At 43.8% G+C, this 115,343-nt stretch carries 67 protein-coding genes, 1 pseudogene and 1 riboswitch (2 of these 69 only partly in view); of the genes and pseudogenes, 15 read left to right on the top strand and 53 right to left on the bottom strand.

The annotated features are described in order from the left end of the window. From MHB80_RS10725 to MHB80_RS10680, 10 genes are all read right to left on the bottom strand, one after another. Positions 1-327, bottom strand: the beginning of a protein-coding gene (locus tag MHB80_RS10725; protein WP_341282126.1) for an ABC transporter permease subunit. It extends 612 nt beyond the left edge of the window; 327 of the gene's 939 nt are visible here — the first part of the coding sequence; it begins with the start codon at positions 325-327; its stop codon lies beyond the left edge, outside the window. A gap of 78 nt (positions 328-405) precedes the next feature. Further along, positions 406-1,881: an ABC transporter substrate-binding protein gene (locus tag MHB80_RS10720; protein ID WP_341282125.1), complete on the bottom strand. Its 1,476-nt coding sequence runs from the start codon at positions 1,879-1,881 to the stop codon at positions 406-408. A 127-nt stretch (positions 1,882-2,008) separates the two neighbouring features. Then, entirely contained in the window at positions 2,009-3,535 is a 1,527-nt protein-coding gene (locus MHB80_RS10715) for a response regulator transcription factor (protein WP_341282124.1), read from the bottom strand. Further along, positions 3,528-5,348: a sensor histidine kinase gene (locus MHB80_RS10710; protein WP_341282123.1), complete on the bottom strand. Its 1,821-nt coding sequence runs from the start codon at positions 5,346-5,348 to the stop codon at positions 3,528-3,530. Before MHB80_RS10710 ends, MHB80_RS10715 begins: the two co-directional genes overlap by 8 nt. Before the next feature lie 220 nt (positions 5,349-5,568). Then, positions 5,569-6,270 carry a methyltransferase domain-containing protein gene (locus MHB80_RS10705; protein ID WP_341282122.1) on the bottom strand — a complete coding sequence of 234 codons (702 nt, stop codon included), beginning with the start codon at positions 6,268-6,270 and terminating at the stop codon, positions 5,569-5,571. 45 nt (positions 6,271-6,315) lie between these two features. Then, positions 6,316-7,086, bottom strand: coding sequence for an ATP-binding cassette domain-containing protein (locus MHB80_RS10700; RefSeq protein ID WP_341282121.1), 771 nt, complete (start codon positions 7,084-7,086; stop codon positions 6,316-6,318). Further along, complete coding sequence (locus tag MHB80_RS10695) at positions 7,079-8,134, bottom strand: ABC transporter ATP-binding protein (RefSeq protein ID WP_341282120.1); 1,056 nt, start codon at positions 8,132-8,134, stop codon at positions 7,079-7,081. The genes MHB80_RS10700 and MHB80_RS10695 overlap by 8 nt, the downstream gene beginning before the upstream one ends. A gap of 5 nt (positions 8,135-8,139) precedes the next feature. Beyond that, the gene (locus MHB80_RS10690; RefSeq protein WP_341282119.1) at positions 8,140-8,958 is read right to left on the bottom strand and encodes an ABC transporter permease; all 819 of its coding nucleotides are present in this window, start codon (positions 8,956-8,958) and stop codon (positions 8,140-8,142) included. After that, the gene (gene nikB, locus MHB80_RS10685; RefSeq protein ID WP_341282118.1) at positions 8,955-9,896 is read right to left on the bottom strand and encodes a nickel ABC transporter permease; all 942 of its coding nucleotides are present in this window, start codon (positions 9,894-9,896) and stop codon (positions 8,955-8,957) included. Before nikB ends, MHB80_RS10690 begins: the two co-directional genes overlap by 4 nt. A gap of 1 nt (position 9,897) precedes the next feature. Next, the gene (locus tag MHB80_RS10680) at positions 9,898-11,526 is read right to left on the bottom strand and encodes an ABC transporter substrate-binding protein (protein WP_341282117.1); all 1,629 of its coding nucleotides are present in this window, start codon (positions 11,524-11,526) and stop codon (positions 9,898-9,900) included. A 168-nt stretch (positions 11,527-11,694) separates the two neighbouring features. After that, positions 11,695-11,892, bottom strand: a riboswitch (cobalamin riboswitch). Positions 11,893-12,021: 129 nt separating this feature from the next. Between MHB80_RS10680 and MHB80_RS10675 the strand changes: the two genes are divergently transcribed. The 3 genes from MHB80_RS10675 to MHB80_RS10665 all read left to right on the top strand — a co-directional run bounded on the left by MHB80_RS10675 (position 12,022) and on the right by MHB80_RS10665 (position 14,774). Beyond that, positions 12,022-13,140, top strand: coding sequence for an NADH-dependent flavin oxidoreductase (locus MHB80_RS10675; protein ID WP_341282116.1), 1,119 nt, complete (start codon positions 12,022-12,024; stop codon positions 13,138-13,140). Positions 13,141-13,272: 132 nt separating this feature from the next. Beyond that, positions 13,273-13,584, top strand: coding sequence for a helix-turn-helix transcriptional regulator (locus MHB80_RS10670; protein ID WP_341282115.1), 312 nt, complete (start codon positions 13,273-13,275; stop codon positions 13,582-13,584). 86 nt (positions 13,585-13,670) lie between these two features. Continuing rightward, a complete protein-coding gene (locus MHB80_RS10665) occupies positions 13,671-14,774 on the top strand; it encodes an NADH:flavin oxidoreductase (RefSeq protein ID WP_341282114.1) in 1,104 nt (367 codons plus the stop codon). 337 nt (positions 14,775-15,111) lie between these two features. Here the strand turns inward: MHB80_RS10665 and MHB80_RS10660 are convergent, their stop codons facing one another. From MHB80_RS10660 to MHB80_RS10635, 6 genes are read right to left on the bottom strand one after another with little or no spacing between them, the layout of a single operon-like run. Then, positions 15,112-15,852, bottom strand: coding sequence for a nucleotidyltransferase family protein (locus MHB80_RS10660; RefSeq protein WP_341282113.1), 741 nt, complete (start codon positions 15,850-15,852; stop codon positions 15,112-15,114). A 27-nt stretch (positions 15,853-15,879) separates the two neighbouring features. Then, positions 15,880-17,064, bottom strand: a complete 1,185-nt coding sequence (locus MHB80_RS10655; protein ID WP_341282112.1) for a hypothetical protein — start codon at positions 17,062-17,064, stop codon at positions 15,880-15,882. 51 nt (positions 17,065-17,115) lie between these two features. Beyond that, complete coding sequence (locus tag MHB80_RS10650) at positions 17,116-17,982, bottom strand: hypothetical protein (protein WP_341282111.1); 867 nt, start codon at positions 17,980-17,982, stop codon at positions 17,116-17,118. Further along, positions 17,972-23,545 carry an amino acid adenylation domain-containing protein gene (locus tag MHB80_RS10645; RefSeq protein WP_341282110.1) on the bottom strand — a complete coding sequence of 1,858 codons (5,574 nt, stop codon included), beginning with the start codon at positions 23,543-23,545 and terminating at the stop codon, positions 17,972-17,974. The genes MHB80_RS10650 and MHB80_RS10645 overlap by 11 nt, the downstream gene beginning before the upstream one ends. Continuing rightward, a complete protein-coding gene (locus MHB80_RS10640) occupies positions 23,542-24,870 on the bottom strand; it encodes a glycosyltransferase family 4 protein (protein WP_341282109.1) in 1,329 nt (442 codons plus the stop codon). Before MHB80_RS10640 ends, MHB80_RS10645 begins: the two co-directional genes overlap by 4 nt. Before the next feature lie 8 nt (positions 24,871-24,878). Continuing rightward, entirely contained in the window at positions 24,879-27,044 is a 2,166-nt protein-coding gene (locus MHB80_RS10635) for an HAD-IIIC family phosphatase (RefSeq protein ID WP_341282935.1), read from the bottom strand. A gap of 297 nt (positions 27,045-27,341) precedes the next feature. On the opposite strand from MHB80_RS10635, the gene MHB80_RS10630 reads away from it, so the two are divergent. Then, on the top strand, positions 27,342-27,731 hold the full coding sequence (locus MHB80_RS10630; RefSeq protein ID WP_341282108.1) for a VOC family protein: 390 nt from the start codon (positions 27,342-27,344) through the stop codon (positions 27,729-27,731). 2 nt (positions 27,732-27,733) lie between these two features. Here MHB80_RS10630 and MHB80_RS10625 read toward each other — a convergent pair whose 3' ends face one another. The 5 genes from MHB80_RS10625 to MHB80_RS10605 form a co-directional block, all read right to left on the bottom strand. Next, on the bottom strand, positions 27,734-29,365 hold the full coding sequence (locus MHB80_RS10625) for a hypothetical protein (RefSeq protein ID WP_341282107.1): 1,632 nt from the start codon (positions 29,363-29,365) through the stop codon (positions 27,734-27,736). Positions 29,366-29,647: 282 nt separating this feature from the next. Beyond that, entirely contained in the window at positions 29,648-31,447 is a 1,800-nt protein-coding gene (gene uidA / locus MHB80_RS10620; protein WP_341282106.1) for a beta-glucuronidase, read from the bottom strand. A gap of 68 nt (positions 31,448-31,515) precedes the next feature. Next, positions 31,516-32,871: an extracellular solute-binding protein gene (locus MHB80_RS10615; RefSeq protein ID WP_341282105.1), complete on the bottom strand. Its 1,356-nt coding sequence runs from the start codon at positions 32,869-32,871 to the stop codon at positions 31,516-31,518. Between the two features lie 27 nt (positions 32,872-32,898). Continuing rightward, positions 32,899-33,729 (bottom strand): carbohydrate ABC transporter permease, encoded by an 831-nt coding sequence (locus MHB80_RS10610; protein WP_338555606.1) that lies wholly within the window; start codon positions 33,727-33,729, stop codon positions 32,899-32,901. 13 nt (positions 33,730-33,742) lie between these two features. Continuing rightward, positions 33,743-34,696 (bottom strand): sugar ABC transporter permease, encoded by a 954-nt coding sequence (locus MHB80_RS10605; RefSeq protein ID WP_341282104.1) that lies wholly within the window; start codon positions 34,694-34,696, stop codon positions 33,743-33,745. A 189-nt stretch (positions 34,697-34,885) separates the two neighbouring features. On the opposite strand from MHB80_RS10605, the gene MHB80_RS10600 reads away from it, so the two are divergent. Together MHB80_RS10600 and MHB80_RS10595 are read left to right on the top strand one after the other, a co-directional pair. Next, positions 34,886-36,691, top strand: coding sequence for a histidine kinase (locus tag MHB80_RS10600; RefSeq protein WP_341282103.1), 1,806 nt, complete (start codon positions 34,886-34,888; stop codon positions 36,689-36,691). Next, entirely contained in the window at positions 36,684-38,288 is a 1,605-nt protein-coding gene (locus tag MHB80_RS10595; protein WP_341282102.1) for a helix-turn-helix domain-containing protein, read from the top strand. The genes MHB80_RS10600 and MHB80_RS10595 overlap by 8 nt, the downstream gene beginning before the upstream one ends. A 90-nt stretch (positions 38,289-38,378) precedes the next feature. On the opposite strand, the gene MHB80_RS10590 is transcribed toward MHB80_RS10595, so the two are convergent. The 5 genes from MHB80_RS10590 to MHB80_RS10570 all read right to left on the bottom strand — a co-directional run bounded on the left by MHB80_RS10590 (position 38,379) and on the right by MHB80_RS10570 (position 45,479). Continuing rightward, positions 38,379-40,097, bottom strand: coding sequence for a helix-turn-helix domain-containing protein (locus tag MHB80_RS10590; protein ID WP_341282101.1), 1,719 nt, complete (start codon positions 40,095-40,097; stop codon positions 38,379-38,381). Between the two features lie 2 nt (positions 40,098-40,099). Beyond that, positions 40,100-41,734, bottom strand: coding sequence for a histidine kinase (locus MHB80_RS10585; RefSeq protein ID WP_341282100.1), 1,635 nt, complete (start codon positions 41,732-41,734; stop codon positions 40,100-40,102). Positions 41,735-41,872: 138 nt separating this feature from the next. Continuing rightward, positions 41,873-42,751: a carbohydrate ABC transporter permease gene (locus MHB80_RS10580; protein WP_341282099.1), complete on the bottom strand. Its 879-nt coding sequence runs from the start codon at positions 42,749-42,751 to the stop codon at positions 41,873-41,875. An 11-nt stretch (positions 42,752-42,762) separates the two neighbouring features. Further along, positions 42,763-43,665, bottom strand: coding sequence for an ABC transporter permease subunit (locus MHB80_RS10575; protein WP_341282098.1), 903 nt, complete (start codon positions 43,663-43,665; stop codon positions 42,763-42,765). 95 nt (positions 43,666-43,760) lie between these two features. Further along, positions 43,761-45,479: an extracellular solute-binding protein gene (locus MHB80_RS10570; protein WP_341282097.1), complete on the bottom strand. Its 1,719-nt coding sequence runs from the start codon at positions 45,477-45,479 to the stop codon at positions 43,761-43,763. A 260-nt stretch (positions 45,480-45,739) separates the two neighbouring features. Between MHB80_RS10570 and MHB80_RS10565 the strand changes: the two genes are divergently transcribed. Continuing rightward, the gene (locus tag MHB80_RS10565; RefSeq protein ID WP_341282096.1) at positions 45,740-47,227 is read left to right on the top strand and encodes an alpha-L-arabinofuranosidase C-terminal domain-containing protein; all 1,488 of its coding nucleotides are present in this window, start codon (positions 45,740-45,742) and stop codon (positions 47,225-47,227) included. A 154-nt stretch (positions 47,228-47,381) separates the two neighbouring features. On the opposite strand, the gene MHB80_RS10560 is transcribed toward MHB80_RS10565, so the two are convergent. From MHB80_RS10560 to MHB80_RS10525, 8 genes are all read right to left on the bottom strand, one after another. After that, entirely contained in the window at positions 47,382-56,510 is a 9,129-nt protein-coding gene (locus MHB80_RS10560) for a neuraminidase-like domain-containing protein (RefSeq protein ID WP_341282095.1), read from the bottom strand. 54 nt (positions 56,511-56,564) lie between these two features. Beyond that, positions 56,565-63,884, bottom strand: coding sequence for a SpvB/TcaC N-terminal domain-containing protein (locus tag MHB80_RS10555; RefSeq protein WP_341282094.1), 7,320 nt, complete (start codon positions 63,882-63,884; stop codon positions 56,565-56,567). A 1,336-nt stretch (positions 63,885-65,220) separates the two neighbouring features. After that, the gene (locus MHB80_RS10550) at positions 65,221-65,877 is read right to left on the bottom strand and encodes an EcsC family protein (protein ID WP_341282093.1); all 657 of its coding nucleotides are present in this window, start codon (positions 65,875-65,877) and stop codon (positions 65,221-65,223) included. 467 nt (positions 65,878-66,344) lie between these two features. Continuing rightward, on the bottom strand, positions 66,345-68,051 hold the full coding sequence (locus tag MHB80_RS10545; protein WP_341282092.1) for a TniQ family protein: 1,707 nt from the start codon (positions 68,049-68,051) through the stop codon (positions 66,345-66,347). A 112-nt stretch (positions 68,052-68,163) separates the two neighbouring features. Continuing rightward, positions 68,164-69,207, bottom strand: coding sequence for a TniB family NTP-binding protein (locus MHB80_RS10540; protein WP_338555586.1), 1,044 nt, complete (start codon positions 69,205-69,207; stop codon positions 68,164-68,166). Positions 69,208-69,221: 14 nt separating this feature from the next. Further along, positions 69,222-71,345 carry a Mu transposase C-terminal domain-containing protein gene (locus tag MHB80_RS10535; RefSeq protein WP_341282091.1) on the bottom strand — a complete coding sequence of 708 codons (2,124 nt, stop codon included), beginning with the start codon at positions 71,343-71,345 and terminating at the stop codon, positions 69,222-69,224. A 1-nt stretch (position 71,346) separates the two neighbouring features. Next, positions 71,347-72,000, bottom strand: coding sequence for a TnsA endonuclease N-terminal domain-containing protein (locus tag MHB80_RS10530; RefSeq protein ID WP_341282090.1), 654 nt, complete (start codon positions 71,998-72,000; stop codon positions 71,347-71,349). Positions 72,001-72,078: 78 nt separating this feature from the next. Then, positions 72,079-73,818 carry a TniQ family protein gene (locus tag MHB80_RS10525; RefSeq protein ID WP_341282089.1) on the bottom strand — a complete coding sequence of 580 codons (1,740 nt, stop codon included), beginning with the start codon at positions 73,816-73,818 and terminating at the stop codon, positions 72,079-72,081. A 168-nt stretch (positions 73,819-73,986) separates the two neighbouring features. Between MHB80_RS10525 and MHB80_RS10520 the strand changes: the two genes are divergently transcribed. Together MHB80_RS10520 and MHB80_RS10515 are read left to right on the top strand one after the other, a co-directional pair. Beyond that, positions 73,987-74,757, top strand: coding sequence for a hypothetical protein (locus MHB80_RS10520; protein ID WP_341282088.1), 771 nt, complete (start codon positions 73,987-73,989; stop codon positions 74,755-74,757). Between the two features lie 453 nt (positions 74,758-75,210). Then, positions 75,211-75,525: a transposase gene (locus MHB80_RS10515; protein WP_341282087.1), complete on the top strand. Its 315-nt coding sequence runs from the start codon at positions 75,211-75,213 to the stop codon at positions 75,523-75,525. Positions 75,526-76,325: 800 nt separating this feature from the next. On the opposite strand, the gene MHB80_RS10510 is transcribed toward MHB80_RS10515, so the two are convergent. Both MHB80_RS10510 and MHB80_RS10505 read right to left on the bottom strand, forming a co-directional pair. Beyond that, positions 76,326-76,718, bottom strand: a complete 393-nt coding sequence (locus MHB80_RS10510; RefSeq protein WP_341282086.1) for a hypothetical protein — start codon at positions 76,716-76,718, stop codon at positions 76,326-76,328. A 393-nt stretch (positions 76,719-77,111) separates the two neighbouring features. Then, the gene (locus MHB80_RS10505) at positions 77,112-79,673 is read right to left on the bottom strand and encodes a DEAD/DEAH box helicase (protein ID WP_341282085.1); all 2,562 of its coding nucleotides are present in this window, start codon (positions 79,671-79,673) and stop codon (positions 77,112-77,114) included. A gap of 560 nt (positions 79,674-80,233) precedes the next feature. Between MHB80_RS10505 and MHB80_RS10500 the strand changes: the two genes are divergently transcribed. Beyond that, positions 80,234-80,545: an IS110 family transposase gene (locus tag MHB80_RS10500; RefSeq protein WP_341282084.1), complete on the top strand. Its 312-nt coding sequence runs from the start codon at positions 80,234-80,236 to the stop codon at positions 80,543-80,545. 555 nt (positions 80,546-81,100) lie between these two features. Here the strand turns inward: MHB80_RS10500 and MHB80_RS10495 are convergent. The 14 genes and pseudogenes from MHB80_RS10495 to MHB80_RS10430 all read right to left on the bottom strand — a co-directional run bounded on the left by MHB80_RS10495 (position 81,101) and on the right by MHB80_RS10430 (position 102,400). Then, positions 81,101-83,089 (bottom strand): DUF3732 domain-containing protein, encoded by a 1,989-nt coding sequence (locus MHB80_RS10495; protein ID WP_341282083.1) that lies wholly within the window; start codon positions 83,087-83,089, stop codon positions 81,101-81,103. A gap of 2 nt (positions 83,090-83,091) precedes the next feature. Next, on the bottom strand, positions 83,092-83,574 hold the full coding sequence (locus MHB80_RS10490) for a three component ABC system middle component (protein ID WP_341282082.1): 483 nt from the start codon (positions 83,572-83,574) through the stop codon (positions 83,092-83,094). Beyond that, positions 83,558-84,775 (bottom strand): ABC-three component system protein, encoded by a 1,218-nt coding sequence (locus MHB80_RS10485; RefSeq protein ID WP_341282081.1) that lies wholly within the window; start codon positions 84,773-84,775, stop codon positions 83,558-83,560. The genes MHB80_RS10490 and MHB80_RS10485 overlap by 17 nt, the downstream gene beginning before the upstream one ends. Before the next feature lie 272 nt (positions 84,776-85,047). Continuing rightward, positions 85,048-85,221: pseudogene (locus MHB80_RS10480) on the bottom strand (IS5/IS1182 family transposase); the annotation flags it as partial. A 4-nt stretch (positions 85,222-85,225) separates the two neighbouring features. Further along, complete coding sequence (locus tag MHB80_RS10475; RefSeq protein ID WP_341282080.1) at positions 85,226-86,401, bottom strand: hypothetical protein; 1,176 nt, start codon at positions 86,399-86,401, stop codon at positions 85,226-85,228. A gap of 311 nt (positions 86,402-86,712) precedes the next feature. Further along, positions 86,713-87,246, bottom strand: a complete 534-nt coding sequence (locus tag MHB80_RS10470) for a hypothetical protein (RefSeq protein ID WP_341282079.1) — start codon at positions 87,244-87,246, stop codon at positions 86,713-86,715. Between the two features lie 508 nt (positions 87,247-87,754). Next, positions 87,755-89,554: an ATP-dependent helicase gene (locus MHB80_RS10465; protein WP_341282078.1), complete on the bottom strand. Its 1,800-nt coding sequence runs from the start codon at positions 89,552-89,554 to the stop codon at positions 87,755-87,757. Continuing rightward, entirely contained in the window at positions 89,539-91,590 is a 2,052-nt protein-coding gene (locus MHB80_RS10460; RefSeq protein ID WP_341282077.1) for an AAA family ATPase, read from the bottom strand. Before MHB80_RS10460 ends, MHB80_RS10465 begins: the two co-directional genes overlap by 16 nt. Before the next feature lie 1,708 nt (positions 91,591-93,298). Beyond that, positions 93,299-93,589: a hypothetical protein gene (locus MHB80_RS10455; protein ID WP_341282076.1), complete on the bottom strand. Its 291-nt coding sequence runs from the start codon at positions 93,587-93,589 to the stop codon at positions 93,299-93,301. An 85-nt stretch (positions 93,590-93,674) separates the two neighbouring features. Beyond that, positions 93,675-93,956, bottom strand: a complete 282-nt coding sequence (locus MHB80_RS10450) for a hypothetical protein (RefSeq protein ID WP_341282075.1) — start codon at positions 93,954-93,956, stop codon at positions 93,675-93,677. 925 nt (positions 93,957-94,881) lie between these two features. Then, positions 94,882-95,754, bottom strand: coding sequence for a hypothetical protein (locus tag MHB80_RS10445; RefSeq protein ID WP_341282074.1), 873 nt, complete (start codon positions 95,752-95,754; stop codon positions 94,882-94,884). Positions 95,755-96,362: 608 nt separating this feature from the next. Beyond that, the gene (locus MHB80_RS10440) at positions 96,363-98,171 is read right to left on the bottom strand and encodes a hypothetical protein (protein WP_341282073.1); all 1,809 of its coding nucleotides are present in this window, start codon (positions 98,169-98,171) and stop codon (positions 96,363-96,365) included. Positions 98,172-98,407: 236 nt separating this feature from the next. Beyond that, positions 98,408-100,951 (bottom strand): UvrD-helicase domain-containing protein, encoded by a 2,544-nt coding sequence (locus tag MHB80_RS10435; RefSeq protein WP_341282072.1) that lies wholly within the window; start codon positions 100,949-100,951, stop codon positions 98,408-98,410. 1,122 nt (positions 100,952-102,073) lie between these two features. After that, positions 102,074-102,400 (bottom strand): hypothetical protein, encoded by a 327-nt coding sequence (locus tag MHB80_RS10430; RefSeq protein ID WP_341282071.1) that lies wholly within the window; start codon positions 102,398-102,400, stop codon positions 102,074-102,076. A gap of 530 nt (positions 102,401-102,930) precedes the next feature. Between MHB80_RS10430 and MHB80_RS10425 the strand changes: the two genes are divergently transcribed. Further along, positions 102,931-104,172: an IS110 family transposase gene (locus tag MHB80_RS10425; RefSeq protein WP_341282070.1), complete on the top strand. Its 1,242-nt coding sequence runs from the start codon at positions 102,931-102,933 to the stop codon at positions 104,170-104,172. A 980-nt stretch (positions 104,173-105,152) separates the two neighbouring features. Here the strand turns inward: MHB80_RS10425 and MHB80_RS10420 are convergent. Then, complete coding sequence (locus tag MHB80_RS10420) at positions 105,153-109,034, bottom strand: LAGLIDADG family homing endonuclease (protein ID WP_341282069.1); 3,882 nt, start codon at positions 109,032-109,034, stop codon at positions 105,153-105,155. Positions 109,035-109,385: 351 nt separating this feature from the next. Between MHB80_RS10420 and MHB80_RS10415 the strand changes: the two genes are divergently transcribed. The 3 genes from MHB80_RS10415 (at position 109,386) to MHB80_RS10405 (ending at position 113,561) form a co-directional block, all read left to right on the top strand. Then, entirely contained in the window at positions 109,386-111,194 is a 1,809-nt protein-coding gene (locus MHB80_RS10415) for an SNF2-related protein (RefSeq protein ID WP_341282934.1), read from the top strand. Beyond that, entirely contained in the window at positions 111,187-112,386 is a 1,200-nt protein-coding gene (locus MHB80_RS10410) for a YqhG family protein (protein ID WP_341282068.1), read from the top strand. The genes MHB80_RS10415 and MHB80_RS10410 overlap by 8 nt, the downstream gene beginning before the upstream one ends. Positions 112,387-112,643: 257 nt before the next feature. Continuing rightward, the gene (locus MHB80_RS10405) at positions 112,644-113,561 is read left to right on the top strand and encodes a hypothetical protein (RefSeq protein ID WP_341282067.1); all 918 of its coding nucleotides are present in this window, start codon (positions 112,644-112,646) and stop codon (positions 113,559-113,561) included. Here MHB80_RS10405 and MHB80_RS10400 read toward each other — a convergent pair. Further along, positions 113,552-113,746 (bottom strand): YqzE family protein, encoded by a 195-nt coding sequence (locus MHB80_RS10400; protein ID WP_341282066.1) that lies wholly within the window; start codon positions 113,744-113,746, stop codon positions 113,552-113,554. The two genes, MHB80_RS10405 and MHB80_RS10400, sit on opposite strands and share 10 nt — an antisense overlap. 179 nt (positions 113,747-113,925) lie before the next feature. Here MHB80_RS10400 and MHB80_RS10395 point away from each other — a divergent pair, with 179 nt between their 5' ends. Then, positions 113,926-114,663: an N-acetylmuramoyl-L-alanine amidase gene (locus tag MHB80_RS10395; protein WP_341282065.1), complete on the top strand. Its 738-nt coding sequence runs from the start codon at positions 113,926-113,928 to the stop codon at positions 114,661-114,663. Here MHB80_RS10395 and MHB80_RS10390 read toward each other — a convergent pair. Continuing rightward, positions 114,628-115,343 carry the 3' portion of a divergent polysaccharide deacetylase family protein gene (locus MHB80_RS10390; RefSeq protein ID WP_341282064.1) on the bottom strand. Its footprint extends 124 nt past the window's final position, so only the last 716 of its 840 coding nucleotides appear in the window; its start codon lies off the right edge, out of view — the gene reads right to left on this strand; its stop codon occupies positions 114,628-114,630. The two genes, MHB80_RS10395 and MHB80_RS10390, sit on opposite strands and share 36 nt — an antisense overlap.

Genomic DNA, 115,343 nt, shown 5'->3' with positions numbered 1-115,343 from the left:
AATTTCAGCAAGCATAATCGCCATCGCTACCGCAATGACAAGGCCCAGTACAATAAACACGACATTGTACAGCACCGTATTGCGGGTAATGATGTAGGCATCATTCGTACTGAACAGAAACTTGAAGTTTTGAAAGCCTACCCATTTGCTATCAATAATGCTGGCTAGAAAGCCATTGCGGCTGTAGCGGTATTCCTTGAAGGCAATAATCATGCCCGCCATCGGCAGGTAGGAAAATAGTATAAACCAGGCTGTAGCTGGAAGCACCATTAGCAGCATGGCGGTATTTTTGTTCATATCCTTGAAAAAACGTCCTATAGCTCCCACTTTCTTCACCTCTTCGCAGTCGGATTAATGAGAGAAGGCATGAAGCGAATACGATCCATTCGCCCCACGCCTTCCGCTTTACTTGCCGTTCGCGGCTCTCCACTCATCAAGCTGGCGCTGCGCTTCCACAATAATTTTATCCAGGCCTGCCGCTTTAAACTTCTCATTGGCACGCGGCAAATAAACTTCAGGGTCAACTGTACCGGTCATTAGAGCTGCCCAGTACTCTTCTTTCACGTTTTGTACGGAAGCAATTTCTGTTGTCACTTTCGATGTATCAAAGTTGAAGCCCAACAGCGGGGCTACTGTACCCGCATCATTAAATTTCTTGAATTCTTCCCATTTGTTCGTCGGGTCTGTCGTATTCAAATACGTAATCATCAGATTGCCGAGCGAGAAGGTTGGCATATCGTAGTTTTTCGACTCGTCGAGATTTTCCATGACGGTGTCGCTCACTTTTTTGTAATGCACATCTTCAATACCGGAATCGATCATATTGCGCAGAACAGGGTCCGTATTAAGCAGGTTCAGAAACTCCATCGCTTTTTCTGGGTAAGCGGAGTTAGCGGAAATGGCCTGCATCGAGCCCATAACCGACCAGTTGTAAATGAGCGCATCGCTCGCTGGCGTCGATACAACCGGGTAGCCGTAGCTCGCCGACCACAGATTGTCCGCGAACGGCTGCGAGGTCGCACGGTCTGCAAACCATTTGCCCGTCGTTTGCGCATCTGTCATGGAATCCATTGTTGCGGCTTCCGTCGGAATGTAGCCTGCTTTGTAATATTTGTGCATCGTGCCGAGAATTTGCTTCATCTCTGGCGTGTCGAGCACGTTTACGATTTTGTAATCTGTCGTATCCAGCGCAACCGCCATTGGCAGCTTCTCAATAATGTAGTCGTATTTCACATACGGCATTTGGTTTTTGTCCACCGCAAGTGCGTATACGTCCGGCTCATTTTCTTTAATCGTTTTCAATAGCGGCTCCAGGCTCTCTAGCGTGTATACGCCAGACATGTCCAGGTTGTACTTGTCGAGCAGCTGTTTGTTGAAGCGCCATACCTCTTGTGCTGGCAATTCTTTATTAGCTGGGATACCGTAGTTGTGGCCATCGACCTTGGAGCCTTCTAGGAAAGCCGGGTCCAGTGCGCTAACGATGCCTTGGCCTTTCTCCTTCAACAAATCATCGATTTGCAGGAAAGCGCCTTTTCTTGCATTTTGCACGTAATCGAATGCCCATGACGCTGTAAACATAATGTCAACCGGGTCACCGGATGCTGTCATAACTTGCAGCTTCTGAGCATAATCGCCCCAGTCCACCATGTTCATTTTAATCGTAACGCCAATTTTCTCAGCCGTGTATTTGCTCACTTCGGCCATAACTTTATCTACATCTTTTTGCGGTGTACCAATGGTGTACCAGATGAGCTCAACCGGCTTTTCGGCTGTTCCCACTTCACCGCCGCTTTCGTTTTTACTTCCACAAGCGCCAAGCACAAGCGATGCAACCATCAGCAAGGCAAGCAGAGGCATAAATCTTTTTCTCTTGTTACTCATTTTGTTTCCTCCCCAATCTATGTTCTGTACTCTATGTTTTAAATTAACGGATACGGCAATTTTCATATAGACCACAAACTAAAGGTATGATGTACAAATTAAAGAAAAAAACTACTCCATCCTGCGATTAGAGTAGTCCCTTGTATTCAGTCGGGGAAATTCCGACGTATTTCTTAAATTGTTTGTAGAAATAGCCTGTCTCCCAGTAGCCGACGGTTGCCGCAATTTCCTGCACCTTGAGCTGCGTCTCCTTCAACAGCTGCTGTGCTTTGCCGATGCGGTATTTATTTATATATTCGGTGAAGGTTTCATTCGTCTCCTTCTGGAACAGATGGCCGAGGTAAACCGGATGAATATTATATTGCTGGCTCAGCAGCTTAAGCGACAATGGCTGTGCATAATGCTCATGCACCTCAGTCAGCACCAATTGAATGACCGGGCTTTTCACATCCCTCAGCAGCGATTCCACCGTCAAGGCTGCTGCTTCCTTCACAACCGCCATCAGCCCGTCAATCGAAGCAAGCTGCATAATTTTGGCGAAGCCCGCCTCATACAGCTCCGGTTGATCGGTCTGCTTAATCTCCCTCAGCTCCATCTTAAAGCGAATCATCAGCTCAATGGCCATACTTTGTATAAAAGCGGGCGTAATACCTTCCCTAGCGTGGCAGCGCTCGAACTCCGCCTCAATCGCTTCATGCAGCTTCTCTATTTCCCTCGCTTTAATCAGCCTCGCAAAGGAGGGCCAATCGAGCGGTGCAGCAGCCTCATTTGCCGTCCCTGGCGTCCCTGCCTGCACAAGCAAATCGTAATCCAATATTTCGGGGTCATCATACAGCAGAAAATATTCCTGCGCTTTCTTTGCATTCGCGTAGCTGCGCGGCGCTGCTTCCCCCATTGGCTCGGCGCTTCCGATGGAGAGCCGCATGGCGCTCCTCGTCAGCTTCGGCTGCATGCTGCGCAGCTTTTCTATCGCCTCACGCTTGCCCTCCTCAGGCTCATCGAGCATAAATACGATGACCAAATCGCCATCAATATCGACAAACGGCAGCATCGACGAATCTTGCACAGCCAATCGCTGAGCAGCCTCATAGGCCGGTGATGCCGGCTCATCCGTACGTACTACAGCGGTAACGACATACGGTCGGTCGAGACTTAGCTGCAGCAGCTCCATTCGCTCCTGCAGCTCACTGGGTGCAATGCGTCCTGTCAGCCAGCGGTACAATATATTATCACGCAAAATACGAATATCGTATTCACTGAACAGCCGGTCCGCTTTGCTGGCATTCAGCTTGTCAATCGTGCCCGCGAGCGTTTCCTGCAGCTCGTCGAGATTAATCGGCTTGAGCAAATAGTTTTCAACGCCAAGCCTCAGGCCCTCTTTTATATAATTAAATTCGTTATAGCCGCTTAGGATAATCACTTTCAGGTCTGGGCGGAATTTGCGCGCTTCCCGAATAAGAGTGAGCCCATCCATCGTCGGCATCGAAATATCGGTCAATAATATATCTGCAGGCAAATCCATCAAAGCTGCCAGCGCTTCTTGGCCATTTTCCGCGCTTCCGACGATTTCCAGGCCAAAGGCCGACCAGTCAATAATGTCATATAGTCCATCAATAATGAATGGCTCATCATCCACGATGAATACTCTATACATGCTCTGCCTCCTTGTCATAGGGAAAGGACAGCATGACCGTCGTCCCCTCACCCTCTTTGCTGTCGATATCGAGCCCATATTCGCTTCCATATAGCAATTGCAGCCGCTCATGCACGCTTCTAAGCCCGAAGGAGTCACCTCCAGCCTCCTCTGGCAGTGCCAGCCTTTGCCGGATTTCTTCCAGCTGCTTGCTGCTGATACCGCTGCCGTTATCGGCTATCGTCACCCAAATCCGCTCATCCTTGCGCCGCACGTCCACTTGAACTTCGTTGTCCATGCTGCGGGGCCGCAAGCCATGCACCACATAATTTTCAATTAGCGGCTGGAGCGCCATCCGCATCACCTGTTTGTCGCCAAGCCCTTCCTCACAGCTGATAGCAAAGGAGAGCCTGTCCTTATAGCGGATGCGAAACAGCTCTAAATAAAGGCGCGCCGTTTCCAGCTCATCCTTTAACGTATTGCTCCCCTTGGGCTGCACAAAGCTTTTGAACAGCACCGACAGGCTGTAAATCATCTCTCCCACATCCTTCGCCCCTTGCGAGACGGCCCGCATGCGAATAACCTCCAGCGTATTGTATAGAAAATGCGGATTGACCCGCGCCTGCAAAGCCGCAAGCTCCGTATGCTTCTGCTTGATTTCCGCCTTGTATACCGTGTCGATATGGCGGCTCAGCTCATCGAGCATATCATTAAAGCTTCGCGAAATTTGCCCCAGCTCGTCGCCTCGGTCATCCTGGATGCGCGCGGTCAGCTCGCCGCTTTCCACCTTGCGCATAAAACGAATAATTTTTTTCGTCCGTTTGGCAAAATTGACGACGGCGAGCGTCGGCACCAGCAGCACGACGGCAATGCACAGCGCGCTGATCAGCATAATCATCTGCTTCAGCCCGTGGGCCGCTGCCGCGACCTCCGCCTTCGGCGCTACACCGACGACGATAAAGCCCGCCTGATTTTGCGTCAGCGTCGTGACATAGGACTGCTGCTCCAGCATCGCCGTTCCATAGAGCGTATCCAATTTGTCCATATAGGGATAAACTTGCCCATAATAGGTGTCCGAGGAATCAAACAGCACCTCTCCGGCTGGGTTCAGTACGACGATGTAGCCTTTAAGCTGGCCCTCATAATTTTTCAGCACCTGCGTAATATTTTCCGATTTGAAGTAGACGAGCAATTGGCCTAGCCCCTTAAGCGTCTGCTTGTCATTAATCGGGAGCCGAAAGGCGTACAGCTCAGGATCGGTCTGCTCAATGGCGCGCCGCACCCAAATATTCGGAACGGATACGCGGGTGTCCTCCTGTGCCATCGCATCGGGAATAAAGGAACGTGAGGCGTTGGACGAAATCAGCTTCGTGACATGATTTTTCTTATACACATATAGAAACTGCCGATTCGAGCTGTACAGCAGCAAATTTTCGATATCCGGATCGTCCTCCAGCTTATTGTCAAAATAGTCCAGCCCTTTCGGCAGACTCGTACTCGCTTCATCGACATTTTGATCGAGCCTGAATTTCATATAGTCATCGAACGGGTTTTGCAAAAAATAAGATAAATTCAGCGATAACGGCTCATTGCGGTATACATCCACCATCATGGACTGGACGGAATCATATTTGCGGGTCATATAGCTGTTTACGCTATCCATCGCTTTTTTCTGATTTTCCAGCTCATTGCGAACGATCGATTGCGACATAAAATCATACATAAAATAGGCAAAGGTGACGATTGTGCCCGTCGTAATCAATACGAACAGCAAAATCATTTTCATAAACAGATTATTTCGGACGTATTGATCGTACAGCCGCTGCAGCTTCATGGCAGGCTCCTTTCTTGCGCAGCACTTAGGAGCCTGCACATGCATTATAAGTTATTACTATACTCTGAGTGGCAAGGCATCGACAAGTACTGGGATGCAAAAGGGCATAGATGAATTTACGTAAAACAAAAAGCAGCAGATGCAAGCGATATCCGCTTTCATGCTGCTGCTCTTACAAGACATGCTCTTATTTACAGTACGTAATGCGCGGTCTGATCCGCTATGTATCCCAGGATATCAGGGCCACATTATGAACCGCCCCGCTTTTGCGCTGCACAGCAAAAGTGTCCATTTGATGCGAAATCGCCATTTCCTGCAAAATGTCGCAAATCACCTGTGCGCGGCTGCGTTCCAGCTGCTTTCCGCCATGCATAGCCCGCAGCGGATGGGCAAAAGGCACTCCGATCGACTGTACAAGATAGACGCGCCTGCCGGCAGCATGGCTCATCTGGGCAAGGCTCTCCTTCATGTCGCGAATCCGGTAAAATGCATTGGCGCTGAACAGCACATCACAAGTGAGCCCCGATGCCTCTTCCCACTTCGTTCGTATCGCCTCCGGCACGGCTTGGGCCAAACCAGACTGCTCCCAATTTCTTGCTAGTATTGCATACATCGCCGCCGATGGCTCCACGACGGTAAGCTTGCCGACATGTGGAGCAAGCAGCTGCGTAAATCCGCCCGTTCCAGGCCCCACTTCAATGAGTTCATCGTCGGCCCGCAAGCTTGCGATAACGCTGCCCATCAGTTCCGCCGTATAGGGCGCAAGCGGATTGCGTTCATCATAGACAGGCGCATGCTGCTGCCAGTAGCTTTCCTCCTCGGCATCGCTGCTGACGCGGGAGTCGCTTTGGGCTGCCTGTTCCCAAGCCAGCGTCCAGTAAGCAGCTGGCGTCAAGCCGACTTCGCTGTACCATTTCATCATTTAATACATGCTCCTTTTCTTTTGCAGAGTCTGGCTTAAGCTGTATTACCGCTTGAAGGCTTGAAAAGCATTCACCAGCTGCTGTGTATAAGGATGCTGCGGGCGCTCCATTATACACTCGCTCTCGTCAAGCTCAACGATACGTCCCTCTTTCATAACCCCGATTCGATCGCACATATGCCGCACCAGCTCCAAATCATGCGAAATAAACAAATAAGTCAGCCCAAACTCCTTCCGAATGCGCTGGAGCAGCTGGATGACCTGCGCCTGTACAGAAACGTCAAGCATCGACGTAGGCTCATCCAGTACAAGAAACTTTGGCTCCAGCATCAAGGCTCGAGCAATGACGATTCGCTGTATTTGGCCGCCGCTTACCTGATGGGGATACCGCGTCAGCACCTCCGCCCTCAGCCCGACAACGTCTATTAGCTCAAGTGCCCTTTCCATGGCTGCTGCCTTATTCATTAGTCGATGCAGCAGCACCGGCTCAAGCAGACTATCCAGCAGCGTCCGCCGAGGATTAAGCGCGGAGTGCGGATGCTGAAACATGATTTGCAGCTCCCGGCGCAGCGGCCTCATCTGCTTCATGGAATATCCGCTAATATCGGTTCCTTTATATAAAATACGGCCGCCATCAGCCGAAATCAGCTTTAGCAGCAGCCGCGCAAGCGTCGACTTGCCGCTGCCGCTCTCTCCGACCAGCCCCAGCGACTCGCCTTCAGCAATTTGAAAGGTTGCTGGCTCCACCGCCTGATGACCTCTGCCTGTTAGCCAGTTGCTTCGATATCGTTTGTGCAGCTCAATCATTTCAAGCATAAAGGAAACACCTCGCTTTGTGCTGGGCGGCTGTGTGCTGAGCAGCTATATGCTCGGCGGCTGCTTGTTGCCCCTCAACCGTACCGTCGTCTTCCGGTTCAATTGCCTTATTCGTTATCTCGGTTTGAGCCGTTTTATATAAGCCTGGCTGCTCTGCTTCGCAGCGAGGCATCGCTGAAGCACAGCGATCATAAAACTTGCAGCCAGCAGGCCTATCCGTCAAGCTCGGCGCTGTTCCAGCTATCGGAATCATCCCTCTGCTGGGCATAGATGCGATTAAACCGCGCGTGTAAGGATGCATCGGCTGTGCAAATAGCTTCTTCGCTGGCCCCTGCTCAATGATTTGACCGGCATACATGACGCCCACTTCATCGCAAAGCACCCGCGCTACATCCAGATCATGCGTGATGAGCAGCAGCGCCGCGCCTGTGCGCCGTGCCATATTTGCCAGCATTTCCGTCACCTGGACGCGGATTAGAGCATCGAGCCCTTTCGTCGGCTCATCGGCAATAAGCAATGACGGGCTTCCGGCAAGTCCCATTGCCGCCAGCACACGCTGCTTCATTCCGCCGCTTAGCTGAAAGGGGTAGCGCCGCAGCTGCTGCTCCGCATCCGGCATATTCATCGCATGCAGCAGACCAGCCGCCTCAGCGTTGACCTGCTTGTTCCCCGCTCTCCCGCCATAAGTGCGATTCGCCTCGCGAAGCTGGCTGCCAAGCGTCAGAACTGGATTGAGAGAGCTTGCAGGATTTTGCGGAATGAGGGCGATTTCCCTTCCCCGTATTTGCCTCATTTCTTTTGGGCTCAGCTGCAGCAAATCTCGGCCTTTATACAGGATGCTTCCACTGACGGAAGCATGTGCGGGAAGCAGCCTCACCAGCGACAGACCTAGCACAGACTTGCCGCTGCCCGTCTCGCCAATCAGTCCAAAAATGCGCCCCCGCTTCAGCTCAAGCGTTGCCCCTTCAACCGCCTGCACAAGCCCTTCCCTTGTCTGAAAGGAAGCATTTAGCTGCTTGATTACCATAAGCGTATCGGTCAACATCATTCCTCCTACAGCAGTGAATGCTCTTTCTCCGTCCGTGTATCCAGCTTATCGCGAAGACCATCACCCAGCCAATTGATGCATAGGGATACAGCGGCTATACAGAGTCCAGGTGCGAACATTAGATGTGGATAACTGCGAAAATATGGCCGGGCATCGTTCACCATCACTCCCCAATCTGCCGCTGGCGGCTGCAAGCCTAGACCGAGAAAGCTAAGCGAGGCGATAGATAGAATCACTCGCCCAATCCGAATCGTGAACAATACAATAAGCGGCCCCAATAAATTCGGAAGCATATGCTTGCTGATTATGTACGCATGGCCCGCCCCTAAAGCACGGATGCCTTCCACGTAGCTTTCTTCGCGTATTTTCATAACCTCGCCGCGCACGACCCGGGAAAAATCTGCCCATGAGGTGAAGAGAAGCGCGATAAACAGGCTTTTTACACCGGGACCGAGCGTACCTGCAATAGCCAGCATAAGCGCGAGACCCGGCAGTCCTTGAAAAATGCTAACCACAATTTGTATGGCTTCATCGATCCAACCGCCAGCATAACCGCTTATCGTTCCGAGCAGCAGGCCGACTAGCATTGTAGCGAGCGTAACAGCTACCGCCAGCAAGATCGACACCCTTCCGCCATATAAAATGCGGCTCAGCACATCCCGCCCCAGCGTGTCTGTTCCTAGCCAATGTGCAGCGGATAACGGTGTAAGCCTTTCCGCCATATTAATCTGATTCGGGTCATAGGGAGCAAGCAGCGGTGCCAGCAAGCTGGTAAGCAGAAAGAAGGCAAGCACGCCTGCAGCCAACCTATAGGATATCTTCATCGAAGCTTCCCTCCCAGCCTGATTTGCGGATGAGCAAGCCCATAGCATAAATCCGTTGCCAAATTGAACAGGACGTAAATGAGACCGGTAAATACGACATAGCCCTGAATGACCGGATAATCTCTGCGAAAAATACCGTCCATTGCAAAGCGTCCAATGCCTGGCACCGCGAAAATAACTTCCACGATGACGGAGCCGCCAACAATCGCTCCAAAATAGCTGCCGATGACCGTGAGCAGCGGAATACAAGCATTGCGCAGTGCATGCCGAAGCACAATGAAGCTCTCACGCAGCCCCTTAGCCCGGGCCGTCAGCATATAATCTTTATTCAGCTCCTCCAGCAGCGCCGCACGCGTTAGCCGCATCAATATGGCGCCTGTACCGGAAGCAAGCACCGCGGCTGGCATAAGCAGATGCTTCCATGTCCCATAGCCGCTGGTTGGGAGCAACTGCAGCTTCTCCGACCATAAGGCAATGAGCATGATCGCCAGCCAAAATCCGGGAATGGAAACCAAAATCAGCGCAAGCGCCCTGCCGATATGATCGAACAGCCGATTGCGCCGAATCGCCATGAGCATGCCGCATGGCACGCCAAGCAGAATGGCGAACAATACAGCTAACAAAGATAGGCTTAAGGTTGCAGGAAGGCGGCGCAGCAGCTCGCCGCTAACCGATTCCTTCGTCATATATGACGTTCCCAAATCACCTTGTACCGCCTTTGATAACCAATGTCCATATTGAACGAGCAGCGGATCATTCAGCCCCATCTCTTCGCGTTTCAAAGCAATTTGCTCTTCGGTCGGCTGGCTGAAGCCGTTCATGCTGAGCAGCTCGACAGCCGGATCACCCGGAGAGGCGACGCTTAATGCAAAGGCTATAAACGTAATGCCAATCAGGACGGGAACAGCCGCCGCCAACCTCCGAATGAAATAGGCCATCTTATTGTACCCGCTCCAGTTGCGGCAGCGTTGTACCATACACAAGTGCCCCGTATCCGGTAATTTCTTTGCTGAACGCAATTAAGCTCGCATCATTAAACAGCGGAATCGTCGGCAATTCCTCAGCTGCGATATCCTGCAGCTCGTTATAAATGGCAGCGCGATCATCCATATTCAGCGTCGTCTTCACCTGATTCAACAGCTCATCCACACGGGCATTGCTGTAACCGAGCGTATAGCTTTTATTGCTTGAGCCTTCGCTAGCCATATAATTGTTCAAAATCGAATAAGGATCGCCGTTCGGCAGCCCCTGAATGGCCATAGCCAAATCGAAGTTTCCTTGTGCCTGTGCTTCCTTGTAAGCTGCTCCATCCAATATTTGAATCGTAACGTCCAGCTGCAATTGTTGAAGCACAGCCTGAAGCAGCTCGGCCTGCGCTTTATACGGATAACGGTCAAGCCCATAAGTTGGCACAATTAGCGTAACCGCCTGCCTGTTATCGCCAAGCACCTCATGCGACAGAGCGATTGCCTTTTCCGAATCATGAACGGCAGGGATGTCCTTGTAAAACGGCGAGGTCGAATTTAGAATGTTGGCTGTAGCGGTTGGATAACCCAAAAACAGCTCCTTCACCAGCTGCTCGCGGTCAATAATCAGACTCAGCGCCTGACGCATCTTCAAATCATTAAATGGCGCTTTGGCACCGTTCGGATGCAGGTAGTGGGAAATCGTCGATTTTGCCGTCGATACAGCAAAGCGGTCATCCTTCAGCAGCTCCTCGGCAAGGGCAGGAGGAATAGCTCCCAAATCCATGACGCCCAAAATCTCCCCAGATTTAAGGGCAGCCAGCCTTGTATCAGGGTCCGGTATGACGCGGACGCGGATTTTTTGAGCTTTTGCTTTTTCGCCATAATAGCCGTCGTAAGCTTCTAGCAAAGAATATTGATCCTTCTCATGCTGCACAAGCTTGAAAGGACCTGTTCCTTGCGGCAGGCCGTTGAAATCGCCGTTGTCGTCAAAATTATTCGGGCTGTACATCGGACTTGAGAAGTTGATCATTGAATACAGCAGCGTCGGCTGCGGATTTTCGAAAACAAGCTTAATCGTGCTTTCATCAACCTTCACGACTTCCTGAAGGCTAGGGTATGAATGATTAATGTCCAGCGTATAGAACGGCGAACTCTTCGGGCTCACCTGCTTGTAACGGGCAAAATTTGCAAGCGCCGCGTCCGCGTTGAATGGCGCGCCATCGTGGAACGTCACGCCTTTGCGCAGCATGAAGGTCCATTCCTTGCCATCAGCGGACATTTCCCACGATTCCGCCAGCTTTGGAGCAGGCTTGCCATCCTCAGAAGCAGCAATTAGCGGCTCCCATACGTATAGAATAGTGCTCGTGTAATAAGCATCTTGTGGTCCTGGTGCTAAATCCCGCGGCGCAGCCAGCACGATTTCTTCAGAAGCAGCATCCGCAGCGGCGGAAGGAGCAGCAGACTGCTGCGACAGCCCATTATTGCTGATGGGTTCATTTGAGCCGTTGGCACCACTGCAGCCCATCAGCGCCAGCAGCAAGCAGAGGCTGAATAAAACACCCATTCTTTTTTTATTTCTTGCCGTTTGTGTACGTTTCATCTTTTCTATTTCCTCTCCCTCTAGCAAAATCATCTTCCTGTAAAAATCCGCAAAAAAAAAGACAGCTCTGCCTCCAGTCATAGGAAGGATAGAGCTGCCTGTTATTGTTATTTTCCATCATAGCAAATAAGCATGCGCGCTAACACTTCCCTATTCTCCGTAGGTTACAGCAGTGTTGTCAGAACAGGCAGGTCTCCTGGCTACCGGAAATAATGCTGCTAGCTGCCTTCCCATTCTCGCTAAGCGAGATCAGTGGCCTTGTAGCTTCAGCTAATCCGTAACAGTGGCGGGACCGCGTCGGTTTTGCACCGAACTTCCCTTTTAAGCTCCAGCCGCAGCTGTCGCACCTTATTCCCACAATTTTTCAGTTGTTTGCAAATCTGGTTGATTATATACCAGCCCTTTCATTTAAGCAACCTTTCCCTCCGCTTTCCTTTGTTTATTTTCTGATATAAAATAAAGTAGATAGCATTTCGTAACTGGAGGGAACGACTGATGAAACCACAATTTCAGCCTTTATTTGAACCATTCACTTTCACGAATGGCATGTCTGTACATAATCGTATTGTAATGGCGCCAATGACAACCTGCTCGTCCAATCCGGACGGTACAGTGCCTGATGAGGAGCTCGCCTACTACAGCCGTCGCAGTGCGGGGCCCGGCATCGTCGTTACAGCTTGCGTCTACGTAAGCCGCAACGGCAAAGGCTTCCCGGGCGAATTTGGCGCGGATACCGACGAAATGATCCCAAGCCTCAAGCGTCTGGCCGATGCGATTAAAAGCCGCGGCGCGAAGGCGATTTTGCAAATTTTTCATGGCGGAAGATCCTGCTTCCCTGGCCTAGTGCCGAATGATGATTTGGTGAGCGCCAGCAGCATTGCCCAGCAAGAAGGCGGTATTGTACCACGCGAGCTAACCGAGGAGGAAATCAAAGCGATTATCGCCGACTTTGGCGAAGCGACCCGCCGTGCAATTGAGGCTGGTTTTGACGGCGTAGAAATTCACGGTGCCAACGGCTATCTGCTGCAGCAATTTTATTCCCCGGCTTCCAATGTACGTACCGACGATTGGGGCGGCTCGGTCCATAAACGGATGGCTTTCCCGCTCTACGTCGTTGAAGCCGTTCAGAAAGCCGCAGCTATGGCGCCACAGCCATTTCTGGTGGGCTATCGCTTCTCGCCGGAGGAGCCTGAAGAAGAAGGCTTGACGATGGAGCATTCGTACCATCTGGTTAACGCTCTAATCGAGCAGAAGCTGGATTATTTGCATGTGTCGCTTAATGATTTCTGGTCGAAGCCGCGCAGAGGCGAACAGGATTCACAAAGCCGCATGGCCTGGTTCGTCGAAAAATACAGCGAGCACATTCCATTCATCGGAGTTGGCGGCATCACAACTGCCGAAGAGGCTCTGCAAGCGAAAAACTCCGGCGTGCCGTTCATCGCCCTAGGCCGCGAGCTCATTATCGACCCGGATTGGACGGAGAAAATCAAGCAAGGCAACGAGCAGGATATTGTGACTACGCTGTCCAAGCAGGATCAAGAGCGTCTTGTCATCCCGAATGGCTTGTGGGGAGCCATTACGCATGCGCCAGGCTGGTTTCCGATAACGGAATAATTGCAAAGTCCACCCTATCGATCACAAATAGGCACAAGGTGAAACGGCTGTCGCCGTCCTTTGGCGGCGCGGCGCGTTTCGACCCGAGACTAACAATTTGACATTTCTATAAAAGTAGATATACTAATCCTCATGGATACTTTATCAATACTTAAAGCTGTGTCTAACGAGAAACGGTACCATATTTTAAAATGGCTGAAAACACCTGAGGAGCATTTCGGGCCTCAATGCCATCTAACCGATGCTTGTCAGTTTGCTGGAGGCGTCTGCGTCGGTTCGTTTGCTGAAAAATCGGGCCTTGCGCAATCCGTTATATCCGGCTATTTAGTGAAAATGCATAAAGCAGGCTTGCTGGAGTCGAAGCGGATCGGACAGCACACTTATTACAGACGCAATGAAGCTAACATTCGGCTTTTCAAAGAAATGATTCAGGATGAGCTATAACCTTGCTTATGCCTGTTCATTTCATGCTTTTATATCTATTTTTATAGAATTATAGATTTTCTATTCGATTAGGAGGTATTTTATTCATGAGTTCCATTCAATCGTTGTTCAAGCCGTTCTCTGCAGGTCCACTTTCCCTGCCTAACCGTGTCGTAATGGCACCTATGACCCGCGGTTTTTCTCCAAATGGCGTTCCGGGTGAAGATGTTGTCGCCTACTATAGACGCCGCGCCGAAAATGGCGTTGGCTTAATTGTGACAGAGGGCACGCTGATTAACCATCCGGCTGCCACCGATAATCCAAACATCCCTAACTTTCATGGCGAAGCTGCATTAAATGGCTGGGCGAAGGTCGTCGAGGCTGTTCATGCGGCTGGCGGCAAAATCGTTCCACAGATCTGGCATGTTGGCACAACGCGCAAGGTCGGCTCCCATCCGAACCCGGAAGCACTGCCGATCGGCCCTTCCGGTATTACTGCAGAGGGCGAGGTCGTGAATGAGCCTTTGACCGAAGCCGAAATTAAAGACGTTGTTGCAGCTTACGCACAAGCAGCAGCCGATGCGAAACGGATTGGCTTTGACGGCATTGAGCTCCATGGCGCGCACGGCTATTTGATCGACCAATTTTTCTGGGAGAAAACGAATAAACGGACGGATCGTTATGGCGGCGATATGCTGTCGAGAACGCGTTTTGCGGTCGAGATTATCGAAGCTTGCCGCCAAGCTGTCGGACCTGATTTCCCGATTATTATTCGCATCTCGCAGTGGAAATCGTCCGAGTACACAGCTAAGCTTGCGAGCACTCCTGAGGAATTGGGACAGTTTCTTGCTCCGCTTGTAGAAGCTGGAGTAGATATTTTCCACTGCTCGACTCGCCGCTTCTGGGAGCCGGAATTTGAAGGCTCGGAGCTCAACTTTGCAGGCTGGACGAAAAAGCTTACTGGCAAACCAACGATTACCGTTGGCTCCGTAGGACTAGATGGCGATTTCATGAGCCTCTTTACCGAAGGCAAAGGCGCAGAAAACGCTAATGTGGATGATCTGGCCTCACGCCTGGATACAGGCGAATTTGATCTTGTAGCTGTTGGCCGCGCCCTGCTCGTCGATCCTGCGTGGGCAGATAAAGTCCAAGGCGGAAGACAAGATGAATTAATTCCGTTTACGCCTGCTGCTTTGCAGACGCTGCACTAAGAAATGATTTTACACTAAAAAATATATGCCCAGCGCCTCCTTTTTCACGGATTGGAGGAGCTGGGCATTTAATGTTTATACTTCCATAAAGATAGACTTGGCGGACACAGCAGACGCTAATTCAACGGAATCACGGGTTAAGACACAGGACGCGGACACAGGAGTCGTTAATGTCTCGCCAATAGCCGTTTTGACGGGATAACGAGGGTTATAACGGATCTCCTGTCCGCTCACGGCCTGAAATCGGTTCAAAAGTCAAAATAGCGGAACCTCAGTCCTCCAAATAGGAGTGGCAGTGCGACTCCCGCTTGCATACACACCCTAGCCATTTTACCAATTAACTCTGCTTTGCGAACAGCTCCCTCGCCTCGTGATAGCTCTCCAATGTCCCAATATCAAAGCGCTTCCCTTCAAATTTGTAGGCATGAACCTCTTTATGCCGAATCAGCCAAGGAACAAAGTTGCCCGGTGCGTCAGGGTTATTGCCCTCTGCCAAATATTGCTTGATTAAAGGGAGTGTTGACTGCTGGTAAATATAAAAGGGAGGACAGGCCAACTTGGATCTAGGCTGTGCCGGCTTTTCCTCAAAATCTATAACTCTACCCTTAGCATCCATTTGGATAACACCTGTGCGCCTAAGAAAATCGATGTCCTCTATCTCGTGGGCTGCAATCGTATCCGTACTCGCCCTTTGATAGAAACGAACCATTTCGGCTAGTTCAAAATCAAAAAGATTGTCGCCAGCCATGACCAGAAGCTCATCGCCGAGCTTTTCCTGTTCCAAGACAAACTGCAGGTCGGCAATAGCCCCTAAGCGGTTCTCGTTGCTTGTCGTCCGATCATCAATGACTTTAATCGGCTTGAAATAATCTGATTGGCTCGCCCAGTCTACAAAGTGGCTATAAAAACGGGCATTGGTCACAATAAAAGTCTCGTCAATCAAGCTAACCCTTTCGATTTTCTCCATAATATGGTCCATGATCGCTTTCCCTCCAACCTCCAGAAGAGGCTTTGGAAAGTCCTTTGTCAAAGGATAGAGGCGAGTTGCGTAACCCGCTGCTAAAATAATTGCCTTCATTCGTATTTCCCTCGCTTCTAACCCCAGTTATATGATTCGCGCGCCATCATCGGTTTTGCTAAAGCACACCTGATACAAATCCTTATACGCCGGATGCTGCTTTGGATATTGTGCATCAATGGCGGCTTTGATTTGCTCCTTATACGCCGGGTCCACCAGACCAATACAGCAGCCTCTGTAGCCCGCTCCGCTGAATCTGGCTCCATATACGCCTTGTGTATGCTTTAGGATATGGAAAATGCTGATCAGCTCTGGACAGCCACATTCATAATTATGAATGGAGCTTTCCCCCGATTCAAGCATCAGGCTGCCGAATTTTTGCAGGTCCCCCTGCTTCCACGCCTCGGCGCCTTGCTTCACCCGTTCATTCTCAGTGAAAAAATGCTCCGCCCTCTTCTGAAATCTGCCTTGCAAGCCTGACTTATGCTCTTGGTAAACCTCATACTCGATATCTCGGAGCTGGGTGCCTTTCAGGTTTTTCATAGGCAAGCCAGCCATCTCGTGCAAAAGCCATGCGGCCACTTTGCATTCATCTACACGGTTGTTATAATCGGTCCCAATCAATGCCTTGCTCACACCAGAATAAACAATCACGACTTCAAATTCCGGCATCGCTTGCGGTCTTTCGATCAGCTCATAGCTTTTGGTTTTGGTATCCATCACGGTCAAATAGCCTTCACGGCTTAAAATATTGATTGACTGATCCAGTATGCCATTATTCAGTCCGATAAAATGGTTCTCTACCCAGTGGCTATAGTTGATTAGCTCAAGCTCCGGGAGTTTAATCCCGTTCACATCGCAAAGAGCCAGAAGATAGGCGGTCGTTACCGCTGCCGAAGAGCTCAAGCCGCCAATAGGATGCTTGCCTCTAACTAATGCATAAATACCGTGCTTTAATATATGGTTCTTTCTTAGGGCCATAACGGCCCCTCTTAAATAATTGCCCCAAAATCCCGGCACCATCGCCGGAACCTGTTCCAGATGAAAATACTCCTCGTCGGGGAAATCCAAGCTTTGAACCCTTATATACGGCTCTTCGTTCTGAACATAAACCATATCCACAGAAATATCCAGCGTCATTCCGGCTACCATTCCAGCTTGATGATCCACATGGGCCCCGAAGGGACAAAAACGAAGCGGCGATTTAATCGTTTTAACCGTATGCTGCAATTGAGGATATTTGAGCTTTAACCGTTGTTCCAAATGGTCCAATTCGTACACCCCTCTTTTTGTGAAGGCAACGTATGTCATACATAGGGGCAATCAGCCCTTTTTCAGCCTTTTTAGAAGCAGTGCCCTTTTCTCTGGCGAAAGGTTGTCCAAAGCGGAGGGACGATCTTTACCGGAGCTTTGCTCCAGTGCAGCCTCCGAGGCGGTTTCCAGAAACATCGCTGAAAGTGCTTTTCCAACCGCAGCTATAGGAATATCCGTCAAATACTTTTCCTTATACGCTTTCAAATGCGGCTGGTTAACTCGCTGCTCTACCGTTCGCAATCCTCTGGTCGACTTCATATGTGCGATGGTTATATCCGCCGTCAATTCAGTACCGGTGTAGGAAACCAGATCCTCCTTGATCGCATAGACCTGATAGCCGCCCTTATTGATTAAGCGTGATAATGCCGGGCTTTCCTTGTGATTTTCCGTCCCATAATACATTTCCTCTCGCCATTCCCGTATAAAAGAAGGGGCTTTCTCGATGGAATTAATGACAAAGAAGGACGCGATATATTCACAAAAAGCTTCCTGCTCTTCACGGCGACAGGCGACAAAATCAGCATTTTCCGGTATCAAGCGGGTAAAATCTGAAAGGAACAGGCAATCTGAATCGATCATGACGGTAGGCAGTGAATCCTTTTCAATGACCTGCAGCAAAAAAGCGGTTTTGGAGTATACATTTTTGCGCCAGTCCTCATCGTGAAGCAGCACATGCTTCGTATTCAGCTCGGTTGATACGATTTCCATCTGCGGAAAAACGGACAAATATTTTTTATCGTCCTCGGAAAGTCCGGTATCATAAACGTAAAGCTTATGGATACGGCTTAAATCGACATTGTCATAAAAGGAATTGACAAACAGCTTTCCAAAGTCAAAATAATCACTGTTTAGTACCGTCATTACATTAAATATCATAGCTTTTCCCCCTGCTAAAAACGTTCTTACTCGCCAGCTGCTTGTTTATCCGCTCCAGTTCCCGGTCTTCCTCCTGCTGAATGCGATCCTTATCCCTTATAAACAGCGGCCCCGGAATGGCATCAGGTAAAATATCATCCATATAGCGGAGTGGATTATACTTTAGCCCAAGGAAGCTCCAGGCCGCCATAAATAAGCCGATTAAAATAAACAGCAGGCCTATTCCCCGTGTCGGCCCCGTGCCTACAATCCAGCCCAGACTCTTAACAAGCTCTGGATGATCGACAAACAGCGGTTTGAATATTTTGTCCGACAGCAGTCCGCCAATATAGTAGCCCAGCGGAATGGTAGGCAAAGCGAATAGCTGATTGATCGAAAATACCCTTGCCAGCAGTTCGGCCCGCACCTTGGATTGGATCAATGTCTGCCAGTGGGCGTTTGTCATCGACAGCGAGACGCCGTAAACAAATACTCCCGCCATGACCAGCCAAGTTATTGGCGTAAGCCCCATTACGATGTAGGAAAGACCGATAAGCAAGCTAAAACCAATCATGCCCTCCGCTCTTCTGCGGGTACCTCCCCACAGCCCCATAGCCACCCCGCCTGCGAGTCCCCCTATGCCAATAGCTGAGGTCACCATTCCGAGTACAACGGTAGATCCAAAGGTTAGAACGAGCGGAGTAATGAGGACGTTGGCCATCCCCAGCATCAAATTGGAAATCATAAAAAACAAAATCAAGGCTACGAAGCTTTTGCGCTTCCTTATGAAGTTCCAGCCTCCGGCCATTTGAGTCCAAAATGGCTCTTCAATTTTGCGGAATAAGGAATTTGGAAACCTTATAAAGAGCAAAGTCGATATAGCAAAAACGAAGGATAGGAAGTCGATGAGAAGAATGCCCGGCAGCTCAAGTGTCATCACCAGAACGCCCCCCAGCAGCGGCGCAAGCACTTCGCTCGAAGAGGTAGCCAGCTGCACAATTCCATTGGCTTGTCCGAGATAGCGCTTGGGCGCAATTTGGGCAACTGCCGCCAAATAGGCGGGACGCTGAAAGGCATTTGCAATGGATAAGGCCGCCACCGCGACATAAATATGCCACGTCTCTAGCGAGTTGCTGTAGAAGAACAAGGCGATCATAATCGTTACAACCGCAGAACATACATTACTCCAGATCAGAATATGCCTGCGATCCTTTTTGTCCGCCAGAACACCTGCAAAAGGAAGCATTAAGATACCCGGCAGGCGGTGGAACACCAGCGTTGCGGCAAAATCCATAATGGCGCCTGAATGGCTGTAAACCCATAGGCCCATCGCAAAACCCGTTAAGCTGGAGCCCATCATGGAAATAAACTGCCCAAAAACGAAGATGAAAAGCGTTCGCAAATTCGGGAGCACTTCCGGCGATGCTGCCGTCTCCCGGTTATTTTGCTTCTGACTTTCCTGGTTCCCCTGTTTCTCCTCGTTCGCCTTCTGCTGCTGCCACGCTTCAAGGCCATTCTCAATACAATCAGCTACGTCATGGGACTGGTGCTTGAAGAAATAATGTCCCGCATTCGGGATCAGGTCTAAATCCACATGGCTGCTGAAAAACTCCCAATCCTTATACTGCTCCTCGTAAAACTCGGTCGTTCTGTCCCGTTCGCCGACTATGCAAAGCAGCGGCGCCTTTAATTTTGCATGATTGGCATCGGCATACCGATCAGAGTAATAACGCTCGCTTTCACGGCGGTCATGCCTAAGGCTGCGGATAATAAAATCCCGCTCCTCTCCTGACAGCGTCTCGCTGAAGCCGCCCAAAGAGCGGAGCATATCCATATAGGCACGGTTCGAAATGCGGCGGTCCCGTGGCAATAGCTTATTCCATAGCTTGAACAGCTTGCCCGGCAGCTGGGAAACAGGAAAATTCCCTCCCATAACGACGCCAGCCAGGTTCATATTCTCTTGCTCCAGGAGCCTCGCTATTTCAATCGCCAGAGCGCCTCCAAGACAATGCCCATAAACAACGATGGATGGAGCGGCAACCTTGTCCTTTATTTCCTGTACACAGCGCCTTGCTACTTCTTCCAAAGGCTCAAGGACTTCATCCTTATTGCTGAAATCATGTCCGGGAACTTGAACCGCATAAAGGGCATAATGATCCGCCAGCGCATCGGCCAGCGGCTGATAGGAAATCGCGCTCCCGCCAGCAAAGGGAACACACACGATGGCAATCTCCTCAGCGGCATTTCCCCCCCTCGAAAGTCGGTGAAGGACGTCCCCGCTGTCCGTACTGCCCTGCGAAACGATAGCCGACAGCTCACCAATCGTCGGATATTTGAAAAGGTCGATAATGCTCAGCGCATGATCAATTCCCCGCACAACTTGGACCGCCTTAAAGGAGTCTCCTCCCAGACTAAAAAAATCATCGTTTATCCCTATTCTCTCGATGTTCAAAACCTCGGACCAGACAGCAGCCATCCTCGCTTCCAATTCGTCCCGCGGCGCTTCATAGTCGCTTTCAGAGGCTGCTTCTACGGCATTCGGAGCAGGCAGAGCGCTGCGTTCCACCTTGCCGTTTGCGTTCAAGGGCATTTTATCCAGCTCCATAAATACCGCAGGAACCATGTAGCCCGGAAGCTTCTCCTTCAGACTGTTCCGCAGTGCGGATAGGTTAACCGGCTGGGAGCCGCCTGGCACATAGTAGGCAGCGATCTTCTTTTCGCCGCCAGCGTCTTCATGAACGGTCACAAAAGCATCCTTGATGCCGGGATATTCGAGCAGCGATGATTGGATTTCACCTAGCTCGATTCGAAAACCCCGGATTTTCACCTGTTCGTCGACTCTGCTCAAAAACTCAATAATGCCGTTTTCCAAATAACGCACTATATCTCCGGTTCGATAAAGCCGTCCGCCATTTTCCTCGTCGAACGGATTTGGAACAAACTTTTCTACGTTTAATTCCGGTCTGCCTAAATACGCTCTGGCAACTCCCGGCCCGCCAATGAATAGCTCCCCGGGAACTCCTATAGGCGCAAGCTGCATTTTATCATCCAGCACATAGATAGAAACATTAGGCAGCGGACGCCCCAGCGGCAGCACCGACGTATGCTGGGCGGGCCTTTTTTCGGTTACGGTATACGTCAGCATGGACACCGTCGTTTCAGTCGGTCCATAATGAATTTGGATCTCCGTCTCAGGCTTAGCCGCCCTGATGTCATCAATCATGTCCCAATAGGAGGGCTCGCCAGCAAGGATAAGCCGTTTATTCGGAATAATATCGCGCAGGTTCGCGCGTTCCCGCAGCGCCTTGAAATGGCTTGGAACCATTTTAATGACATCGATTCCGTGCTCCCTGAAATATTTGGCATATTGCTGAGAGTCGACGGATTGGTCATAGGTCAAAATATGAAGCTGTCCGCCCGTGTTTAATGCTGCCCACACATTAATAGTGGCGAGGTCAGCGGCAAAGGTGGAAGCAATCGCGTATTTAAGGCCTGGCTCGACATCCAGCCTCTGCATCACGCCGAAATAGTAATTCAGAAAATTCCCATGCTCTACCGCAACACCCTTCGGCTTGCCTGTAGAGCCTGATGTATAAATGATGTAAATCAGATTGGAAGGCTGCAGCGGCACCGCCATATTGTCACTGCTCTGCTCTGCAATGGCAGGCCAGTCAGCGTCGAGATACACCCATTCCGCCGTTGCAGTATCGCCTAAGGAAACCGCTAAATGCGCCTCGGCAACTACAATATCAATGGAGGCATCCTCCAGTATGTACCTGATACGTTCGACAGGAAACAGGGGATCTATTGGAACGTAGGCTCCGCCTGCTTTCAAAATTCCAAGAATGCCCACTACCGTTTCAAGCGAACGCTCGGCAAATAGGGCTACACGTTTTTCAGGGCCAACTCCTTTAGCGGATAAATAGTGCGCAAGCTTATTGGCTCTTTGATTAAGCTCCTCGTATGTGTAAGACCTGCCCTGGCAAGCAGCAGCAATAGCAGCTGGACTTTTCTGCACCTGCTCCTCGAAAAGCTTGTGAACATACGGAACATCAGGATGATTAATGTATTCGGAAAAGCTCCATTCTGAGAGCAGTGTTTGTTTTTCTAGTGGGGTAAGCGTCTCAATTTCATGAGCCTTTAAGTTAAAGCTTTCGGCCATAGAGGAAATGATCTCCATGTAATGGCCTGCCATGCGCTGAATCGTTTCGGGAAGGAATAGATCGGTGTTATAGGTCAAGAAGCAGGTCATTTCGCCTTCAATGTACTTGACGGCCAGATTCAAATCAAACTTTGTCGTATTGTTGCTGCGCAAAAAAGGACTGACTTCCAGCTCGGCAAGCTGCAGGGCTGTTTTCTCTATGCTTTGAAAATTAAACATCGCCTGAAAAACAGGAGAATAGCTCAAATCACGCTCAATCTGCAATTCCTCCACAAGCTTCTCAAAAGGAAGCTCCTGGTTTGCCACGGCGCCCATAACGGTTTTTTTGACCGTTTGCAGCAGCTCCCTGATCCGGGGATTGCCTTCCAAACGAACTCTGATCGCCAGCGTATTGATGAACAAGCCCATCAGGTCTTCAACCTCTTTATGGGTACGCCCCGCAACCGGAGAACCTATGACGATATCATCCGCTTGGGTATAACGGTTAAGTAAAATAGCAAAAGCCGTTAATGAAAAAACAAATGGGGTTATCGCTTCTTCACTTGCAAGCGTCTGAATTTTGCCTGCCATGCCTTCTGGAATAATAAATTTATGAACCTTCCCATTATAGGTTTGTACATCTGGACGGGGAAAATCCGTCATCAATGGCAGACACGGAGGAGCTCCCGCCAATTGTTCCTTCCAGTACTGGGTCTGTCTCTCTGTAACTTTTCCCTCTAATAGATTCCTTTGCCATACCGCATAATCCATATACTGCACGGGAAGCTCCGGAAGCTCCGGCTGCTGGCCTCTGGCAAAGGCATTGTAAAAACATTCAATTTCCTTGTTCATCACACGCAAGGACCACATATCCGACACGATGTGGTGGACGACGATAATCAGATAATGCTCTTTTTTTGAAACAGACAGCAGCGTCACCCTTATTGGCAGATCGTTAGCCAAATCAAACGGATTGTGTACCTCTTCGTGAACAAAGTCCTCGATTTTCTCTTCCAGCTGCTTTCTGGTGAACGCCTTTACCGATTTCTCGCCTATCGTAACAACCGGATTGGAATGACGGCAGCACTCAACCTCATGCTCGCGATTACGATAAACCATCTGCAATATCTCATGCCTGTTCACAATCGCATCGAAGGTTTGCTTAAGCGCATTCAAGTCCAACCTGCCCACCAGTTTGGAAACAAGATGGGTATTATAGGCAGCCTTGTTCGTATGCCATTGATCAAGAAACCAGAAGCGCTTCTGCGAATAGGAGGCCGTAAAGCGGTCTTCGCCGGTTCTTTCCAGCCGGGTGATCTTCAAGCTTTGCGCCGGCTGCTCTGCCCCCTGTTTTTTCATCCTCAGAGCCAGCAATGCCTTCTGTTTGTCCGAAAGGCCGCTCCATTTTTCTGCAACCGCGTTGTTATCCAATTCTTTACTCATTGGCCATTACCCCGGCTTTGATTTTTTTTATTTAACCTTAAGGCAAGCAGCGCCTTCTGGGCAGGAGTAAGCTTATCGGTCATTTGGGCAACGGTACTCTCTTTAGCAGCAGGGACTAGGACTTCTTGCTGCATATTTTCCGCTGCAGCCTGCAAATTCAGCAAATATGCTTCAACCCGCTTGCTTCCTCCCCTATTTTCTACATAATCCAGTGCCGCTTCCCTTGAACGTCTTGATACATCCTCATAGTGCTCCCTTTCACTCAATAAACGTCCGAGTGCCTCCTGCCACGGCTGCATAGGCTGCTCCGGTATGTCCGATACGGGCAGGCTGCGTTCATCAACAGCCTGTTTGTAGCCCTTAATCGGATTTACCGGAAGCACATACTCTACTCCCAGCTTGGCCTCTGGATTTCCCCCAACGTCACTTGCAAGAACAGGGATGCCTCGCAGCATAGCCTCAACGATCGTCCTTGATTTGGCCTCAGCCCACAAGGAAGGAACGAGCATAACACGGGTTTGGCAGAAAAGCTTGTTCATATCGTCCACTGGATCAAAAATACGAACGTTTTTGAGCTCCCTCAGCGCTTTCATATCATCGGAGGTTGTACCCCATGTCGGAATGGCGGCAAATGACAGCTCAGGAAAGGAGCGCGCCAGCTCTAGAAAAATCGATATCCCCTTGTAAGCGCATGGATTCACCATGGCCACATAGCCTTTATCGAAATTTCCATAGTCCGGAAAAGGACCGTCGCCAAATAAAGAAATGGGCAGCACCTCTGCTTTGAGCTTGGCCCACTGCCACATATAGTCCTTGAGATAATCGCCAACGACGACAATGGCTGCCGCTTTGCGCAGCAGCTCCGTCTTATCAGGCGCCTCTATAAAACAATCCGGCCCAAAGGGCAGATAGAGGGTTGTTCTGGCAAGGTAGACGACTTTGGAAGCTGCGTTGTTTACAGCCGCCTCCAGCAGTACATGCCCCACATCCTCCGTAGAAATTAGAATTCTGTCGGGAGCAAAGTCCTTTATTTGCCTGATTAAATAATTTTTCAGCCTTGCGCTGTCCATGGCTGCTCGCACCTTCACAGCATGAACAGCAACACCTTTAAGATGGAAGACGGAAACTTCGGAACTTGAGGATATAACCTCAATCTCATCAGCACCCCGCAGGTCTTGTTCTGAGGCACTATTGACCAAGGCTGTAGAAACGACGCGGCACTCGTGCCCTAAGCGGCTTAATGCTTCCATAAGCGTTCGGTTAGATTTATTGGCTCCACCTAGTGCAGGATAGTAGGATGCATTTTGAGCTAGTAACAGCTTCATACCCTGCCTCACTCGCTCTCTTCCCGAAGCAGCTGCTCGATTTCTTCTTCCGTCAGGTTTTCCAAGGCCGCTAATTGTTCCGCAATCGAGTCTTCATCAAAGCTGTTGAGCAAGCTGGTTTCGACAGCCTCGGCAAGCCCTGCGATTGTAAGTGACCCTTCGAACAGTACCGTCATTGGCAAATCCACTTCAAATTCCTCTCGAATTCTGGACAAAATCTGAATCGCTTTAATGGATTCGCCGCCCACCTCAAACAAATTATCCATTACTCCGATTTGCTCAATGACTAAAACATCTTCCCAGATGTTCAATATTCTTTTCTCAAATTCATTCCTTGGAGCTACATACTCCGCCCGCTCGCCAGTCTTGCCTTGCGAGGCCGCCTCCACTTTGGCGTGTATGCTTCTCGACGTATTCAAATGCCTTCCAATATCGTCCAGCACATCTAAAATGACCGGATCAGCACCGCTCGCTGTCTGCTGCGCGGCTGCATGAACCTCCTCACGTATGTGGCCGGCTTGTTCCAAGTAGGCCGTAAAGTCTATTGTTTTCGCAAACGCAGCCGTGAACGCATACACTTTATTTTCAGCCGAGGCTGCTACGTTCTGTGCTCCGATTAAGTCTAAAAACTGCGCGGCAGGCTGGTTCTTGGAGGTTGGAACAAAAACAACGTCCACTTGGCCCAGACCTTTGTCCGCCGCCAATTCGCCAAGTTTCGCAAGCATGGTATACTCTATTCCTTTGCCTAAAGCTCTGCAGCTAAGAAGGAAGCTGTCCACGATGAGCTTCGAACCCTGCTCGCGGCATACAACCAAACCTACTATTCCATAATCTCCAAACCTATCACTGGCAGCTACGGCAAAGCAGCTCACATTCTCTTCGCTGCCTATCTTTTTAAGCTCCGCTTCAGAGTGCCTAATCGTAGTAAAGTTAAATTGATTCACCCTCTGAGTCAATTGAGCGGCTCTTGCCAGCTCTGCATCACCTAGCGGAGAAATGCTGACGCTCAGCTCCAGCCCGCTAATAAAAGCTTCGTAGGACAGCATTTCCTGCTGGAACTTATTCCGCTCCGTATTTTGCTTAACCAATTCCGTACGGCTCTCATCTGCAGCAGTCGTGTTTATACGGTCAAATGCCCAAATGTTGCTTAAGTAAAGCGGGATGTCCTCGTCATTTTCAGGCAAGCATAACGTCAGAACTTGAGGACAACGCGTTTTAACCTCCATACATTCGACAGGGTTGTCGTCAATAAAGATGAAACTGTCGAGGCCCAGATTCAGTTCTCTAGCCAATGCTTCCAAATTATCTGATTTGCGCTCCCAGTTGATTCTGGAAGCCGCGATATGTTCGGGCTTGATCAGCATATCGGGACGCTTCAGCGCCTCTATGATATCGCTTTCATTATTTTTGCTGCAAAGACATAGAAGCATCCCTAAGCGCTGCTGCTCCAGCATAAACGTCTGCAGCTGCTTTCGGTATGGGTCCACTTCAATCCCTTCCACTCCGTCTTCACCGCAAATGCCCTTCCACAGTGTCTGGTCGCAATCCAGCACGATTACTTTATAAGGCAGGCTTGTGGCCGTATAGATTTTTCTAGCAATGACCGTACCGAGCGCATCAAAAAAGATCTGTTTGTACGGAATATGGCCCATTTTATCCGAATGGAAATCATAGTAGTCCGCTACGGGGTAGAGATCTAAAATGTCAGAAGAAGCAACTGGCACAATCCCATTCAATCCCTGAAGTCCTTGATATAATCGGTTCTCTATTTCCCTATAATCGCAAGCCGTTTCGGTGCTCCATTCCATTAGTGGCGAAGGAGGGCAAATACACACGATATGAATGGCTGATGTGGCTTCTACGGATGTTTTTACGGCATTCAGCAGATCAACGATATTTCGGTCGACTTTGGCTTGTAATAAAGCATCTTTCCTGATCTCCGTTTCCAAACCGTCCTCAACCCTGAACCAATCATCAAAACGAATGAGTATGACGTTGATCCCTTTGTTTTGGCGCATAGCGCTGTAAGGATCGAGCAGCTGTTTGAACACCTGATTCTCATATTGAATAGCAGCGTTTATTCCTAGCTTCTCCAACCAAAATACTAGAGACCTTCTAACTGGTTCTGCTGTAAACGTTGCCGAAAATACGAGATTTAACTCACGACTGGTCATATTCACGAAACTTCTCCCCTTGCTTAGAATAGGATAGCATTTTTACAGCCTTCTCTAGCTTATAGCCGCTACATCTGGGAGTTTATATTTTTTTACAACAAAGTCAATTTTATCGTAGACCATTGTCGAATCGTTGTCAATGAATTCCCTTTTCTTGTCGATGATGTCAATTATCTTGTTTATTTGACGCTAGAGGATTATATTATATTTGAGAAGTGGGCTATGAGACCTATAAGCCTTTGTATATTGATGAATAGGATGAATATGGAAAATAAACGGAAGTAGGAGTGGAGTCATATGAAGGTCCATCATGTAGGGTACGTCGTAGAAGATATTGATAAGGCATTACAGGAGTTTATAGCCCTTGGATACGAAGTGGATGGTGAAAAATGTCAGGATGAACAACGGAATATAGTCATCCAATTTATTAAAAGCGGTACCTATTTAGTGGAGCTGGTCTGTCCGCTTAATGACAATTCCCCGGTTAAAAATCTGTTGAAAAAAGTTGGCAGCACACCCTACCATTTCTGTTATGAAACGGCGAATCTCTCGGAGAAGACCGATCAATTGAAGAAGCTGGGCTATTTAGTCATAGCCGAGGCTTTGGAGGCTCCGGCTATCGGCAATAAGAAGGTCGTATTTTTGTTCAAAAATAATGTAGGCATTATAGAATTGGTCGAGGAATAAGCTCAGATCGTTTCCTTGTACAGCTGGGGGGACTTCCATGTCTTGATGGTGCCATCCACAGCTTGCATATTGGCATGAAAAAATCCTTTCCCGTCGATAAATGCTGGAACAAAGTGCTGCTTTGCCTCAATTGCAGCATGCAGAGCAAGAAGGGCAAGCGGTTCGGCTGCATCAAAATTCGCATACTTGCAGTTGCTTGCCGGCAGGAAATAGCCGAAATGAAATTTTCTGCTGACGATATTATCGCCTATTCTTCTAGCCATCTCCAAGTATTGCGAATGTCCGAATTTCGAATAAACATCGAGCATCGCATAAAGCGCTCTTGCATCGTCGCATGGCGCCTTGAAATCCAGATCAGCATCCACGCCAGGCTCGCGGCCTATATCGCCAAGTCCATTCCCTTTGGCGATGCTTCTTGCCGCTTCCCATAGGCTTTCGTCGCCCGTTTGTATGAACGTTCTTACATAAGAAAGCAAAAACTTGCTAGTAGCGGGAAACTGTCCGATGATGGCGCCTTTATCTCCATAATAGCCGTCCCGTTTAAGAGCGTATCCCGATAAATCCGTACCGTCGGTGAGCATCGGCTTAAACGCATTTTTTTCAGAAAGGTAGCCGTATTTCAAAAAAGCGCCGAGCCCTTGCCTTGACCATTGTGCCAGCTCCTTTACGACTTCCCCAATCGTGCTCACAAGCTGTAGCTGCATCAATGTATTTTCATAGTAGACGGTGGAGGCCTGCGCTTCCAGCAGCATTTTGCCTTCCAGAGCTGCGCCCCCAAACTCGGGACCGAATTGCCGCCCAGCCCTATCCCCGAAGCGGGAATGCGTATTGCTGTCGTCATTCGTATGATACACTTTTCTCGCTTGATTGAATTGATAGGCACCTAAGCCTGTATCCCTATTTCTCGCCTTGTTATATTGGCGGGCAAGCCTCTTCAGCCAGAGCAGGGCTCCTTTCTCGCCCGCCAGCTTGTACAGCATCCCTGCGGCATAGATTAGATCATTTCCCGCGTTCAGAAAAGACAGCCCGCTAACCTCCGAAAAAGGCTCCGCATCACGGAATTCGTGTGCCCACAGCCTGCTGCTTTTCAAGCCGAAGCTGCCGTGCCTGCTAATTTCGAGGGTGCTCCAATTAAAAACATGTGCATTCCATAACGCTCTAATGTAGTGGATGGTCGCTGCAGGATCAACCTCGTACATGAGTTCATAATACGGAAAATGGTTTTTCAGCTCATGCACCATTCCGTTTTTTTCCTCTGCTCCGGCAACCTGCAGCGTTTTCAAATCAATCAGCCGATGCCCGCCCCATTGCAGCAGGCCGCAAGGGCTTTGAAGATGGTCAAAGTGAAATTTGATTGCTAATTTAGCAGCATTTTCATACTGCTCATCACCTGTAAGCCTCGACAGCCCAACAAAGGTGCGAAAAAGGTTTTGCTGGCTCGCCAAATTGGACATGACCGCCTCGCGCCCTCCGGGAAATCGCCATGTGACAGGCTCCTTCGTCCTGACGTCAATTCCATCTGCGAACAACGGACTAGCCTCCCATCCGCTGCGGGCCCTTCCCTCCTTAAGCACATTGTCTGCAAATGTTATGACGTAGTTCAATCGCTGCTGATCCCTCGTACTCTTGTCCACCAATACACACCATCCTCTTGGATTTCCGGTATAAAAGCTTCGCTCTCCACTATGATTCTCTCTATGGTCAAAAAATGCTTTTTTGCAGGTTCATAGCTAATATATCATACATTTACCAGATAGCCTCAAGTATACGTAAGGCGTATCGTTTGCTGCGCTGCTTGCATTAAAAAGGAGCCATCAGATTTCCCGATGGCCCCCAAATTTATATACTAAAAGGATTCATGAATTTACAAGCCCGTCAGGGTTAAATTCACCCGTCGGTCCACTATCATAAGCAATTTAGCTCTTATAATAATAGTCCGGAATGGCTTCCCACCGTTTCTTCAGCTCGTGCGCCGCTAATTTTGGCTTGCGGTCACGCGTAAATACCCCTTTTTTATTGCCTTGAACGCGGAAGATGCCTTGACTGGTGTTGAAATCGGCAAAGTTCCATACATGCTCGCCGACAAAATTGCTGCACTCGTCGAACATCTCATGATTGGCCCGTAAAAATTCAGTCTGAAATTCTTCGGTAAACATGACGGGATCAACATCATGGAAGCCTGCGATCGTATCCGCGCCATATTCCGTCATGATGATTGGCTTCTCTGGGCAGCGCTTCCCCCAGCCTTGGAGCTCCTGACGGAGTCTCGATTTGGCAATCTCCCATTCCCCGCCTTCAACGTACCAGCCGTAATACCGATTCAAGCAGAGAACATCTACCAGATCCGATACCTTGCAATGCTCCGGGCTCCCTTCCTGAAGCGTTACCACTGTGACCGGACGTCCTTGCGGGTCGCATTCCTTCGCATATTGGATCAGCGGCTCGAAGTACTCGCGCGCCCCTTCCTCGGAAGTCGCAGGCTCATTGGCGATGGACCACATCACAACGCATGCATGGTTCTTGTCTCTCGCAATCAGCTCGCGAATGGCTTCCCGATGCGCTTCATAGGTTCTCAGCTCTTTCCACGTGTCCCGTCTCTTCCCACCCGTCAGCGTTGGAATGAAATTCAAATGCAGACCGACAGCAGCCACCTCGTCGATAACGACGAACCCTTCCCTGTCAGCCAGTCTCATGATTTCTTCCGAATATGGATAATGGGAGGTACGAAATGAATTGGCACCCATCCACTTCATTAATCGAAAATCCATGACATTGGCCGCCTCGTTAATGCCACGTCCATGAATCGGCGAATCCTCGTGTTTGCCGAAGCCCTTGAAGTAGAACGGTTTTCCATTGATTAGGAATTTGCCGCCCGCTACTTCCACAGTCCGGATGCCAAAGGGTTGATCATACTCATCGATGATTTCTCCTCCTTGAACTAGCTCCACCTTTAACGTGTACAAATAAGCATTCATAGGCTCCCAAAGCTTAGCATCCGCCAGCAAGAGGCTTCCTTGCGCCCCTTCTCCTTGGGCAACGATGCTTCCCGCTTCATCTAGGATATGGATACGCACGTCGGACTCTCCGGTGCTGTCAATTTTGCAGCTCACTTCCGCGGAGCCGTCATTCTTGACGCTTGATATAATCTGTACATCTTGTATATAGCTGTGAGGCGTCGTGTAGATCTTCACAGGACGATGCAGCCCCGCATAGTTAAAGAAATCGAAATTGGGATTATTTCGAGCGACTTTGCCCACTCCTTCAATATCGCGCTCCATGAAATGTCCCACAGGCAGTGTCGATTCGTCCAAAATATTATTGACGGCTACTGTGAGCCTATTTTTATGCGGCAGCAGGTGACCGTTCAGTTCAACTTCGAACGGTGTAAAGCCGCCCGTATGCTCTACGGCCAGCGTTCCATTGATATACACCTTCGCTTCATGAGTGGCCGAGCTGAATCGAAGAACGATTCGCTGCGAGGCCAGCGTCTTCGGAATAATGATATCCCGTTCGTACCAAACCCATCCTACATGATTTCGTATTTCGGCATTAACGCCGATATCGTTATAGGAAGACGGAACAGCCATCGCAATCGTGTCGCTTAGCGGCTGCATCTGCCATCCTTCCAGTAAGCCGATTCCGGGATCTGTCTTGAAATTCCAAATGCCGGACAAATCGATAACGCTGCGAGAAGACGTATTAATAGGGTATAGCATCCTTATCACTCCTCATAATGGATAATAGCTGTGCAGCGCGAATATCCATCCGCACTGCACAGAACTTTTTACTGCTTGGAATCAATAATTTTCTGAACCTTTTCTTGTGCATTGCGGATCGTCGTATCGATGTCGATGCCGGATAACATCATTTTATCAAATTCCTCCAGGAATACCTTCTCTAATTCTGCATGGTAAGGAACAGCGACAGCTGGAGTGGCCTGTTTCGTGTTTTCGAGAACATACATTAAGGATTCCTTATCGATGTTTTCAGGCGTTTTCGTGCCCGCAATAATGCTGTCTACAACCGTGTTCAGATCGGCTTTTTTCCACGATGGGAAGTTCTTGCCCTGCAGGACGATTCCTTCCGTTGTAAACCAGCGGATAAAGGTGTAAGCCGCTTCTTTATGCTTGGACTTGCTGTATATGCCCAATACGTCGCCGCTGACGTTGCCTGTGATCGGATCTCCTGCATTCATCGTCGGAAGTGGTGCGAACACGGTTTTGAATGTTGCAGGTACTTGCTCCGTTCCCCCTGCTTCCGGTACCAAGAATGATGCCATCGTAATCATGCTCGTATCCTGGTTAAAGTATTGAGGGCGGTAATTCAGCTTTTGGCTTACAATTTCCGAATATGGCGTCGCCGAGCCTTCTCGTTCCCCTTGAAGACGAACTTCCAATGACTTCCTGATTGCCGGAGTATCAATGTTTGCTTTCAAGCCATCGTCCGTCGTGAGATTGGCTCCGGTAGTCGATTGCCCCATATTCTGAATGAAATAACCGAATTGAATCCAGCTGTGAAAATAGGTGCCGTATTGCGTTTTGCCGTTTGCCGTCGTCGTCATCGCCTTGGCATACTCCATATACTGGTCCCAGGTCCATTGCTTCGGAAGCTCCAGTCCCGCTCCCTGGAGTCGGCTCTCATTGATGAAAACCATAGGTGTAGCAAGCTTGCCTGGCAAGCCATAGGTTACATCTTTGATTCGTGTGTCCGAGGAATACTCGTCCGTTAGAGAGAAGCCTTCCTTCTCTATATACGTATCAACTGGCTCTAACAAACCGAGCTCGGCGCGCTGGCTGAGAAATGACATGTTGCTAAACATTATAACATCCAGATCGTCACCAGAAGCCGCGGCTAAATCCAGCTTTTTATAATATTCATTCGAGTTATTGTCCTCCGCGGAGTTGAACTCCACCTTGATCTCAGGATGCTTCTTCTCGAACTCCTCGATTACGATATCCCAATTATCAGCTTTCTTCGGATACCAAGTATGCAATTTTATTGTGGTGACTGCCCCATCTGAAGAACCCTTGCTTCCCGTCTCCTCCGCCGTACTATTGCTGCCTGCCCCCGAGCATGCTGATGCTGCAAGCGCAACCAAAACTGAAGCGGCAGTCACCTGAATCCATTTTTTCTTTAACATTGAAATTCCCCCTTGAATAATAGTTTTCTATCCTTTGACACTTCCCGAGGCCACGCCTTCAATGACTTGTTTCTGGCCTACAATGAAGATGATCAACAGTGGCAAGATCGCAGAAACGGCTCCCGCCATCATAAGCGAATAAAACTCTCCATTAAAATCGGCAAACTTCCGAATCCCCAGCTGAAGCGTGAACAAGGCTTCAGAGCGCAAGAAAATAAGAGGATTCTGATAATCGTTCCATGTCCAAATGAAACGCAGAATCATATAAGTCGCAAGCGCCGGCTTGACTAACGGCAGCCCGATCCGGAAGAAAATAATCCAATGATTCGCGCCGTCGATTCGCGCAGATTCGATAATCTCATTATGGACGCTCATGAAGAACTGGCGCAGCAAGAACGTGCCTAATACTCCCGATGCTGCAAGCAATACAAGACCGAAATGGCTATCGAATAGACCAAGCCAGCGAAACATCATAAATTGCGGAACAAGGATGGCCTGAGAAGGAATCATGTAAGTAGCCAGCACTAAGATAAACATAGCTTCCCGGCCTTTGAAGATCACCTTGGAAAATCCATAAGCGGCCATAGCCGAGATGATTAATGACAAGGCAGTAGCCATCAGTGTCACTTTAATGCTATTTAAGTAATAAAGCGTGAAAGGAACAGCACCCGACCAGACCTGTGTGTAATTTTCTATCATGTACCATGTTTTTGGAATCCATTGTATGGGATATGTCATGACATCAAGTTCAGGCTTGAACGAGGCCGATAACATCCAAATGAATGGCAGGATAAAAAATATCCCGACGATTCCCATTAGAGCCGTGATGATCAGACGGCTCACGCTGACGGATTGCATATGTGTATTCCCCCTAGTAATTTACCCATTTCTTCTGACCTAACCATTGAATTAGTGTCACGAATAAGATCAGGAGCAGCAGCACGATACCCATCGCAGACGCATAACCGGATTGCAGGTTAACAAACGCCGCTTCGTAAAGGTAATAAACGATAACCGAGGTAGAGCCGGCAGGGCCGCCGCTAGTCAACACCATAATGAGATCGAAAACCTTGAACGAGCCAACCACCCCTGTTATGAGCAAAAAGAAGGTTGTCGGAGTAAGCATAGGCAAGGTAATCGTGAAAAACTGCCTCAGAGGAGAAGCACCATCTACATCGGCCGCCTCGTAAATATCCTTCGGTATCCCCTGCAAGCCTGCCAAATAAATGACCATATTAAAACCAAGCGAGGTCCACACCATAATGATCATGACGGCAATCAGTGCGAATTGCGGGTCCGCCAGCCATAGCGGCGGATTCTCAATGCCTATCCCTCGCAAAAATCCGTTAATCGGTCCGCTGTTGGGATGGAATAATACCCGCCACAATAAAGCGATTGCGACGAAGCTTGAAATAAAAGGCATAAAGTAGATAACTTTGAAGAAATCTTTAAAGTAGGTCGCTGTGTTAATCAAAGCCGCAAGCACCAGCGCGAAAAACATCGATACGGGAACGACCGCAATCATAATGACATTGTTCCTAAGCGCACGATGGAACCCTTCATCATGCAGCAATTTGTTATAATTCTCAAATCCGATAAAGTTTAGCCCATCGAGCCCTGCGATGAAGTTCCACTCGGTAAAACTGATCAACCCTGACAAAATGATCGGGATTACGACCAGCGTCATAGTCAATACCAACATGGGCAAAATAAATAAATAACCATTAATCATGTCGTAAAATCCTTGCTTGCGGATTCGGAGAGCCTTGCCTGTTTTCGCCTCCTGATCCAAACCATTTCTCGTTGTCTGCTCCAAATTTGCCACCTCACTGTCCTCTATGTCTTCCTCATTATAGGTGCCGCGTTCCATACAAACATGCAACGATTTTTTCTATAGCAAAAAAGTTTTGCGATATTTTTTCCCTCATTGCAAAAAATGTTGAATGATTCGTTCATCCGCATGCTGTAGTATTGCTTTATAAAGAAGAATGGCAACGAGGGGTGACACAACAGCATGCGTTTTATATTAAAGCTAAAACATTTATCCTTGCGGCAAAAGCTGATTCTGACATCGATTGCCTGTCTGGTATTGCCTACGGTAGCTATGCTGTATATTAGCAGCTACTACTCCAAGTTAATTATTCGAGAGCACACCCTTGAGAAAGCAACGCAATCCCTTGCCATTGTACAATCTCAATCCAATGCGATTATGGAGGAGCTTGTGTCCATCTCAAATTTCGTCCAATTCGATCCCGAGATTAAAACCTTGCTGGAGGAAGCCCAAGATCATCCGATTGCTGCTAGACAATTAACGACCCGGCTAGAGCAGATTGCGGGAGAGAAGCCGGACTTACGGCTAACTTTGCTGACAAGGGATGGCCGCGCTTATTCCGATTATTCCTTTTACGATTTCGAGCCTCAGCAATTTGCTCAGCAAGACTGGTTTGACAAGGCATCCCGACTGACGGCATACGAAACGTTGTTTTTGGGTGGATTGCGGAACTACTTGCCGCCGCTAGATCATGATCAAGGATATGTCTATTTAACCGCTCGGGCATTGACGGAGGCTATTGATCAAGCCCCCTTCGCCTATCTAATTGTCAGTCGAACGGAAGACTCCATTCGGGATCTGTTCGCTGGCCTAGAAGAGGATGTTTACCTGCTGAGTAACGAGAATATCATTTTATCCAATCGAAACGCTGACGTCATCGGTCAGCCCTTCGAGACGATTATGAACGAGGAGACTAGCTCTTCACCAAGCTTTATTCACCTGCGAGGAGAAAATCAAATTCATCTCTCGCTTCCACTTCGTTATGCGGACTGGAGACTCGTAAGTCTGGCGCCTTACGAGCAGCTTACCGGTAAATTAAATACCTTCTATCAGTCCGCCTTATTGCTTCAATCGCTGTTTGCCATTTTTTTCTTATTTGCTTTAACCTATCTATTGGGTAGATTCACGAAGCCGGTTCGATTGCTGGGCGAGGCGGTCAAGAAGGTGGAAGCCGGGGATTTGCAATATCGCTCCAATATTCGCGGCCGTGACGAGATTGGGCGTTTGGGACGCTCATTCGACATGATGCTGGATCGGATTCAGCAGATGCTTCAGCAGGTAGAGATCGAGCAGCAATTAAAGAGGCAAGCGGAAATGGCGATGCTGCAGGCGCAAGTACATCCGCACTTTTTATTCAATGTCTTAAGTTCCATACGTTTGAAATTATTATTGAAGCATGATGAAGACACCGCCCATGTTGTCGGCTCCTTAGCCTCGCTGCTGCGGGCAAGCTTGATGAGGCAAAATGAATTCGTAACGCTTTATGCCGAGATTGAAACGACGATGCAGTATATTGATTTAATGAAATTTACGATGAGATTCCCGACTGAGTGCCACCTGGACATTCAGCCAGACCCGTTAACCATCACCGTACCCAGGTTTATCTTGCAGCCAATCATCGAGAATGCTTATAAGCATGGATTTACGCAGAGCGGTGGTATCATTACGATTAAGGTAGTAACGGATGCCGATATGCTGCGTATCACAATCGAAGACAATGGTCTAGGCATGACACCCGAGACGCTTCAGAATGTGAAGGATCGATTCAATGTTCAGAAGCGGGACGTCATTGAGCAGATGATTGCGGAGGAGCGTACAGCCGCCTCAGGAATCGGATTATTTAATGTGTACAGCCGATTGAAGCTCCTTTACAGTGACCGTTTTGAGATGGACATTGATAGCGTGTATGGCAAACAAACGACCATCGTATTAATATTTCCTGCTGCTGAGCCAGCCGAATCTGTAGAGGTAGGTGAACACCATGTTTAAAGTCGTTATTGCAGACGACCATTACCCCGTGCTTGATTATTTAAGCAATATTATTCCTTGGACCAAGCTTGGCTTTGAGCTTTCCGCGCTCTGCTCCAATGGAGGTGAAGCATGGGAAGCCTGTCAAAACCAACTACCGGACATTCTCATTACGGATATTGGCATGCCCGTGATGGACGGTCTTGATCTCATCGAGAAGGCGCGCGAAGCGAATCCTCGTTTGAAAACCATTATTTTATCCTGTCACGAGGATTTTCAATATGCCCAAAGAGCCGTTAAGCTTAACGTCAACGATTATATCTTAAAGGAAAGCCTTCGCATGGAGCATGTCGTTACGGTTCTGCAGCAGCTTGCTTGCACGTTAGCCGAAGAGAAACAAGCCGAGAACAGCCGTCTCCAACTGCAGAACGTCGTGCAGCAAAATCTGTCCGTCATTCATACCCGCTTTATTCGCAAGCTGCTGGAGCAGCCGATATGGAACGAGGCGGAGTGGAATGACGAAGCCGAGAGAATGGGCATTCACCTCCGTGATGGCATGCCATATCTGCCTGTTGCGGTGCTGCCGGAGCGCTCATTCGAGCTTGAAAGCCGGTTTGGCGGAGCCATGAATATGCAATTCGTCATCGACAACGCCTTGCAGGAATTAGTCCAATACGAAGGTGTTATCTTGCTTGTACCGAACGAACGCCAATACTTCCTTCTGTTTCCTTTCCCGGCCACGTTGAAACGCAATCTTCATGAGGACATCCGGGCGGAGCTGAGGCGTGTTCAACAATTAGTGCACCGGCATCTCAGTATTGGGATATCATTCTATCGCGGTGATGTGGCTCGGGATTTCCTGCAATTGAAGAAGCAATTACAAGATTTAATGAATGTGAAGATGTTCCGTTTCTATGCAGGAGAGCTCGTCTATGCGGAGCTGCAGCCGCTCCAAACGACGAAAGAAGATTTGTTCCTGCATTATGCCAAGGCCTTTCAAGAGCTGAAGGACAGTATGCTTGGGGGAGAACGGGATCTCATTCATACTACGGTGAATCGATGGGGAGCATTCATTCAGGATCGCGTATATCCAGTTGAATCTGTGAAAAGCTGGATACTAAAAATGGCATTGGAGCTAGAGCTCAAGTATACGGTGATGCAAAACTTCGTGATCAACTTCAACAGTGAGCTGCAGCAGCAGCAAATTGCTTCTATTGAAACGCTGAAGCATCTTTTGGAATGGCTGCAAATTTTTCTCGAAGAGAAAGCTACCGATATTCAGATGCTGCGCGACCATACGGTACGGAGGGAAATCGCGGAAGCCCAGCGCTATATTCAAACCCATATTGGAGAGAAAATCGCCATGGATGAGATGGCCCATCGGTTAAATCTGAATCCATCGCACTTCAGTCGTATTTTCAAGCAGGAAACCGGTGAAACCTTCGTCGAATTCGTCACGCGGACGAAGATGGAGAAAGCGAAGGAGCTATTGAATCAGTCCGACATGACCGTGGTAGAAATCGCGGAGCAGCTCGGCTACGAGCATACCAGTTACTTTATTAAGCTGTTCCGCAACGCCTCCGGCATGTCTCCTAACGAGTATCGTAAATCAATGTGAGCACATGGTCTGGTGAACGAGTTGCAGCCCTTTACTCTTATCATAAAAAAAGCCCCTTCATAGGGGCAATAGCAGATCTGCTTTTGACATTTACGGCATCCGTAAAATATGCTTTTCTCTGTATTCCTGTGGCGAATGTCCGGTTGCTTTTTTAAAAAAGCGAGTAAACGAAGTAGCCGATTCGTATCCTACACGCCGGGCAATGTCGCTTATTTTTAAATTTTCACTCTTAAGTAAATCCTTTGCTTTGATTAACCGAGTTGAATCAATAAACTCAGTCAGATTTCTTCCCGTTTCCTGTTTGTAGATGCGTGACAAATACGAGGGATTGAGATGTACTTGTTCTGCCAATCTGACCAGTGACAAATCCTCGTCTAAATGACTCATAATAAATCCCTGTAGGTAGTCGATCATATGGTCCGCCCGCTTCTTCTGATCCACTTTTTGCATATTAAAAAGAACAGAAGATAATTCCGTCAGGTACAATGCCGCAGCGTTCCAAGTTTCGAAAAAATCGGTCCGCATCAGCTGCGTCTGACTAATTTGACCGGCTACCTTCACATTCAGTCCCCATCTGTTTATATAGGACATAAGATAGAGAGCCACGGTGTAATAGGCTTCCTGCGCATTGACATTATTTTTACTGCGAATGCCTCTTAAAGGAACAAGCAGCTGCTCCAAGGCTTCAAAATACTTCTCCTTATGCCCTGACTCCAAATGCTGCTCAATAACAGAAAGATTTTTTAGTTTGAGCGCCGTTACCAGCTTCTCTCCTTCATCGAATTCTTCTTCATAGCTATTAACTGGGCCAACCTCATTGCCCATATTGTCATTTATCTCACTGTCAACTAAAAGTATTGTATTTTCAATGCCTATCCGATAATTTAGCAAATGGTGCAGCGAATGATACTGATTGAAAACAGAATCCCACCAGCTGGCTTTACTGCCGACAGTAAAGCTGACAGGCATACCGATGTTCTCCTGACAAGCTGTCTGTATAACTTCCAATATGCCTTTAAGGAAAGAAACCGTTTTATTGAAATAATGCTCGATCATATCCGAATTCGCCGGAAATGTGATGGATAATGATTCCTTAGGCTGGACAAAAATGACAAACCGATGATTTTCGTCTAAAACAATTGCAATATTCACATGGGCGGCCAAATACCTTTGAATAATTTGACGAACTGAATAGACCTGCTGCATCTGCTGCATGTAGTCACTGGCCTCAGGTAACTTATCAATCTTGCCCAATACCAAAGTAACAGGCCATTGCACATTAATCGGAATCGATAGCTGTTCAAACTGTTCTTGGCTAATTTGTACCGCTTGATTCCCCTTTAGAATACACAGTAAATAATTTTCTTGAAACAAATTCAAAGCCATGTGGATTTGTTCTTTTGCATTTCGAATTAAATCTTCCGTTTTAATTTCTTTACGAATTTTTGATACGGTTTCTTCTATAACTTGAATTACTTTATCAATATCTTCTGCCTTAAGAATAAAGCTGACGTCCCGATGCTGAATGGCTTTGTAAACGTATTCAAATTCACTGTGGCCTGTCAAAAAAATAACTTTGCATTGGGGCCAGCTTCGAAAAATTTCCTCCATTAGCTGCATACCGTTTAAAATGGGCATATCAATATCGGTCAGAACAATATCAATTCTGGTTCTATTGAGCCACTCTATAGCTTCTTCTCCACTATATGCCTTATAAACATCAAGATCCAAATGAATCATGCCTCGAAAAATTTCGTAAAGATGATTCACAATCATTTCTTCATTGTCTACAATTAAGAGCCTGTACATGCTCAAACCCTCGCCTTCGGGTTAAGTCGCAACGTCACCTTTAAACCACCCATAGAGCTTCGCTCTAAACTCAATCCGTTCTCGTCGCCGTAAATCAACCGGATTCGTCTATGGATGTTGATTAGACCTGAAGTCTCAATATTGGTGTTATCGTAAAAAAGCTTAGGCACGGATACCAGTGTTTGATCCGATAAATGAGCTCCATTATCTTCAACAATAATACGCAATGCGCGATCATCGAGACGAAAGCTTATCGAAATTCTTCCCTTTTCTTTCGTTTTTTCCACAGCATACTTAAAGGCATTTTCAATGATTGGCTGAAGAATCAGTCTAGGTACCTGTATATCCCTGACCGCATCCGGACAGTCTTCAAAATGGATCGACAATCTGCTAGGAAAACGCATGAGCTGAATTTCGGTATACGTCCGTGCATGTTCAACTTCCTCATATAAGGGCAAATAATCCGAAGCATTTCTTGTAATAAACTGAAAATAATCACCCAAAAGCTTAGTAAAAGCAATTAAATTCTCATCCCCTATTCTTGCCATCGTATTAATTAAAAACAAGCTGTTATATAGAAGATGCGGGCTGATCTGAGACTGCAATTGCTTTAGCTCTGCCTTCTGATTGAGAATCTTCTGCTTATATACCTGATCGATCAGGGCCGATACATTCTGAACCATAGAATTAAAGCCTTTGTACAAATAACCAAACTCGTTTTTTTTATTTACTTGAATATGAACATTGAAGTTGCCACTCTCTACTTGCCGAAAAGACCCCACAAGCTTTCTCATTGGCTTATGAATCAAATTATAAGTGTATACGCAGTAGAGAATAATAATCATCAATCCCACACCTGTAAATATCCATAACCAAATATAAAAGCTTTGAACGGGAACAAAGATCAAATTCTGCGGGATATAACGCAGCAAAAGCATGTTCAAATATTTTGACTTCACGGAAACAACATAAATAGTTTGTCCATTAATCTTGTTGTAGCCAATGTTTCCGCTTTCAACTTTAAGATGGCTTTCTGCAAGCTCCTCCAGCAGCAGCGCATCATTATTTCCTTTTCCAGGTATCACCATATTGTGGGTCAAATCGATTAAAAAGGTGCCGCTATCGGCATACGTGCGGAACTGCCCTAGTGCTTCTTGCAATGCGGTCGTATTGATCTCAACCTCAATCAAGTACATTTGAGATAGACCAGCGTTTCCAGCGTGAAGAGTGGTCAAGTAGAGCTTGTCTTCATACTGCACCAGCTGTGCCCCCCTCTCCCCTTCCGGCACCCGGAGGTGCTCGAATTTATCCATATCAATAGGACTTACGGAGGTGGTGGAGGATATGGTTTTTTGAATAGAGAGAATATGCACGCTTACGTTAGCAATATAGGAGCTGCTGTTATGGATGGTAACAAGTCGCTGTTGCAGTTTTCTCATGCTTTCCACTGTCTCATATTCATTCATAATGGAATGGCTTATGGCAAGCTTAGCAAGATATTCATCATTGAGACTATCGTATTGCAATATTTTTATGCGTTCTACCTCATCTTCCAGACTTTCAAGATAAAACGATACTTGTGCAGTCGAGGAATTTATAATTTCATTCTTTACTGTGTTTAGGCTCCAATTATACATGTAAATTCCCAAAAGGATGATAAGTAGGATTGCCATTAGAAATGTCGCAACCAACCTCGCGAATATACTGCCTCTGATATGCACCTCCTCCCTTATTTGTTTAAAGTTAATCCTATTTAAACTATAATATCTTCCATACTACCCTTTAACACTTCCCAACACCATCCCTTTTACAAAAAATCGTTGAAGGAACGGGTATACGCAAATAATAGGAAGCGCCCCTAGAAAAATTTGGGCGGATCGCATTGTTTTGTCTGATATAGTTGCCATTAGCTTGGCCTCCTCCGGTGTCATGGTGCTGAAGGAGCGTTGAACTACAATGGTCTGAATGTAGCTTTGGATAGGATAATGACTGGGATCATTCATATAGATCAAGCCATCAAACCAGCTGTTCCAGTGACCAACGAGTGAAAACAAAAGAATGGTCGCTAAGGCCGGCAACGATACCGGAACATAAATGCGCCATAAAGTTATCCAGTGTCCAGCGCCGTCCATATAGGCTGACTCGCTTAATTCCTTTGGAATCATCCGAAAAAAATTCAACAGCAGAATAACACTAAACACAGGTACTGCGGTCGGCAGAACCAGCGCCCAAATGGTATCCATCAATCCAAGCTGTCTGATGACCATATAGGTAGGAATTAGTCCAGCGCCAAATATCATTGTAATGAAGAAGCTCCATGAGTAAAAGCTGCGAAAGCGGAATTCGCCATTTTCCTTAGAGAGCGGATAGGCTACCATTATTGTGAGCAAGAGATTAATAGCGCCGCCAAAAAGGATACGCTGAAAAGATATAAACATCGATTGCCAGAAGGCTGCCCGCTGCGCCACAAATTCGTAGGAGGCTAATGTAAAATCCTTGGGCCACAAAGTTACCGTACCCGTTGCCGCAACGGCGCTGGAGCTGAATGAAACGGCCAGTATGTGAATCATCGGAATCAAACAAAACAATGCAACTAACGCCAGAAAGCAAGAATTAAACATAGCAAACCAGTCGATCTTCTTTTGTACATGCATAATAGCTCCCCCTAGAAAATCCTATAATCCGCAACCTTATAGGCGATGAAATATGACACAGATACGAGTATAAGTGCTACAACAGACTTAAATAATCCTACTGCTGTTGCTATACCGAATTGGGCATCCAATAAACCGATGCGGTATACAAAGGTATCAAGAATATCCCCGCTTTCGTATACCATTGGGCTGTACATATTGAAAATCTGATCAAAACCGGCATTTAGCAAATTGCCTAAATTAAGAACCATAAGTAAAACGATAACCATCTTCATACCCGGAAGGGTCACATTCAAGGTCTGCTTCCAACGATTAGCTCCATCAATCTGTGCTGCTTCATATAAATCCGGGTTAATGCCAGTAATCGCCGCCAGATAGATGATCGTACCATAACCAAACTCCTTCCATGAGTCAGTCAATATCATGGTTATAGGGAACCATTTGTTATCCCCAAGGAAAAAGATAGGTTCAAAGCCAAACAGTTGAATGACTTGATTTACCAAGCCGTCAGTAGGCGATAAAATTTCTATAAAGATGCCGCCTAATACAACCCATGATAAAAAGTGGGGCAAATAAATGGCGGTCTGAACTCCTCGTTTCATACCGGCATGCTTGACTTCGTTTAAAAGAATCGCAATCACGATAGGTACAAAAAGTCCCAAAATGATTTTCAATACCGCAATGTAAAGCGTATTCCACATGATACTGTTGAAATTGGGCATGTTCATAACATACTGAAAATTACTCAGTCCTACCCATTGCTGATCGCCAAACAAACCCTTGGCCGGAATAAACTTCTGGAACGCAATGATGATACCTCCTATGGGGAGATAACTAAAGACAATCAAAAAAAGGAACCCCGGCAATATAATTAAATGCAGTGGTATTTCCCTTTTCCATCTTCTTTGTAACATACGATTCACCCTGTTTCTTTTCTATGATTGGGAATGGGAATAATAAGAGAAAGGACACTCTCTAAAAAGCCTAGCATCCTTTCTCTTTGTTGCTATTATTTTTCTACAGAAGCATACCACTCATTGACTTCTTTGGTCATATCGGCACCACCAAGCTTATTCCAGTTCTCCACGAACTTGTCGAAATCGTCAATTGGGGCAGCACCCATAATGAGCTTCACGAATACTTCCTTTTCCAGAGATTTCAGCGTGGACTGTTTTTCCGCCATGGTTTTGGTTGGCGAGCCTGCGAAGGACTCTAGCATAAATAGATCCTTATCCACGTATTCAACGCTATGTCGATATACCCCATCCACACCATATATTTTAGGCCAGCCCCATTGAGAGGTATCTCCATTTTCAAACGCCTTGATGTTGTTTTGAATAGATTGCGCTTCGCCAGTCAACTGATCCAATGTATTATTGGAACGAGCTGCCTGAATCTCTTTAAACGCATTAAGATTTTTAAATGGTGGATACGGTTGAACCGGTGAATACTTCCACACCCCTACGCTGTCATTTGCGGCAGGCATATAGTAGTTATCAAAATCACCTGTTTTCCCCCAGTTTAGCTCTACGTGAAGATTAAACATTTTGATCAATGCTTCCGGATTCGAGAAACCCTTTTTAACAACCCAGAACTCAGAAGCTCCAAAATTCTGAGGTGAAAGAACAGGCTTGTCATCTACGGATACCAAGGCGTATCCTTCCCAATTTGCTGTTGGATCGTTCTGATAGTTGCTGATAAGCGGATACATAGGGTTCCATTGCGCGCCGAACTCCATGCCAACCTTACCAGATGCAATCGTTTCCGCTACCTTGCCGCCATCCTTTACACCAAATTCCTTATCAATCTGGCCGTCCTTATATATTGTAGAGAGCGCTTTCAAAGCTTCCTTTACTTCTGGAAGGGTACTGCCCCATACTAAATTTCCTGAACCATCATCTATCCACATATTAGGGTAAGCATGGTAACCGGTAAAGAACCCTTCTAATCCCATTGCACCGCCGTATAGATCCTTTGTAATAGCTAGACCGTAGGTATCATTTATATTATTCTTATCCGGATCCTGACTTGTGAATGCTTTACTTATGGCCAGGACATCGTCCATTGTTTTAGGTGCGTCAATTCCCAAATTTTCCAGCCAGTCGGTGCGAATCCAAATGAATGTGCCATCGCCGTAGACCTCTGCAGGACCCATTCCCATCATTTTCCCATCCATTGATGCAGCATTGAGTACAGCAGGTCCTTGAACCGTGTACAATTCTTTCAGAAGATCGGAAGCATAAGTATCCCAATATGGTTTCAGATCCTCTATCATGTCAGCATCGGCCATTTGCTTCATCTGAGATCCCGTTACGCGAAGCATGTCAGGGATTTCACCTGAAGCCAATGTAACGTTAATTTTTTGGGTGTAGGCATCTCCGCCCTTTACCGTCCAATCGTATTTAACATCAATCCCTAGCTTTTCCGAATACGCCTTAAGCCAGCGATTGTCATCTACTGTCTCTCCTGGTGTTTTAGGAATAATGTTATCCTGCATATCATTATCCACATCACGGGCAAATCTAATTGTAAGCGCTTTATTATATTTCCCTAAAGGATCCTTATTTTCTGAAACTTCTCCATTTGACTCACTTGGTGCGATGCTTCCCGCTGGACTGCTTGTCGATTTATTGCTCTCTGAATTGGCACTGCATGCTGATAAAACTCCCGCTGACAGCAGCAAAAGACTTAAAATAGCAGCTGTTTTAGATAAATTACTACTTTTCACACTCATAGCCCCCTTTTAATAGTTAAGCATTCAGTAACAACTCAACTATATCTCCAAATTAATCAATTCGCTATTATCTAGTTATTACATGTTTACCATTCGTCTACTTCATTAATTGTGATAGTCCTAACCATTTTCAACTATCTTATCATTTGTTTACAATCATGCCGATATGCTGTTTTTGATTTGCAATCGACTGTATGAAAGCGCTATATTAAAAAATAAAAGGAACATCATCTAGCGAATGGGAGAGGATATACATGGTTTTATTGTTCATAAACGCAGGTCGAAAGTATTCCAAAATCAACAAAAACATATACGGTCACTTCTCAGAGCATTTAGGCCGTGGCATTTATAACGGCTTATATGTTGGTGAGAACAGTCCAATCGCCAATACCCGTGGAATACGCACCGATGTTGTAGAAGCATTGCGGCATATCAAGGTTCCGGTATTGCGCTGGCCCGGAGGATGCTTCGCCGAATATTATAATTGGAAAGACGGCGTTGGGACTGATCGCAAGCGCATGGTTAATGCCGGTTGGGGTGGTGTGGTAGAGGACAACTCCTTCGGCACCCATGAGTTTTTAGATCTTTGCGAGCAGATTGGGGCATCTGCCTATATTGCCGCAAACGTTGGTTCTGGTACTCCGCGGGAAGTAAGCGAATGGGTAGAATACATGACCTTCGGCGGTGAGTCACCGATGGCCGACTGGCGACGCCAAAACGGTCGTGATAAGCCTTGGAAGGTCGAGTTCTTAGGAATTGGCAACGAGAACTGGGCCTGCGGCGGGCATATGAGTCCGGATTATTATGCGGATGTATACAAACGCTTCGAAACATTCGTCCGCAATTATGACAGCAATAAGATTTTCCGAGTTGCTTGCGGCGCTGATGGAAACGATTATAAATGGACGGAAACCTTGATGCGCCTTGCAGGGAAAAGGATGAACGGTCTATCGCTGCACTATTACACCATGCCTGCATATTACGAAACGGAACCATACCCATGGGAGCGCAAAGGACCCGCTGTGGGCTTTGACGAAGCTAACTATTACCGAACACTGCGCCGGGCATTGTATATGGATGAGCTGATCCTCAGACATAAGCATGTGATGGATCAATACGATCCCGAATGCCAAGTGTCGATTATTTTGGACGAATGGGGGACTTGGCATGAGGTCGAGCCTGAAACCAATCCTGCTTACCTTTTCCAGCAAAACACCATGCGTGATGCAATTGTCGCTGCGGTGTCGCTAAATATTTTTAATACCCATAGTGATCGGGTGCATATGGCCAATCTTGCCCAAATGGTAAATGTTCTCCAATCGGTGATTTTAACAGAAGGGGAAGAGATGATACTTACTCCCACCTACCATGTATTCGATCTTTTTAAGGGACATCAAAACTCCACACTTATTGAAAGCTATGTGCAGCAAGATTTGACTGGTACAGAGGAAGCTCCAGTGCCTGCCATGCACGTTAGCGCTTCTGAGCGAGCTGATGGCAGGATTCATGTAACCGTTGTAAATCTATCCGTAGATGAGCCTCAACAGGCACAGGTTCTGCTTAATGGAAAAGTGTTTTCTTCTGCCGAAGTTCGTTACATCTCCGGCGATATGAATAGCCATAACCCATTTGGACAACCACCTCAGGTAGAGATTAAAACGATGAATAATATTACCGTAAAGAACAATGACTTACTTATTGACCTTCCCGCCTGTTGTGTTGCTGAAATCATCCTTGATTAACTACAACGGTTACACAAGCTAGGCACAACAAATAACAACAAAAAGCCTGAACCTTCAAGGGTTCAGGCGGGGTTCAGGCGGTGATTATCTATATTATTTTCTGGCGACAAAATGCTGTATTGGCCGCCTGTTATGTTGCTGCACACTTTTTATTTTAAAAACTATACTTCACAATCATTATTAAATCCTCAAGATTATTCAATGGCGTGGAATCAACAGACAGCACAAATGTTTTATCCAGAGCAATATCTTCGTTGCTCCCGCGGCAAAGCTCCCATTCATCTATTCTGTCAAGATCAGCAGTATTGCCGTCAACTTTGATTGAAAAACTTGCCGGATTATCCTTAACCTTTGCCACAAACATTACATTTTCAATAGTAGCATCCATAGTTTGAGCCATATAAGGCAACCTTGATTTACCAATTTTCAAATCAACAGTCCCGTTCTTTTTAAGCAAATGCCACTCATTGGGCTGGTCATGTTTCATATTCAGAGCTACATGTAAGCCTGTTTCACTGAGTTCCTGTTCAATGCTTTCAAGCCGTTTGGATAAAGACTTGATTGCAGCGGATTTTAACCGCTCACCGCCTTCACAAGCTGTGTATTTAAAATGAATAATCACATCCGGAATGCTGTGATAGTCAAATTGTCTGAACGTTGGCAGCTCCAAACGCCACTTGCTGATCACCCCAGCTCCTTCAAATGGCAAATATCGCTCGTCCTTGAAATTAAGCTCAAACATCCCGCTATCATTTTGAGCGGAACTGGCCGCTATCGCATTAATCGGTATCGTATAAGAACTGAACCTGTCATCCGTTTCCTCGGTATTTTCTTCGTAAGCTTTACCGCCTATAGCCGTGTTCCGGAATTTATTTTTCAAAAGACTGAGTGTGGCATTAATGCCTGTATAAGGACCCGCAATACAAGGAATGGAAACGGATACCGATTTGATGCGGCGTCTGTAATGACCCGGATAATCCATATCAAATAAAACTTCCGGCAGTGCAAATTCACATTTGCCCGTTTCTCTGAGCTGTATGATTGCCAGAGGATTAATTTGATATAAGGAGAGCTGCTTGGTTATCTCAAAATCATGTCCCCTCTCGTTTTGGTAAGCTGCTTCAAGCTGCTTAAGTCCCACATAGAGCTGCTCGCCTGCCAACAGTCCGTCTCTGCCCGCATTATAATAACCGGACTGAATGAAATTAGCGCTGCTGATGCCTCTTTCAAAGCAAAAGGTTTTTTCGGCTTTTTTGGCGAGCTCATAAGCCAGGTTATAAACCTGATGGTATAAGGTTTTCAAGCTTCCCCTCATCCAGGTGTATAACTCTTCGTTTGAGTACTTGTTCTTTATAAATTCTTCCACTTCATTGGCGTTGTCTATTGCCTTTTGCTGATTGATTATTTCCTGGTTGGCAATATTGATTCGTATTTCCTGGGTAGTAATTTGCTTGTCTATCTGCTTAAGTTCATATCCTGCAGCGTTGGCCTGAAAAATACGTTCTTGCATGGCGCGGGTAAAGCCGCCTTTTTTGCCTGCACTTGTGGAAGCGTAACTCAATTCGCTTGCATCAAGCTGCAAGAACTTAGCCCAAGCCTGAGCAGCAGCTCCCAGATTAGAGCCGCCTAATGTAGTGGACATGCCAACCCCGAACGGTTCCATATTGCCGCTAAAGTTAGGAAGCATATGCAAAATGCTTGCCATTTTTTCAGGAAGGGCCGCCTGCTGCTGCTTATTTTGTGCCTCGCTCGCCTTGTCCATATCTTCTTTTTCAAACGGTATCAATTTTAATCCGCTTTCCCCATCCACAGTTACAATATCATTGGGTATCCCATTGAAATCAGCCGTATTAGCAGACACCAAGCTTTCGTCCAGGCCGCTCAGCAACAGGTAATATTTCATCTTGGCTTCCGGTGCCCTACGGTTTTCGATTAGACTTTCAATATTTTTTTGCGCCTCTTCCAGTTGTCTTTTCTTGATTTCCATCACCAGATTATGCATGGCTCCTTCGTGTTTTGCCCGAATAAGCCCGATGGTTTCGTTGTCCTTTTTCTCAATGGCGGACAGCATGGCGCCGCCTAACGACTTTAATTCATTACATAATTCGAGAGCCTTCTGCAACAAATAGTAAAAGCGATAATTAGGCATTGGCGTATTGAGATCATTTAATACAGAGGCTATGCTCAACCCCTGCGCGGCGGCCTTAACCAGTAAAGCCGGATCAATAGGCGGTTCAAATAAGGGAAGCTTTCGGAAAACCCCTTCTATGTTTTGACAATGACGTACTTTATACAATCTGTCGGATAGAGTATCCCAATAGCCCATAAGCTTGGGATTGTTGGGAATGCAGAAATATAACGATGCAGCCATGCCGAAGATGTTGGCAAAAGCAAGCTCATTATTGACCAAGCCAATAGGCAAAGTCATTTGATCGCTGAAGGGAGCCGCCAATTCCAACTCAACCATGGCATTACCGAAAGCATCCCATTTATCCAACAAACCAATATAAGTCTTCGGTTTGATTTTACCCCGCTTAGGTATCATCATTGGTCTCGGACCTAGTATGTGGCCTGCTAAAACATAGAGTTGGGTTGCTTGGTTGATCGTTTCAATCGTATCCTGACGGAAAAGATAGTCGCCCCATGCAAGAAGATTATCGATGTATTTCATAACGACCCATTTCATGTAGGCAACCGGTCTGCTCCGTGCTACCACATGCGGCATAAAAGGTTTATTCCGCCATTCGTTGATCGTTTTATCCGCAGCATTAGGCTTGAGGTTATTGAAGATGCTGTCCAAGATCCGCTGACTGTTCATATGTTTGAACGGTTTAAACTGCCAGAATCGATTATCCTCATTCCCATCGGCAATCGGATTAAACACAAAGTGGAACCACTTCATGGCTTCCTCAAATTGCTGGGCTTTGCTGAGCGCATCGGCCAAAAGGATTGGCGTGTGAAAAAATAGCTCCCAATTATAAAGCGAATATGGCCGTTTAAGCTCGTGATAAATAACGGGAGTGGATGAATGATTATCGTGGTCGAACGGACCAAACACATCCAAAGGCATGGATTGATTATAGTTAAAGAACGATTCAAGCTGACCCGAATTTATTTTGTTCAATAAATTCGGCGTATCAGCATGGTAAAATTCCAATGACCAAATATTAATATTGGTATAATTAAACATTACGGTATTACGGTTTACTGTAAAAGCGGCATCATCATTTCCCCACGCACCGTTCGTTAACTGCAACGATTGTATCTGATTGGAGGCTCGCTGGAATTCAGTTGTCCCGAATTCCGAATGTATGCTGGAAGGCAAAGTAAACTGCACGCTGCTTGCTTCCTTATCGTCTTCAAGCATGCTGCCTGTAAATGTGAAGCCTTTAAAGGTTGCCGTATCATCAGCAACTTGTTCTTCAACATGAATCATAAGGTTAGCACCGGAAGTTTTCGGGATAAAGGTAAATTGATCGATCCTTCTGCCTTTTACTATATCCACTAGCAGAGCATTGTTTGAAAGCTGCTTCTGCGTCCATTTTCCATTTCTGTACTCGCTCCAAGCCATTTTGATCTCATAGTAATCGATAGGCTTTGAATTGCTAATTCCATTCGCATCATTTCCAAGCGACTTAAAACTGCCGGTGTCAGAAGCAGGATTAGGTTTCGTTTTCTTCATGAACTGCGGGAAGAAAATCAGCAGCCGGCCGTTCCAGACTACAGGCGTGAGGTAACATCCATTGCCTGTTATCTGATGTGTTGCAAAGTCTTCCAGATCGTAGCTCGGTATATCAACCTGCATCTTCTCCCAGGGATACCAGTTCATCTCATCCAATGCCAAGTAGCGGTAATAAAAGATATAGGGGGCATTGCGCGTACGGGAGAAAACATGCAGCCTTGCGGCTTTACTCCACTGTGTTCCAGTCCTTATTCCATCGATATACAGCCCGACCACTTCCATATTAGCGGTTTCATCCACTTTATACAGAAAAGATTTAAGAGCATCGGTGACATTTTGTTTATTGATGTCTTTTTGCAGAAGTTCGCTTTCAAGCTCTTTGAAAAACGGACTTTTATCATCACGAAGATTGCTTTCAATCCAGTTTTCGGGATACAGAAATACTTTGCGGTTGGCCTCCCAAACTCTGTAACGCTGCATCCAATCCCAACGCGTTCGATCCAAAATGTCGGGCTTTATGCCGTTGTGCTCTTCCTCCAGGCCAAGGAAGCAGCGTTGCACAAATAAATGAACAGATGAGATAGCCTGCTTGATACGCGAGGTTTCCATGCAGGCTTCCATTTGCACGTCGATCAGAAAATATTCAAACAATCCGTCCGCGTCTGTAACGTTCCAAGTGATCAATTCTTTTTGCTGTAACAAGTAAGCAATCAACGCTTCTTTCTGATTATTCCGAAGCTGGTCATGGAGAGGTTTCACAGCCTGCTCCCAGTTGGTTTGGCTATATTTGGCCCGAATGGCATTTTTGATGCCGTCGGCTATTTTGCGGCAGGCGCTGAACTTGGAAACAGGCACTGCCCATTCAAAAAGCAAATCAATATCAATGCCGATTTTGTCGGCAACCGTTAAGGCTTCCTGTAGTTTTAGCAGATTTATTTCATTGCGGTAATCTTCTAATTTACCAATATTGAAATGGTTTGAAGCGATTAATTTTTCGATGCGTTCTTTTTTCCAGGAGGTGAGATCAACGATCTTTTCAAGGAGCTTGGTTTCATCCGATGTGGCATCATATACCCAATTCCAAAAGTCAAGCAAGTTCAGCTTGGCTTGCGTCAAGGAATTGCGCAGCCCAACATATGCCTCCATGCGCAGCCACTGTATAAGGGTTGGAGCATTAAAATCCAGAATGTCAAAGCCGGTCTTGCGTAGGTCTAAAAAGCGGATTTCATCCTCGCTTAGATCAAAGGCGGAAACCAGCATGGCTGCTTTTTTCAAGGCGATTAACGCCGGTTCGCATTGGTTCGAAGCAAAATCTGGTATTAACGCGGATGAGGGGATCGAAGTAATAGCTGAAGCAGGCGTTTTCCAGAACATATTTTTAAGCTCTACGCCGGTCGAAGCCAGTTTATATAATTTTCCGGCCTGTAATGGTTTAGTCCCACTCCACCATTCATTAGTCGGGTCTTCCTGTGCTGTAAAATCCAAAGCCTCTCCATCAATACTGACAGCGGGCTTAGCGTCGCAATTTTTAATAATAAACGTATAGCCGGCGTCCGCAGCAGGTATAAGATATCCGCTCCAATTCGTCTCTTCCGGTTTTGCGCTTTCCTTGATTTTTTCAAAAATGCCGTAAATCGGCGTAACGGACGAGCCTAGCTTCAGCACCTCCGAAACCAGTACACCGGTGATTTTTGTGTCAAGACCGGTAAAATTGGCAAGCGTATCGATCACAAAACGGCGGGATAGCTGCTGGCGCAAATAGGGCAAAAATAGCTCCAGAAAGGCGGCTCGTTTCTGGGGACCGGTATTAGTGTCCGCTTCCCCTTCCGGGATTTTATCCAACGGAATCATGATGTCTCCCGATTTGATAATGGCTTCTAGCTGCGCTTTTTCATCATCTGTTTTTGTTTGTTCCTGTTCCAAAACACTCGATAAAAGCTCTTTAAACCATTTGTCTTGCTGCTTTTGAATGCGCGTCAGCGCATTTACCCAATCGGAGCTATTGCCGATCGCATTATAATCCGCAGCTTCAGATTCGGTCAAAATGCCCGTAATTTGAATGGTTCCCAAGGTTTTATCGTATTTGAGTTTATTTTTAAGCGTATTGGTATCCGGCACAGTAAAGTTCAAATTTTTGGGCGCATTGGTCGTAAATACGTTTGCGCCTTCCAATAGGCCGATAATTTTTTCAATCGTGTCGGTTTCAAATAGCAGACTCGTCTTGCTTCGTATCAACGTACTGGCTGCTTGTTCCTGGATGTTTATTTTTTGCATGGCGGGGTCTGCAATGAAACGATCGGCTTTTAAGTCTTTATGCGCTTCATCAATGGCGTTTAAACCGTCATACAAGGCTTTGCTAAGCTGCAAAACGTTCTTTTGGGCGGGGGCAAACGGTTTTTTTTCGTCATCTGCATTCTTGATGATGTAATTCAATTGCTGATAGGTAAATCCGGCAGACTCCATCTTTTCCCATCGTTCCATAAATTCGAGAGACGCATGGGCATCCTGAAACATATTTCCGTACAACGGCAAAATACTAATAAAGGCGGAGATTCTTAAACCTATCGCTTTGGATAATAGACGGTAACGATAGAGAATGGACAAGTTACTTAGGTTAAGCTTGTCTTCCATTCCGGCAGCCTGCATAATCGCCTGGATATCGTCGGCAGAAAGATTGAGAGAAGCCATCACTGCCGGAACATGTTCAAGCAATTTGGCATCAGCTGTCAAATAATTGCCCCTATCGTCAGCCTTGAATATTTTATCGATTCCCAAGACGTTATGGGTCAGAAATAACCGCTGATAAAGCGACTTTTCCCCGGCGGTACTAATATTGCTCCAAAAAGAAAGCAGCTTAATGAGTTCAACTCCTGTTTTATCCAGCAGCTTCTTTACGGCTGCAAGCTGATAAATAAAATTCGGGTTGATATCGAAAGCTTGCGTGTCCGTATCTTCTTCACAGCAATCGCAATCTTCATGATGGCAATCCTCTTCTTCGCCGCAATGATCGCATAGGCTGTCTGCCGGCTTGCTGCCCGGAGTTATTGCGCCGCTAAGGCCCGCAATAGCCTGATCGGTTTCATTAATCGTCCAACCCAGCTTACGCCATAAACGGATGAACCGATGAATCCTGTCATATTCCTGGACAGTCAAAGGTGTGCCGTCCAGATGCTGAAGCAACGCCGTATCGAGATCGCAGCTGTCTCTCTGTTCAAAATAGATCAGGTACACCTTATTATCAATGACCAGAAAAACGCCTTTGTCCCCTTTATCGCTAATGAACGATGAATCTTTAAAAGCACTCTGATCTATGGCATTTTGCGTATCTTTAAACGATAGTTCTCCGGTTTTTTTATCAATGCTTCCAATTTCTATTTTTTTCCGCTCATATTCCAAGAAAATCGTACAATCTTCAACAACAGCAATCTCTCGTTCTGCTCTTAAAATCTTGCCATTCACGCAGTCTCTTCCGCTCTCAATCACGATCATCTTGCCCACTTTTTCAAAGTTGCATTTCACCCAGTGAATGATGTCTTTATCGGAGATCTCTGTTGCATTCCGGTTTGATTCAGGACAGCTCAAAGCATTTTTGTTCGTGAGAAGTTCAATTTGTTCTTTGAGCAATGGCACGAGATTGGCCAGCTTTTCGCCTTTAACCAGGACTTCAGCCATTTTTTCAATGCCATATGCCTTGGCATAGTTCTGCAAAAAGCGATAGCTGAAATGCAAGCTTTCCATGATTGTTTTAGATTTGCCTTTGGGCATGAATGGATTAATGTAGCCGGTTTTCAACAACTCGACCAGATTGAAATAGTCAATGCCTGTACGGCGCAAAAACTCTTTTTTAATGCGAGTAAGCCCCTCGTCCCCCAGCATCGGGTTATCATCATCAAAGCCATAATATTTACAAACCGGTTTTACGCCAATTAATTGCCGATACTCTTCATCGGTGTGGATTCTATTTTTCAGCTTGTCCATCAAAGCTTTGCTTTCAAAGCACGCTTTGGTCAGGATCACGTATTCTTCCATCGTTAGCCCTAAAAATTCCGCATCTGCCGCCCGGTCCAGCGCTTCGTTTTTTAAATGGACAAGCTCCTCATCATTGTCGGTCATTTTTTTTCTAAACGTTTTAATAAGTTCATAGCGGCTGGTATCCAAATGCTTTAAGTAAATTCTTTCGGCATCAATCGGTTGATGATAGGGCAACGAGGGAGGATAAACCTCGCTTTTCAGTATGCAATAAGCTTGGTATTCGGTATGCTGTGGTTCGGCCAGCAGCTCGCTGCTGGTTTCATCCTCCACGTTAAAAGGCTTAAGATGCTTAAAGGCCACGTAATTTTCCATGACCTCATTTACCAAATCAATATAAGGCAAGATCGTATTTGTATTTTGGCAGGTGAGCTCCAGGCAGCCCAAATCGGGCCTGCGGTCAAACAGCTTTTCGAGCGGCGTGCCAGAAATATCTTTGGGATTGGATTTAATCGGAATCGGGTTATCGGAATCGGGATCGAGATTGTTGTTGCGCAAATAGTGCAGCAGCTCCACATAGTACGCCGCCGCACTATATACGGAAGTGCATTCGCCGCATTCGCAGAAATCGGCATCGCCAAATAGCAAGTCCCAAGAAAGATTATGCTTGGCTAGGGTTTCTTCGAGGGTGGGAGCCGTATGTCCTATGCCCTCGACTTTGTAGCTCATTGTCTCCATATCTGCATTAGCGGCCATATTCATGCTTTTATCGATAAAGGCTACGCCTGTACCTTTACCTGCTTCTCTTAACGCCATAATTGCCTGCTCGTTGCGTACACGCGCCTGTTGGGCATTGCTATGAATCTGCCTGAGGGTGTTATCATCCAAGCCGCTCTTGCTCATCACTGTCATGAATTGCGTCTGGGGGATAGCGGAAATTTGCATGGCTGAATGCAAGTTCGCGTTGTACAGCACCGGCAACGCATCCGTGTCCGTGCTTACCGCAGCGATGCGCTGTAACGTTTTAAGCCGGGTTATTACCGTTTCATGATTTTCGAGCGGGATGTCTTTCAACGCCTCTTCATTTTTGACGATTTCATAGATAGATGTGGATTTGATATTGAAATCGGGCTGTTTTGCTAAAACAGCCGCGACATTGGCGCCTACCGCGTCATTCAGCATCGGTATTTGCGGGTCTTTGATCATGTTGACCAGCATAGCGGTTGGCTCTGTTCGGAAAAGCTCGCGATGCAGATTGAAGGCAAAAGACTGCTTGTCTTCCTCTGATTCTCCTGGAGCCAACCCCTCCACTTTTTCGACGAATGCTGATTTATTATATTTTGCCGCAATATCGCGCATCGAATAGATTTGATCGTCTTGTTGAAAAACTGAAATCAGTTCTTTGTTGTCATTGCTCCACTCGGCCAGACGATGGGTAAAATCGAGGTTGTTGATGACGGCGGGCGTAAAGTCTTCTGCTCCGGCGAGCTCGGATTTGATGACGGACCAATTGCCATTGTTTGTTTTGTAGATGTTCTCGAAAGCCTTTTGTTCATTATTGGATTTCAGATCGAATTTGAAAAAATCGATTTTTAATTCAACTTTTTTTTGGTTTTTTGTTTGATTTGCCATAACAAGCCTCTCTTCTATATCTGAGCACTCAACATCAAGGCACAGAAAATTAGTTTATATAGCCGCTTTTTTCTTCCCTTCTTGATGTTTTCTATGATTCAAGGGAGGTAACTTATTGTTCTTACGATCTGTATGTGAAGGAGTATGCTGCGAGTTATTCTTCTGTTTTGCTGGTGATGGTTTGTTTACAGGCTGATGTGCGGGTGCAGATTTATGTTTCGTAGTTGTACTTGCCGAAGGAGTGAATTCAACCTTTTGAGCACCTTCTTCAATAAATTCATCCACGATATTATTAGGAGAAGGATTGATGATTGTTGGATCAGGGACGCTATTGTCTTCCCTAGCGACATCCTTTGCAAAGGTTGCACAATTATTAGTTAATACAGAATACTCTTTTCGTTTTGGATCGGTACTTTCTTTAATCTTATTTTCTGCATATTTCTGCATATCATCAAACTTATTACTTTTGATATATGCTCCGACAATTTTTCCATCGTGTCCGGATTTTTTTGATAATTCTCCCAGTACTTTTTGTAGTGAGGCCTCTGTTGGTTTACCGTTCTCAATGACGACGTTTGATACTTTTACATTTTTTGTTAAGCCTATTTTTTCTTTATCATATCGACCGTATTCATAATATTTTGTCGTGCCGGTTTTATTGTCAATCAAAAGGATGCCGGCATGTCCAAGTGCTAACGGTCTCCACCCGTCTGTAATCTCAGGTTTAAAATCTGGATAGGCTATAATCACCGCATCTCGGCCATCGGGATCAATTGCTATAAGAGGTCTTGCATTAACAAATTGAAACGAATTGTTCATATTGGATTTTTTTTGCAAATGGTTCGTAAAAATTATTTCAGGATCCGCACTGCACCACCTTCCCAACCACGACACGTAATACCTCGCGCTATGGTATTCCAACCCGCTCTCCTCATCCCGCTCCATGCCAGTATACCGATAGCGTTTAGCTGCGCATTTTATGGCTGCGTTTATAGCCTGAAAAGCGGTTGTGCCATAAGGATGGTACTCTTCGTAGCTGATTACCCTCGCTTTATCGTCCAACTCCAACGCTGCTGAGCCAAGATGATTATGCAGCTGATAACGCACCGTTTGAACAGGGCTCGTTCGTCCCATCGGTATGTCCAATACCACCTTGGGCTTGGTTTCAGTATCGATCATGACGAAACGGTGCTGCCCATCCATCAGGCTCAGGCTGGTCCGTTCCAACCCTGCGTCCGCGCCGCTGTACTGTTTATAAAACTCATAGCCCGCGATATAAATCCGTTCGTCTTTTCGGCTAGGTGTATGACCTGCATCGGCCTGATTCTCGGTAATTTTTCTTATCCGCTGCCCTTGCCCATCATATTGGTAATAGGTCGTTTCCGGCGTGCCGCCGTCAGTGCGCCGCTGCCTTGTCGTTCTTACAAGCTCTTCTTTAAAGTTCCATCCCATATCTTCCAAATGGGGCATGGCGGTTATAAAGCCATGGCGCGGATGGTGCGTGTAGCTGTAAGTGTTCGCGCCTAATTGCGTGCTGATCAGACGATTATTCGCAGCCTGATAGTTATAATCCCTTGTCCAGTTGTTTCCAGCAGCTTGATGCTGCGTTTGCAAAATGTTTCCGACTGCGTCATAGAGGTAGCTTTGTGTGTAATTCCGCATAGCCATCGGATCGCCGGGGTTTAATTGCTGCATGAAAGCAGCATCGTTCCAGTTGTCTTTGCTGTCAAAAGACAGCGGCGCATTGTTCTCCCTACCGGTGGCGCTCGCCAGACGATAAAGAGCATCGTAGGTATAGGCGGAAACTCCGGTAATCTTTTGGTTATTAAAAAAAACGACAGGAATGTTCACGTCTTCGATATGGGTGATATTGCCTACCGGATCATAGGTGTAATGCCAATCCTGAAGCGGGTCGTTGTTCGTCCGTTTAGTTTCTAAACGCTTAAGCCTGAAGGTTTCCTTGTCATAATAAAATCGGGTAATGACATCATTCCCGTAGATGATTTCATTGCGCTGGCCCTTTTCATTGTAGGCAATGTCTTTTATATAGGTTGTAGTCATAGCAAGGTCAGCATGGGTAACGCTTTCACTGTTCAGCAAACCAGCTTCGTTATAAACGGGAATGATGATGCTGCCATCTGGCGCGGTTTGTTTTGTGATTCTTCCAAGGACGTCTGTTTCCGTCATAAAGGTAAAGCTCTCGGCTTCAAGATCTGCTACTAAGTTAGCGTCTGTCCAGTTGACAACGCCTTTGTAATTTTTGAATAGCTTGCGGGTGGAATAATTCGGTTTTCCTTTGAAGTCATATTCAGGCGTTACCACTATTCCGCCAGTGTCATAATGCTTGATTACCTGCCCCCTGAGGTTTTTCAGTTCAGGGCTGCCCTCTGTTTCTCCATAAAATATCCTCTCAAAAATATGGTTAAGAGGGTTATCGCCATCACCGCCTATGACCATGCTGTGGACAGGCCGATGCAGGATATCGTAAAAATATTGGAATTCGTGATCGCTCTCATCCCATGTGCGCAGCGGGTTGCCCATAATATTCATCAGCAGCCACAGCTGGCCGGCATCCATGCTGCGCTGATAGACTTTGTTGCCCAGCATATCATAGTTGTACTGCATCACTGCATTGCCGCGGGCATCGGTAACCTTACGCAGATTGCCTTCGATATCGAGATCGACTCTGGTTACGTAAAATTCATCCTCGCCGGCTTTCACATGTTTATTATGGTCAACCGACAATACTGGCCTGCCTAACGTATCAAAGTGCTGGACATTGGGGGTTCCCGCATGTTTGGCCGCTTTTTCGGCAGCCGCCTTTTCCCTCTCCGGGTTTTTGCCTGCTGCAATGAGCTCGGCATCGATCAGCCGGTTGGCGCGTTTGTAATACCATAAAGATTCCAAAATCGTATCATTTTGGTCGTACACCAGTTGTTTCCATGAATCAAATTCCGTGCGCGAAAACGTGCCATCGGGCTTTTCGGTTTTGATCAGCCGTCCCGGCGCGTCGTAATACATGATGGGCGTAACCCCGGTTTCCACCAATTCCTTCAAATCTTCGTAGTTGTGCGTTAACGAAAAGTACGGCTCGTATTGTTTTACGGCGCTGCCTTTGTTGTTGAGCACGGTTCTGCCGTTGCCGATCCAGCGCAGCTGCTTGGGGTTAAGCGCGGCGGTATCGATATCGGCGACAGTGTAAGTATCATCGGAACCCACCATCACCTGCTTGGCCGGCCCAGGCTCGGCCTGCGCCTTTTTCATCACCACTTTCCCAAGACCATTGGAATATTCAAAACTGATCTGAACAGGCGAATCCTTGTTTTTCCGATAATGCTCTTCCCTTACAATGGAGGCGATAGCCGCAGGCTTTCCTGAATTTCTATAGGCATCAAAGTCATAGACAAATCTTGCCGTGGCATGCTGCAATAAGGTTTTCCCATGCGCAACCAATATATCGGAAGCCGGCGCTTGGAAAAAATCATTGACCTGTGTATTTTCAGACAACGAAGAAAACTCGTTCAAACCAATCAAATCATCGGCTTCATTGCCTTTGCCGTATATCGCCGTGGCCTTCACCAAGCCCAATTCATCTTGAATAGCTTCGGAGATATTGTTATTCGGGTCTTTCATTCGCTGCGGTGAAAGGGTCCTGTAATTATAAAGCTCAACCTTGGTTTTATTGCCTAATGCGTCTTCGGTTTCTTCAATGAAAAGGCGATAGCTGCTGTTATATTTCACCTTTGTTTTGGCGCCGTATGGATCGGTATAGGAAATGGGGAGATAAAAACGGTCCCTGGCATCGGCTGTGGCTTCCCCCGTACCGACAAATTGGGTGGTTCCCGATCGAATCCACCAGTTGTCGTCACTCTCCCTATGTGTGAATTTACCTTCCAGCATCAGCGTTTCATTAACCTTTGTGTCAAAAATATGGTCGACTAGTGCCGGAGTGTAGGCTAATTGATAGCTTTCGAAAGGAAGCCCCAATGATGCCAATTGATATAACGGCAAAGCATCCTTTAGATTGTCGCTGCGATAAATCGAGCGTATGTGTTCAATTAATCTTTTCTGCGGAGTCCCGGGTGCGGGATTTTTATCAACCTGATGATAATCCGCTTCGACGGCAGCCGTAAGGATGCTCTCAAAATCATTTATTGTATACAGGCGGCTGTTTTTGGCAACACCCTTTAATTCATAAGTCATCGTTTCCGAGGGAAGTCTCAGTCTGTACGAAGCGGCAGCGTCAATATCATTGGTGAAGCTGTTTTGCGTATAGGTTATTCGTATTTTGTTCTGATCCTCCCGAGTTTCTATGGGCAGGGAAAGGTCCACTTGTATTCTCGGATAAACCACCGACGCCGACTCTAACACATTTCCATACTCATCCATTTTGATATTGAGGGTATGGGCAATTCGCGGGTCCCCTGTGTTCCGTTCGTAGCTGTAGGAGATGGCCTCGCTTTCTTTAACAATGAATATGGCGTGCTTGTTTTGCCCTTGCGGCTGCAGCAGTTCGATAACCCAATTATGCGCTGCTGCGGAAAAGAGAGCTAATGAATCATCATGAGCAAACGTTTCCGAACGCAGGCCCATGCCTTTGCAGGTACGTAACGCTTCCCTCCATTCCTGGGCGCTGAGACGGTTAATAGTAGATGGATCTAATCCTGGCGCGGCAATGATCCGCCCATCAGGCAAAGGCGATTCATCGTTTACAACAGCAAGGCCCTGCCTTCCCATTTCTGCAAACCAGTATTCTTGAGCAAACGAATTGAGAATATTTTCCCTGCTTAAAAAGGCTCCGGTATGAAACCAGCTTCTGGTTATTACCGGTTCCTGATGCACGGTTTTGTCCACAATATTGCTTGCATTTGCTTGTATCCAATGTTCAAAATCTTCGGTATCTGTCTGTTCCACCATGCCAAAACCCCTGAATTCCCTTTCGGCATGGTCGTAATAGCCGTGACGGTATCGGTAAGAGCTGACGAATCGGCAGCCTGTAATACGATCTCTTGTTTCGGTTTTTGAAATGCAATGTACCGGGAAATGCAGCTTGGTAATCCATGGCCTTCCGGCAAGCTTGTCTTCCATGTAGAACTTGGTGGAGGGAGTATATTCCAGCGAAACTTCTTTGCCGAGGTTATTTTTGTAGGAAACCATGAGGTGAGGTTTTTTACTGTTCATCAGGTCAATGTATTTTAAAGGTGTCTGGGCATCCTTGGTTAAAGGACTTGACCAGATAATACAGGCAACGCCATTGCCCAGCAAATCGGCTGCCGTGATTTGGGCCTGATGATGTATTTCAGGGAAGGGATCGATTTCGAATGGAGTTGCGTTGAATGCGTTTCCGCTTAAATTCACCCAACAGGTGAATTTGTTTTTGCCAATATAAATAATATCGGTCGTACCGGAGCCGTCAATATCGGCCAGCCGCAAGTATGAAGGGTTGAACGCATCGGGATGGTCGAAAACCGGGGCATGATCCATACCCACCTTAGCGCCAAACCTTCCGTAGCCTAGATTCGGCCAATAACAGATTTCTCCGTTTCTTATTCTGACGATATCCGTCAGACCATCGCCTGACATATCCGCCAGGAAAATGGTTTGTTTAGGGTCGGCGAAGACGACGTTAGGGCCCGTCTCTTCATCAAGGGACTTGAATGTTTTATGGTAGCTTTCAAAGCCCTTTCTGCCCGCCGATTCATACCAGATAAATACTTGATCCTCTGTCATTAAAATCTCCGGTTTGCCGTCTCCATTGAGGTCAATCATCCGGGCATTGGAATCTCCCATATTGATATTGGGCAAGCTGTCGAAAGTCCGGAAAGGCTGCCACTCTTCCTGCTCGCCTAATTCAAAATACCCTGTCGGCTCGTTGCTCATGTTCACAAGTTGTTTGCTTCCGTCCGCATCCAGGTCCATCAACTGCAGCTGTGAACCAACGCCTGCAAATGAGGGTTTTGGCGAAATCAGTGTTGCCTGTTCAAAGCTGCCGCCACCCAAATTTCGTTTATAAAACCAGCCTTCGTTTTGTTCGGTCAGGATGCCCGAGAGACCTTCATTGAATAAATCCGCAAATTGATAGAGTGGTTCATTCAATCCCACAGGCGCATGAATCAGTGAATCCGAGGAAATGGCCTTAACATCCTTGCTCCAATCGTGTTTCTGATATTCAAACTCGGCAGGCGGCAAATTTTTATCCGTATAGGTTCCATCCGGCTTCTTGATGTATCCATAAGCGGTAATGGAGCTTAGGAAGGAAAAATCCGCTTCGCTTGCCGTGCTGTATCCAAAATTGAGGGTTTTTACTAAAGCCGAGCCGCCGGGAAGCTCAGTAAAATAATGAAACAGCAATACCCGCTTGCACAATCTTGTGGTTCTGATCTCAAACCCTGACTTGTATTCTGAGAAAGCGTCTATTCTAAAATCCCAATCCTTATTGATCGCAAATGGAGCGCTGGCGTCGTATTCCCCGTAATCGAATACGGTTCGGAACAGGTACTCCGTTTCATTCGGATAGGCGTCATTAAACGTTTTGTATGGCACTTTGTTGCCGTACAGCACCTTTTCCAGATACAGATTGGTATAGGCAATTTTTCCGTTTTCCGTGCGATTTCGGTTGTGCAGCAACGAAGCGTCAAACCCTTTAGCGTCTTCTTGCTTATAGATGTAATGAGCGCAGTTGCCTTTATCGTCGAAGACAAATTCAGGCAGCCATTCGAATATTTTTTCTGCTGCTTTGGGGTCGGTAATTCTTGATGAGGCGCTCCATCCAAAAAGTGTCGTTACGTTCTCTTTCGTAATGACCCGCCATTTGATTTCCTGCGATGTTTTCCCCGTCCACATCTCCATTCTGGCAAATAATCCTTCGATACGAGGTTTGTAAAACTTGATTGTGAACAATCCGTCCGGGGAATCCATTTCTTTAATTATGTAATTCCCACCATCATCTGTATGGAAATGGCCATCCGCTTCTTTGGCGAATTCCGGAACAAGGTCTTCAGACTCGGAAAAAAGGAACGTATCCGAATCCGCTTCATCCAAATACCTGGGGAGTCCTTTGTCGGTTTTGCGTTTAATGGCCGGCAGACTCAAAGTCCAACCTATGCCGAAAATACCATTTCCGGCGCCAGAATCATAAGTCAAATTCAATGCAGGTGAAGCGCCGCCCCTGGCTGGAGAGAAAGGAAGAGGTATGGAAAATGAAGTTGTTCCATTAACGGCATTAACAGAAAACTTCTCGTCAATTCCTTTTATGGCGCCGCCACCCTTTGGCAATGCTATGGACGGAATTTCAATTGCATTGGACTTCGTTTTCCCTCCATCTGCTTTGAGGAATTGAGAAGATTGTTGTGAGTTTTCTATTTCCTTTTTCATTTTTTCACCTCTTCATACCTAGACCCCAATTCGAGCTTGAGGTCTTTTTTAATGAAATCATATCCTCATTTAGTATATTATGTCAATAAAAAAGCTGCCGTTGTAATCGCATTCATGCTACTCCTGATTCCCGCTCATATACGCTGCTCCCCCTGCATATCGTCGAAACAGCTTTTGCACAGCCTTATTCGATAACAGGAGCTACCCAGATAAGTTTCAGCAGTTAACCCCATCTCGCCTATGTATACAAGTTCTTGTGCCAATACGGCTAAGGATATAAGTTCTTATCCATGACTTTGGACAAGAACTTATATCCTTAAAATGAAAAAGCCGCGCAACGCGCATGTGATGAATCATGAAAGCAGCAAAAACCAAGACAGGAAAGCCTTATTTAATAAGCTTATTGACTCACGAAAGATGAAAAATTATTGAATTCCATTAATCTAATACTAATAATGAATCATAGAAAATGAGAAATCCTCCTTAAGGCACATATAAGCTTTATTCATGATTATTCATTCATGATTATATAACAATAAGAATGTGAATATTTATGCATCGATGTTTGACCCCTGTCCCACAAATGAGAATCAGTCCCGTTAATTTGATCGCTTCAGCGGTACTCACTTCTTTTTCCTTGCAATAAAGTTAAAAAAATGATCTATAGCTACAACATCTGAAACTTCGCTTAGAAACCCCATGTTGAATGAAAAAAACATTCTGATGTCAAAAACAGGAATTCTTAATAATTCTGCTAACGTGAAAAGAGGCTTAGCATCATCTGTTGTATCTAAAAGCCTTGTCATGTAACCTGAAGCACACCCCTTAGAGTAGATATTGGAATAGAAAATTTAACCCATAAAATTCCATTTGGTACATTTTTATGCACATCCAAAAAGGACAAACGTTTCAACATTATCCGAAGTCACTGAAAGTGAAAACTATCCACCTGTATAGCGAAGAAGATTCGAGCTATCTAAAAATCGCAGAACACTTAGGTGTACAAGATAAGGATCAGTAAGGTGTGGATGAGGAAATATCGCGAAGGCGGTCACAAAGCGATTGAGGACAGGCGAGGAGAACCTCATCGAATGGAAACGGAGCAGGAACGAGAAATCTGGCGCCTCGAAAGTTAAATAAGCTGACCCTAGTTGAGCACAGGCGTCAGCTTATTACTTAGGTGTTTTTCAATGTATACTATATGGGGTCTTGAGCACCGTAAGAGGTCACTTTTTTAAAAGTGTCCATCTTGCGGGTTACAGTTCAAATAACAACGATACCTGTAGTTCTTTCGCATCTATGTTCTTCTCTGATATTTCCAAGAGTTTTCTCAATGTTAAGCATTTAAGGGAATTGCATAACCATCATTTCCATTTTGAATAAACATTTTCTTAGCGACTTTGCCAATGGTTGCAGTGGAAACCCCATCAAATGTTCCACCAATAAGCCCACCAGCTACTGGGACCATCTTACCTAGATTGACCACACCTTTGCTGCCAAACTTAGTCAACAATCTAAAACCAATTTTTTGATTAATTTTAGTAATAACAGTACCAGATATCTTTTGAATGGCTACTCTCGTTATTTTTTGACCTAATACAATCCCTACATCTTTGATGATATCCTTTACCCCGTTACCACATAAGCACATGTAAACAAATGTTTTAACTTTATCGTCTCGAAGGTCGTAACCGCCCATATGAGCAATAGCTGCAATCATTCTCATCTGAACATATAATACACTTAAAAGATTAGCAGGAATAGCTACAGGTAGAGTCACTAAACCTCCAAGTCCGGTCAAAAAACCAGAAGTAGCAGATTTAGATACTTGCCATCCGATTAACGAATTTGCCGCCTCTTCAATTGACTTGGCTTTACGCAAATAATTCTCCGCTAGTTCTTCAGCAGTTTCAGCGCCTGGAAGACCATTAAGGGACTTATCATATGCCCAATCAAGTGCTTTTAATACTACATCTTTATTTAGTTTCGCCATCTTAATCTTCCCTCTCAGACAAATAATTTATTTGATGTATCGTGCGTGTTTATCATAGGTCTCAACATCTATTATATTGTAATACAAAAGACCCTATTTGGCGATATTTTCTATAAGTAGTAAACCTAATCTCCACAATTAAGTAGGAAGAAGAATGAATCCAATTAACAGTATATTCCAATTTAAAAATTTTGAAGCAGATTGTAAATCTACTGATTGAAGTGAGGCGTAGCCTTTTTAATCAGGAATTTCATAATAAAGCAAGTGGGAAAATATACTCGAGGAATGTCTTACTGGTACTTCTTATTGTTCATCTTGATGTTAATGAATGTTTTGAATTTTATCTGTGTGTCATATTTATTAGCTTTTATCTTGGAAGCCAGTTGCTTAATAGGAAAGTAAGAATGTACGGGGTATCCTAAGCTTCCTGTTGATCAGATTCACAAAATTTGTTTACCTCCCCTTTTTTAATGAGCTGTCCGACTAGAAATACTCTGTTTAAAATCAGCTACTTTTCTTTTACTAAACAAATATCGTTTTCGTCCATCTTTCCATACGATTACTCTGTCCGGTATCAATTGTCCGCTTTCTACTATTCTTTTCATCTTTTTTTCACCAATTTTTAAGTACTGCATGACATCTTGCATATACATCCCATCCGTGATTTGCTTATCTGATTTTAAAATTTCTATACAGCGTTGTATTTCTTTTTCCCAAAACCAAGTATTCGAAAGATTTCCATTTAAAACAGCCAATTGAGGGTGGAGGAAATTGTCATGAATAAATTTCAATAATTTGGAAATCGTTAATCCATTTACAGAGTATTTGATAAGTACCTGCTGAAATGATAGTCCTTTTACCTTGATATAAAATACCCCTCTTGATTTTTCCAATAACATTAACACTTCATCTAGTCTAATAAGCTTAATCTGGCTGAACGCGGTATGAACTTCATTTATTAGACCTTCTTTCAAAAGTTGATAAATAGAATTCCTTTGAATACCCAGGAGTTGTGCTGCTTCTCTTTTATTAATGTAAAATTGCCTCTCTTCATGCAGACGGGCAAAAGTATCTTTATCAATAAAATGTTGCTTTGTTTTCCCTTTTTGCCGTGAAATAATATCTATCTGGCCAGACTTACAAAGTGACTCCAACTTCGGATATGATATTCCAGTAAGCTGCTTAATTTCTTCTTTTCGTAAATATTTTTTTCTTAGTAGTAGATCATGATTCTTTTTGAAAATTGACAGATCCCTTCGCACGGTACCGTTCTCCAATTCATTAATCCAGAATTGCTCATATTCATTTTTAATTAAAGAGAAACCCTCTTCTTGAAATAAAACTTCGTAAGTTTTCTTCTGTAGGTATAGCTTTTTTCTGGGTTTCTTTAAAAACTCAAATAAGACGCGTTGAAACCGACATGGAAAATCATGATACATCCAAAAAACATGATTATAAGCTTCTGCTAACAATTCATTTTGTTGAATGCCACCGCGACGGTTATGAAAAATTCGGATATGTTTTTTTGAATAATCAAGAAATGAAGGCAATTCCTCTAATAGGTGAAAAGAGTGATAAGCTAAACGTAAGTATTGTTTAACGTTTAATCCTCCAATATTTCTAAACATTATACCGTTTTGAAATAGTCCTCCATGAAATTCACTTTGAAGCTCAAATTCTATAGAGTCAAAAGGAATCGATATCGATTTCGTTTGCTTATAGTAGAAGTCACAACACTTGCAAAAACCGCACATGAACTGTTCCATCTCAATCGGTTTCTCGCAGCTTGGACAGGCGTCTATCAATCTGGTACCGTGTTGTAAACAGATCGTTATTGGTTTGAGGCCCCACATCATTCGATGATATGCATCCTCTCTATAGCAATCAGGACAAAATTTCATTCGATTTTTCAGCAGATGCAAATCTGAATTTTCATCCAACAACTCTCGGTAAACAAAATATGTCCCCTGATGCAGAATGTTTTTATCTTGTACTAAATGATCTGCTATATGGATGAGTTTATCTTCAGAAATCATATTCCGTAACCATTCCGCTCTTGTAATTCCAAAGGATGCTAACAAAACACCCAGCGGTCTATAGTTGGCTCTGGCTAATCTGTATAAATAACTAGATATACTCTCATCATGATAACGTTCTGGTCTATTAATCAACATGTTCTAACATCTCCTTTCTATGAATCTAGTTTTCCCGCAATGCTACGGTACTATACTAGAAATTTCAAAATAAAAACACCTGCAGGTTCCAGGTGTTAAGAGATGTACTAAATTATGATAATTTTTTTGATTGTTTCTTGTTCTTCTGATTGGGTTTTTGGTACTGTGAATTAATAAATGCAGTTTCTTTTGTTCTTTTGATCTCTATAGCCTCAAAGTAATTAAACCGAGTGTCCCCAAATGGATTAATAACATACCTTTGATTTGAACGTGTGAGTCGATGAAAAGCATCATGCAGTGAATCTTCATTGACAAAATCAAAACCTCGTCTAAACGAAAGTTTCGATGCCTCCATTAAGAGATCTTTGATATAGCGTGGTACACCATCTGTTACATAATGGATTTTTGAAGCTATCATTGGATCACTAAGATTCGAATATTCAGAGAATGGTAACTCATCGTCTAATTTTTTCAGAAATAATCGAAATTTCTTCTGTTGCGTCTGATCTTCAAATCCGAACGGTTCCAATATAATTCTTCGCGGATATCTCCCATCTATCTGTTCGTTATACTCAAAAATACCATCTGATTCTGGTAGTCCACATAAGATAACTGGAATATTTAACTCTTCCGTAAGTAACTTGAGCCAATCCGACGCAGTTGCGAGAACATTAAGTGTGTCCCGATCAATCAAATGTTGAAATTCATCAAGAATGATCATTTCCGTCTGACAATCAAGAACAAATTGAACGATTCTTCTCCCTAACTCCTCATCTGTACCTGAATTCGCGAATAAATCACCCATCTCTCCTAAAATTTTAGAAGCCAAAGCTTTTGGAGTTTTCAAACGAGGCGGAACCTTTACATATAATACAGGGATAATTGTTCCCGTATCCGTTAATCTTCTTGGATACTTCTCTAAGTATTGTTTCACTATTGTTGTTTTTCCAGCACCTGTCCGGCCACTTAGATTGAGTTGAGATGCTTGCACAGACCCCTGCGAAGTGACATGCACTTCCTCGAGTTCCTCGTATACTTCCTCATATTGCGGATGCCTAACGATGATTCTTTTTACATGCTCCACTCTTTTCTTGTATTCAGGATCACGATAAGTTAAGGGTTTACCTTTAAGTGAATCAAATTTTGTAGATTTCATTTCTTATCCCTCCTTCAACTCTCACGAATAGTAACTTCCCAATCATCATCCAGATCATCATCAAAAAGTAATAAAGGCAACTCAGAAGTTTCTGAAATAACTTCAATACCTGCCGTACTCGAAAACGATTTAGAGCTCGTATCATCTAATTTTGAATTCACTTTTCGTCTCTTTGTAGACTTTCTAGATTGACCCTCTGTAGCGGGGGATATCTCTCCTTTGAATTCTAAAGATTCCAGTTGGTCTGGAGCAATTTGAGCTTTATGAAGTAGTTGGATTGAGGAAAGATGCTTGTAATGCTCAACGGCTCTCTGATCATCGGGTAGTTTCTCGAGTTGAGCAATTTCACTCCGACTGTTTTGGACAATGGCTTCTACGTGCTGATAAGCATACACCAAATGCGTTGTGTCAAATTCGTTGTACTCTTTATTTTTCCGATGACAATGGTATCTTAATTGAGCCATATGAACGGGATGATTTTCATCAATATTTTTCTTCCGTAGACTGTTTCGTACAGGATTCGCCTCGATATATTGATCATTCTCTTCATCAAAAACATAAATCGTACGCATATCGGAAGGATTAAACCTCAATCGAACACTTTTGTCCTTTTTTTTACGCTTTATTTGATCCGATAACTGCATTAAAGCCGTACTTTGAAAAAATTGGCCGGCAAGTTCAATTCCCTTGTTCGTTATTTTTCTATATTCTAGTCCAGTGGATAATAGCATAATCAGATCTTTCTTTTTCATAGGAAGAGTTCTATGAACTCTACAGTCTTTAAGACCTTGTTCCCATAAAAAGGCTGGTGTTCCTCCTCGTGATGAGCTATAATCATTTGCGATAATATCTACCATGGTAAGATGAATAATTTCATGTAGTGCCTTAAGCGTTAGGCAAGCTTTACCAGTAGAGTCATATAGAGAGCGCATCTTTGGGTCTGAAAAGCTGGTTCCGGGAATACTGTGGAACATCTTTTCATTCATGGTGCGAAACATTCGCTCAACTGTTCCCTTATGGTGCCCGGCTTTCACAGGACAGAACTGAACTTCGATACCAATTAGTCCGAAAAATTCCTCCAAATCCGCGGCATCGTGCACCTTGGCGTTATCGACAACGATAACTTCCGGTTTCCCAAATGCGGTCCAATCGTGTTGAAGTCTTGGATATAACGATCGAATATGCGTTTTGGGCAGCATGGCGTGCAGTAAACACTGCTTAATTGCTTTTGCGTTTGGTTCTCCGAGCCAAAGTTCATATCCTAGCCCATAACCAGTTGCCTTATCTACAGCATGAATTAAATTAAATCGTTCCTTCTTAGAATTCAGAGTATCAACTACAAATAGGTCAAGCGGTGTCGAGTCAATTTCCACTCGCTGAAGAGGCCTTTCTACATATACTTCAGCTGTAGAACCATATTTGTTTAAATTTGCTTGAACGGTGCCGTGTCTAGCGCGATCCTTTATGTACGTCTTCCGTAGATGCTGGATAACCCGGTTAGTCGTCGCTTTTCCGCAAGGTGTTAATTTTCCTTCCTCAGGACGAGTTGCATTTAACTCTTGAACTTCTACCTTCATCTCGTTATGAATTCTTCGGTTAGAAACATCCAGGCCCTCTTTATCATACTTGATCAAAAAACGCTCAATGATATTCTGGATTTCTTTCGGAATCTTAAACGTTTTGCTTCCTTTCAGGTCATTACGTGGCAACAGACTTCGTTTATCGTGAGTTTCGTCCCAGCGCCTCTTCCATCGGTACAATGTAGACACAGAAGAAACGAATGGTCTCAGATCATCAGAAAGAGTATTTATATAGCTTTCATAATCTTTAGGCTTGACTATCCCAAGTAAGACTGGCTCCAATATCCTGAATCGTTTTTTAATGATATTCCGATCATCCTCACTAAACATGTCAACATCATGTTGTATGACTTCTGCTTCTTTTACAATAAAGTCGCGTTTTATGATCAGTCGCTCGTCGTTCCAAGCTTCGATCAACTCGTTAACGGAATACACTTCAACTAAGTTGTATGACAAATTGGTTACTTCAATTTCATTATGATCCAAACTCTTGCGGATGAGAAACTCTTGTTCCTTCCACATAAACCGTAAACCTGGTAAAATAGCAAATCCCTGCATATCAATTCTCCTCTCCAATTTGAATGGACACCATTGTTCCTTCACTAAGTTCTGTAGCAAATAAATCTGCATATACCTTTTGGTGATAAATTAGCTTATAGATACACTTATAAAACGTTGATTCATCAAGATCAGTACAGTTTGACTGGAGCATTTCAATTGTAGAGTCACCAGTGTTTTGCAGAGAATGAAGAACATAAACTAGATCATTGTATTCCGTCCATTCATTCCCCATCGCCCTGAGCTTATCCAAATTCTCCTGGATATAACCACGGAAAATCTGCTCTTCGGTTACGATATGATAATCCCAGCCTTGCAAGTCGCAGTACATCCGGCCAATGATAAATTTCATGATATTTTCGGGCTTTTGCGTCATTGACTTAGGCTTAACTTCTACGATCCGGATGTGTCCATCACTTGTTATGACTTTGAAATCCGGATAATACTTCCTTTCTTTACCCTTGTAGCAATATAAAAGTCCTACTGGCTGCGATTCCACTTGGAGTACTTCACGGTCAAAGTCGAGTAATCGAACGAAATTGCGTTCTAATCGGCTTTCACAATGAATCATGTTATTATTTTTAAGTAGTGGGACTTTCCATCGATAATGACGGCCTTTTATAGGTTTAATACGTCTGGCGGTGCGCTTTTTCATGGTTTCATCTCCTTCCAATAGTTCTTAGCTTGTCCAATTCTAGCAATCTATAAAACTATTTCCTTAAGTAACAAGAGTTTAAGGCCAAGAACTCAGATCCATGACACGCATTAACAACGGAGATTTTCGGTATAAATAAGCACAACCACCATCAATATAACGACCTGAAACAGGTTGAATATCTCTTTCATCTAACCATTCATATAAACGCTTACTACTACGAATTTTGGGATGCAGTTTTGCCAGTGTTGTTAATGGGATATATTGTGTAACGAATTGATCGAAAAGATCCTTGTTTATCGAAAATTTATTATTTATTGTTTCTAGAAATCCTTTGTTACTCCATGAATACAAGGACTGAGTTGTTACCATGAGAATCTCTGCTGCCTCTTGTATACTAATGCCCTGTCCTTTGATTAATCTATGAACGTCTGCTATTCGAAAAACCAGTCGATTTAATCCCTGTTCACCATCTAGAGTCCCACTTGGCTGGATTTTTTTTCTAATTATTGCAACAATAAATTCACTAATGCGGATTTTTCGATTCATCACAGTTTGAATTTCATGAAATGTTACCAGTTCTTCTGAGTTTATATTCAAACTTTTCATAGGGATGTTTTTCTTAAAACATTTTTCAATTTTTTCTATACTCTCTATTGCGCAATAACGTATTCCTTTTCTTCCTTTAACTACAATGATTTCTCGCATCCTCATTAAATCTACTATTATATACTCTGAGATCCCTAAGATCTTTTCCGTTGTTTTGAAATCTACATATTTATCTTTTGCTTGAGTAATGTCAATCTTCTTCTCTGTTCGAGATAACGTATGATCTATTTTTTGCTTCAGTTTATTCAAAAAGGCTGCTTGAGTCTTATTCTCATTGCAATAATCGAGAAGCGATTTTAAAACGAAAGAATATTCCTTTGCGTCTAGATGTTTAATTAACTGATGATGAAGCATGCCGAATTCTTTTAATAACTTACTATTTTCAAATGTTTTCGGAATTTTTCGATAACTGTCGATAAAATCATAAAAAGAACGAGACCAATCTACAAACATCTGAAAAGTTTTAATCGACGTTTCATGCATGTGAATTGGTTTAAATGCTGCAGAATAATTGACCTTCACTTGAGAGGATAAAATTTGATAAAAATAAAAACAGAACAATATATGTAAGTATAGAAAATGACGAAAGCTCAGTTCTTGTAGTTCACCCGTTAGAAAATAACGAGAAGATTCCCTGCCGAATAGTCTTTCATTCATCATGATAGCCAATAAGGTCTCAGATTCCGGCACCTTCTCAATATCATATTTTCGCAAATCAAATCCACAATTACAGTGGGTTACAAAACGTCGTATGGGTGAAATATTTTTTTGACATTTAGAACAGGTGGTCGTTAATTTGCATTGATGGAATGGACAAGTTGTAACAGATCTAATTTCCCACAGTTTCCGATGATACGGTTGTTCATGCAGACAAACTGGACATACTTGACAGTATGCGGTAGTACACATTCCGAACGAACTGATGTGCCTAAGTATTTGTTCATCTTCATCCCCGTACATCCCCATTTGGTAGAAAAAAGTAAGTTTTAATAGGCAATCTTCATCCAAATTTGTCAACTCACAAAGTTTTGATATGTCCGCTTTTTCAATAATCATTAATAAGCTCTTGGGATCGACACCTGCAATTAACGATGACAATTTATATAGTTTTCTCGGAGAAGCATTATTGGCTTGAGCTAACCGTATCATGTACCCCCTTATGCTCTCGTCAGGATATGGAATTACTCTTCTTAATAATACTTTTGTCAAGAGTGTCACCTCAACTCATCAAATTTGCCCATTTAGTCATTTTACAAATCAATTAATGACTAAAAAGTCAATAACTCATTCACATATTATCTTCCAAATATTTTTTTGTCAATACTTTTTGACTAAATAGACATTTTGATGCACAATTAGTCAGAGGGGTGGTTTTTAATGAGTTATTATGCGAAGTTATTAAGTCAGTACATTGATACTTCAGGTAAAACCTTAAAAGAGATTAGTCAGAAACTTTTAGATGAGAACAAACTTAGTGTAGATAGTTCTTACATAAGTAAAATAAAAACAGGGGCTAAACCCCCCGCTTCCGAAATTATATCTAGAGCTTTAGCTGATGTCTTAGATGGTAATCCTGATAAGCTAGTTTTCGCAGGTTATTTAGACAAAGCACCAGATGATGTTAGAGAAACTTTTGCTCAATTGGACAATATGGTAGATGAAACATTAAAGAGTATTATCCTCCATTCATCTGTCCCACAACTAGCAGCTATCATTGACAATCTTCGTGAATTTGAAGTCAATCATTTTAGACCTTTTTGTATACTTGACCAAATAAAGTTAAATGAAATTCCTTCTGGTGCACAAAGTGTAATAAATGACTTTCTTGATACTATATTAAGAGAAGAACTTAACCACAGAGACAAGCTTAAGCTGATTCCACTTCTGATAGAATTTTTAATGAATTCGCAGAAAGAACTGTATATCTACAAAGAAAAGTATTTTCTTCAATCAATTTCTTCCTCCACGGAAAAAGAAAGACATGACTTAAAATATCAAAATGAGCTTCTTGAAGCCGCTAATAATTTAAATTTATCGGTTTTATATTTGGATGGAGAGAGAGAGATTGTTTCCAGCGCTGAGGGAAGGTATTTAAAAAGATGCCTGGACTCGCTTCGGAATTATAAAAACGAGGAGTTTAGTCGTTGATGCTAGAAGAATTGAAAACTATTTAAGGTGGCAGTCCTGAACATGCTAAGTTCTAGGCTGCCACCTTATTTTTTTAGAAATATTGTGTTAGATTACAAATTCGATCTAATCAACTACTAGCTCACGGCTTGATATTTTTTAGGTTACCGGCAATTGCATTAGCAATTCTCGACAATCGCATCGGCAAAGAATCTGCTTTGGATGTGTTCAGTGACATTAATGTAGGTGTCTGAAGAAACCAGTAAAATCAAGAGATTTAGAGGTTTTGGTGACAATTTAATTTTACATTATAGTTAGTGTTCAAGAAAATTTTCTTCACTTTCTGATTACATTAAAGTGTGTGCTTTTAATTAACAATAAGGTTGGTTCATCATCTTTTTAACCCCCTAATCCACTTGGACACTTTTAATCTCTTCGGCTACATTAAAAAAGTAGAGGAAGTATCCATGCCCGGTGCAGACGAAGAAGGCGTTGGTGGTGGAGGTGCTAATGGAGTACCAGATTGAGGCCGTAGCCGGACAGCAGGGGATCTCCCCCAAAACGCTTGGAAACTGGGTTCGCCAATATCAGGATGAGGTAGATGACCTTATGGTAAAAAAACAGAACGTGAATAAGCAAGTTCAGCAGGATGCTGCACAGTTTCAGGATCTCCAAAAGAAATACGAAGACGCCGTTATGCTATTAGGTGAAAAAGAACTGGAAATCCATGTCCTGCAAGACCTAGTTAAAAAAAGCACCTCGAATGGAAGTAGCCATCCATTGGATTGAACAAGGCTATTCCGTGCCTACCGTGCTGCGCATCTGCGGGGTTCCTCGTTCTACCGACTTGAGCCCGATCAAGTCTGGTAGGTCTATTGATTACGGCCGGATCGACTTGGGAGTTCACGCAACTCACGGTTGACACGACGTACACGCAGATGGTTCTTATCTACGCAACACGCATGTTCGGCATGTCAATGCTTATAACGCCGGTACAGACAGCTGGTATGAAACATTTGCCGCAAAACGCCTAAACGCGCTCGGCTCCGCGATGTCACAGACTCTCTTCGTACGGTCAGCGGCGCGCTAGGTACCGCATGGCACGGTGTTCTCCAACATGCCGCTACCGAGCTCATAATTTCCGATCAAATTGACTAGAACGATAAAACCACAATGCTCTACGCCTCGAACCACGCAATGGTTAGTGGCATCAACACGGCGTTCGAGTATGCGTTCTGGCTGACGGTTGCAGCTCTCGCTCTGGTCTTCCTCATTCGCAAGACGAAGCCTCAACAGAATTTTGCGTTTAATGCGAAGCAACCGTTTAAAGTTTAAATCACCAGTCTCGTCAAGTGTAACTCAAAAATCGGGTAAAAGCTTATAGCCTTGCCGCATTCCGTTCCGCGGAGTAAGTGGCTGTTTTTTTAATTTTGATCGCTTTGGAGTTTGAGGATTAAAAATTCGAGCATTATTATCATTTATTGAGGAAACCTGAATAAAACAGAAGTTTATTCAATTCCTTTTCACCTAAATTACAAGAAAATATATAGATTAATTTCTTTTTCTTCAACTGTTAAACTTTAATCTAATTATAACATTCCAAACTCTTGGGAAATATCGCGAGTAAGCTTGGCTAGCGGGCGCATACTGAGCTCATCCAAAGCAACATAGTTGCCTGTCAAAAATCGAGTGACATCTTCACGGCTATGGAAGATATGAGGGAATTGCGTATATAAAGAATAAATATAGTCCTCCTTATACGCTTGCTCCTTTGCAATTAATTCTACGACGTAATCCTTGTGAGTGTTATATAATTCAATAATTCTCAAATCTCTCAAATTCCGTGTTGCCTTACAAATAAATGTTCCGTCACCCTTAACAAGACCTTTATTGAACAAAACAGAAATGTTGAAATCGAGGTCTTGATCAGACTGTGACCATAATCCCAAATAATCTTGTATCCAGATGTAGCATATTTCCACACATTGTACCTCCATTTTATGCAAATATGTATCGCTCACCCCCTACATCAACACCATTGCATCTGTTTCCTACAATTATGTCGATGAATGGTTTGAGTCTGTCGTCGTACTTAGTGAAGGGGAAGAATTGCCTGATGATATGTGATAAAACTTTCAGAAAACCATGGTCTATTCAGCTTTTATCATCATCTAGTTAAGCTTTTTTAGTGATCATGTGATCTCTGCTCTCGAATACATAGTTCTGAGTGAGAAGGCTTCATATTGATAGTTTAATAACATTCACTGACTATTATTGCTAAACCTAGAGTTTTATCTACTTAATCAAATACTTTAAATTTTTATTTAGTTTATTTTCTTCTAACAAATCAAAACCCGGGCCGCAGCCCGGGTTTCTCAAGAGGTAATTGCGTCTTTCAAAAGTACTTGTTTAAATGCCTCGTTGAGACTAAGGTAATCAAGCTTGTGCTCATACAGAAGTTCACCAAGTCTATTTTTTGCATCTTCAAAAGTCGAGTACTTCAATTTCTCTAAAACAGTCCGCAGTACAATTTCCAATTTTTCATAAATGTCACCAACCAACTTTGGATCAACAAGGTAAATGCCATCTGTAGCATGAGCAGCATACTGAGGAACCAGTCTCTTCGCACATATCAAAACAATAGAGACCTCATCTCCTTCTTGAAAAGGGCGATTTTGCATTACATAGCGATCGTGCACGAACGTTTGACGAATATCGTCAAACGGAATTTCTCCAGTTGGATCTATAATATTGGTCTTCATCTCAAAAACTGTCCAGAACTTTAACAGATGCCAAATTCCATCAGGTGTGCCCTGCCCAGTGGGCCGCTCTGCATTAAAGCCTAAGAGTTTCCCCAGCATACAAAACGCTGGTTCATAGTGATCCGAATCTTTTGCTCCCAATCCGTTATGTACTGATTTCAAGTCTTTGTCAAAACGGTTATGCCGGTCACCATACCGCTGTAGCATATCCAATATTGCATTTATTTGATTTTCCATAGGCTCCGGATAAACTATATCCTCGATTAAGGAAGTATCAAATACCCTTCTATCTAGCCATAATTTGTAAGGTCCTGCGCCGATTGCACGATTGTGATACTCCTTCATTTGATCTTGGTTTCCTTGGAAATAACTCACGCAGCCCAACAGATAATTCCACCAAGCTCGATACCCATTTAAAGGTGTATTTTGGTAAGTTTGAACTACTTTATCTGCTGCGCGATGAGCTTTTTCCAACTGAAAATCCCAAATCGCATACATAAAATCCATTTCCGAAGTGACAGTCTCCCGAAAATACTTACTTGTCGGGTTATCTATCCGGTCGTCTTTCTTTTTCTCCGTCTCCGATCGGATGTATCGCTCCGCCTGCCTCCAGTTTTCGTTCTGCGCGTAAAAATCTCCGATCGCTGCCAACCAAGTAGCTTTGTCATTAATGTAATCAATTTGGCTAAATCCTAATTCTAACTCAGAATCAATTTCAGCTGGAAGCATTTTTCGAAATTCGTCCTTATATAGGTATTGCCCTATTCGAGAACCAAGGAAAAGGACTGCAGCATGATCGTTAGCACCTCTTGTCGTACGTCCTAATCCTTGAATGACTCGTGTAATTAAGAGATTATTGAAAATTTCTGTCGCTTTTAGGCGATCCTGCAGAAATTTATCGGCCAACCCGATACCGACAGGTAGCTCAATAAAAAGCTGCAACCTGCAGTCATTATCTTTTAGATCAATTCCTTCGTAACGGCCATTAAGAATCAATATGCCTCGCTCTGATGAAGTAAAAGGAGTGAGGGAGTCCTCTACATGCCATGCCTTAAATACAGTATACTCCGGGACGATTTCCCTAAGAATCTCCTCCAAATCATCAGCTACTGATTCCGAAGGACATAGACAAAGCACCCGAGGTTGAGTCCGAATTGTTTCTTTTAATATATCGAGTAGTTGGTCTGTATCAAAATGATCTTCGGGAAATAGAATCAAACGACGACCGGAGACCTTGTTCGCGGAGGAATCAAATTTAGAAATCCGATACATTTTAGGAACTCCGAAGACCCGTTCCAATTCACCACCATTGCCAATCGTAGCAGTCATATAAATTCGTTCAGTTGCTTTCTCAAAAGCAGGCCAGCGAAGATTAGGAGGCAGTACCGGGCGAATCGCAATCGTTGAATGTGATAAGTAGATTTGGCAGCCATGCAGATGAGATCTAATACGACTCCATGGATAGTACAGATTGGTTCCATCTACCTTACTGTCCAAAAGCGTACGAATTTGATTTAATCGTGGATACCATAATGCTTGAGGAATAATATCGGCCCCGTCATGAACCGGATCGTATGTGCCGTGCAATATTTTATCTTGGAGGTGCATTGAAATACTATCGCCTAAAGTAGCGATTAGTGCCTCAAATTGCTCCCGATTCTTGCGCCTAGTTATCTTAAGTTCCCAAAACCCCTGTATTGCATACTCAGCCGCATGGGCATCATCAAAAATTATCTGGTTTGGATCACTAAATGCTGGATTCGCATTAAAGATATGTGAATATGTTGTAACAACAATCGCATCTCCTCTTTGATAACGACCTAAATCCACAGAAGAGAAATCATCCCTCTTTTTGACCAGCGTAACGGCTCGAATACCGTAGGAATTTAATAACTCACCGGTTTGATAAGCAAGCTGGCGCGTGGCACATGCATAAACTACTCTCCAATTCCGTGTGCGGCGATTAAACTCCCCTATAAGTCCTCCAACCAATGTTTTACCGTGGCCAGCAGGCATCTCAATTGCAATATCCTTATGCTGCTCTCTTACCTCTTCGTATTCTGAAACCGTGCCGCCTTGTTCCAAAGAGATTCGATCGAGCGTACCCAGTTGATTAAAAAGACTAATGATATTCTGAGGTTTATGCTGATCGCTTCCTGGAATTCGAAAACTCATTCACTCGTCACCGTCCAATGCACATTTGGAATTTTTACCAATACATCATTATTCTATCACATACTTATCTTATTGCCGACAACTAATTAGTAGCCTAGTTACCCTCTATACAAATTGCTTCGTTGTTTAGTTTTATATAAAAAGAGCTTACCTGAGAGTTATCTTGATACGCTCCCAATTTAGTAGACAGTAGAAAAAAACAAAACTTCTACGTCAACTCATGATGGGAGTTTTTCTGTTGTCTAAACGAAGTACAATTTATTTAGAAATAAAATTACACACCGTACAGCGATGTCTCAGTTACCAACCATTCTACATGCTGAAGCTAAACACATTGGGCTGAGCCAGTATTCAATTAGAGATTGAATCAGAAAATTTAGAGCTCATGGCGTAAATGGGTTAAAGGAATCGAACACATGGAAAACGTACGCTAGGACTCATATGTTATTGCCTTTAACATATCTATTCGCCTCACCATCTCAAATCTTCTTTATTCACAAGAATATTCAAGTTAGATGTAAAATCCCACTTGAAAATATGGTATTTTAGATATTAAAGGCATGATGATAGCAAGAGGTTTCTCAAAACTTAAATTCATATACAGCTATTTCTGGCCTATACCCGGTGTAGGGGATAAACTTGCTGCGGTCATTGTAGCTGATATGGGCGATGTCAAGCAATTTAAAGGCGCCCAACAACTCGTTGCCTTTACAAGGCTCGATCCCAGTATTTTCAGTTTGGGAAAATTCGCAACTACGAGTTCCCGTATTACCAAGCGGGGTTCAAAACAGCTTCGACACTCCTTATATTTAGCAGTTCAGTGTGGATTAAGGCGGCACTCCAACAGTAAGAACAGGGAATATTACGAGTAAGAAAAGGAATGAGGGCAAGCTCTACAAGGTGGTCGTGATTGCTTGCGCCAACAAGCTTCTTCAACACGTTTACGCAATCCTTAGTAAAAACCAGCCCTACAAAGAGTAACATCCATATTTAACCATAACCTTCATACTATTGAAGGTTATTTGTATTGCAAAAAAAAGCATACCATTCTATTTGACTTTAACCAAGCGATAATGCTTGACAAGCATTATCTTTTTATAGAATGTCATTTTTTATTGCAAGTCACGGATTTGCTTTTGTAACGCTTTGACGGCCTTGTTCTCTTCTACCAGTTGTTCACTGCTAGGAAAGGCTTGTTCGCCATCTTGTTTGATTTCGGAAACTCACCGATACAAGGTGTCGACATACAGTCCTAATTCTTCTGCCACTTGAGGGGCTGTTTTCCCCTTTTCTTGAATCATCTGGACGACTTGTCTTTTGAAGGCTTGATCATAATGTTTCTTTGCCACTTTGTTCACCGCGAATTTGGATAGGTCTATATTATTCGATTCTCGGTTCTCCGTGTCTACTTTTGTTTAATAACACTTTTATGTCAACCATTCCTGAGGAATTAATGCATTATCTTCTGAAGGATCATCTTCCCTCCATCTCTTAACAAGGTGAACAATATCTTTATGTGCTGCCCAAGTAATCTCATCGGCGTGTTCAATAAGAATGATTTGAGTTGGATTTTTTTTACGCAAACTTAGGTGATTGTTGAAAGCTGTAAATATCTTTTGTACTTTTAGGATATCCTCTGGCGTATATTCTACTTCTGATAGCTTTTGAAGTTTATCCGGAAAATACACCTGACTTGGTTGGTCAAACACTAAAAACTTCGGTACTGCATTCCAATCAAGCCCAGCAAAATGGTCATGTAACGCGAGCAGAGTTGCAATGTGATACCCCATCCAGTTGGCCCCACTACCAATCTCCCAAAGAAAATCTTCCCTTTCCCCGGACTTTTTGCGCAACGTTAAGTTAACAATATCTAGTAAAACAGGATCTTCGGGATTTTCAACACCTAACAATCTTGCGTAGCGTATTATGCTTAGAGATACCCTTTTCAACTCATTTTCTAGTCTTTGCTTAAGTTTCTTTGGATCTATTTGTATTTTAATACTTTTTACTTTCTTTTCAAGTTCACTGATTTCAGACTGAATCGTATCATCTTCATTTACCAGAGCATAGTCCTCCAGTGCTTTCTCTAATCTTCCTAGAAAACGATATACCTCATTCTCCGTTTGCCTAATCAATCGAAGTTCATCCGACTTGACCTGAAGCAATTCTTTTTGCTTTCTCACTGTATTTAATGAACCTTCAAGTTCTGACAACCGAGTCTTCCTCTTTATTATCTCCCTGTCTAGAATGTCATAAGAATTATCTATGTAGTTGGATGAAGCACTTATCTTTTGCAAATGTTCATTTAAGTGCTGAAGCTCTTCATGTGCTTTTTTATTTACTGCACCACAAAAAATACATGCCTGCTCCTCTCCAATTAACCTTGCCAACCACCCGACAGGTTCTAGCCTTTCCTCCTGTATTTTTAATGATTCTTGAAACTGCTTCTCTGACTTATAAAGATTGGCTAATTTATATAATTGATTTCTTTGTCTGCCGATTTCCCTTGATATTTCAAGCTCTTCGTCAGCAAGACTAATTAATTCAGCAACAGCCCTTTTAGTAGCCTCATTTTCAACTTCTATTACTCTTCGAGTTATTGAAGATGGTATCTCCCTAAGATATTCAATGTATTTTTGCGCATCCCAATCAACGGAAACATCTGGAGAATTCAGAAGTAGTCCGTACTCTCTTGCCTTAGAATAGTAATCTCTTAATTGAAGAATCCAATTGTTTGCAATACGCTTCATTTCATTAAAAGCTCTTTGCTTCTTTTGAAGCACTTGTTCCATTAGCTTAAGTTCCTGTTTAAGGACTAATGTTTTCTTATCTATAGCACCAAGAACTAAAGGGAAAATATTTTTCAATCGTTCTTGATGCTCGGCTGTGTCAGCTTTGAAGAATAAGGTATAGGGATTAGCCACAATATGCTGGGGTTGGAATTGAAAAGCAGAAAAATCTCTAAAGCTTGCTCTCTTCCCAGGAGAATTACCATCCGTATCATCAGCAAGTGTCAGATTAGGCATATTACTGATTTCATTCAATCTGTTTTTTAAAAAAGACACGTTAGTTTTACTATAGGGTTTGGGCAGCTCATTTACATCTTTTATTTCTTCGTTTATATACACTTCTGAACTCTGAGAAAGTCTGCCCGGCTCTTTACGAGCAAATAATACTCTCTTTGTATCAATAATTACAACAAGCCCAAACCATTCAGTCTTTTCACGGATAATACCTACTGGAATTGTACATTTACTGCTCCCCAAACAATAATCAATTATAGGGATAATTGACGATTTCCCTTTTTGGCTATCTCCAGTGATAACATTTATTTTATTCAGTTCAAAAGTAAGATATCTTGTCTTCTTCGCAGCATCCTTAGGCCAAAGAACAATATGCTCTATTTTAAAATCCATAATCAAAACCTCACTTTTAATAACGCACATATTTGATTAAGTTCATTAATTGCAAACCAATGCCCTAATCTTTTTGCAGCAGCCAACATTTTATGTATACTCTCGTTATGTTTAAAATTTTGAATTTTGCTCCTTACAGGGATAAATTCATAACTTTCCTTATCTATTAGAACAATTCTTGCAGAGCAGCAAAAATTTATTGATCTAAGTGTTAGATCACTCATGGCCTGCATTCTATTTTGCACTCCTGCAAAAAGCGACATATCTTCATTTAACGCGTTATAGAGTCCACCCTTAAAGTTTCTTTTATAAATATTTTCAACAAAATCTTGATTAAACAAAATTGGTAAAACAAGCATCATATGCGGAAGCGTAGGACCTTCATTTTCACCTTTAACTTTGAAATATTCTGCAACAAATGTCCAAAGTAGTAGGGCTCCTAAGGCTTGGTTTTGAACTGCGTCAAATTCATGTACCCTTGTCATTTTTGCCCCCTAAAATGTTACTGTATTCTGGATGCCATCCAACCAGCATCTGATTTGCTAAATGATGATAACTACCTCGCGTTAGATAAAATTGTTCTGTAGGCACTCCGGCTAAGTTTTCCCGGTGGTTAAGAGTCTCTTCCAAGACCTCAAGGCCGGTAAGTTCTCCTAAACTCTGTACATCATCCGCACTTCGTTTTTTTATTCGGAATGCCTGTTTCTTTGAGGAGTGGATTAGCCGCCAACGATTGGTCAAAGACTCTTCAAAGAGGTCAAAATCTTGCTTTGTAAGATTTCCCTCAACACTAAAACGGGTTCGTTCCGTCATACAACATAAATAGTCATCGATTGCCTCTATCAATAGATCATCATTTTGTTCAATAGAAAGTAGATATAATTGCCTCACGTATAATTCATTCATATGATGGTTCCTTTGGCCATCTGAAACCGAAAGAAGACTTCTTGCCGTTTCCATAAATGGTCGAACTTTATATCTCGCTAATAATCTATGGTAATAGACAACAAATAAATCTCTTTTTAGCCAGGCTGGCATTCGGTTTCTCCATGAATTCAACGCACATGCATGTACCCAACCTAGTAGTCCATTATAAATTTCATCAAAAGGCACATCTGAAGGAACCAGTAATAGTGAGCGAATCTGCTCTTTTAACTCGCTTCCATATGTACCATCATTTTTGTCACTAACAACAATATTTTTAATCATCTTTATTAGAATTGAATCTTCACTCTGACACACCTGATTGGAAATCCCCTCAAGTTGCTTGGGTAGCGATACACTTTTTTTACGAATTTCGTCTACACATGCCTTGGCCTGAAGTTCATTCTCCGCCCTACTCATCCTTTTTGCTATACCATCAGGTAGCACCTTATTTGTCACCAGATGAAATTTACATATTTCTGCATTTACTTCTTTTGATTTTATTGCTTTACACCATATCCCTAGGGTGTTCCATAAATCCTTACTACTATCACCAAATGGGACATTCTCAGAAATAGAATGCTTGTCTTGCTCCCTACCAGTAACATCGTCGTTAAGGGTTTTTATCACAATATCGTCCTCTGTCTCAATACCAACTTGAGCCCCCTCCGAACTTTTCACTAACCAATAGAGGGCTCTTTCTGGTTGAAATAAATATCCAGCCATCGCACCAGCAGCTGTATGTTTTTTGGTACCCTCCATAATGATCCCTCCTTAAAATAATCTTATTTCATTTTTCGACATTTTTATCCTTTTCACCTTCCAAACAGACGTTCTAATTACATACTTATACAACCCATGAACATTATTTAAAATAATTTTAACTTCTTTAATAAAAAAAGAGCCTACATCTCGTGAGGTCACTGAAAATCTTACGATTTTAATGTAATACACGGGCTACAAACCAACAAAGGCTAATTCCATTCGAAATTGAATGAGAATTAACCTTTGTTACTTGCATGATCTGCCCTATTCTACTTCATTAGCTTCAATATCCGCTTCACATTGGCCGTGAATATCGCCACGTCACCTTGCATCTTCATCCCTAATAGACCCGAGGTAGTGGCTATATCATACCCATATCTATGCTTCAATTCACTATTCTTCACTTCAATTTTATAGCGTTCTTTTGCTTTTTCTTTGAAGAATTAATTAACGATAAAGTTCTGAGTAGTTTTGTATGTGTTTAAGAAGCCAACGATGATTAAAGAGATTTTGAGACAAATCACGCTCAAATGTTACTTGTAAGTATGGCGGTACAATTATGCCATATTTTCCACTACGGATGTATCTGCGAGTTTCATTAATTGATTTATTTTTTTTAGTTGAGTCTGCTAAGCGTGTATAATCTGGATGACATATATATTTGCTCGTCAGATAAGTTTTATCAATAGTACGCCAAATATTCTTCTCATCAGTAACCCACTGATTGATAATATAAACAACACCATTCGAACTTGCATGAATAGACGGATCGAAAAGTTGAGTCAATTTTTCAGGATCGAACAATTCACTATTAGGACGCTCTTTATAGAACTCCACTTCATCAACCATGATTTTGTCCTTGGTTACGTTATCTACAAGAAAGATCGCACCTCGCTTGCGATACAGGGAGTAGTCAAAACTCACAGGGGGAACTCCTCCAGTCGGCGAAAAATCGGAGCTAAATCGCTCTCCTGTTGTTTGTTCACCAATCATTTTAAAATATCCTCGTTTAAGAATTGAACCCACAAAAACAGGTGAGATTCCAAGCTTGGAATATGTTGATGCTCCACATCGTTGAATTATATCCTTAAGATGAATTCTTGCTGCGTTAAGACAAGTATCTAAATCAGCACCTCGTCTAAGCGCATCATTAACTATATTAGTTATTTTCAATGAAACATCAGGTATTCCTAATCCAGATCCTATGACGAGAGCTTCATTATGTTTAACTTGTGAAATAATACTCCCCATTCTCAATTCTGCTTTTACATGAAAGCACTGATTGGCTTTCTTCTTATGATCAATAATAAAACCAAGTAAATCAACTTGGCGCTTTCCAGATAGATTATCCGGATTTTTCATCATATAACTTTCTATTTGTTTCGATAGTGGTCCATCAGGATCTACTACGTTGTTTATATTCACTTGAGGTTCTATTGTACGTATATAGGGAATAAGTCGTTTAAATGTGGCTACATCACCTGCAAAAAATATTCCAATCCGCCTTCCAAAAGAAGCATATTTCATCATTGCATCTATCTGTTTTCCAATATTATGTGTGATGCGTAAATCATGAAGAAAGAAGGCTTCCTGACCGTTACAAAATAATAAAGCAATTGTCATAAGGATAACTCCTTCATTACACCTATTCTAAGACCAAAAGTTGTTGGTTATAATTTATCATTTGATGCAAAAAGATTATTTACAAATTAATTAATTTAGTTAATAAATTGTTCAAATTAAAATCTAACAAATTCTTCCCGAAACTAATGTACAGAACATTTAAATTCATGGTTCATCCTAGTGCTTCAGAGTTTCATCATCCTAGTACATGACTTTTAATCACCAGACAGGTGGAATTAAACCTCCCAAAAACAGGGTTGATCCATTTCTCCGTTTGCATCTGTGATTTTTGACTATTTATCGTAATAACTTTAACCGTAATACCCGTTTTTCACTATTTTATTATTAACTGGGTTATGCGCTTTTCTTAAGTAATACCAGAAGTGTTTCTTCGATAAGGGAGTATTGTTTATATCAACAAACTCTTGGCCATACAGATCCATATTATCAGCATGGGTTTGTATTGTTAGTTCTTTAAATAAAATATCCCCTGATACAGAAATGGGGCTTCTAATTTCAAAATAAGGTGTTAATATATCCATCAATTGTTCTTTATCTAGACCTTGTTTATCTATTCTTTTCTTATCATCATCAACCATGTAAAATTGGAAATTAGTAAAATCTATTACAAAGTCTGACCCCTGTGTCCAACCATGACTGCTTTTCAAGGTTTCTATGTACTTGTGATAAATATTATCTCCAAAATGATGATTTAGATATGAGGTTATTAGATTTGCTGAAGTATGACAGCACCATGGAAAATCTTTATTACGCTTGTAAAGATAAAACAAATAATCTTGTGATATCTCAGAAACCCATTTTTTTAATTCTGTTAATTCATACATGATCCTTTCTCCCTTTCCCTTTCATACTCTGTCACTTAAAACATGCGTCAATTACATAACGCAAGTAACCCCCATAACATAACTCTTTCTTACAGAACTAATTACCAACTCTTTTTATCTTCACTTTTTCACTCTTATACGCCGCTCTCTAAGGTTATGGAACCAGATTTCAAAGGTGATCAAGGTTTTAAAAGAAGTAAGTCCCTGTACTGTCTAAAAATTAAGCGATATTTTCATTTCAATAACCTAGTTTGGGCTTCATTAGACTCACTAAAAAGCTGTATAGGTTGAAACTACGACTGCTTCTCGTGTTGTTTCATTGGCATCTTGCTATTCATGCAAATAGTCAGCTTGCTCACTCTATTTACCCTCATGTCTAGATGATCTTTTCGTTGAGCAGGATGGCAAAGCCACGATCTGTTGCTGCAGAAGGAACGGTTCCAAAACGATTAATGTGCTGCTTAACTAATGGAACCATAAGATAACATTCTCAATCCCCAATTATAATTTACACAACGGTTACTATGTTAAATATTCGAATTAATTTTGTTCGAAGATCATCATTGATTGATGGGACATTCACAAAGATGCGTTCTCGTGCCCTACTTAAAGCAACGTAGTTAATTCTGTGTTCTTCATTATTTTTTAAATCCGGCTTTATAAATACATCTAATTCAGCTGAAGATTTAAAAACAATAAGTACATTATCGAATTCATCTCCCTTTGATTTATGAATAGTCCTGTGTTTACTATTATCATCAGTAAAATTCACACAGATGGCTAATTGCTCATACATATAACTCTCGTAAAATGTTGTAGCTGCCCCCTTCCCCAATTTAGATATCTCTGTTTTTACTTCATTTTTTATAAATGTATAGAATTCATAGAGAGATTTATCCTTATAATCATCGTATTCTTTCAAAAGTAAAAAAAGCGACTTTAATGCCTGTTTTGTTCTTTTTTCTTTATTGTTAATATCTTTGTAGATATCTTCAAGTTCCTTAATTGCTTTTTTTATATCTCCTTCACGTGCATGTTCAACGGCTTTTAAGCAACTGACAATCACCCTGCTTCTATACTTATTACTGCTAGACGATTTATCAATATCTAAGAGTTCTTCAAGTAGCTTATCATTCGATACTTCTCCGTATAAATTTCTTCTCATTGCATTTGATGTTGGGTTATCACGTGATAATGAGTAGAGCTCTTCACCATCACCGCAGAGTTCTCTTGCCTTTAGTAACGCAGCGATCCTTTCCCCAAGTAAAAGGATGGGCTTATCCCCAGTAATATTCCTATACTTGTTTTGCTCTATATCTTTTCGAGTTATGTTCAGTAGATCAACAATGGAATTTGCACTTCTTCTATTATCCTTCATAACGTACTCCAGCAAACCAGGTAACGAAAAGGAGGCAAATTGGCTTGGGTCGGCGCCTTGAAAGCCATAAATGGATTGAGCTTCATCTCCAATGATTCCAACAATTGTTTCCTCCGCACCTATAAGTTTTAGAATCTCCACTTGGATTGGATTTGTATCTTGAAATTCATCAATATATAGATAAGGGAATTTCGCCCGTAAAACACTTAAAATAAACGAGTGGTTCTTAAGAAGCTGATAGCTCAAGAAAAGTACATCACTATGATTGACAATACCATTTGACCAATAAAGTTTCTTGTATGTTAGTAAATCTGAACCGAGAATATCTAAACAACTTTTATTCAGATATTTTCTTACTTCCTTATCACCATTTTTTTCAATTCTATATGCTTGTTTATCATCCCCAGTGATTGTAAGGTTTCCATGTTCATCTAATCGATACATCAAGTGATGTAACCACCGAGTGAGAGATATTGTATTTTCTTCCCGCTTAATTAATTGGTTCACTGAATATGGATGTTTTAATCGATCAACATTGGGGTGATTTTCAATCCAATACTTTACTTTCTTAAAATGAACTACTGTATCTTCATGTCCATCCATTTCTGTCACATTCAATTCATATTCGTTTTCGAGATATGAAGCGTAAGGCTTCAAAATGTGTTTATATAAAAAACTATGTAGAGTAGAAACTTCTACCTGATTAACATTAGTGCCTAATCGATTTAAAATGGTTTCTACTGCAACATTGGTGTAAGTAATACACGCAATTTTACGCGATTTTTTTAGTCTTTGGGTATGATGCAATACGTTTTTTATATGCTGCACGAGCCAATAGGTTTTACCAGCTCCTGGCCCAGCGGCTATACGAAAGTGATTTTCAATAGGTATTGAAGTCTCCGAGTTTATTTCTATCATTGAAGTATCCATGTAATGGCTTCCTTTATATAGTTTGGGACGATAAATTCTTGAAACCCATCTTTCCCTTTCTTATTAAAATTATCCGTAAGTACATAAGCTAAATCTAAAGCATTTTCTCCTTTTCCAACAGAATTCAGATAACGAGATGCAATAAGAGCTCTTGCCTTTTGATCTTTAGTCCATGAAGTATTCAAGTTTATACTTTCCAGAATTCTTTTATTCTCTTCACTTTCTCTTACAATAAGTTCATAGTCTGATAACTCTGCATCGTTCTTAAATAATCTCATTAATTTTTTTATTTCCTCTTGATTTTTCATAGAATTAGTAACTAGTATTTCTAGCGAAGGATTGTGTAAAACCAAATCATATTCAAATGTTTTCCCTTCCTTTTCATCTTGACTAAAAATTGCAATATTAGAATATCCATCAGGCGGATATAGACTAAAAGAAGGATTATGCTTATATTCATACACATCTCTTTGGACATTGTATTCAAAAGGGTAACACATACTGTAACTTGATCCCTTTACTCTCCTCTTTCTTTCAGGATCCCTATCTGTTACACATGCTATTTTTTTATTTACGGCATATGGATTATTAAGATTAAACAAATACAGAAAATGCTCAAAATATCTTCCACCAACATTAATAACAGCTACATGATTCTCCTCTAATGAAAAACCTAGATATCTTGCTAAAATCGGTAATAACAGTTGTTCAGCAATTCCTTCTACAAAGATCACTTTTTGTGAAAATAGCATATCTGATTTAGTTGCATCAAGAAATCGTTGTACATATTTTTTACTTTTTTCATTATCCTGAAATACTTTTCCTGGATACCCTACACTTGTTTCCCCTATTTCATTATGCAAACAGATCAATTCATCTAAAGAAACAGAAGATGTAATATGGGTTGAATGAGTAGTTACAAATATTTGTCTGACTTTCTTATCTTCCTTGTTTTTCAACAAAAATTTTAAAAACTGATATTGCATAGCTGGATGTAAGTGAGCCTCTGGTTCTTCAATTGCTAAAATAGGAAACACTTTAGCATTACTACCCAAATAGCTTCCATCTGAACTCACCTGCATTTTAGATAATAACAATGACATAAAGATCAAGTTATTGTAGCCTAGTCCGTTATGGGTTGCTGGGATTTTGATTCCAGTTTCATATTCTACAATTAATTTTAGGGCTGAAAACATCTCAACATCAGATATACTTCCTTCAAAATTGGGTTCTGCTTTATTAAAGGATGCACCTGTTTCTTTAGCATAAGATAAAATCTGTTCCTTCCCAAGTCGCATTCTCTCTGAAAGATTAAAAAGTAATGACTCCGCTGCATCAGAAAAACTTTGCTTTTTGAGCTTTATTTCTCCTAGTTTTTGTGTATCTGCTTTTGTTAGGTCTGATTTTATATCGTAATCCATAAAGAAGTCTAATACGTCTCTAAGAAGCGTGTTCTTACCTGAAAGCATATCTCGTTCAACATCTCGGATCGCATCTAAGAACTGAAAATCAAATTTTTGTAACGATTCGCTATCAGCTACGGTTTGAGTAACAATATTGCCTCCCCATATTTTATAAATATAAAGCCTCAAAAAATCCTGTTGAATTATTTTCCAAGCTCTATCTATATCGATTGCACTGGCAAGAGATGCTACATACTTTTCAGATTCTTTCTCAGGAAGATGGAACTCATATGTTAATACTGATTCATATGGCTCCTCAAGTTTAGTTAACCAATTTGCTACTGTCACCAAATCATCGGAATTAAGATCTTCGTTATCACTTTGTTTTATAGTCACACTTATACGAATTTTTGGAGGGCCAGATTTCAACTCGTCCAGTGAGATACTCTTATTAAAATCGTGTATGTCCAATCTCTTTTTCCCATTGGAATTTAAGACTAAAGCTAGAGCCTCAATAAGGTTTGTTTTCCCGGCATTGTTATGACCAATGATTACATTAATGCCATCGTAGAAAGTGATAACTTTATTTTTAAAATTCCGATAATTTTCTAACTGGATGTTGGATATAAACATATGACTCTTCCCTTCAGCTTCTCAGTTTTACATTAGCCTTGGTACACGTACTTTCTAATTAAATTCCTCTATTAAAATTCATTTTAGATGTATCCTTGTTTTGGAGCTGTTCTATTTAATTCTGACCTAGCGTTATAGATTGCATATAGTAATTTTTGACGAATTAGAATAGTATTCGTATAAACTCATATTGACACTTGTATCGCGAAATGATACTTATTATTAAGAAATAAATTAATTGACTTCCCTATTGGTGTACTCTCATATATAAACAGTATTTTATAATTTTTCTTTCCAAACACCATTAGCAAAAACAATCTGGATCCTTCCTATGAATGTAGTTTTTTGTTCATTATCTTCAACAACGTAGTTATCCACTTGATGCATTTTAGTGGGGACAGATATGCATAACATACATTGACCCTGTTTCCTTACTATAACGTTTGTCAAGTTGAACCCCGTGTTCTTTTGCGAGATGGATTAACGGTTTTGGTTTACTATAAGCGAGATCACTAATTATCGGGTACCCGTTTCTTAGCTTATTTTCACTCTTAGGATTAAACATCAGAAATAAGTTCAACGCATTCTTATATTTCCAGCACTGATACCCACTTCGGATATCAACCTCCCATTCGAATCCTTGTGGATAATCATACGGAATCGTTTCCACAAATCCCTGATACTCAGGCTTATTTATCAAGCCCTTCTCTCATCCAAGAGAAATAACTAGGGTCCGTTAGATAAACTTCTTCAGTAGTCTTCCCTTTGTATTTATTAAATGTCATTATCATTCCTATTAGTAATAACCTTATTTTTTCATGACATGAACTAACGTATATTATTTCGACAAAAGGAGACATCATCCCTTCCAAAAGACCCGTGATTATCCACAAAAAAAGCAAAACATGGATATACATTAGTAGTCCCAGTATCAGAGAGTTGAATTTCCCCTACTCAATTTACTAGAGAAAGCTTCATTTAATGGAATAATCATCCCAAGAAATATATTCAAATTATGCAATTCGTAAATTTTTCATACGCTCTTTCCTTCATTTAGTAAATGAAGTGCACCGATTTGCACAAAAATGTTCACAACCGCTGTCGCGGACGGCTAGTAGGATATATACACGAAAAAGCTGACGACTACCGCCTATCTCAAACTGTTTCTGTTTGCTCAGTTGCACAGCCGTGAAGACTTGCGCCACATTGTTGACGATATCCTGTGCGAAGAACTGCAACGCGAGCTAGGGCTAACTTCCATTTTGCCACACAGCTCAGCAGCAAGCATAAACAAGTGGATCCCGAAATACTCTCATTGAGCTTTTGGAGAAGAGAGATGTCCCTAAGGGAGCCTAGTATCGGCCGATTGCTACGTCCGAATCGGCTCTCATCAGAAGAAGGTGAATCATACCTCGCGAAGGGTACCTGCTCTTTCTGTTAACGAACCGCTTCTACTTTACATGTGATGTGATTAGCGAGATGTACAGCAGTCGCTGGGCAAACGAGACCTTTTTCAAGTGAATGAAGCAGCACTTGCAGATCAGTCATCCTTATGGGACGAGTGAACAGGCTGCTACCGATCAAATTTGGATCGCTCTCATAGCCTTCTGTTTGCTCGTTTTGCTCGTGCTGGTGAAGTTGGAAACGAAGGTGAAACACCTCTACATCTCATGCGCTGGCTGGCGGAGTTAATCTGGCTTCAGTATGGTCAATGGACTTTAAGAATACAAATACCTTCTATACGTGGGTTATTATCAACTGCTACATCTTTAGAAAAATACTGGTTTGCACAGCTACTTACTAGGACTTCTCGAGTCTTCTCATGGATTTTTATTAATTGGTTTAAAACAAAAATCCTCTGAATGTTGTCTTGAGTAAACATACATAGTTGTTTCTTGTAATAATTAATTTCCTGCTGGAAAGGACTAGAGGATTGCTCATTCTTTTCGTAAATGCTTAGCAATTGTAAATGTAATTTATAAATATCATCATAGTTCATCTTTTCAACCCTCTCTTAAAAATACAGTTTATTGATAAATCATTGTCCCCATCTTTCGATAATAAATACTGCTCCAAAGATTAAATTAGATTTTATTCTTTTTCACTATATGACGAAGGTGTCCTATATAAATTCGATTAGGGTCATTCTCGTTATATTTTCGGTTCATCCCTCGTTCAAACTCATCGATTAGTTTTGCAAATTCGCTCACATTTGGCTCAAGCCCGAATACACGTTTCATGCCTTTATAGTGACGAAAAAAGACATTCTTGGCTTGTTCGCCATGATAACCTAATTGTTGGAGTTCCTCTATAACACCCTGTGCGTAATGTTTATTTATTAATCTCCTGCTTTCAATATAGTCCATAATTTAATCCTCCCCCTTGATATAGATTCACTCTCCTGTAAATAATATTCAACAAATAGTATTCTCCACTCTTAAGTATTTATCCCAAATAGTATGCATAATTTGGATAATAATAGTTTTTTCAAGCTGGATAACTAATTAGATCCTGTTCTCTCGGTTACCGCCATATTGACACCTAAGAAAAAAGCCAACCAGAAATCTCTGGTTGACCTGATAATACGCAATTAAGTGCTGTGTTTGTCAAGATTGTTATTGCGCTTACTCTATAAATAGCTAGCTAGATCTGACGGTATTGCTCAGCTTAATGAGAGTTATTTTTTCTGGATTGCGCTTTGCCTCATCGTTCAAACTTCAATTATGCGTAGTCCTGACCAACGAGTTGGATACAGGATTCTCGCCTTTTCATAAACCTGTCGTCGCGTTGTTCCAATAGCTGTCTCGCAAGTCTCTAATGCCGCTCTAAAGGCATTACAAACTGGATTGTGCTATGACAATGCTTGTGGTTGTACCAACGTATAAGTGCCCATTGATCCCTACTTGTTCAGCCTAGCACCATGTCTTAATTTTACCCCCTTCCTATCTTTGCTTACTTATTAACTACTTGTATTATCCAAAAGTAAAATCTTAAGAATTAATATACACAGAGCAGATGTAAATATTTCCTATTCACATCTGCTCTCAATAAATAGTTTCCATGCTAAATGATCGTCATTTAGCAACAAATTCAAACACATAGGCTTGCTCATAAGCATACTGCAGCTTGTCCGCACCACATTGATATGAGTTCACCGAATCATTGTTTGCAGAATTACAATAATGTATCATTTCCATATTAGAAGAAATCTATTCTACTAAACACAACAAAAAAGCCCTACTGGTATAGTAGAGCACTGAAATGTTTATTATCCAATATTCTTTCAATTCTTCAAACACGCATCTTCCTCCAAATATTAGTGAAGAACAATATTTTCATTCTCCCCAGCATTGAATGATCTCTATCACAAAATTTAAACTGCGTATACTTTATTTTTTTACTTTCTTCACCACAAGCAATGCACTTATACATACCCGTTTCAGGCACAATACTCGCATAGTCATACCTTCCCCTTTGTTTCCCAGTTTTTATTTGTAATTTTTGCAACAGTACTGGAAGGTAAAATGCTGGCATTGAAATGCTTGTAAGCATTACAATAAACACTAAGACCACTAATAAAGCATTTAGCCAATAATTATCAACCAATCTATCTTTATAATAATAATAGTCATTAACTATCCACAAGGCCAATATTATATAAAATGATATAGTTATTGATCCAAAAATCTTTTTAATCACTTTAAATATTTTAGAGATACTTGAAATATTATTTTTATTCTTAATTGAAGTAAAATGGTCCTCATACAATTTCCGCAATGTTTGATGCTCTTGATCTAAATTGTTTAGGACTTTTATTCGAAGCGCTATATACTCCTCTGCATTTAATAAGTTTTTCACTTCAAATCTTCTTAGTTCTTTTATATCGTCGAAAATTTCATTCGAAAGAAGGTATCCATGGCGCATAATAATCTCTTTATTAACTTTATTGATTAATGGATTGGATGCATCTAATAAATCAAAGTTAAAAATTAAGGGGAGATATATGCACTCAAGTTTATCTTTAATGGTTTTTTCAAAATTGCTTTTATCCTCTTTGCCTGTTTTTGAGAGGGTTAGTATTGTAGTTGTGATTAGACTTAATAAAGCAACAATACTCGTAATAATTGCAGTTAAGATAGCTGGTGTAGCGAGTAAAGTATTCAATTTTGCTCCCCCATTAACCGATAATTAAAATTTATACTCATGTAAACTTTATTTTCTATCTGAAGCATTCGGGTTCACCAGAAGCATATTTAATATCCCACCCTTTGTCTCTAAAATCTCTTATCTCATCTGAGTTGATATTTTTAGCATTCATTCCAAATGCAAACAAATGAGTAGGTCTGCTCATAGCCACGTATAGTTGTATGAAGAAAATAAAGTTGTAGACTGGAGATGTTGATTTGACGCGGTTTTTAAGTTTGAAAATCGTCAGCTTTTGAGAACTAAGTTGATTCGATCTCCCCTTCAGATAAACCAATATAATCTATTTAACAACAGGTTCCATTAGAAATTGATGAACGAAATTACAGCATCGCTAATTGGAACAAGCTCCACGTTTGAATCCTATGGACTAGTCGGGATAGAGTCCTGCTCCTCGTCCGTTAGGCTGCTGAAAGCTATCCTCCCAATAGGTGGCATGTAAGCATCTCTGAAGTCAAGTAGGGTGAAGGCTAAAATGCCCGCAGAGAATAGGAGTAAGGATCCAATAAAAGTAGCTTCGGCAAAGTAGTAAGAACATATCAACCTATCTTAAATCATCCTGCAACAAACTAATTCCCCATACTCTTAATTCGTTGAAGTGCTGCATTTACTTGTCCTAAAATTCCTTTAACTTCTTTTGTTATATTACAACGAAAGAGTCCCTTGACTATAGAAATAAATTCCATATTAATTCTTCTATAGTCATTCTCATTTTGTATTATATCATTTAGTTCGTTTAACACATATAGCCAAAACTCTTTGCTTAGGAATTGACTTCTCAGATCAAGCAAATCTTTTTTGTCTCCAACAGACTCATATATTTTCTCGTAATATGGGTTCACGAGCCAATATGCAACTTGGATAGGCCGATACTTTTCAATAGAATCATAATTTGAAATCATTTTGTCACCTATCATATCATTTAACAATGCCCCAAAACAGGGATGCTCAGACTTAATTAACCGAGTATAGTACTTTTGATATCCATTTATAAATCGATACATTTTTTCTGTTTCGCTTTTCCTAGAAAGCATGTAAACCAGCATGCTCATATCTAAAATTACTTCTGAAGCAAATATCTCTGCTTGCATTTTATCTTTAAAGATGCTCTTGTAACTACCATGAGCTACTTTATTCCTAACAATATTGTTGAAGTAAAACATAAAATATTCTACAGCTTCAGGATAAATATCGCTATTTACATCTTGTAAGTATTTAATTTTTTCTCGTAAAACAGCACCAGCATATACTTCTAGCTTTGTAAATCGTCTAAAGGTTGTTGCATCCCTTAAGAAGTCTGCAAACATACCTTCAATTTGTATTGGCGCAATATTGCCAAAAACCTCAAATTCCTCTGCATTATATAGTTCTACACATTTTGTTAATATATCCTTACGATCTCGAAGGCACATACTTTCAGCTATCATATTTGATAAATCATCTATTATTAGATAATTTGATACGAATTCCCTCAAAGAAGATAAGTATGCCTCCTGGTCGTTCTCTTTATGAAAATGCAAATCATCAATCTTTGGAATATTACTTAAATACGTCTTGTACTGCTCAATCTTAGCTTCCTCATTCAACGTATACTGTGATGCATATAATTTTTCTCGCGCTTTCTCAGCGACTCTATAAAACTTCACTTTAAAAAATAACGCATAAGGTCTATCAATATCATCCTCAGTTATTTCTACTATATCTTTATACGATGAAAAGGAAAACTCCGCTCCATAAATATTAGTTTTCGACAGTTTGAGAGTTTCTTCTTTTATAGCTAATTCTATGCTACTTGAATTATGAATATCGCAGAACTCCATCAGTTTAGTTGTCATGTATTGCACAACGAACTCTATCATTTCTTTTCTTGTTTTTAATATATTACATTCATTACTAAACTCATATAACTTTAACTCGTCTCTGCTTAAATCCCTCATAAGTGAGTAATTTGGTGGAGCATTCTTTATAGAGTCACTATCACCCTTGAGCGTCCAAAGTTTATTATTTATATTTACAGTTGCAATACTCGCTTTATTAATGACTATGTTGTATTTCTGAACAAAAATATCGTTGTATTCTTTCCTCACTTCAATTAATAATGTGCTTGGTAATTTTTCAATGCCAATAATTTTGCAAAGACATTTATAATAGTCATCTATATTTTCAAACACGAAATCTTTATGAGCTTTGAATCGAATTACAGTTTGAAGTAACATATCAGTTGCATCGTTGACCTGTGCTAATGCTTTTTTATAATAGAATTCGCCTAATTCTTCTAGTGTGACCTTTCTGAATAACTCATCATCTATACAATTTACCAATTCATCTGTAATGTATTTATACAATTTATCGCAAATTACTTTTTTCTCATTGTCCATTCAATCACCGCTATTCTTAATAGTATATACCGAAGATTACTAAAACCAATAAACTGTATTTCCTTACCCAAAAGGTCTGATATAGATTAGGGTGCCGTACATTAGCAGGCGACTCTTTGGGCTTTTTTCTTAATTGTTTAATATTACCACGACTGTTTTGGGCGGAGTGGGATGAGTAGGTGGAATAGGCGGTGAGTCCTATATTGTCGATATTAAATAAATCTCAACGAAGAACGTCATATGCTGAGTACGGGAATTTTCCTTACTTCTTCACAATTTATTATCGGTAGATTAAGCTCCCCTAGAAACTTTGAGCGGGCACTTGGCTTGTCCTGAACAGTTTTAGGGAAAGTGACGTATACCCGTTTCTTAGCTCTAGTCACCGCCACATACATTAAGCGGCGCTCTTCTTCTTCTGTAGTAGGTGGTTCAGCTTTCTCCCTACATGACTGGACATCCACTTCCTTTAACTTGACGGCATGGTTTGAAGGTAATCCACCATCATAACAGCCAATTACAAATACATTTTCAAAGGCTAACCCCTTACTTCCGTGAATGGTCAAGAAATACAGTGCATTATACTTTTTGTCGTGGTACTTCTTCAGGTTTTCCTTCATTTCTTCCTTACGACGCTTCATTCTCACGTTGAAGCCAAGAAGTTCAGTCCAAGTACTGTATTTTTCAAGCTCCTTAATAATCCAGTCCCTTTCCTCATCAGTAACATTCTCCTTAACTCTTGGACAAGCTAAAAAGTGCTCTGCGACTGCCTTCATATTAACAGGCTTCCCTTGTTTCAAATCAATCAAAAGAGTCAAATACTTCTTTAGTGGAAGTGTATCCTTATTCCTTGTCTTCTCAAGCACCAACGCATTAGATTCGTAAATCACATCAGATAAGGATGCAATATCTAGATGTTCATGCCATTGCTCAATAGCATTCTTATTGACAAAATAATGTCCCAGTACGTTAGTAAAAATTGACCGCCACTGCTGGAGCTTGTTCCCGCTAGAAGTCATCAACTCCTGCCACATGCCAAATGCATTATTAAAGTCCTGAATAGAAAAGATGCCCATGACATCATCCATTTTTTCAATAACATATGGAACCCCTCTAACATCTAGGGCTTGGAACATACTCTGCAGTTGTCTTCTGGATCTATACAACACAGTCGATTTTGTGTAGTTAATCGGCTCGAGCTTGCCCTCTAACTCAAATGGCTCTTGCTTACCGATCTCCAGGGATCTTGTGAGAATCCAATGAGCCTCTTCTTTGGGGTCCGTACAAGCTACTATCACTGCTTCACCATCATCTTTATGAAAAGGCTCCATTGATTTTTTGATCCGGTCATGCTTATTATATGAGATAACCCAATTACCAGCTTTAACGATATTGGGCGTTGATCTATAATTCCTCATCAACCTTATTTCATGAGTATCGTAAGTCTTGGGGAAGTGTTTAATATAACTTGGATCTGACCCCCTGAATGCGTAAATTGATTGGTCATCGTCACCCACTATAATCAATTTTGACGAACATGTTGGGGGACAAATAAGTTCAACTGTCTCCATTTGTAGTGGATTTATATCTTGGAATTCATCAATGAAGATATAGTCGTATCTGTTTTGAACAAAATCCCTAGCTTCCGGATATTGAAGCAATGCATCATAAAGATTGATCAGAAAGTCATCATAAACAACGATTTCTTTGTCTTTCCTTATCTGATACAACTCTTCAAACATCAAATTGAACCGGACACTAACAGGAATGCCCTCCTTATCATGGATAACACTGTCAAAATGCTTCTCAATATACTCTGTCATTTGTTCTTTTGAGAACCCCATATTGGTCCAGAAACTCACACGATCAAAAATCGTCTTCTCGTTATACTTGTCAAACTTGAATAGCCTGTATTTATTAATCAACTTACGCAGCTCTTTTTTATACTCAACTTCACCCTCATCAGCATCTCCACCTTGAATGCCGATAGATGAATAAGCAAGGTTTTGCCTCTTAAGCTGATTAAACAAGCTCATAAAAGTCCCATGAAAGGTACTCACATTGACCTTTGAATTTTCTACTCTAAGGAAAAGATTAACCCGACCTTCCATTTCCTCTTTAGCTTTACGGGTAAAAGTCATCATACTTATTCGATTTGGGTTAACTTGTTTCATTTGGACTAAAAAAGCAACCTTAGCGCAAATAGTTTCTGTCTTCCCGCTACCAGCTCCAGCAATGATCTGCAGATGCTTCTCCATATCATACCGAATGGCTTCAACTTGGTTATCATTAAAATGATTCCCTTTAATCTTTTCAATCGCTTCGAAAAAGTTACAGTCCCAATCGATCGCAGAGACAGGGCTTCCATTGTGGGCTTGATTAAGGGGTTTTCCGAACCTCGATTCGTACAGCTTGAGTTCATTAACTTTTTGCTGCAGTACTAGCTGATTACTCTTTAGCTCATTTGTTAACTCTTCGAGTTTCTCAGTCAAAATAGTGTGTCTTGAGTTTAGGTAATCATATTCTTCTTGCAACAGCATAAACTGTTGTGAGGTTTTCTCATGTCTACTCTTAAGCCGATCAAACTTTGAAGCGTAATCCTTACAAAGATCCCTCAATTTCGCATTTTTATTTATTATAGAATTATAATCTCCTGACACCCTATTTAACTCCGACCAAATTCTTTGCCTTTCGTGATCAACCTGTTTAAGCTGATTAGTTACGATATTGACCTGATCTATTAAAGTATTTTTCCCTGTGATCCTATCAAAGAAATTACCCAATCTCTTAATCCTCCGCAAGACCTAGTAGTAGTTAAAAACAAATGAACACTTCCTCCTACATTTCGACAGCAAACAGTCCTGTTCCTGCAATTACCAACGCTTATCATCCTTATCTGTTATGACAACCAACCTATTTAGAATGCAAAGTAAAAAATACAGCTAAAATAAACAGTATAAAACTCGGTGAACGAGTCCTATACTGCCGTTTTTATAACCATCTCGTATAGCCAGCTACTTGCAGTGATCACATTGGATTAACTTCAGCTTGTCCTTATAGCTGATTTTGTAAATGTCCAAAGCTTCTTCTTTTGACCGGAACGGCTTCCAACCGCCAGTCCCGTGCTGCTTCTTCCCCCCTGATCAGTTCGTTGCTTCATCTCAACGACATAAGGGCATGTATCGTAATCCAAGTGAATGGTGTAGCTCTTGAGTGGAATATCGATATTAGAGCCCAAGCCTTCATCTGATCACCTGCTTTCTGTTATGAACCGTACAATAAAAATGCTTGTCTGTGATCCAGACAATCTCTTACTTCTTGAGATATGCCGAGATAAATTGCTTCCTGTACGCAAACCTTAATATCATCAGAAGAAGAATTTACAATCGGGTATTTCAATTCCCACTTCCCACCATTAAAGGCATATGAAAAGAGAGTATAGTCTTCATCATTAAATTCAAATATTCGAAATGACAAATGACCTTGAATAAATGTATTTCCGTACTCTGTTTTACTAATATCATAGGAACTACATTTCCCACACAACAAAATTACCTCCTATCGAAAAAACTATTCGATACGTATCTTTTCAAATTCTTCTCGGGTTGTACCAAGCGCCTAGTTGACCCATACAATCTTGCCACTTTGGATTTCATGGTCGAGATCGCACTCAAAGCCGAACTTCCGGTAAAAATGCTCCGATCGATCTATGTGATCCCAATCGACCCCCGATATCCATCCGGTGATATACCGTACTTGCAATTGATCAACGAGATGCTTAGTGGCTGTCATCAAGATGGAACCGTAGCCGCGGCTAACTCATTCGCCTTTAATCTTGATGTCCGAAATTCGCATGAGCTTGTTCGTATGGTAAAAAGACAAAAAAGCATTCGTGTCAGGGCCTTTCACCCTTTAGGGGTTATGATCTTGATACGTAAGTGGATAGGCTGATCTTCTATTTCGTTGAAATCATGGTGATCTAGGCTATAGATCATAACAGTCTCACCATGCCGAGTTTGATCGACATGAATTACCTTGTGTCCCTCTTTCTCAATATCAGTGGTTCGCCATTCTACTTCGTAATTGTTATCGCCTTTACGCTGTAATGGAATCAGTTTATGCTCACGATCAAGATCAGCGAAGGGATCTCCGAACAGACTTCTGAACATGCTACAAAGCACCTTCTTTACTTCATCATCAAATTGATTATTACAAATTTCTCCAAGAGTCATGTAAAAACCTGCAAAATCATTATGAGCTTTTCAAAATCGATACCCCTGTGCTACCCTTGAAACATATGAGAGAACTCTTTATGAACCGCTTCAAAGCAGCTATTGCATACAATTAGGTTCTTTTCGCCAAAACCAATGAACTTAGCTTGAACTCGATACGAAACATCGGGCAGGGGACAAGTGCCTGACTGCATGCCCCGCAAAAACCATTTAATCGCATGTAGCATTCGATACAAAGTGAACCAAGATTGTGAGTGATGTGAGTAAACAACTTCTCGGCATGAGTCTGTAAAATATTCTCGTATTATGAGGTTAGCCAGCTTAATCTGGTTGACCTCATTTTCATTTACAATAGCTGTAGCCGGGGAGGACGATAAAATATCTGGGCAATAAGCCCGTTACACAAACTGTCCACCTGCTATTGTACAAACCATGATTAAGCTGGTTGAGACCTAGATCTCGAATAACACGCGAAGCTATGGACGTGCAATAGTTAGTAGGGCCGGCGATTTCATTTGTAGGAGGAGCTTATGAGACCTGTTATTGGCATTGATGTGTCTAAGGGAGAAAGCGAAGGATTCATCTTACTTGAAAGAAACAAACCTTACGGTAAGCCCTTCCGCTTTCAGCATACTCATGAAGAAATGAATATCTTGTTACTAAAGTTACAAGAGGTTGAAACGTTGGTCGGTCTGAGGCCCGTTGTTGTTCTCGAATCCACTGGGCATTACCATCTAGGAATTGTAGCTGTATTGCAAAAGAAGGGCTATGAGGTCATTACACTCAATCCACTTATCCCGCAACGTGCACGTAAATCCAAACTAAGGAAAGTGAAAACCGATGCCGAAGATGCTAAACATCTAGCAGAGCTCTTTTACAAAGAAGAGCTCCAGGCAGCTCCATCAAGACCCCTTGAACAAGACGAGCTTCGATTCTTATGTAGGCAGCACGAAATGATTAGCCATACTTATGTTCAAGCCCAGCTTAACTTCCAATCGATATTGGATCAACTATTTCCGCTGTACTCCAACATATTTGGTCAGCTATTCTCCAAAACTGCACTTGAGGTGTTGAGGAAACATCCGACACCGGAACACGTACTCATCACAAGTCATGGTGAATTGGAGACGATCATTCGTACACACTGCAATCGGTCGATGTCCTGGGCATCTCATAAAGCCGACGCGATCATTTGTGCTACCAAGAACAGTCTCATCGTAGATTACAGCCCATCACAAGTCAGAGCACTGCTTCTTATGATTAGCTTGCTCATGGAGTATCAAAAACATCTTGCTGATCTTGAGCAAGCCATCAAAATCAAAGCAACAAGCATACAAGGTTTTGACTTATTGCGCTCTATTCCTGGTATTGGAGATAAGCTTGCGTCATCCATTCTTGCAGAGATTGGGGACATCTCCTCGTTCCCTCATGCCAAAAAACTTGTAGCATTTGCAGGTATTGATCCTAGCGTATTCTCATCAGGTAAGTTTGCAGCCACTAAGAATCATATAACCAAACGAGGGTCTTCCCGTCTAAGAAGAGCGCTTTATCTGGCTGTGCTTTGCGGTATTCGAGGAGCAGTGAGAAACGAAAATATTCGGAATTTTATGACAAGAAGAGGCTTGAAGGAAAGCCTCACCGGGTTGCACTTATTGCTTGCACCAATAAATTATTGCATATCATTTTCGCCATGCTTAAAAAATCGGTTTATTACCGCCCTTCCTAACCCTTTAAAAAAGGATAATTTTACACAAAACTCCATTTTCCACTAGGGTTACTTACGTACTGTCTTTTTCTGTATTTTAGAAGATAAAATAGTTTGTGCGAAAGTATTGACATAATATTAGCTGGTTTGTGTAAACTCTCAAACCGAATGTAGATTACAATGAGAGAAAAGTTGGTTTGAGAGGATGGCACCTATAGCCAGATTTAGTAAGGATCAAGTGAAGGCATTTGTAAAAGAGAACAGGAAAATACGAAATACAAATCGTATTTTATACTTTTTTTAATTTTTTCGATTCTACTAAAATTACTGTAGTTACTGAATAATACGTTTATAAAAAATCAACGTAGGGATTGGTCCCATTTCTTTTTGCTTAACTACTCCATTGAAAAAACCTATTATAATTCACTTTTGATATTCTATTATTTTCCATACAGATATCAGTTGTTTCCAGCATCCCTTGACATTAAAACAACCATATTTCCGAATGCTTAAAACACAAAAAAGCCCGAATCCAAAAGGAATGCGGGCTTTGGCACCATAATTAATTTAAGTGACATTTTATCTTGCGATTTGTGACAAAAGATAATACAGCGGACACATACAAATACAAGTTACAGTTAGCTACAAGAGAATACTAAAATTTTCGACTGTATAAAAAAGCATTTCAAAAGATAATGGAACAGTTTGTCTAACGAATTTGATTACAATTCTAATTATTTATGGAATTTCACACTACTATAATATCTAGACACTAACATTAATTTCGCCGAACAGATGCACCTCCATTCAAATTTGCTATTTTGCACTGGACGTGTTTTGAAAAGCCGAGGGAGTTTGAACAAGCTCTAATCTCGCATAAATATACGAATTCATGAATACTCACCGGAAAGTTCATAACTATTCATGCAAATGTATATTTGTTTGGTTTTTCATCTTTAATGAGCCATTTTTGTCAGCACTTAAAACCATATTTGCAGCTTTCATGATCCATCACAGCGCAGCTCTCTATGCCTATATTTTCAAACGTTAATTACAACGGCTGTACCCGCAATTGCTGCACTGCTTGCAGCCTTCTATATTAATCAAGGATGCTGTGCCACAAGAAGGACAAAGGTCAAACGAGCTTGCGCTGCTGCGGCTTTGTACTGATTCTGGCCTGTCTTTAGCTTCCGCTATTGATGCAGCTGTTGCGGAAGAACCTATCTTCAAGCTCACACTTGCTTCCGGTGCTTCACCGCTTTCCACCCGCTGTTCCACATATAGCTGCTGAAAATCAGCAGTCGCTATATGCTGCTCCAACGCCTTCGCTACAGCATCGGCAATCGATTCCACTCGGTTTGCGCCAAAACCAATCGCACCTGTGCCGCCGATTCCCTTCAAGTGCTTAATTAGCAGTTCCACCTTATGACCATGATCGCCATAACGAAGGAATAGCGAGCAGACACGGCCTAGCGCTTCCGCCATGGCGAACACGTCGGAGCCAGCCTTGCCGACATTCAGAAAAATTTCACCCGGCGAGCCGGACAGATCATTGATCGTAATGTACGCCATCCCGAATGGCGTATTAACCTTGTAGGTGGCACCGCGCAGCACCTGCGGGCGATTTTTGTACGCTTTGTCCAGCGTTTTCTTACTCACAGCGGTTGTAGCTGTAGTAGTTTTGGAGCCTGCTGCATCATGTACGCTCCCAGCACTTGAAGCCCCTTGAGAAGCCACTCCCTCAATAGCTATGGCACCATAATCCCCCACTTGAACTTCTTTCTCCCCGCTATCTGCGCGTGATGACAGCTTAAGCGCCTGTTCCGTCTCCTGCTTCTTCTCTTTCTCATCCGTCGTCGACAGCACCTGAACATCCCTGCTGCCGTCGCGGTAAATGGTGACGCCCTTACAGCCAAGATCGAACGCCAATTCGTAAAGCTCCTTCGTCTCTTCCACTGTGAAATCATTCGGGCAATTCGCTGTCTTCGAAATCGAGCTGTCCACCCAGCACTGAATCGCTGCCTGGACCCGGATATGATCCTTTGCAGACAGATCCATCGCAGCTACAAAATAATCCGGCAGCTCCTCGTCAGGATGCGCATCCTTCCACTGCTGGGCAATTGGGACAAGCTGCTTATCATAACCAAGCCTGCTTTGACGGAAATATTCAAAAGCAAAATACGGCTCAATGCCAGTCGAGGTGCCGACCATCGTTCCGGTACTTCCCGTCGGCGCCTGCGTCAGCACCGTGACGTTGCGAATGCCATGCTGCTCTACCGCAGCCCCCACCTCGGGATAATGCGACGTCAAGCTTCGCATAAATCCGCTTTGCAAAAATTTATCTGCTTCAAAAGCAGCGAAGGCACCTTTCTCCGCTGCAATTTCCGTCGAAGCAAGATACGCCTCTCGGGCCATAAACCCATACAGCTTATCGAGAAACTCGAGCGATTCCGCGCTGCCATAACGGATTTGCAGCTTAATCAGCAGCTCCGCAAGCCCCATCGTGCCGAGCCCGACGCGGCGCTCGCGCTTTTGGTTCGCTTCATTTTCAGGAAAATGGTACGGTGTGGTGTCAATGACGTTATCGAGAAAACGCACCGACCAGCGCGTCACCTTCGCCAGCTCCTCCCAGTCGACATCATGCTGCTGCTCATTATAGAAACGCGACAGATTGACCGCTGAAAGATTGCAGACGCCCCAGCCGGGAAGACCTTGTTCTCCGCAGTTGTGAGCAACCATTCCACCAGCTATAAGCGAATGGGTAACAGGCTCCGTAATATCGTAAACGGTAACGGTCTCTCCCGCCTTTACTGAAGTGACTCTGGACAGAAATTTTTCCGTTTTACGGGACCCCCGAGCTATTCGCTCAAGCGCCTCTTGTTTTCTCGTCACATAATGAAATCCGATTTGATCTTTAAAGGCAAGAATATTGTTTCCGGTCATAATGAGCTCATAAAAGCCGTTGCTTTCATACGTACGGTGCTCGCCAGCTTTTGTCGTATATTGAAATTGCGTTTGCGCTTTTTTGGGACGGGCATAAATGGAGCTGTGAATACCATAATTAAGCAGCAAAAGCTGAACGCCCTGCAGCAGTTTTCTTGAAGCCGAAGTTAAACGAACGGAGCGCCGCATTTCATCCCGTTCATAAACCGTTCCATCTGCACTAAAAAGCCCTTGCAGAAATGCCGTTACGGTAGCTTCTGACGATGTGAACAAGGCATCGGGAACTTCTTTTTCAGGGGCCTTGACAGCTTTAACACCCAGCTCATTCAGCTTATGAAGCAGCTCTTTACGCCACCAATATACCTGTTTTGTTCCGTTTGTTCGATCATACACCTTCGCCTTTACTCCAGTGATCCTCTCACCCGCCTCTACAAGCAGGTTTACGACCTCCTCATCCCCGCCACCAAAAACCATGCCGATATCCCCGCGTTTCGATATCCATCCGTCGCCCGTTAACCAACCTAGAAACAATCCCCAATGCTCGCCTAACTCATCTTTCACCGCAAAATGACCTTTACCGGATTGGACATAAACGTAATCCTTTTGGGTGAGGTGCTGTGCTTCCTTCCAGCCCACATTCGTATATAAGCGATGGTCCTTTGTCACGCTGATATCCATTCCATTTTGCAAGGAAACGACGACCGTCTCCTTCTCCCCGGTAGGAAACACAGTTGCTTGACGCATCTTCAGCCCTGGAATCTCGTAAGAACGTCCACCAACAACCTTGGCCTGCTCGACCAGACGCGCATCTGTACCAACAAGAAAGCTTGCTCCTACTGTTTTTTTATACAATTCCTCTATCGTCATTAGTCCGTATTCCGTCGTAATTCTGGTGCTCGGATGAAAGCATGGATTCGTACTAATAATGGGATTGAAATACCAGCTATTCGACATCTGATTATAATACTCCATAAAAACGACGCCGGGCTCTGCCGATTTCCAGGCTGATTCAATAATCATGTGCCAGATTTCACGGGCGCGGACCGTTTTGTACAAAATCACCTTTTTGCCGAGTGCCCGCCAAGCATCCAAATCTCCTGTCCAAAGCTCGTTGTACTGTGTATCCTTCGTATCCGGGAACACCAGCTCCCACTCTAAATCCTCCTTCACCGCTTTCATAAAAGCGTTGCTCACGCATACCGATAAATTCGCGTTCGTCACCTGGCCCATCGTCTGCTTGACCGTAATGAAATCCAGCACATCGGGATGCCAGTCATTGATCATTAGCATTAAGGCGCCGCGGCGGCTGCCGCCCTGCTCGATCAGCCCCGTCGTATAGCTGAACAGCCCGCCCCATGACACCGCCCCGCTCGATGCGCCATTTACCCCTGCCACAATGGCGCGGCGCGGACGCAGCGACGACAGATTAATGCCAACACCGCCCCCGCGTGCCATAATTTCCGTCATTTCCGTCAACGTCTGCATAATGCCGCCACGGCTATCTGCCGGTGAAGGCAGCACATAACAGTTAAATAGCGTAAGCTCCTCACTAGCCCCTGCCCCTGCTGCAATTCTGCCGCCCGGCACGAGTTTCCAGTCGTCCAAAATATAGCGAAAGCGCTCGGTCCATTCTGCCCGCTTCTGCTCGCTGCCCTCGACTCCGGCAACCGCCTTCGCCAAACGATCCCACATTTCCTCAGGCGTCTGCTCAATGGTCAGCGTCAGCTTCTCGACCGCAGTCGTTACACGGCCACCGCTTCGAAGCTGCACCTCCACCTGATCATCTTCACGGACCACAATCTCTCCTACTTCCTTCGTTGGAAACTTTGGATCATCTTTGGTCAGCACGAGCACAAGGTCTCCAGGCTTAGCGCCGCTGGAATCCGCATTTTTCCAAGCATAACGATCGAGAAAAATTTTCTCGCTGAGCCCCTCCAGCCTGCTGGTGCCTTTCCTATTTTCATCTGAGGTTTGTTTCTTCTCCATAAGTAACGCCGCCTCTCCTTACATTTGCTAAAACGTTTCTATTTGCCCGCTAACAAGGCCTTTCACCTCATGCTTAACCCGATATATTGTGTCTGAAAATCATTATAACATACTACATATTGGGTTTCCTCATCATTCACAGCCAAAAACGCCCAATTTTCCCGCCTGCCAAAGCCTGCGCTTTCCGTTGCTAGTCCTCATGCTTTTTTTAACCTTTTCTTATGAATAGGCGATGAAAGGGCCATACTAGAAACAAAGATTTTAACCTACTCATTTTGCTTGATTGGACGATGAATATTGGCTTAAACGATGAAAGGAGCTGCTCCCTTGTCTTTAGATAATAAACTACCGCTGTACGGATTTTCCGCCGCTCCAGATGCTGCTCTAGTCACCCGCAAGCTTCATCCGCTCGTAGATTTGCAATATGACCGTTCCACCTTAGATGAGCTGCAAAACCGCATTGCCAAAAACGGACCTTGGGATGACTGGACATTATATCAACTATCGATGGAAGCGGAGCAAGCGAAACGAATTGAAAGCTTCGAGCAGCTGCAATGCCTGCGCAGCCTGCCGATGCTCGAACCGATGCCCCATCAAATTTCGACTGCGCGCAAGGTGCTGCATGAAATGGGCGGACGCGCCATTCTCGCCGATGAGGTTGGACTTGGCAAAACGATTGAAGCTGGCCTCGTGCTGAAGGAATACATCGTCCGCGGGCTCGTGCGCCGTACGCTCATTCTCGTTCCCGCCTCGCTCGTTCTGCAATGGGTGCGCGAGCTGAATCAGAAATTCGGCATTTCCGCCGTTGCCCAGAAAAAAGCCCATACTTGGCATTACGACGTCGTCGTCGCTTCGATAGATACAGCCAAGCGCGATCCCCATCGCGACGTCATTCTCGGCACCGACTACGATATGGTCATCATCGACGAGGCGCATAAGCTCAAAAACAAAAAAACGACCAACTACCAGTTCGTCACCGAGCTGCGCAAAAAATATTGCCTGCTGCTTACCGCAACGCCGGTGCAAAACAATTTGGACGAGCTGTACAATTTGATCACTCTGCTCAAGCCTGGCCAGCTCGGCCGCCAAAGCGAGTTTGCCGCCAACTTCGTCGTTGACAAGCGTCTTCCGAAAAATGAGGAGCAGCTCCAAACGGCGCTGTCCAGCATTATGATTCGCAATCGCCGCGGCGACGGCGGCATTTCGTTTACGAAACGTTTTGTAAAAAATATTCCGCTGCAGCTGTCGACTGACGAGCAGGCGCTTTACGACGCAGTGACCGCCTTCGTGCATGAACGCTACGATGAGAGCGGTCCCGACCTTAGCAGCATGCTGTCCTTAGTCACGCTGCAGCGCGAAGTATGCAGCAGCCGTGATGCCGTCTTTCTGACACTCGTCAATATGTTCAAAAAGACGGCCGAGGATTCGCCCGTCCGCGCAAAAATATGGGAGCTCGTCGAGTTCATCAAAAAAATCGAAGCCAATACGAAGGCTGAGAAGGCGCTTGAGCTCGTTAAGGAAATGAACGATAAAGTCATTATTTTCACGGAATATCGGGCAACGCAGGAGTATTTGCTGCAATATTTCCGCTCCCACGACATGATTGCCGTTCCTTACAGGGGAGGGATGAACCGCGGTAAAAAGGATTGGATGATGGATCTCTTCCGCGGCCGGGCGCAAGTATTGATTGCAACGGAGGCAGGCGGCGAAGGCATCAATTTGCAGTTTTGCCACCATATGATCAACTTCGATCTGCCGTGGAACCCAATGCGCGTAGAGCAGCGGATTGGCCGCGTCCACAGGCTCGGACAAACCGAGGACGTAAAAATTTACAACCTATGCACCCTCGGCACGATAGAGGAGCATATTGTCCATTTGCTGCATGAGAAAATTAATATGTTTGAGCTTGTCATTGGCGAGCTGGATCATATTTTGGAGCGCTTCGAGAAAAAAGATGGCTCGCTGGAGCAGCAGCTTGCCCGCATGCTGCTCGAATCAGGCGGCAGCGAAACGGAGCTTCGCGATAAAATCAGTGATCTTGCCTCCTCGATTACGCAAATCCGCGAAGAGGTACAGCTTGCTCCTGAACTGCAGGCAGGTGCGCAAATTGTGTCACAAATGACAGCCCTTGGGCAGACGGTGGAGATACGACATGAATGAGAAGCAGGTACACAAGTTTGTGCAGCGTTATTTGGAGGCGACCCAGTGCCAGGTTTTAGAGAAATCGCCCTGTCATTTCACGGTTAAGCTGTCACCTGATGCGGACCGGGAGCTGACGAACCGTCCCTACTACTGGAGCTTTGTCGATCGCACGAACGCTGCTCCCGAGACGATGACCTATTTGCTCGTAACCGACCGTGAAAAGTATGACGCGGGGCAAGCTGGGACGCTGCCCGCGCAGCAGCGCGTACCCTTACCGGGCTCGGGCGGAGCAGGTGCGGCAGGAAACGCAGCCGGGGCTGCAGGAAGCACAGATGCCGCTGCATTTAACGGTGCCGCAAGCAGCGTGTGGCCTGATGCGGACATAGCAAGTGCAGCGGCTAGTGCAAGTGCACCCGCGCCAGTTAACACGGCTGGTGCAGCTTCGGCCGCGCCAGCGAGTTCGGCATCTGGCGCTGATGCAGAAGGCGCCAATAGCAGCGGGGGTGCAGCTACAGCCGGAACGAGCCAAGCGGCGGCGGCTGATGCTGCGCTTGGCCGCTCGCTCGGCTTTGTACACGGCAGCCTCAATCAGACGGGGCTGCGCATTCCGCGCGAGGAAATGTATTTCGGCTCGCGCAAGCTCGATCAGCTGTTTGGTGCGGCAAAATCAAAGGGCAGCTACGTCTTTCTTTTTCAAGAACCGGAGCGTGGTGCCGCCTCGCCTTATAGCTCTACGCCTTATACCGCTTGGCTTGGCATCAATATGCGCGTGGAGTTCGCCTGCGACCGCAAGCGCGAGGAAATACACAGCTTCGGGATTTCGCTGGCTACGGGGCATTGCACCGAGCAGTTCCATGATCGGGCTTCGCGCCTTAGACTCACGCCGCGCCTGCCCGCTAACATTCATTTGGCGAAAAACGGCCTTTCTTTCAACAAGGCGCTGTCTATTATGGAGCAAGCGCTGGAGCGCAAGCTGAAAAGCTACGATTATGAATGGGCAGGTGCCGCAACCGAGCGGCTGGAGGAGGAGCTGGAGCGCATTCGGCTGTATTATGAGCCGCTAATCGAGCATGCGGCTGACGACGAGCTGAAGCAAAGCGTACGCGTGCAGTATGAACAGCGCCAAGCGGAAATCCGCTGGCAATATGAGCCCCGCGTGACGGCTTCCGCCATTAACTGCGGTATTTTCCATCTGGAAGGTATTGAATAGTCGAAGATCAGACCCGATCCGCACCATTGCGGCAAAAAAAGAACGGGACAGGCTGCGTAGTGCCTGACACATTCCAACAGCCTTCTCCCGCTCTCCCTTTTATAATGAAGCTGTGAGTCAAGGTGAAACGGCTGTCGCCATCCTCTGTTGGCGCGGCGCGTTTCAGTCCGAGAAATATAAGCGTATTTATAGTGTGAAACCTATAAATTCTTATATTTTAATAATAGGCAGCATTCGCCACTTTAGCGATCTGCCTCATGAAGAAAAGGGTGAATTTATTGCTGAGCCACATTCGCAAGCTAATGATCGGCGCATTATTGTTAAGCGCTATATTATGGACAAGCAGCCTCCAGCTCCAACAAGCTGCCGCCATGCCCGAGCTGGAACAAGCAGACCATGCATCCCTTCTCGCCCATGTAGAAGCATGGACAGCGCAGCTCGCAGCACAGCCTGCCTTCAAGAGCTGGCAAGGCGCAACGCTTGATATTTCCGCACTCGGCCCCGGCACACACAGCTGGATGGCCAGCGTTATCCAGCACAAAAAAACCGTCGGGTACCTCGTTGTCCATGCAACGGAGAGCGGCGGGTATATTTTAGGCGAATATGGGCTTGGCGACTACCTATATAGCTTAACAACGCTGCAGCAATCGCTTCAGCGGCTTGAACTTATCCCTTCTGCCATTACGAGTACGCCGCTATATATCCATCCGCTGCTGTCCGTCTGGAAAATTTCCGGCAAGGCTACAGCATATACCGATGCCATGAGCGGTGAAGCGCTGCCGCTGACTGCTCCGCTCTGGGACGCCGAAGCAAGCGAGGAGCTAAAGCTTATTCATAATGAAGCGCCTATGGAAGTCACCGCGAGCATTGCCAAAGCCGTTTCCAATCCTTCATTCAGCCCTTATGAGAAGCTGCAATGGCTGACAGATGCACCTGTAGGCAAGGCGGAATCTAAAGGCTCCTTAAACGCGCTGCTTATTCTGGACAAAAAGAAACACCTTACCTATACAGCGGCAAGGTTTAATGGCGACATGCTTTATGTGTGGTCGGCAACTGGCTATCACAGCTGGAACAACGGCGCTGTGTACGTCGCTCTTGAAACAGACGAGCTGGGCGAAAGCCGGCGTTATGTTCCGCTTTCGCTGCTTGCAGAGCTGGGTGATTTTTATCGCTGACGCCCGCTTTTACCCCGCCACCACATCATAAGACTGACAGGCCCCCAGCCGAACCAGCGCGTCAGCCATGGCTCCCTTATCGCCTTCGCTGACGCTTTTATTTGCTTGCGTTCCCCTTTCGGCTTCTCCATATACTCCACAACCTGAACGGTCACATATTTGATTAAATCATCCCCGCTGGCCATTTCTGTCGCTCCCCTTTTTGCTTGAGTATCAGAACAGTCGCTTCTTAAGGACAGTTGCCTCTCACAACAATTGATGATATCAGTTTGCCCTGCCATCTCCAATCATAAACATGCATGAGATTTCCTCCGGTGAGCCACGCTATAGCTAAGACAAAAGCCTTTCAAAAGGAGGATGGCATGTGCTTGCTTGCTTTCGTTGTTTGATCATTATGCTGCTCTTCTGCCTTCCCGCCCATTCTACAGCTATGGCAACAGGAAATAGCAAAGCTTCTGCAAATGAACCCGCCGTACCCTCTCATCATTCCGACCCCCATGCTGGACATTGGACGATGCCTTCATCCGTTGTACTCATTGATGCGGGTCATGGCGGTATTGATGGCGGCGCGTCAGCCGGGGGCATTTTGGAAAAAGATATTAACCTCGCTGTCGCCAAAAAGCTGTATTTGCTGCTGAACAGCCAAGGCATTACCGCCGTGCTGAATCGCACCGACGATTATGCGCTTAGCGACGATAATCGCTGGCATATTAGCGGCTCCCGTCATCGGCGTGACCTTTCCCAAAGGCGGCAGCTAACCGAGGAAATTCCTACGCAGCTGCTCGTTAGCCTGCATGTCAATTCGACACCCGACCGCTCGGAGCGCGGGCCGCTGGTGCTGCATCAAAGCAGCGGAGAAAGCGCCCTGCTTGCTTTCTGCATTCAGGACATGCTTAATCGCCAGCAGCGCACCTCCTTTTTGCCTAGGGAAGGCAAGCCCTTCTATCTGCTTAGACGCGTATATCAGCCAGCCGTTATTGTAGAAATGGGCTTTGTCAGCAATAGCGATGATCGAACGATGCTGACAGACCCCCGCGAGCAGCTGCACATTGCATCCGCCATCGCTTCAGGGATTCGGCAATACAAGCTGATCACCAAATGATTGCAGTACCATATCCGACAGCTTGACGAAGGAAACAGCGGCGTTCATGGACAGAATCGACTGTCTTAGAACAGCCGCTGTTTTTTTGCCCGGAGGCCCTACATGACCGATCACAACGCAGGTAACATGCGTAGCGAGATGCTTCTGCACTTCATTCATTTGCTTGCTAATATGCTGGATCGTATACACATCATCGAGAAAAACATCGTTGGATAGCAGCGGTACGCCAACCTCTTTGGATACCTTCGGCACAACGGTCCTATAGGTCGTCCGGCTATCGAGGAAAAACAACCCTCGCTGCTTGCATACGTCAAGCACGATACGCATAATCCGCTCATCCGCAGTCACCTTGGACCCCATATGATTGTTCATGCCAATCGCATGAGGCACATTATCAATGGCCGCATTAATCCGCTTGCGGACTTCGGCGTCGCTTAGATCTGCCGTAATAGCGCCGGGACCGAGCCATTTTTTCAATCCCTTGTTGGGCTCCATTGGCATATGCACGATGACATCGTGACCGAGACGATGAGCCTCCTCTGCATCTTTTTGCGTAGACGGCATAAACGGCATAACCGCCGCTGTAAACTTGATCGGCAGCTTCAGCATCTCCTCCGTACCATCCATATCATTGCCGAAATCATCAATGACGATGGCAATATGGCGCTGCTCCTGTGTCT

The sequence above is a fragment of the Paenibacillus sp. FSL H8-0537 genome (genome assembly GCF_038051995.1).
GTDB lineage: Bacteria > Bacillota > Bacilli > Paenibacillales > Paenibacillaceae > Pristimantibacillus.
The sequence above is the reverse complement of the archived record's forward strand: the minus strand, read 5'-3'. Positions and strand labels throughout refer to the sequence as shown.

What these genes read in the sequence shown, in the direction of transcription:
- MHB80_RS10695 (WP_341282120.1), bottom strand. Translation starts at nt 8,134, where the DNA reads ATGATGTTGACCGATACGCTTATGGTAATCAAGCAGCTAAATGCTTCC.
- MHB80_RS10555 (WP_341282094.1), bottom strand. Translation starts at nt 63,884, where the DNA reads ATGAAAAAGGAAATAGAAAACTCACAACAATCTTCTCAATTCCTCAAA.
- uidA (WP_341282106.1), bottom strand. Translation starts at nt 31,447, where the DNA reads ATGCTATACCCTATTAATACGTCTTCTCGCAGCGTTATCGATTTGTCC.
- MHB80_RS10670 (WP_341282115.1), top strand. Translation starts at nt 13,273, where the DNA reads ATGGATACTTTATCAATACTTAAAGCTGTGTCTAACGAGAAACGGTAC.
- MHB80_RS10420 (WP_341282069.1), bottom strand. Translation starts at nt 109,034, where the DNA reads ATGGAGAAGAAACAAACCTCAGATGAAAATAGGAAAGGCACCAGCAGG.
- MHB80_RS10635 (WP_341282935.1), bottom strand. Translation starts at nt 27,044, where the DNA reads ATGACCAGTCGTGAGTTAAATCTCGTATTTTCGGCAACGTTTACAGCA.
- MHB80_RS10580 (WP_341282099.1), bottom strand. Translation starts at nt 42,751, where the DNA reads ATGCATGTACAAAAGAAGATCGACTGGTTTGCTATGTTTAATTCTTGC.
- MHB80_RS10425 (WP_341282070.1), top strand. Translation starts at nt 102,931, where the DNA reads ATGAGACCTGTTATTGGCATTGATGTGTCTAAGGGAGAAAGCGAAGGA.
- MHB80_RS10470 (WP_341282079.1), bottom strand. Translation starts at nt 87,246, where the DNA reads ATGTATGAATTAACAGAATTAAAAAAATGGGTTTCTGAGATATCACAA.
- MHB80_RS10465 (WP_341282078.1), bottom strand. Translation starts at nt 89,554, where the DNA reads ATGGATACTTCAATGATAGAAATAAACTCGGAGACTTCAATACCTATT.
- MHB80_RS10505 (WP_341282085.1), bottom strand. Translation starts at nt 79,673, where the DNA reads ATGAGTTTTCGAATTCCAGGAAGCGATCAGCATAAACCTCAGAATATC.
- MHB80_RS10690 (WP_341282119.1), bottom strand. Translation starts at nt 8,958, where the DNA reads ATGAAGATATCCTATAGGTTGGCTGCAGGCGTGCTTGCCTTCTTTCTG.
- MHB80_RS10630 (WP_341282108.1), top strand. Translation starts at nt 27,342, where the DNA reads ATGAAGGTCCATCATGTAGGGTACGTCGTAGAAGATATTGATAAGGCA.
- MHB80_RS10705 (WP_341282122.1), bottom strand. Translation starts at nt 6,270, where the DNA reads ATGATGAAATGGTACAGCGAAGTCGGCTTGACGCCAGCTGCTTACTGG.
- MHB80_RS10430 (WP_341282071.1), bottom strand. Translation starts at nt 102,400, where the DNA reads ATGACTCTTGGAGAAATTTGTAATAATCAATTTGATGATGAAGTAAAG.
- MHB80_RS10545 (WP_341282092.1), bottom strand. Translation starts at nt 68,051, where the DNA reads ATGTTGATTAATAGACCAGAACGTTATCATGATGAGAGTATATCTAGT.
- MHB80_RS10720 (WP_341282125.1), bottom strand. Translation starts at nt 1,881, where the DNA reads ATGAGTAACAAGAGAAAAAGATTTATGCCTCTGCTTGCCTTGCTGATG.
- MHB80_RS10615 (WP_341282105.1), bottom strand. Translation starts at nt 32,871, where the DNA reads ATGTTAAAGAAAAAATGGATTCAGGTGACTGCCGCTTCAGTTTTGGTT.
- MHB80_RS10665 (WP_341282114.1), top strand. Translation starts at nt 13,671, where the DNA reads ATGAGTTCCATTCAATCGTTGTTCAAGCCGTTCTCTGCAGGTCCACTT.
- MHB80_RS10540 (WP_338555586.1), bottom strand. Translation starts at nt 69,207, where the DNA reads ATGAAATCTACAAAATTTGATTCACTTAAAGGTAAACCCTTAACTTAT.
- MHB80_RS10715 (WP_341282124.1), bottom strand. Translation starts at nt 3,535, where the DNA reads ATGTATAGAGTATTCATCGTGGATGATGAGCCATTCATTATTGATGGA.
- MHB80_RS10645 (WP_341282110.1), bottom strand. Translation starts at nt 23,545, where the DNA reads ATGAGTAAAGAATTGGATAACAACGCGGTTGCAGAAAAATGGAGCGGC.
- MHB80_RS10400 (WP_341282066.1), bottom strand. Translation starts at nt 113,746, where the DNA reads ATGGCCAGCGGGGATGATTTAATCAAATATGTGACCGTTCAGGTTGTG.
- MHB80_RS10590 (WP_341282101.1), bottom strand. Translation starts at nt 40,097, where the DNA reads ATGTACAGGCTCTTAATTGTAGACAATGAAGAAATGATTGTGAATCAT.
- MHB80_RS10450 (WP_341282075.1), bottom strand. Translation starts at nt 93,956, where the DNA reads ATGGACTATATTGAAAGCAGGAGATTAATAAATAAACATTACGCACAG.
- MHB80_RS10700 (WP_341282121.1), bottom strand. Translation starts at nt 7,086, where the DNA reads ATGCTTGAAATGATTGAGCTGCACAAACGATATCGAAGCAACTGGCTA.
- MHB80_RS10565 (WP_341282096.1), top strand. Translation starts at nt 45,740, where the DNA reads ATGGTTTTATTGTTCATAAACGCAGGTCGAAAGTATTCCAAAATCAAC.
- MHB80_RS10500 (WP_341282084.1), top strand. Translation starts at nt 80,234, where the DNA reads ATGATGATAGCAAGAGGTTTCTCAAAACTTAAATTCATATACAGCTAT.
- MHB80_RS10455 (WP_341282076.1), bottom strand. Translation starts at nt 93,589, where the DNA reads ATGAACTATGATGATATTTATAAATTACATTTACAATTGCTAAGCATT.
- nikB (WP_341282118.1), bottom strand. Translation starts at nt 9,896, where the DNA reads ATGGCCTATTTCATTCGGAGGTTGGCGGCGGCTGTTCCCGTCCTGATT.
- MHB80_RS10410 (WP_341282068.1), top strand. Translation starts at nt 111,187, where the DNA reads ATGAATGAGAAGCAGGTACACAAGTTTGTGCAGCGTTATTTGGAGGCG.
- MHB80_RS10650 (WP_341282111.1), bottom strand. Translation starts at nt 17,982, where the DNA reads ATGATATTTAATGTAATGACGGTACTAAACAGTGATTATTTTGACTTT.
- MHB80_RS10440 (WP_341282073.1), bottom strand. Translation starts at nt 98,171, where the DNA reads ATGGACAATGAGAAAAAAGTAATTTGCGATAAATTGTATAAATACATT.
- MHB80_RS10560 (WP_341282095.1), bottom strand. Translation starts at nt 56,510, where the DNA reads ATGGCAAATCAAACAAAAAACCAAAAAAAAGTTGAATTAAAAATCGAT.
- MHB80_RS10680 (WP_341282117.1), bottom strand. Translation starts at nt 11,526, where the DNA reads ATGAAACGTACACAAACGGCAAGAAATAAAAAAAGAATGGGTGTTTTA.
- MHB80_RS10710 (WP_341282123.1), bottom strand. Translation starts at nt 5,348, where the DNA reads ATGAAGCTGCAGCGGCTGTACGATCAATACGTCCGAAATAATCTGTTT.
- MHB80_RS10530 (WP_341282090.1), bottom strand. Translation starts at nt 72,000, where the DNA reads ATGAAAAAGCGCACCGCCAGACGTATTAAACCTATAAAAGGCCGTCAT.
- MHB80_RS10660 (WP_341282113.1), bottom strand. Translation starts at nt 15,852, where the DNA reads ATGAAGGCAATTATTTTAGCAGCGGGTTACGCAACTCGCCTCTATCCT.
- MHB80_RS10640 (WP_341282109.1), bottom strand. Translation starts at nt 24,870, where the DNA reads ATGAAGCTGTTACTAGCTCAAAATGCATCCTACTATCCTGCACTAGGT.
- MHB80_RS10595 (WP_341282102.1), top strand. Translation starts at nt 36,684, where the DNA reads ATGTTTAAAGTCGTTATTGCAGACGACCATTACCCCGTGCTTGATTAT.
- MHB80_RS10475 (WP_341282080.1), bottom strand. Translation starts at nt 86,401, where the DNA reads ATGACAATTGCTTTATTATTTTGTAACGGTCAGGAAGCCTTCTTTCTT.
- MHB80_RS10575 (WP_341282098.1), bottom strand. Translation starts at nt 43,665, where the DNA reads ATGTTACAAAGAAGATGGAAAAGGGAAATACCACTGCATTTAATTATA.
- MHB80_RS10490 (WP_341282082.1), bottom strand. Translation starts at nt 83,574, where the DNA reads ATGACAAGGGTACATGAATTTGACGCAGTTCAAAACCAAGCCTTAGGA.
- MHB80_RS10610 (WP_338555606.1), bottom strand. Translation starts at nt 33,729, where the DNA reads ATGCAATCCGTCAGCGTGAGCCGTCTGATCATCACGGCTCTAATGGGA.
- MHB80_RS10585 (WP_341282100.1), bottom strand. Translation starts at nt 41,734, where the DNA reads ATGTATAATTGGAGCCTAAACACAGTAAAGAATGAAATTATAAATTCC.
- MHB80_RS10675 (WP_341282116.1), top strand. Translation starts at nt 12,022, where the DNA reads ATGAAACCACAATTTCAGCCTTTATTTGAACCATTCACTTTCACGAAT.
- MHB80_RS10405 (WP_341282067.1), top strand. Translation starts at nt 112,644, where the DNA reads ATGAAGAAAAGGGTGAATTTATTGCTGAGCCACATTCGCAAGCTAATG.
- MHB80_RS10460 (WP_341282077.1), bottom strand. Translation starts at nt 91,590, where the DNA reads ATGTTTATATCCAACATCCAGTTAGAAAATTATCGGAATTTTAAAAAT.
- MHB80_RS10550 (WP_341282093.1), bottom strand. Translation starts at nt 65,877, where the DNA reads ATGGCGAAACTAAATAAAGATGTAGTATTAAAAGCACTTGATTGGGCA.
- MHB80_RS10495 (WP_341282083.1), bottom strand. Translation starts at nt 83,089, where the DNA reads ATGGATTTTAAAATAGAGCATATTGTTCTTTGGCCTAAGGATGCTGCG.
- MHB80_RS10520 (WP_341282088.1), top strand. Translation starts at nt 73,987, where the DNA reads ATGAGTTATTATGCGAAGTTATTAAGTCAGTACATTGATACTTCAGGT.
- MHB80_RS10485 (WP_341282081.1), bottom strand. Translation starts at nt 84,775, where the DNA reads ATGGAGGGTACCAAAAAACATACAGCTGCTGGTGCGATGGCTGGATAT.
- MHB80_RS10600 (WP_341282103.1), top strand. Translation starts at nt 34,886, where the DNA reads ATGCGTTTTATATTAAAGCTAAAACATTTATCCTTGCGGCAAAAGCTG.
- MHB80_RS10535 (WP_341282091.1), bottom strand. Translation starts at nt 71,345, where the DNA reads ATGCAGGGATTTGCTATTTTACCAGGTTTACGGTTTATGTGGAAGGAA.